82 protein-coding genes and 1 riboswitch (1 of these 83 running past the window's edge) are annotated in these 82,008 nt (G+C 37.8%); of the genes, 24 read left to right on the top strand and 58 right to left on the bottom strand.

The annotated features are described in order from the left end of the window. Nucleotides 1–303: 303 nt before the first annotated feature. Entirely contained in the window at nt 304–1,122 is an 819-nt protein-coding gene (gene nadE / locus M3182_RS09745; RefSeq protein WP_251432504.1) for an NAD(+) synthase, read from the bottom strand. Nucleotides 1,123–1,420: 298 nt separating this feature from the next. On the opposite strand from nadE, the gene M3182_RS09740 reads away from it, so the two are divergent. After that, nucleotides 1,421–1,942, top strand: coding sequence for a MerR family transcriptional regulator (locus tag M3182_RS09740; protein ID WP_251432506.1), 522 nt, complete (start codon nt 1,421–1,423; stop codon nt 1,940–1,942). 71 nt (nt 1,943–2,013) lie between these two features. Here the strand turns inward: M3182_RS09740 and M3182_RS09735 are convergent, their stop codons facing one another. From M3182_RS09735 to M3182_RS09725, 3 genes are all read right to left on the bottom strand, one after another. After that, the gene (locus M3182_RS09735; RefSeq protein ID WP_251557884.1) at nt 2,014–3,045 is read right to left on the bottom strand and encodes a potassium channel family protein; all 1,032 of its coding nucleotides are present in this window, start codon (nt 3,043–3,045) and stop codon (nt 2,014–2,016) included. A gap of 149 nt (nt 3,046–3,194) precedes the next feature. Next, entirely contained in the window at nt 3,195–3,677 is a 483-nt protein-coding gene (locus M3182_RS09730; protein WP_251432840.1) for a ribonuclease H-like YkuK family protein, read from the bottom strand. Between the two features lie 181 nt (nt 3,678–3,858). Beyond that, the gene (locus M3182_RS09725) at nt 3,859–5,406 is read right to left on the bottom strand and encodes an acyl-CoA carboxylase subunit beta (RefSeq protein WP_251557883.1); all 1,548 of its coding nucleotides are present in this window, start codon (nt 5,404–5,406) and stop codon (nt 3,859–3,861) included. Nucleotides 5,407–5,753: 347 nt separating this feature from the next. Between M3182_RS09725 and M3182_RS09720 the strand changes: the two genes are divergently transcribed. Further along, a complete protein-coding gene (locus M3182_RS09720; RefSeq protein ID WP_251432512.1) occupies nt 5,754–6,143 on the top strand; it encodes a thiol-disulfide oxidoreductase DCC family protein in 390 nt (129 codons plus the stop codon). On the opposite strand, the gene M3182_RS09715 is transcribed toward M3182_RS09720, so the two are convergent. From M3182_RS09715 to M3182_RS09705, 4 genes are all read right to left on the bottom strand, one after another. Next, on the bottom strand, nt 6,138–6,698 hold the full coding sequence (locus M3182_RS09715; RefSeq protein WP_251557881.1) for an AAA family ATPase: 561 nt from the start codon (nt 6,696–6,698) through the stop codon (nt 6,138–6,140). The two genes, M3182_RS09720 and M3182_RS09715, sit on opposite strands and share 6 nt — an antisense overlap. A 24-nt stretch (nt 6,699–6,722) precedes the next feature. After that, nucleotides 6,723–7,223, bottom strand: coding sequence for a GNAT family N-acetyltransferase (locus M3182_RS09710; RefSeq protein WP_251557879.1), 501 nt, complete (start codon nt 7,221–7,223; stop codon nt 6,723–6,725). 328 nt (nt 7,224–7,551) lie between these two features. Next, nucleotides 7,552–7,629 (bottom strand): hypothetical protein, encoded by a 78-nt coding sequence (locus M3182_RS26490; protein ID WP_432806614.1) that lies wholly within the window; start codon nt 7,627–7,629, stop codon nt 7,552–7,554. 500 nt (nt 7,630–8,129) lie between these two features. After that, nucleotides 8,130–8,492, bottom strand: coding sequence for a group I truncated hemoglobin (locus M3182_RS09705; protein ID WP_251557877.1), 363 nt, complete (start codon nt 8,490–8,492; stop codon nt 8,130–8,132). 431 nt (nt 8,493–8,923) lie between these two features. On the opposite strand from M3182_RS09705, the gene M3182_RS09700 reads away from it, so the two are divergent. After that, nucleotides 8,924–9,424, top strand: a complete 501-nt coding sequence (locus M3182_RS09700; RefSeq protein ID WP_251432522.1) for a GNAT family N-acetyltransferase — start codon at nt 8,924–8,926, stop codon at nt 9,422–9,424. On the opposite strand, the gene M3182_RS09695 is transcribed toward M3182_RS09700, so the two are convergent. The 3 genes from M3182_RS09695 to M3182_RS09685 form a co-directional block, all read right to left on the bottom strand. Next, nucleotides 9,421–9,672: a hypothetical protein gene (locus M3182_RS09695; protein ID WP_251557875.1), complete on the bottom strand. Its 252-nt coding sequence runs from the start codon at nt 9,670–9,672 to the stop codon at nt 9,421–9,423. The genes M3182_RS09700 and M3182_RS09695 overlap by 4 nt on opposite strands. A 62-nt stretch (nt 9,673–9,734) precedes the next feature. Continuing rightward, nucleotides 9,735–10,007, bottom strand: coding sequence for a phage holin (locus tag M3182_RS09690; RefSeq protein ID WP_251432528.1), 273 nt, complete (start codon nt 10,005–10,007; stop codon nt 9,735–9,737). Nucleotides 10,008–10,232: 225 nt separating this feature from the next. Next, nucleotides 10,233–10,466, bottom strand: coding sequence for a group-specific protein (locus tag M3182_RS09685; RefSeq protein ID WP_251432531.1), 234 nt, complete (start codon nt 10,464–10,466; stop codon nt 10,233–10,235). A 340-nt stretch (nt 10,467–10,806) separates the two neighbouring features. Here M3182_RS09685 and corA point away from each other — a divergent pair, with 340 nt between their 5' ends. Continuing rightward, nucleotides 10,807–11,757 carry a magnesium/cobalt transporter CorA gene (gene corA / locus M3182_RS09680; RefSeq protein WP_251557873.1) on the top strand — a complete coding sequence of 317 codons (951 nt, stop codon included), beginning with the start codon at nt 10,807–10,809 and terminating at the stop codon, nt 11,755–11,757. A 94-nt stretch (nt 11,758–11,851) separates the two neighbouring features. Here the strand turns inward: corA and M3182_RS09675 are convergent, their stop codons facing one another. Continuing rightward, on the bottom strand, nt 11,852–12,379 hold the full coding sequence (locus M3182_RS09675; protein ID WP_251557871.1) for a CBO0543 family protein: 528 nt from the start codon (nt 12,377–12,379) through the stop codon (nt 11,852–11,854). 206 nt (nt 12,380–12,585) lie between these two features. Between M3182_RS09675 and M3182_RS09670 the strand changes: the two genes are divergently transcribed. The 3 genes from M3182_RS09670 (at nt 12,586) to M3182_RS09660 (ending at nt 16,123) form a co-directional block, all read left to right on the top strand. Beyond that, the gene (locus tag M3182_RS09670; RefSeq protein WP_251432540.1) at nt 12,586–14,721 is read left to right on the top strand and encodes a PBP1A family penicillin-binding protein; all 2,136 of its coding nucleotides are present in this window, start codon (nt 12,586–12,588) and stop codon (nt 14,719–14,721) included. 458 nt (nt 14,722–15,179) lie between these two features. After that, nucleotides 15,180–15,848: an FMN-dependent NADH-azoreductase gene (locus M3182_RS09665; protein ID WP_251432542.1), complete on the top strand. Its 669-nt coding sequence runs from the start codon at nt 15,180–15,182 to the stop codon at nt 15,846–15,848. 119 nt (nt 15,849–15,967) lie between these two features. Continuing rightward, on the top strand, nt 15,968–16,123 hold the full coding sequence (locus tag M3182_RS09660; protein ID WP_251432544.1) for a YpzG family protein: 156 nt from the start codon (nt 15,968–15,970) through the stop codon (nt 16,121–16,123). A 302-nt stretch (nt 16,124–16,425) separates the two neighbouring features. Here M3182_RS09660 and M3182_RS09655 read toward each other — a convergent pair whose 3' ends face one another. The 4 genes from M3182_RS09655 to M3182_RS09640 all read right to left on the bottom strand — a co-directional run bounded on the left by M3182_RS09655 (nt 16,426) and on the right by M3182_RS09640 (nt 20,807). Continuing rightward, on the bottom strand, nt 16,426–16,866 hold the full coding sequence (locus M3182_RS09655; protein WP_251432546.1) for a GtrA family protein: 441 nt from the start codon (nt 16,864–16,866) through the stop codon (nt 16,426–16,428). Then, nucleotides 16,835–17,908: a glycosyltransferase family 2 protein gene (locus M3182_RS09650; RefSeq protein WP_251432549.1), complete on the bottom strand. Its 1,074-nt coding sequence runs from the start codon at nt 17,906–17,908 to the stop codon at nt 16,835–16,837. The genes M3182_RS09655 and M3182_RS09650 overlap by 32 nt, the downstream gene beginning before the upstream one ends. A 117-nt stretch (nt 17,909–18,025) precedes the next feature. Then, the gene (locus M3182_RS09645; protein ID WP_251557903.1) at nt 18,026–19,696 is read right to left on the bottom strand and encodes a DUF6044 family protein; all 1,671 of its coding nucleotides are present in this window, start codon (nt 19,694–19,696) and stop codon (nt 18,026–18,028) included. A gap of 412 nt (nt 19,697–20,108) precedes the next feature. After that, complete coding sequence (locus M3182_RS09640; RefSeq protein ID WP_251432552.1) at nt 20,109–20,807, bottom strand: hypothetical protein; 699 nt, start codon at nt 20,805–20,807, stop codon at nt 20,109–20,111. A 192-nt stretch (nt 20,808–20,999) separates the two neighbouring features. Here M3182_RS09640 and M3182_RS09635 point away from each other — a divergent pair, with 192 nt between their 5' ends. Next, complete coding sequence (locus M3182_RS09635; protein WP_251557869.1) at nt 21,000–22,742, top strand: AAA family ATPase; 1,743 nt, start codon at nt 21,000–21,002, stop codon at nt 22,740–22,742. 49 nt (nt 22,743–22,791) lie between these two features. On the opposite strand, the gene M3182_RS09630 is transcribed toward M3182_RS09635, so the two are convergent. From M3182_RS09630 to M3182_RS26130, 3 genes are all read right to left on the bottom strand, one after another. Continuing rightward, the gene (locus M3182_RS09630) at nt 22,792–23,169 is read right to left on the bottom strand and encodes a VOC family protein (protein WP_251557868.1); all 378 of its coding nucleotides are present in this window, start codon (nt 23,167–23,169) and stop codon (nt 22,792–22,794) included. A 232-nt stretch (nt 23,170–23,401) separates the two neighbouring features. After that, on the bottom strand, nt 23,402–23,569 hold the full coding sequence (locus tag M3182_RS09625; protein ID WP_251432559.1) for a hypothetical protein: 168 nt from the start codon (nt 23,567–23,569) through the stop codon (nt 23,402–23,404). A gap of 203 nt (nt 23,570–23,772) precedes the next feature. Continuing rightward, nucleotides 23,773–23,907, bottom strand: coding sequence for a hypothetical protein (locus tag M3182_RS26130; RefSeq protein WP_285867600.1), 135 nt, complete (start codon nt 23,905–23,907; stop codon nt 23,773–23,775). A gap of 220 nt (nt 23,908–24,127) precedes the next feature. Here M3182_RS26130 and M3182_RS09620 point away from each other — a divergent pair, with 220 nt between their 5' ends. Then, a complete protein-coding gene (locus tag M3182_RS09620; protein WP_251557865.1) occupies nt 24,128–24,910 on the top strand; it encodes a GNAT family N-acetyltransferase in 783 nt (260 codons plus the stop codon). A gap of 99 nt (nt 24,911–25,009) precedes the next feature. On the opposite strand, the gene ltaE is transcribed toward M3182_RS09620, so the two are convergent. Beyond that, nucleotides 25,010–26,038, bottom strand: coding sequence for a low-specificity L-threonine aldolase (gene ltaE / locus M3182_RS09615; protein ID WP_251557863.1), 1,029 nt, complete (start codon nt 26,036–26,038; stop codon nt 25,010–25,012). Between the two features lie 101 nt (nt 26,039–26,139). Further along, the gene (locus tag M3182_RS09610) at nt 26,140–27,105 is read right to left on the bottom strand and encodes a C40 family peptidase (RefSeq protein ID WP_251557860.1); all 966 of its coding nucleotides are present in this window, start codon (nt 27,103–27,105) and stop codon (nt 26,140–26,142) included. Between the two features lie 590 nt (nt 27,106–27,695). Here M3182_RS09610 and M3182_RS09605 point away from each other — a divergent pair. Then, nucleotides 27,696–27,989 (top strand): HesB/YadR/YfhF family protein, encoded by a 294-nt coding sequence (locus M3182_RS09605; RefSeq protein ID WP_251432569.1) that lies wholly within the window; start codon nt 27,696–27,698, stop codon nt 27,987–27,989. Between the two features lie 265 nt (nt 27,990–28,254). Here the strand turns inward: M3182_RS09605 and selB are convergent, their stop codons facing one another. The 5 genes from selB to M3182_RS09580 form a co-directional block, all read right to left on the bottom strand. Further along, nucleotides 28,255–30,138: a selenocysteine-specific translation elongation factor gene (gene selB, locus M3182_RS09600; RefSeq protein ID WP_285867595.1), complete on the bottom strand. Its 1,884-nt coding sequence runs from the start codon at nt 30,136–30,138 to the stop codon at nt 28,255–28,257. 74 nt (nt 30,139–30,212) lie between these two features. Beyond that, nucleotides 30,213–31,013 (bottom strand): type II pantothenate kinase, encoded by an 801-nt coding sequence (gene coaW / locus M3182_RS09595; RefSeq protein ID WP_251432571.1) that lies wholly within the window; start codon nt 31,011–31,013, stop codon nt 30,213–30,215. 397 nt (nt 31,014–31,410) lie between these two features. Beyond that, nucleotides 31,411–34,548, bottom strand: coding sequence for an AAA family ATPase (locus M3182_RS09590; RefSeq protein ID WP_251557858.1), 3,138 nt, complete (start codon nt 34,546–34,548; stop codon nt 31,411–31,413). Further along, complete coding sequence (locus M3182_RS09585) at nt 34,545–35,690, bottom strand: exonuclease SbcCD subunit D (RefSeq protein ID WP_251432575.1); 1,146 nt, start codon at nt 35,688–35,690, stop codon at nt 34,545–34,547. The genes M3182_RS09590 and M3182_RS09585 overlap by 4 nt, the downstream gene beginning before the upstream one ends. Nucleotides 35,691–36,099: 409 nt before the next feature. Beyond that, nucleotides 36,100–37,179: a CotH kinase family protein gene (locus M3182_RS09580; RefSeq protein ID WP_251557856.1), complete on the bottom strand. Its 1,080-nt coding sequence runs from the start codon at nt 37,177–37,179 to the stop codon at nt 36,100–36,102. Between the two features lie 203 nt (nt 37,180–37,382). On the opposite strand from M3182_RS09580, the gene M3182_RS09575 reads away from it, so the two are divergent. Beyond that, nucleotides 37,383–37,967: a CotG/ExsB N-terminal domain-containing protein gene (locus M3182_RS09575; RefSeq protein ID WP_251557854.1), complete on the top strand. Its 585-nt coding sequence runs from the start codon at nt 37,383–37,385 to the stop codon at nt 37,965–37,967. Between the two features lie 79 nt (nt 37,968–38,046). Here M3182_RS09575 and M3182_RS09570 read toward each other — a convergent pair whose 3' ends face one another. Both M3182_RS09570 and M3182_RS09565 read right to left on the bottom strand, forming a co-directional pair. After that, complete coding sequence (locus tag M3182_RS09570; protein WP_251557853.1) at nt 38,047–38,247, bottom strand: cold-shock protein; 201 nt, start codon at nt 38,245–38,247, stop codon at nt 38,047–38,049. 289 nt (nt 38,248–38,536) lie between these two features. Continuing rightward, nucleotides 38,537–38,902 (bottom strand): hypothetical protein, encoded by a 366-nt coding sequence (locus M3182_RS09565; protein WP_251557851.1) that lies wholly within the window; start codon nt 38,900–38,902, stop codon nt 38,537–38,539. Nucleotides 38,903–39,113: 211 nt separating this feature from the next. Between M3182_RS09565 and M3182_RS09560 the strand changes: the two genes are divergently transcribed. Both M3182_RS09560 and M3182_RS09555 read left to right on the top strand, forming a co-directional pair. Beyond that, the gene (locus tag M3182_RS09560) at nt 39,114–39,746 is read left to right on the top strand and encodes a LysE family transporter (RefSeq protein ID WP_251432587.1); all 633 of its coding nucleotides are present in this window, start codon (nt 39,114–39,116) and stop codon (nt 39,744–39,746) included. Nucleotides 39,747–39,826: 80 nt separating this feature from the next. After that, nucleotides 39,827–40,144, top strand: coding sequence for a hypothetical protein (locus tag M3182_RS09555; RefSeq protein ID WP_251432590.1), 318 nt, complete (start codon nt 39,827–39,829; stop codon nt 40,142–40,144). A 96-nt stretch (nt 40,145–40,240) separates the two neighbouring features. Here M3182_RS09555 and M3182_RS09550 read toward each other — a convergent pair whose 3' ends face one another. Continuing rightward, a complete protein-coding gene (locus M3182_RS09550) occupies nt 40,241–40,858 on the bottom strand; it encodes a LysE/ArgO family amino acid transporter (RefSeq protein WP_251432592.1) in 618 nt (205 codons plus the stop codon). Between the two features lie 286 nt (nt 40,859–41,144). On the opposite strand from M3182_RS09550, the gene M3182_RS09545 reads away from it, so the two are divergent. Next, nucleotides 41,145–41,939, top strand: a complete 795-nt coding sequence (locus tag M3182_RS09545) for a TIGR00266 family protein (protein ID WP_251432594.1) — start codon at nt 41,145–41,147, stop codon at nt 41,937–41,939. A 63-nt stretch (nt 41,940–42,002) separates the two neighbouring features. On the opposite strand, the gene M3182_RS09540 is transcribed toward M3182_RS09545, so the two are convergent. From M3182_RS09540 to M3182_RS09465, 16 genes are all read right to left on the bottom strand, one after another. After that, a complete protein-coding gene (locus M3182_RS09540; RefSeq protein ID WP_251557849.1) occupies nt 42,003–42,821 on the bottom strand; it encodes an ABC transporter ATP-binding protein in 819 nt (272 codons plus the stop codon). A 120-nt stretch (nt 42,822–42,941) separates the two neighbouring features. Further along, nucleotides 42,942–43,472, bottom strand: a complete 531-nt coding sequence (locus tag M3182_RS09535; RefSeq protein WP_251557847.1) for a gamma carbonic anhydrase family protein — start codon at nt 43,470–43,472, stop codon at nt 42,942–42,944. Between the two features lie 26 nt (nt 43,473–43,498). Then, the gene (locus M3182_RS09530; protein WP_251432602.1) at nt 43,499–45,007 is read right to left on the bottom strand and encodes a tripartite tricarboxylate transporter permease; all 1,509 of its coding nucleotides are present in this window, start codon (nt 45,005–45,007) and stop codon (nt 43,499–43,501) included. A gap of 36 nt (nt 45,008–45,043) precedes the next feature. Continuing rightward, on the bottom strand, nt 45,044–45,550 hold the full coding sequence (locus tag M3182_RS09525) for a tripartite tricarboxylate transporter TctB family protein (RefSeq protein WP_251432605.1): 507 nt from the start codon (nt 45,548–45,550) through the stop codon (nt 45,044–45,046). 63 nt (nt 45,551–45,613) lie between these two features. Further along, nucleotides 45,614–46,609 carry a tripartite tricarboxylate transporter substrate binding protein gene (locus tag M3182_RS09520; RefSeq protein WP_251432608.1) on the bottom strand — a complete coding sequence of 332 codons (996 nt, stop codon included), beginning with the start codon at nt 46,607–46,609 and terminating at the stop codon, nt 45,614–45,616. A 284-nt stretch (nt 46,610–46,893) separates the two neighbouring features. Further along, on the bottom strand, nt 46,894–47,688 hold the full coding sequence (locus M3182_RS09515; RefSeq protein ID WP_251557845.1) for an enoyl-CoA hydratase-related protein: 795 nt from the start codon (nt 47,686–47,688) through the stop codon (nt 46,894–46,896). Between the two features lie 18 nt (nt 47,689–47,706). Next, nucleotides 47,707–48,918 (bottom strand): CaiB/BaiF CoA transferase family protein, encoded by a 1,212-nt coding sequence (locus M3182_RS09510; protein ID WP_251432613.1) that lies wholly within the window; start codon nt 48,916–48,918, stop codon nt 47,707–47,709. A 198-nt stretch (nt 48,919–49,116) separates the two neighbouring features. Beyond that, a complete protein-coding gene (locus M3182_RS09505) occupies nt 49,117–49,758 on the bottom strand; it encodes a GntR family transcriptional regulator (protein WP_251432615.1) in 642 nt (213 codons plus the stop codon). A 175-nt stretch (nt 49,759–49,933) separates the two neighbouring features. After that, nucleotides 49,934–51,295 (bottom strand): (Fe-S)-binding protein, encoded by a 1,362-nt coding sequence (locus M3182_RS09500; protein ID WP_285867583.1) that lies wholly within the window; start codon nt 51,293–51,295, stop codon nt 49,934–49,936. A gap of 19 nt (nt 51,296–51,314) precedes the next feature. Then, entirely contained in the window at nt 51,315–52,754 is a 1,440-nt protein-coding gene (locus M3182_RS09495) for an FAD-binding oxidoreductase (RefSeq protein WP_251557842.1), read from the bottom strand. 12 nt (nt 52,755–52,766) lie between these two features. Continuing rightward, nucleotides 52,767–54,665, bottom strand: coding sequence for a sigma 54-interacting transcriptional regulator (locus tag M3182_RS09490; RefSeq protein ID WP_251557840.1), 1,899 nt, complete (start codon nt 54,663–54,665; stop codon nt 52,767–52,769). Between the two features lie 126 nt (nt 54,666–54,791). Beyond that, complete coding sequence (locus M3182_RS09485; protein ID WP_251557838.1) at nt 54,792–55,490, bottom strand: 3-isopropylmalate dehydratase large subunit; 699 nt, start codon at nt 55,488–55,490, stop codon at nt 54,792–54,794. 30 nt (nt 55,491–55,520) lie between these two features. Continuing rightward, the gene (locus M3182_RS09480; RefSeq protein WP_251432630.1) at nt 55,521–56,687 is read right to left on the bottom strand and encodes a pyridoxal-phosphate-dependent aminotransferase family protein; all 1,167 of its coding nucleotides are present in this window, start codon (nt 56,685–56,687) and stop codon (nt 55,521–55,523) included. A gap of 464 nt (nt 56,688–57,151) precedes the next feature. Further along, complete coding sequence (locus M3182_RS09475; protein WP_251432633.1) at nt 57,152–57,916, bottom strand: sulfite exporter TauE/SafE family protein; 765 nt, start codon at nt 57,914–57,916, stop codon at nt 57,152–57,154. Nucleotides 57,917–58,125: 209 nt separating this feature from the next. Continuing rightward, on the bottom strand, nt 58,126–58,416 hold the full coding sequence (locus tag M3182_RS09470) for a hypothetical protein (protein ID WP_432806613.1): 291 nt from the start codon (nt 58,414–58,416) through the stop codon (nt 58,126–58,128). A gap of 23 nt (nt 58,417–58,439) precedes the next feature. Beyond that, on the bottom strand, nt 58,440–59,684 hold the full coding sequence (locus M3182_RS09465; RefSeq protein WP_251432639.1) for an MFS transporter: 1,245 nt from the start codon (nt 59,682–59,684) through the stop codon (nt 58,440–58,442). 166 nt (nt 59,685–59,850) lie between these two features. On the opposite strand from M3182_RS09465, the gene M3182_RS09460 reads away from it, so the two are divergent. The 5 genes from M3182_RS09460 to cysC all read left to right on the top strand — a co-directional run bounded on the left by M3182_RS09460 (nt 59,851) and on the right by cysC (nt 63,857). Next, nucleotides 59,851–60,636: a phosphosulfolactate synthase gene (locus M3182_RS09460; RefSeq protein WP_251432642.1), complete on the top strand. Its 786-nt coding sequence runs from the start codon at nt 59,851–59,853 to the stop codon at nt 60,634–60,636. Further along, entirely contained in the window at nt 60,602–61,141 is a 540-nt protein-coding gene (locus M3182_RS09455; protein WP_251432645.1) for a histidine phosphatase family protein, read from the top strand. The genes M3182_RS09460 and M3182_RS09455 overlap by 35 nt, the downstream gene beginning before the upstream one ends. 16 nt (nt 61,142–61,157) lie before the next feature. Then, nucleotides 61,158–61,871 (top strand): phosphoadenylyl-sulfate reductase, encoded by a 714-nt coding sequence (locus M3182_RS09450; RefSeq protein ID WP_285867576.1) that lies wholly within the window; start codon nt 61,158–61,160, stop codon nt 61,869–61,871. A 222-nt stretch (nt 61,872–62,093) separates the two neighbouring features. Further along, entirely contained in the window at nt 62,094–63,242 is a 1,149-nt protein-coding gene (sat, locus tag M3182_RS09445) for a sulfate adenylyltransferase (protein ID WP_251432648.1), read from the top strand. A 12-nt stretch (nt 63,243–63,254) separates the two neighbouring features. Continuing rightward, on the top strand, nt 63,255–63,857 hold the full coding sequence (gene cysC, locus M3182_RS09440) for an adenylyl-sulfate kinase (RefSeq protein ID WP_251432651.1): 603 nt from the start codon (nt 63,255–63,257) through the stop codon (nt 63,855–63,857). A gap of 11 nt (nt 63,858–63,868) precedes the next feature. On the opposite strand, the gene M3182_RS09435 is transcribed toward cysC, so the two are convergent. The 7 genes from M3182_RS09435 to M3182_RS09405 all read right to left on the bottom strand — a co-directional run bounded on the left by M3182_RS09435 (nt 63,869) and on the right by M3182_RS09405 (nt 68,986). Then, on the bottom strand, nt 63,869–64,486 hold the full coding sequence (locus tag M3182_RS09435; protein WP_251432656.1) for a YitT family protein: 618 nt from the start codon (nt 64,484–64,486) through the stop codon (nt 63,869–63,871). 325 nt (nt 64,487–64,811) lie between these two features. Then, complete coding sequence (locus tag M3182_RS09430) at nt 64,812–65,456, bottom strand: NAD(P)-binding protein (protein ID WP_251432661.1); 645 nt, start codon at nt 65,454–65,456, stop codon at nt 64,812–64,814. A 27-nt stretch (nt 65,457–65,483) separates the two neighbouring features. After that, nucleotides 65,484–65,780, bottom strand: coding sequence for a DUF6958 family protein (locus M3182_RS09425; protein ID WP_251432664.1), 297 nt, complete (start codon nt 65,778–65,780; stop codon nt 65,484–65,486). Between the two features lie 69 nt (nt 65,781–65,849). Next, complete coding sequence (locus M3182_RS09420) at nt 65,850–66,647, bottom strand: DUF2705 family protein (protein WP_251557837.1); 798 nt, start codon at nt 66,645–66,647, stop codon at nt 65,850–65,852. A gap of 16 nt (nt 66,648–66,663) precedes the next feature. After that, nucleotides 66,664–67,461: an ABC transporter permease subunit gene (locus M3182_RS09415; RefSeq protein WP_251557835.1), complete on the bottom strand. Its 798-nt coding sequence runs from the start codon at nt 67,459–67,461 to the stop codon at nt 66,664–66,666. Nucleotides 67,462–67,465: 4 nt separating this feature from the next. After that, complete coding sequence (locus M3182_RS09410; RefSeq protein WP_251432672.1) at nt 67,466–68,350, bottom strand: ABC transporter ATP-binding protein; 885 nt, start codon at nt 68,348–68,350, stop codon at nt 67,466–67,468. A 12-nt stretch (nt 68,351–68,362) separates the two neighbouring features. Next, complete coding sequence (locus M3182_RS09405; RefSeq protein ID WP_251432674.1) at nt 68,363–68,986, bottom strand: TetR/AcrR family transcriptional regulator; 624 nt, start codon at nt 68,984–68,986, stop codon at nt 68,363–68,365. 174 nt (nt 68,987–69,160) lie between these two features. Here M3182_RS09405 and M3182_RS09400 point away from each other — a divergent pair, with 174 nt between their 5' ends. The 3 genes from M3182_RS09400 (at nt 69,161) to M3182_RS09390 (ending at nt 73,264) form a co-directional block, all read left to right on the top strand. Further along, nucleotides 69,161–70,279: an NAD(P)/FAD-dependent oxidoreductase gene (locus M3182_RS09400; protein ID WP_251557832.1), complete on the top strand. Its 1,119-nt coding sequence runs from the start codon at nt 69,161–69,163 to the stop codon at nt 70,277–70,279. Between the two features lie 392 nt (nt 70,280–70,671). Beyond that, entirely contained in the window at nt 70,672–72,729 is a 2,058-nt protein-coding gene (locus tag M3182_RS09395) for a metallophosphoesterase family protein (RefSeq protein WP_251557830.1), read from the top strand. A gap of 124 nt (nt 72,730–72,853) precedes the next feature. Further along, a complete protein-coding gene (locus M3182_RS09390) occupies nt 72,854–73,264 on the top strand; it encodes a VWA-like domain-containing protein (RefSeq protein WP_251432682.1) in 411 nt (136 codons plus the stop codon). Nucleotides 73,265–73,333: 69 nt separating this feature from the next. Here M3182_RS09390 and M3182_RS09385 read toward each other — a convergent pair whose 3' ends face one another. Next, nucleotides 73,334–74,374, bottom strand: a complete 1,041-nt coding sequence (locus M3182_RS09385; RefSeq protein WP_251557828.1) for a VanW family protein — start codon at nt 74,372–74,374, stop codon at nt 73,334–73,336. Nucleotides 74,375–74,623: 249 nt separating this feature from the next. Here M3182_RS09385 and M3182_RS09380 point away from each other — a divergent pair, with 249 nt between their 5' ends. Together M3182_RS09380 and M3182_RS09375 are read left to right on the top strand one after the other, a co-directional pair. Continuing rightward, the gene (locus M3182_RS09380) at nt 74,624–75,775 is read left to right on the top strand and encodes an iron-containing alcohol dehydrogenase (protein WP_251557826.1); all 1,152 of its coding nucleotides are present in this window, start codon (nt 74,624–74,626) and stop codon (nt 75,773–75,775) included. A 93-nt stretch (nt 75,776–75,868) separates the two neighbouring features. After that, nucleotides 75,869–77,287 carry an NAD-dependent succinate-semialdehyde dehydrogenase gene (locus M3182_RS09375; protein WP_251432691.1) on the top strand — a complete coding sequence of 473 codons (1,419 nt, stop codon included), beginning with the start codon at nt 75,869–75,871 and terminating at the stop codon, nt 77,285–77,287. Nucleotides 77,288–77,402: 115 nt separating this feature from the next. Here the strand turns inward: M3182_RS09375 and M3182_RS09370 are convergent, their stop codons facing one another. The 5 genes from M3182_RS09370 to M3182_RS09350 form a co-directional block, all read right to left on the bottom strand. Beyond that, nucleotides 77,403–78,485, bottom strand: a complete 1,083-nt coding sequence (locus M3182_RS09370) for a GGDEF domain-containing protein (RefSeq protein ID WP_251432695.1) — start codon at nt 78,483–78,485, stop codon at nt 77,403–77,405. 151 nt (nt 78,486–78,636) lie between these two features. Further along, nucleotides 78,637–79,146 (bottom strand): energy coupling factor transporter S component ThiW, encoded by a 510-nt coding sequence (gene thiW, locus M3182_RS09365; RefSeq protein WP_251557824.1) that lies wholly within the window; start codon nt 79,144–79,146, stop codon nt 78,637–78,639. A gap of 109 nt (nt 79,147–79,255) precedes the next feature. Then, a riboswitch (TPP riboswitch) is annotated at nt 79,256–79,365 on the bottom strand. A gap of 53 nt (nt 79,366–79,418) precedes the next feature. After that, entirely contained in the window at nt 79,419–80,390 is a 972-nt protein-coding gene (locus M3182_RS09360; RefSeq protein WP_251557822.1) for a bile acid:sodium symporter family protein, read from the bottom strand. A gap of 209 nt (nt 80,391–80,599) precedes the next feature. Then, nucleotides 80,600–81,271, bottom strand: coding sequence for a DUF3885 domain-containing protein (locus M3182_RS09355; RefSeq protein ID WP_251432704.1), 672 nt, complete (start codon nt 81,269–81,271; stop codon nt 80,600–80,602). A 260-nt stretch (nt 81,272–81,531) separates the two neighbouring features. Then, nucleotides 81,532–82,008, bottom strand: the 3' portion of a protein-coding gene (locus M3182_RS09350) for a polysaccharide deacetylase family protein (protein WP_251557820.1). Its footprint extends 255 nt past the window's final position; the window shows 477 of its 732 coding nt (coding positions 256–732); the start codon falls outside the window, past its right edge — the gene reads right to left on this strand; its stop codon occupies nt 81,532–81,534.

Here is an 82,008-nt window from a genome sequence, read left to right as displayed (position 1 = left end):
TATGAAATTAAAGTCTACAAGCTCATTTATTTTACGAAGCATATTATCCTTTGGTACAACAATATCGTATAAAGCCATGAATGGGCTAAAGTTGAGAGATTCTTGATTTGAAATCACTTGGATACCAACTACATACATTTGATAACAATATTATAAAGTAAAAAGGCAGTTGAAAGTTCATTAGATTGAACTTTCAACTGCCTTTAATAAAAATTAGACTTTTTCAGTGCCCTCGTCCAAATAGGAGGGGCTTTTTATGTAAATAATCGCCCCCAATCTGTTTGGAGGCGATTACCTAGATACTTATTTCCACCAATGATCAAACATTGTAGCAGGTAATTGTCGCTTATGTTCCGAACTAAGGTAGCGTTTCTCAATTTTATCAGCTACATCAAGTGCCACATCTTTCCCTTCAAGATAGTCATCTAGTTCGTCATAAGAAATACCAAGCTCCGTTTCATCTGCTTGTCCTGGCTTTTGATCTAAAAGATCTGCTGTGGGAACCTTTAAATAAAGCCGCTCTGCAGCGCCCAATTCTTGGAGAAGTGCCCTTCCTTGACGCTTACTCAAGCCAGACAGAGGTAATAAATCCGCTCCACCATCGCCATATTTAGTATAAAAGCCTGTTACGGCCTCTGCAGCATGATCTGTACCAATCACCAATAATCCTTCTTCCCCACCAATTGCATATTGAGCAACCATCCTTAGTCTTGCTTTCACATTACCTTTTTGATAATCACTTAACGTTTTTAGACCCATTGAGTTAAACTCAGTTTCAGTAGCATCAACTGCGGATTTAATATTAAATACATATTCTTTGTCGGCTTGAATAAAATCAAGCGCAGCTTTTGCATCGTCCTCATCTTTTTGAACTCCATATGGTAAACGGACGGCAATAAATTCCGCATCATAGCCTTCTTTTCTGACCTCTTCAACTGCTAATTGAGCTAGTCGCCCAGCTAGAGTTGAATCCTGACCACCACTAATTCCTAAGACAAAGCCTTTGGCTCCGGTCTTTTTTAAATAATTTTTTAAAAACTCAACACGGTTCTTGACTTCTTGTTTAGGATCAATTTGTGGTTTTACATTTAGCTCTTGAATAATTCTTTTTTGCATACTCATGAAATCCACCTCATATTTTATCGTAGGCTTTTTTACAAATTTAACTTGCCTAGAGATCAAATCACTCATTTTGCAAGGTTAAGCCTTTATTTATAATAAAGTGTAATACTTTCCCAGTGTAGTTTCAAATATAGAATAGATTTACATGCTTTTCCTTCACACTTACTGAGAACATTCGACAGGATCCAATGAAACCAAGAACATTTTAACTATCTTTGCCGAACAAATACTTCTTTTGTCATCAAGAAAGGATTTCCAATTTCTATATCGAATGTATGATTATCGGGGAGGGATGAGTATGAATACCAATGCGGTAGCAAAATTACTAGGTGTTTCACCCAGTACCATACAACGGTGGGTAAAACACGCTAATTTACAGATGAATCGGAATGAACTTGGACATTATGTGTTTAACGAAGAAGATATTGACGTGATGAAAAAAATACAAGAACAAATTAATAATGGAGTCCTCCTTCAGGATATAGCTGCAGCTGCCAAGAAAAAACGTCATGCAGTCGTAAAGCAAGAAGTGCAACCAGATTACATGAAACTATTAAATAAAATAAATGAACTTGAAGCTAAAGTAGATCGGAAGGCAGATGAAATTGTCTCCTACCAACTTTTACAACATCGTAGAGAAATTGAGGAATTAAATGAAATGATTGAGCAATTAACTCAACAAATCGAGATTCTTACTAAGGAAAAAGAAGATGAACCAGATCCAAAATCTGTGGAAATGGTAGCTGCAACAAAAGAAGAGTTTGGTTTTTTTCAGAAATTAAAAAAGAAAAAACTAATCAGTTCTTTGTTTGGGTTTTAAGAAGCACATTTAGCAGATGTGCTTCTCCCCTATAATCGCTCCCCTAACTATAGTCCGTAAACGATACTCCACTATACATTGTTGATTTCGTTATATGTTTGCTCATCACAGATAATAAACATCCTTGCATTTTCCGGTATATCTTCCATTGAACGTCTAGGTAAATCTAAACTACCACCATCGGAAATTAAAGTAGCTCCCTGTTCAAATAATTCTAAAGCAGCTTCTTTATAGTTCTTCCAATGAGGTTTTTTCTTAATTTGATAAAGATTCTCACCATCAGCTTTGCTTAAAAGTTGTTTAAATAATTTACTAGAACCATGATGAATTGATGCTTGCGCCATAAGTCGAGATACTGAGGCATTGGAAAGAATAACTTCATCGACATTTGCATGTTCAAATAAAGAGATATGTGATTCTTTCTGTATTTCAACCACCGTATAGATGCTTTTTTCATATTTTTTTGATAAAGATTCGACACGTGTGGCAATTAATAATGTTTTACCATCCGCAATTGCTGCGAACTGATTTTGATCTTCGGAAAAAATTGCAACAGAGTGGGCTTCTAATATATTCGCTTTTAACAATGTCTCTTCATCCGCTGGATTCCCACTAATAAAATGAACATTATCATGCTCAACTGGAGAGTGTGGGCTATGATCAACAACCACGACTTTAGACTTTTTATTGCTATGGAGGATTTCTTCGAGTATGCTCTCTAATTTATCTTTTGATATTCCAATCAAAACATAATGATTCTTTCCATCAAAGTTCAATTTTCCTTCCTCCTTCTTCTTTTTATATTGAGCAAAAAATTGGAATAGTTTTCCGACCAGAATTCCCATCGCGCCAATTCCAAAGGTATAAATAAGGGTCATCGTAAAAATTTGGCCGAAGATTGTTTTAGGATAAAGATCGCCATACCCCACCGTAACCAGGGTAGTCATCGTCCACCAAAGCGCGTCACTATATCGTGGAAACGTATCCGGCTCAATTTTTTTCATTAGAAAACTACTTAGAATTATTAATCCAATGGCAATTACAGAAGCATGCCATAAGTTAATATGGATCAATTTTGATAGCATTCGATGTAAAATCCCCATAATAATATCCTCTTTTCAATAGTGAGTTGAAAGCTAATCTTCATATTAGATAGATTCATCTCTCATTTTTGTCTCTCTCTTCACTATTGACTTTTTTTAAACAAAAAAAACGGGAGTGTAGCACTCCCTTGAAAATTTTTCTGTCATATTTATTTCGTAAAACGGTTTGCATAGCTTGATGCTACAAAAGCTTCCGGTTTAATTTTAGGTTCTACACCAATTGACTCTAGTCTAGCAACCATTTCCTTAACAAATTCTCTTGTTTTATTTCTTTTCCCTGCTCCAATATCAAGATGCCCTTCCATTGTAAAAGTAGCGCCTTTATAGATATGGGGGAGGACCACATCAATCATGCGATTTTTATGTGCATCAGTAAATTGATAGACAACATCCTCCGTTAGTGATGTTTCGTAGCTAATCCGTTCATGTAGATGAAGCATTTTACGAGGTATAACAGTCTTTTTTATACAAGCCCAAGCCCCTTTTCCTTCATTTTGAATCACGATTCCTGTAATGAAGAGCGTACGATCAACATGAACTTGTGAATCAGTGCCCACCATTAACCGATAGTTTCCATTTGGATTACGATACATAAATTTCAAAATTCTCTCGAAAACATCGTCAAACGTCATCAGACTTTCTTGTAAATTTTGAAACAAGTTTTCACTTTCCCTCTTAGGATTCACCTGATATCACCACATTATTTGGGACCTTTGCGCAAGCTTACAATCCCTTAGATACTATTATTATATGAAGGGTGTGGTAGATATTGTTCTTTTTTTTAGCCGGACACGCACACATTTATGATCTACTTTAAATTCCTGTTGGCCATGTTGCCAGTCTACGTTCACTTTTCTCTCGTTTTTTCGTTAATAAATATTCCAGGGATTGACTAAGAAATTTTCTCGTATCAGCAGGATCAATTACGTCATCTATTAAATGCTTTGCTGCTGCTTTGTATGGCGAACTATCGAATGACCAATGTTTTAATAATTCTTGTCTCATTTCCTTCGGGTTTTCAGCCCTAGCAATTTCACGACCAAAAACAACATTGACGCCCACTTCCGGTCCAGTGAAATTAATTTCTGCTGTTGGCCAGGCAACGACTAAATCTCCACCCATTCCTGGGCCAGACATATTGCCATACGCAGCACCAATGCTTTTTCGTATTACAACTGAGATTTTCGGTACAGTAGCTAGAGCAAGTGCTTGATTCCATACCATAATCTTAGTAGGCATCTTGGATCTTTCTGCCTCTGAACTAATCCTAAAACCTGGAGTATCATGAAGGAATATGAGCGGAATATGATACGAATCGCATAAGCAAATAAACTCAGTTGCTTTTTGACATTCTTGCGGACCTGGTGCACCTGCGAACTGATTTGGTTGGCTAGCAATAATTCCAACGGTATGACCGTTTAGATGGGCTAATGTGGTAATTAGCCCTTTTCCAAACTTAGGCTGAACTTCAAACATTACTCCATCATCGACGAGTATTTTAATGATTTTTTTCATATCATAAACACGCTTGTTTTGCTGTGGGAGAATAGTAAATACTTCATCCACTTTACGGTAGGGATCATCATTTGTAGTGCGCATCCCTGGTCGCTCATCGGCACTTTGAGGCATATACTCAAAATACGTTTTTAGTTGATCAATACAATCCTCTTCAGATACACCATCTTGATCAATTTGACCAGTATGTTTGTTATGAACATCTACCCCACCGAGTTCTTCTGGTTCCAATTTCTGACCGTTTGCGAGTTCTAACATTCGTGGCCCTGCAATGGCCATACAGGTCCCATGTAATTGGGTGACAAAATCAGAAGAAACAGCCATCCATGTTGGTCCACCGAAACTATCTCCAAGGATTGCCGTCATTGTTGGTACTTTGCGATGATGTGTTAACATTTCAGAAGGAAATAATTTGTCACTGATTCCATCTGACCCCATACCATCAGGCATCCTTAAACCTCCCCCTTCATGCAGAAAAAATAACGGTAGTCCATTTCTAAGCGCAAAATCATGAACCATTCTGGATTTACGAATATGTACAGTCCCTTCTGTTGCGGCAAATACCGTTTTATCACCCGCCTGAACGACAGCAGTTCGACCGTTAACCTTACAAATCCCAGCGACAAGACCATCTCCATAGCTTTTATGTTCAACACCGGTAACATCGGATGTGTTTAACATACCAAGCTCCATGAACGTCCCCTTATCAGCCAACTTTTCAACTCGCTCTCTCGCAGTCAAAAATCCGCGATCATGCTGTTGTTGAATTTTTTCTTCTCCCCCGCCTAAGGCTGCAGCAACTTTTCGTTGATGCAAATCCTCCACCTGTTTTTTAATATTGTCCATTAATAAAACCTCCATTTTCCTTAGAATCAAAGAATACTAACTGGTTAGCATTTAATAACTTAATAAAAACCGGCCCTAATGTTAGGCAGACTTTGTTTTAACAGTTGAACTTAATTTTAGGCTATAAACATGTTAAGCTTTTATTGAGTTCTAATTCTTGATACTTAATTTTTATCTTAATATTCAGAATTAAGCTCGTCTTCTTAATCATAATACTTATGAAAACGTTAAACAATGATTTTAAATTTTTACTATATGTACATAATTAGTTGTGTTTACCCAAGTTTTTCGCTACTTATAAAACACATTAAAGATAAAGGAAGTTTAAAATAGGGAGATAAACGACCATGAAAAGAATTGTTTTATTCGATGGTGAATGTAATTTTTGTGATAGAAGTGTGCAGTTTATTATCAAAAGAGATCCTAATGCGTTTTTTCACTTTTCCTCTCTCCAAGAAAAAACTGGAAGGGAGTTGCGGAATACCTACCAAATACCTGAACAAATAGACAGCTTAATTCTTCTTGAAGGAAATCGTTATTATCTTAAATCCACTGCGGCTTTAAAAATTTGTACAAAATTAAAAGGTGCTTGGAAATTGCTAGCTTTATTGCTAGTTATTCCAGCACCCTGTCGCGATTTTGTCTACAACATCATTGCCAAAAATAGGTATAAATGGTTTGGTAAAAAAGCCAGCTGTAAGCTTCCATCAAAGGAGGAACGCAACCGCTTTTTATAGTTGAAAAGTGTTGATTATGATTTCAGCAACTTCCTTCGAACTTTTATTAGTATTATTTAGTTTTATGTATTTTTCTTTTGTAATCTCCCCGTCATAGGAATTAAGTCTATACTTTTCCAGACTTGTTTTTAACTCTTGTTCGGAATACTCAACATTTCGCTTAGATGGCTTATGCTTCAATCGATTTGGCGTTTTATTCCTCGCGATTCTCTCATTTAGGTCTGCTTCAAGTTCAACAAAATAAACTTCCGCATTTTCCTCTTTAAAAATCTGACAGATTTTATCCACAAACGCCCAATCGCTTTCTTCGTTAAAAGCCCAAACATACGTAAAAATCAGTCCTGTAAGTTCATTATTTGCTGCCACCGATTTAAAAATCTCATACCGAAATAAATCTGACAACCTCCACGTATCCTCAGTAAAACCGAAAATGGGTGCTAATAACTCTAATGTCATATGATTGTGGAATAAATTAAAACCCGTTTGTTCGGCTAATTTTTGACCAACCGTCATTTTCCCGACTGCTTGAGGGCCAAAAATGAAAACAAGTTTCATAATAAGCACACACCTTCTAGTTAATTAAATAAATAAGACCATATAATTTTCATCTAAATAAGTTTCATTTGCTAATTTTAATGCACGAATTTCGGTACCATATACACGAAACCCCATTGATTCATAAAGAGCTTTAGCCGATTGATTCGTTGATACAACCGTTAGATTGATTTGTTCAATGCCTACTAGAGCTTTTGCGTGTTCTATCGCACTTGACAATAAAGCTCTACCAACCCCAGTACACCTCTCATCTGGATTAACATACATCGCAAAAATATTTGCTTTATGAGCAGTTTTTTGGGATGTTTCTCTTATTAAAGTTATGGTCCCAACTAACCTTTCTTCTATAAACGCACCAAAAGTATAAGTCCCTTCTGACGAGAGCCGTTTTGCAAACATTTCTAGCGGCCGATTTTTTTCATCATCATAACTCGACCCAAACGCTTCTGGATTTGTCTGTAGCGCTTCTAATCGAATGTTTCGATAACTTATCGCATCTTCTGCACATAACTTTCTAATTTTCATTTCGTTTCCCCCTTATTCATCTTAATATACTGGACACCCTTTGTGTAAATAATTAGAAAAGCGCAAATACCCTCTTTGATTGAAAATAAACTAACTTTTATGAAAGCTTTCCCAAAGTGGAGGTCCCCAAGCATTGTACTTTATTCTCCAACATATTCCAGATATACGTTGTCTCCCTATAAATCAGGATCTTTTGGTACTCGTATATAGATCCAAGCTTCAGAACTACTAATATAAAAATTCCGGTCATAAGTTTCTCCTGTCAATTGACGAAAAGGGAAACTCATTTAACCATCAACGAAAGTAGAAAGCACTGAAACCAATAATTTCAGAAAATCGTTTTACCGGCACCATTCCGTCCAATTAGTCTAGTGATTGTATTCTCTTTAATCGTAAACGATAAAATCTTGTAATATAGTTTTTAAAAATATGTTTTAATCAAGTTTCTGCATTCAATGATGTTCATAACCGCCCTCCTCCATTTCTGTAGTAACGATAACGATCAATTCTTCCTTGCTAATTTGTAGCCTCCTAGCCTAGACCACTAAATGCATTACTAATTCTTTAGTGTCTGTTCCATACGTTTCACAAGAATAAGGTTTTTAGCCTATTCTGTCACGAACATCCATAATCCTCTTTTTTTGTACAAGATTTAGTCATCTTACAAGCAAATTGGGTGCATTACTGTTGAAATGTAGTTTATTACAATAATATGATAATACAAGAAATTTTTGAATTCTATATACACAAAATCAGAATTTCCACACCTTGTTTTATTTCTTATTCTAAACCAAAAAAAGCCCCGAATGGGCTTCTTTCTTCATCCAATTTTTCACATGTAAAATTAAAAATCCATTAATATTGAAAACCGTTAGAAACGGACTTCACTACTTTATGCATATTTCCTTATTTATGAAGGATATCATCTCGCAAAGAGCCGACTTTTGTTAACGCTGTATCTATATCAGTTTCGCTGACACCAAAATGAGCTAATGCGTCATGAAGGTGCTGAACAATGGCATTAAAATGTTCTGGTTGTAGGTTCATCCCCTCATGGGCTTTTGCCATTGATTTACCCGAATATTGATTTGGTCCTCCTAAAGCAAAACTAATAAACTTCGCTTGATGGCGGATTTGCTTGTCCATATCCGTGTCTTTGAAATACTGATTAACTGATTCATCTTTTAACACCAACTCATTGTAAAAATAGTCTACCACTTTCTCAATTGCTTCTGCGCCACCTAATTTTTCATACAATGCTTGTTCCACTAATATCCCCCCATAATTGTAATCATGGGTATTTTTTGCAAAAGAAAAGATTTTATCCGTTCATCAATTGTTTCCCTGTTTTAAAATAAACCATCGACCATAAAAAAGGAATTATTGGACCTACACTAACTACTTGCCAGCATTCTCAGCTCCAAAAAAATAATAGGCTATCGGTAGGGATGTGAAAAAACTTATTAACATAAATACCCATGACTTCTTTTGCAACCAATAACACAGGTTAAAATACTAATGCAAAGTGAAACACGCCATAAAAATACCCCCATATTGAAAGTTTCCATTTATCTATCTCCTAATCCTAACTTCTATATAAACTCCACATTTATTTTTGAATTTCTAAACTTAGAGAATCTTCAGATGGTATAATAAGTTTTGCCAATTAATTTAGAAAGCTATCGAAGAGGAGGCCAAGAATGAATCTTACAGTAAAGGAAATGAATAATGACTATGCTAATGAAATCCTACATTGGAGCTATCCCCCACCTTATGATTTTTACAACATTAAATATAATGAAGAAGCTTTACTAGAATTATTAGATGGTTCTTATTTAGCAATCGTCAGTAAGGAAGGGCTACTGATTGGCTATTTTTGCACAGGGAAAACAGCACAGGTTCCCATTGGCTCCCAATTTGGTGCATACCTAGGTGGTTATCTTGATATTGGGATTGGAATGGCGCCGCTAATGACAGGCAAAGGCAATGGCACCATGTTTTTTCAATTTATTTTGGACTATTTGCGATCGATTGATCAAACAACACCGTTCCGCTTGACTGTCGCAAAATTTAATCAGCGAGCCATTCGCCTCTATGAAAAATTGGGTTTTGAGCAGAACTGTGAATTTCAGCGTGGTACATCCTCGTTTGCGACCATGATCCAAAAGTCTAACAAAAATGAAAAAACCCTTCATTCCTAATGGGAAGGGTCTTTTCGGTGCTTCTCTAATTTTAATCCTAATTTTGATCGTCGAACCATCGTCACCCACTTCGATCCTTTAATCGAAGTCGGTATTTTTTTAACTGTTCCGATGAACCTTTCCGTCCATTTACCTTCTTTCCTATCCCTTGGTCCATTCATGTATCTGTTAAATAAAAACTGCACCGCTTCCTCAATCACAAGCAGAACTAATATGGCTATGAGGGCTATAATTCCCCATTTCAACATGGTTTTCGCCCCTTTCATTTATCCTTTATACACTATATGAGATTATAAACAGATGATTCCTTTTAATGTGGTTTCCGGTATGCCTTTGCTCGTTGGCTATCAGCATATCCTCTGGTAGTAGGATCTTGAATAAGTCCAAGAATAGATAAAACAATAAAAATACTATTTACTAGTCCCAATATTTCTGCCTGAATTTGTTGAGTTAATTGAAATTGTGTTATGCCAATAGCTCCCAACCCTTGAAACACCAATTGTCCAACAACCAAGATTTGTGAAAGAAAAGCTAAAACCCATATGCGATTTTTAAGTCGAACTTTCCAGTTAATTCTCCCCAACCCTATCAACCCTTTCCACTTGTTTATTACATTTTATGAAAGGGTTGTGGTCTCTTGTCCACTTTATAAAAATATATACAGGACGAAACCTTTCAGTGCATCCTTATTTACATATTCTCTATTTCGACATATTTTGTTAAATTCCTTTAATTTTTAACTGTTATTTTAATTTTCTGATTCTATTTATCAAAAAGAAAAACGCCTCATCAGCGTTTTTCGTATTCTTTATACATTTTTTAATACCAGTAGTAGTCTCCGATCTCTTTCTTCTTGCTCTTCGTCAGATGCTAAATCGTATTTTTTTAAGAGATGAAACACTTCATTTAAAATATCTTGCGTATGTTCCTCCTTAAAGAAAGAATCAAATAAAGGTTTAACTTTTTCTTTTAAAAAAGGAGCTTGTTCTTCATATTTCTTCCTTACATCTTCATAACTATGATCAATTTTGCATTCTCCCATTTTCTGACCCTCCTTCAAACTTCTTTCTTCTACTAGGATACCAAAGTCTTCAATTAAATACGCTATGTAAGTAGTTAAATATTTGTAGAATTTTGTCCTTTTCCTTTTTTCAGCTAAACTAGAATAGATACTGTGTTAAAATAGGTTGTTTTTGTAAAAATTGATGTTAAAATCCTAAAGTCGATATTAACGCAATAATAGTTATTTCGTATGTTTAATTAAGTTTGCGAGCTCTTTTCTCAGCAAATGAAGTGAGTATTTTATATCTAGCGCATTCATTGTACTTTTGTTAAAAAGCAACATAGTTTGAGAAAAGAGCCTTAAAAAAGAGGGGCCGTAGATGATTCGTACAATAGCGATAACAAACGATAACAAGATACACATTGATATACCAATTGAAGATCTAGTTCGAACTAAAGATTGTTGGTATTGGATTGATTTCGACCAACCGACAAAAGAGGAAGTTGTAAAATTACGCAATCCGCTAATGTTCCACCCACTAGCGATCGAAGACTGCCTACATACGCTACAAAGACCTAAACTCGATTATTATGAGGACCATACTTTTTTTGTCTTCCATTCATTAAATCCAAAAACACTCGAAAAAAAAGAGGTCGATTTATTTTTAGCTGATAACTACCTCGTAACCTTCCATGAACATTCATCTATGGAAATCAATGAGGTTTGGAAAAGAGTCAAGCAAGCCGCTGATCCTAGTATCCTTGGTCCAGCTAATGTTTTGTATCATATTCTCGATAAAATTGTGGATAACTATTTCCCGCTGGTTTACGAGATTGAGGACATACTAAATGACTTAGATGAAAATTCGAGTCAACAGACGATGGAATCCCTACTGGATAGTCTATTTGATACGAGGCATGATCTCCTTTCATTAAGGCATACAGTCAGCCCCATGCGTGACCTTGTTTACCGGATGATTAACTCACAAAGGATCATCGAACAAATCACACCAATTGAGTATTTTTCAGATATCCATGACCATCTATTAAAATTAACGGAAATGGTCGAAGCGAATCGGGAGCTAACCACCGATATACGCGACAGCTACCTTTCCCTGAATTCACATGAAACGAACAGAGTTATGAAAGTGTTGACTGTGATTACAACCATCTTTATGCCGTTGACTTTTATTGCAGGAATATATGGAATGAATTTTGTTTTTATGCCAGAACTTAATTGGAAATATGGTTATTATGCTACACTTACCTTAATGTTGTTCATAGGATTTGGAATGTTTCTTTGGTTTTGGAAAAAAGGCTGGTTCAAATAGCCAAGCAGTAGAAAAAGCATCGGGTCTGATGCTTTTTCTACAGACACATCAACGATTTAGTTCATTTATAAATAACTAGTATGGTGAGATAGTCTTATCTGAAAACTTCACTTGGCACATTAAAAATATTCCACAAAAATAAAATAAATAAGATTGACAAACCCCATGCGACCAAAGGTCTACAATAATGTATTCGAAGAATCGTAAACATTACAACATTAAATAAAATCGACCAATAGAAATTCCAACCATTATCGTAAACAATTAAATTCAGCTTTCGATCTATAAACTCATTCAATGTATAAAGTCCTACCCATCCCGTACCATATAATATCTGCATAAACCGGCCAGTTTCTGGAAATTTGGCAAGATAGATAAACGTCGTGGCAGGATATTTCACAAACATAATCGATAAAGTAACATGCGTATTCGTTATGCCAATTATTTCATCTATTCCTTGGGGATTATAAGTCCATAGGGGAAAATGATCTGAAAGTAAATAAAGATATAAAAAGTCACCAATCATAAAAAATAATAAGGTTGGATAATATTTTTTCCACCTTTTTAAATCTCCCCATAAAACCATCGCAAGCAACCATAAGCCGCCATATAAAGCATTCAAAGTAAATCACCTACTGACATCCAGATATTTACATCTTATCCTATTTCCTCCATTTTCATTAATTCTTAATGGAATATTCTCCCAAACACAAAAGAACATTTTCCTATCAGAATGAAATCCTTTATAATAATGAAAAAATCTATCTGAAACCGTTCCTATTAAAATAACGTATAATAGATAGGACTTCATGAAAGATAGGGGATTAAATGGATAATTTTAAGAGAAAATTCATAAAAGTTGTTAAACGAATCTGGGATGCTTTTGTTCTATTTTGGCAAAGAAAGCATCTTACACAAGTTTTATTATTAGGTCTATTGGTTGTCATTTTAGGTTCAATTCTTTGGTTTGCGTTTATCGCAAGCCAAGCCAACGTCCAGAGTCTAAAAGATGGACTGAATCAAGCGACAATTATTTACGATAAAGACGGCGATGTAGCTGGAAGTGTAGCTAATAATCGAACAAATCGTGTCAGTTTTGACCAACTACCTGATCATGTTACAAATGCTGTGATTGCAATTGAAGACGAACGATTTTACGAGCATAATGGTTTTGATATTAAAGGGATTGCTCGGGCTTTCTTTAATAATCTATTTGCTGGTAGCATTACAGGAGGCGGAAGCACCCTTACGCAACAGTTAACAAAGAATGCCCTCCTCTCTCAGGAACAAACTTATAAACGAAAAGTTGAAGAGCTATTCCTAGCCGTTGAAATTGAAAAAGTCTATGAAAAAGAAGAAATTCTTGAAATGTACTTGAATCAAAGTTATTTTGGCAGTGGTGCATGGGGAATTGGAAATGCATCGAAGAAATATTTTAATAAAGAGATTGAAGAAGTCACCATTAGTGAAGCTGCTTTGCTTGCTGGACTGCTTAAGGCCCCTTCTTCGCTCGATCCATATAAAAATTACGAAAAAGCTCTTGATCGTAGAGATATTGTTTTGAGCCAAATGAAAAAATTAGGGAAGATTTCGGCCGATGAATACGACAATGCAATTAAACAAGAAATTAAACTTGAAGACGGCGGCGGTAGCCTAATTGACAGGAAATATCCTTATTATATGGATGCAGTCCTTGATGAAGCGATTAATCAATATGGTTTAACACAGGAAGAAATATTAACAAGAGGATATACCATTTACACTCAACTAGATCAGAATTTGCAAGCCGGTCTAGAAAATGTTTATGCTAACAACCAGCTCTTCCCAAACAGTACAGGAACCCAAACTGTTCAAAGTGGAGCTGTCTTAATTGACCCAAAAACAGGAGGAGTTCGAGCACTTGTTGGTGGTCGTGGGGAGTATGTTTTCCGAGGATTTAATCGGGCAACCCATCTAAAAGCTCAACCAGGTTCAACTATGAAGCCATTGGCAGTGTATATCCCCGCACTTGAAGAAGGATATAAATACAATTCAATGCTAAAAGATGAAAAACAAACTTTTGGCGACTATAGCCCAGAAAACTTCTCTAAAACCTACCAAGGAGAAGTCCCAATGTATACAGCTGTTGAAAATTCCATTAACCTCCCTGCCGTTTGGTTACTAAATGAAATTGGCTTGCAAAAAGGCGTTAACGCAGTTGAAAATTTTGGAATTCCTGTGCAAGAAGAAGATAAAAATTTAGCGCTTGCGCTTGGTGGTATGCATAAAGGAATTTCACCTCAACAGCTTGCAGAAGCATACAGTACTTTTGCAAATGACGGTGTTCGAAACGAAAGTCATATTATTACCAAGATTGTTGGACCAACTGGAAATATTATTGGAGAGTATAAGGAAAAATCAGTTCGGGTTACTACGAAAAAAGTAGCAGGTGAAATGACTTCCATGCTTTTAAATGTGGTAGAAACAGGTACTGGTCAAGCAACAAAAATTGCTGATCTGCAAATAGCGGGAAAAACAGGGTCAACACAGCTTCCTTATAAAGATATTAGTGGGACGAAAGATCAGTGGTTTGTTGGCTACACACCAAATCTAGTTGGAGCTGTTTGGATTGGTTATGATCAAACCGACAGGAATCATTATTTACCTAATAGTAGTTCACGAACGGTAGTGCCGATTTTTCGGGAGATAATGGTAAAAGCTTCTCCACACATAGAAAAAGTGGACTTCCCTGTTGATTCGATAAACGACAGGCTTCAAGATAGCGATACTAACAATTTGAATGAAGTAGAACTAAAGGAACAGGCCGAGAAGCTTGAAGAAGAATTGAAAAAAGCTGCTGATAAAGTAGAAGAGAAATTAAAAGAAGAAGCACCAAAATGGAAGGAAGTATTAGAAAAAGCAAAAGAAGATACCAGTCACTTGGGGGATAAAGTAAAAGACAGGCTAGAAGATTGGTTACCTTAAAAAGATCACTATAAATAACGAGCCAAAATGACTAAAGCTTGGGATTTTCCCAAGCTTTCCATTTAGAGTTATATTTTATTTGTATAATGTAATAATCTATTTTGCATTATTGAGCTAGAGGGTATCCAATTACTGAACTTATAAACCATCTGCAATCCCAACCCTTCTAGCAAATCCAACTTGCTGACTCATAAAATTGCCACCAATTTCTCCAAGGGTTCGTTTTTTCGTATGTTAAGTGGTCATACATAATGAAGTAAACTGTTTGGCGAGAAGTTTATTGGCAATCATATGGTCCCTTTCATGATCTCCGGTCTAATTTTTTATCAGTCATCATTCAGGCATCATTTAAAAGAGTCACGAAATCTTCAAGAACTTCACTTTTTGTTCAATTTTAACGGATGCTAACTTTATTATAATGAGGATATTGTAAAAATATTAGGATTGGAATGAATCGAATGGGAAAATTACTTTATGTTACTGCAAACCCAAAAGGGATTGAAAAGTCGAAAGGCCTTCAAATTGGTGAAACTTTTATTGAAACTTTTCAATTAAACAGACTGGATGTTGATATTACCCGACTTGATTTATTCAAACAGGAAATGCCTGCAATGGATTCGGAACTCGTCTCCGCGAGAGCCAAAGTTGGCGGATATGGCATTCCGATTGATGAACTAGAAGAAGGCGAAAGAACTAAAATAATGAAAATGCATCAGATCGCTGAAGAATTTAAAAGCTTCGATTATTTTGTTTTTGTGTCCCCTGTTTGGAATCTGGGCTCTCCGGCTGTTTTAAAGGCGTATATTGATAACCTGTTTGTCCATGGGAAAACATTTGCCTTCACACCAGAAGGTCCTAAAGGTTATTTAACCGGAAAGCTAGGCATTCACATTCAAACACGTGGTGGAGTCTATACACATGGACCAATGAAAGACCTTGAATCAGGAGATCGTTATTTACAAATAGCGCTTAAATTTCTTGGCATTAACATGATGGATACAGTTGTTGCTGAAGGTTTCGACCATTTTCCAAAACAAGTTCCAGACATTGTTGCGAAAGCAAAGGAAGAAGCGATAATCGCTGCCAAAAAAATGGCATTGTCTCCTCTAGATGCGACAATCGTTTAATTGTTTGATAAGTTTGCCCAATTATTTGGGATAAATCATGCCGCTTCAGTAAATGCTAATAATGATATTCGATTTTCCGAATATCTCCCGTATCACTATACCATCCAAGAGGTGATTTGATGAGTTACCGCGATTTTTTAGACCCTCAGTCACAACGTTTTGTTAAAAACACAACAAGACGGAAACACTTGAGCAGTCAAATCAATGGTGAAACACAAAGAAGCCAATCAATAATTCGAGCATACAGTGACTCCAAGGCTCATAGGATGTTTTGATTCGGGAAAAGGAAAAAGACGCAGACTATGCGTCTTTTTCTTATATCCATTAAGTTAAAGTGAAAAAATACGTATTTTATCGTAATTTCTACTCACTTAAAGCGTTTATGTCTCAATTCACCATCAATATTTTGACAAGGATTCCCAACCGTTTTAACCACAATGTCCAATTTGTTTGCAAGAACATTTTGTCTATAAGTCACTACTGTTATAAAATCCTCCTCAAATATTTGGTCAGTAGTTTGTTTTCTTGTTCACACTTAAAGACAAAAATACCTTGTTTGTTTTTTGGTAGCTATTGATTAATTTCCCTCCCTAGCAACTCTTCGAAAAACAAATACTTTCTGTCCTAAATAATTTGAAAAAGTATATAAACCACTACCTACTATTACAGCAATTTCATCCCGAGAAATAAAACCCACTGCCGAGAAAGGAAACGGAATAATTAAAGAAATTGCTTCACTTACAGAAAAGGCAAGAACATAGCAAACCAATATTACAATAATAAATTTAGGAATCCCCTCTAAAGGGTGAACCGAACTATGAAACGTAAATGAGCGATTCAGAAAATAACTAACAATCGCTCCAATTGAATTCCCAGTGAAAGTAGCACCCCAATAGGACCATCCAAACCAGTTTAATAGTGAAAGCATAATCGTTAAACCTGTAACGGTATTGATGATGCCGACAATTAAAAAGCGATAAAAGGATTTATCGGGTTTCAGAGTTTTGAATATGTTCATCTACACGATACCCCTCGTTCCTGGTTGAGCCCGCTTTCTTTTTAATTGTATTAAATGTAGGGTGGGTTTCTTCATAACTATTTGGAATCCCTAGATTCACCAAATCAACATCCACATTGTATTTTGGCCGTCGTTTTGTTTCTTTATAAATCTTTCCGATATATTCACCAACTAAGCCTAAACCAATGAGTTGCAGTCCACCTATTAGCCAAATTGATGTAATCAACGATGTCCATCCCGTCTCAGTGTGCCCATAAAACTTCAACGAGAGAAAATAACTTCCAAATATTAAACTTCCTAGAAACGAGATACAACCAACCAGTAAAACAAAACGAATTGGTGTTACAGAAAATGAAGTGATTCCATCTAATGCAAAAGCTAGCATTTTCTTGAGAGGATATTTTGTATCACCGGCCATCCTCTCTTTACGGTCATAATAAACAGATGTTGTTTTAAAGCCGATTAATGGCACAATTCCTCGTAAAAATAGATTGGATTCTTGGTAACGTTCAAGCTCTTCAATCGCTCTTTTGCTCATTAAGCGGAAATCCGCATGATTATAGACTAGATCCACACCCATTTTTTTCATTAGCTTATAAAATCCTTCTGCTGTCGTTCGTTTAAAAAAACGATCGCTCTCTCGGCTTCCTCTTACACCATAAACAATGTCATAGCCGTTTTTAAACTTTTCTACAAACTCATGAATCACTTGAATGTCATCTTGTAAATCTGCATCAATACTAATAACACAGTCAGAAAGCTTTTTTGCAGAAAACAGTCCAGCTAACAACGCATTTTGATGACCTACGTTTCGCGCAAGTTTCAACCCACGTACAAGCTCTCCTTCTATGCTTTCTTTATAAATCATTTCCCATGTGGAATCTTTACTGCCATCATCAACAAATAGGAGTCGACTATCTGGTGAAATTTTTTTGTTTGCTATCATCTCATGTAATAATGATTTTAGCTGGACCAAGGTTTCAGGCAAAACTTCTTCTTCGTTAAAACATGGAATCACTACCGTTAGAATTGGCTCTTCCATTGCTGTATCCTCCTAGCTGACAAAATTCATTTTCTTAATCGAATTTCTAATTTTTTCATGCTATGCTTCAAATCCATTAAAGATGGCTATACAAGCTGTACGGACTGCCTAGCTAATTTACATCGCTCTATAAAGATGGATTTTCCAGGCTGACTCTTCTGATTGAAACACTTTTTCTAAAGCTAAGCCATTCTCCTCGGCATTTTCGATTGGGATTGCCGAGAAGAAATAACTTCCTCCCATTTGTTTAAATTGATCTGTGTTCAATTCTAAATTTTTCAATGTCTTTTTGGAATTTTTTTTGAACATATAATGCTTGCCAAGTTCTGCTGTAAAAATATAACAGCGCCCACCCCATTCATCAAAATAAGTCCGAATTGTTTTATTCTTGTTTAATTCTTTCTCAATAATTTTACGAAACTCATATTTATAGGTCAGAGGATAAAAATTATTATATGTATCAAGGGTATAAAAACCATTGTATTGAGCTATGGCAGGATGAATTCCAATACTCGCTACACGATAGTCTGCCTGTGGTAGTCCAATATACTCTTTAATTTCTTCAAACTGATCTATTGCATAAAATTCACCAACGGAAGGCCGATTTTGGAAAACGACTTCTTCATTAGCAAAAAGGAGTAAGACCACTTGAGCAATCGCAATCAAAGGAACGGATTTACGCCACCAAAGTCCTTGATTCCAGAGAATTTTTAAACTAATAGCAAATAAAACATAAATAATCAGTGGCCGCAAAAAATGATATCTAGCAAAATTAAATGTATCTAGAAAATGGAGTCTCTCGGTAAGAGGTAACCAACCTCTATAAAACCAAAATGCGTACCAAACACTTAAAAGGAAATTTAAAGCAAATAAAAAGACAAAGGTTTTTTCCTGCTGCCAATTTTTCTTCAACCAAACATATATAAAAGCAATAAACAAAACAGGTTGAATCACAATTGTATGGACCGTCATGACATGGTTATGTCCAATGAAATAATTTTTGAATGAGAGTCGAACGCTATTCCAAAACGTCAGCCGCGCATGGAAATATTCATCTCTGCTATTCGGCTCATGGTCAAAAAGAAAGGAGTAAACTAAGCGATACTCAACCAGCATAAAAATTCCTGTCATGTAAACAATCGCAAAAAAGAAAGGCCAGTTCCATCCTTTTCCTCTGATTACATCCACTAACCAGAAAATTCCTATAGCAGTGAGAAAAAAGAAAAAGCCTAACACAACACTGGCATAAAGAGGGATCAAGGTTAATACTAGGTAGTTTTTCCACGAGTTTTCCCTGTTTCTTATGTTTAAAAAAGCCCAGAGCGCTAGCGGCATGCCAAGTGTACTAAGCATCCCTGATGGCCAAAAAGGTGTCATTGCGAACGCTAATGAAACTCCGACTCGAATGATCCCCCGTTTTTCTCCAGGAATAAAATGTTTTTTCAGTAATAAATACATGCCGAAAAAGGCCACGAAGCGAGTTATTCCTTGGCTTAAACCGTAAGCAATCATCGTTGGAAACCAGGCATGTAGCCAGACAATCAGACTATACTCTGTACCAAATGCATTTCGCTGGAGTTCTCCGTTAATGATTTGAGGAATCCGTGCTTCCGTTGATCCCAGGATTTCACCACTCTCGGCTAGAACCTTATACCAAGCAAGGTTCGAGTCTAAATTATCATGGACTCTTATATGGGCATTGTCACCAAGAATAAATATCGGTGATAAAAATAAGGTCAACAGGATGATAGCCCCCATCACTAGCCGCTTTTCTGTTTTTGATTCCATTACAACCAATACGCACACCCCATAAAGCCGATAATGTTACTTTTAAGTTTCCTTGTTATCCTTGAAACTATTCCCTTTTCTTCCAATTTCAATCCTATCCTCTTACATTCCTAAAGGTTGTTTGTAATGATTGTTGTAAAAATCCTAAAGTCGATACTAACGTGAAATAAGCTTTTACTCCGCTATTACTTCGTTTATCTGCTCGTATCTCCTCTTCTACATACTCTGGATAAAAATCATAGCTAAATCATTTATTTTTTCATTCAAAAAAGTAAAAAGTTTGGGAAAAGAGCTTTCCCCAAAAAAACAGTGCTCGGCGAATGAGCACTGTTTAACCAACAATTATTCACAGTTATTTGAATACTAATGCCACTTGATTTGATCAGCTATCTTATGAAGAGATAACTGTGCACTAAATCATGTCATCATAGCCTATTAGGGAATCCATATGACTGGCAATCATTGCAATGATTGTGCTAGCTTCTTCCTTGGTAAAGATAAAATTAGATTCGTCTTTGATTAGTTCATCATCTTCTGTCCATATACGGTTAATTCTTCTTAAAACGCCATCCCCTGTATCGTTAACAATACCAAATTGATAAGTAACCTCCACTTCATCTTCCTTTTGGAAGGCCGTTACTTCTGGGGTTTCCCATTCAACATCAATTTCTTCGAAAATATCCTCGCTGTCATCAATGATTTCCCCTACATAATACTCATCACGATTATCCTCAATTTCTTCTAAATATTGATAATCATCTTCATCGACTTCATCAACATAATAAATTTCTGTGTCGTCTTCATTTAGAAACTCATGGAAGCTCTCGTGAACGGCATCAACAATGTTCTCAATATCAGAAAGAATTGTTCGTGATGGTTGCTCAAAATCGACATCAAAGGTCTCTACATAAAACTCTTCATTGTGTGGGTCAAAGAATAATGTACAAAAATAATCCCTTTCATTCTCCTCGGTCTCCACAAAAAACTCGATTCTAGGGTGTTTCGCACTTCGGTCGATTGACATATGGCCAGTTTGATCATACTTTTCACAAATGGATTCTAAGTGATCCTGTAATTCGCCTGTTACTCGGTCAAACCATTCTAATGACAATTGCTTCACATCCTTTCATAAGACTCAGATGTATTCTTTCCTAAATTTTAATGAATGTTGATACCAGTTTCCACCAAGAACATAACTGAGGCTTTTACAACATCAACCCGTTCAGCATTGCTTATATTTACCATCCCCTTTCATTACCGAAAAAACCTATAATGTTTATAGGTATAAAAAGGAGATGAATGGATGAATACTTCAAAGATTGTAACGAAATGGCTTCCGTTATTACTCGTATTTATCATCATTATAAGTATAGGTACAATGTACTTTTTCCAATATAATAGCAACAAGTTATCTGTTCCATTTTCAACAATAGCTGATAAGGTAGAAACTCTTGGTTCATCTTCTGCAGAAATCATCGAAAAAGCGAATGGAACAATTGAATTGAAGATCGGCGATCTCACATACGTGGCACAAGTTCCACCAAACAGTCAACTGGTGGATCGCCTTGTCGCAAATGAAAATGTCCTTTACAGCTACTCAACAAACAGCCAGTATGGGCCAATGGTTTTAGGTGGAGTTTTACTGCTTCTAGTCACAACTTTTATTTTCACTCGTAAGAAAACGAAGAATGCTGGGACCTGGGGCAGAAATTCAATGAAGAACAGTGTTTCGAAACCTAGTCCCTTGCCAACCATTTCAATCGAAGATGTTGGTGGTCTTCAAGCGGAAGTGAAGGATGAAATCTTACAAACATTATCAATCCTTAAAAACCCTGAACGTTCTATTAAAATGGGCATTCAAGCCCCTAAAGGAATTTTATTATATGGACCACCTGGCACAGGGAAAACCCTCCTAGCACAAGCGATTGCAAAAGAAATGAATGCCAATTTCTTTTCTGCTAGTGGTTCTGCTTTTAACGAAATGTTTATTGGTGTAGGTGCTTCAAGAATTCGTAGTCTGTTTGCGAACGCCCGAAAGCAAGGTCCTGCGGTCATTTTTATTGACGAAGTCGATGCATTGGCTGGTAAAAGGAAGCCACATGGTGGTGAAGAAGGTGAAAAGACATTAACTGAACTGTTGGTACAGCTTGATGGTGGTCATAACAACGATGGAATTTTATTTATTGCAGCAACGAACCGGAAAGATATGTTAGATGATGCTTTTCTCCGCCCAGGGCGAATCGATTTTACTTTTCAAATTCCACTTCCGGACACAAAAGGAAGAAGAGAGATTATTGAGCTTCACATAGTAGGGAAAAATCTCGCAAATGAGGTTTACAATTCTCTCGATAGCCTAGCAGAGAGCACTTCAGGGTTTTCAGGTGCTGATATTGCTTCTTTGTTCGCAACAGCAAGTCGTTTTGCGTTAAAAAATGGGCGCGATGTTCTACTAAAATCAGACTTAGATTACGCTTTAGACAGAACGATCCTTGGCAGTTCATCTCGTGCCCTGAATGATGCCGACGTTAAAAAGCGAGTAGCCATTCATGAGGCTGGGCATGCCATAGTGTCAGCTGTCACTAAGCCAGGGTCTGTACGAAAAGCAACAATTATACCTCGTGGTCAAGCACTCGGATATGTTGCACCATTATATAAAGAACTTCACTTGTCAACAACAAGTGAACTTTTAGATAGACTCGCAATGATTCTTGCTGGTGGTGTAGCAGAAAGGATCTATTTAGGTGAGCATAGCATTGGCGTTAGTGGAGATGTCAAGCAAGCTAAACAACTGTTGGAACAAATGGTCGACACGGGATTATTGCAAAATGGTTTCACATTAACATTCAGTAACGAAGCAAAAGAGTCTCAAATGCAACAACTCTTTCAAACAGCTGTCAAACAGGCCGAAACCCTTATCCGATCAAACGAAGAAGAGTTTCTCACATTGGTTGATACTTTGCTAAGGAAAGAAACATTAGAAGGAACAGAAATTGATGAAATACTGACAAAAAAGAAATCAACTACAAGCGAACCAACACCTGCATAAAGCAAAAAGTGATTTCTTTCACGAAATCACTTTTTTGCTTTGCACAATATTATCTTGAGGGTTTCCATTCCAAAAGTTCAATCCGATTTCCAAATGGGTCATGGATATGAATTCGATTTGCCCCAGGCAACAAATGGTCTTCAATAAATAGAATTTTGTGTTTTGTTAAATGTTGTTTGAGACCTTCTAGGTTTTCAATTTTAAACGCAGGATGAGCTTTTTTTGATGGTGAAAACGGTTCTTCGATGCCAACGTGGATTTGTACATTTCCACTTTTAAACCACGCCCCACCATTTGTTTTTAATGCTACGGGCTTTTCAATCTCTTCCATTCTTAATATCCCACAAAAAAACTCACGAGCTTCCTTTTCTTTCCCTTTAGGGGCCGCTAATTGAATATGATCAATATCATTAAATCGAAAAGACAACGCATTTCCTCCTACTATTATTTACTGTTTAAATCCTTTTTATATATTTAGATATTCCAGAGTCAAAATGAAAATCCTCCAGAATTCTGGAGGACATTATTTTTATTAGCCGTTCTCTTTTAGTAGAAGTACATCATCATTATTAAGAAGAAAAATCAATATTATCCTTAGAAATACGTATACCAATAAAAATCGATTTAGCTTTTTAACAACTGTTTTCATTAAAATTGCCTTAGATAAAATAATCCCTATCATCATTTTCGGGGTCTATTGCTTCAGCTAACAAATGAATATCTTTAATAATTTGTAAACGAATCGATTCATTCTCGCATTTCTTATACTCATTAAATAAACGACCAAGTTCCTCAATGAAAATGGTTACCTCTTCAACCTCCGCCATGCTTTTGCTCCTTTTTTAACATGATCCCCTAAGACCTTTTTGCTACATGTCTTTATAAATGTTAACCCCGTCCGTTAGTATTCGGTAGAACAGGTACAGTTTTTTATACCCAAAGTTACCAAAGATTAAACTTGTTTTACAATCATATTAATTTTTTCCACAAAAAGAGAACCACCCTATGAGAAAGTGGTTCTCTAGCCACCTTATTGTGACCAATCACTTGTAAGCTCTAATAATCTATCAATCTCAACATGGCTCAGTATGATCTCAGGCGCTTCCTCAGCGATTTGAGTCGTTTTTTCAAGTAGTTCATCAATATCTGTATAAGCTTTCACCATACCGAACCTCCACTGTTTCTTTACGTTTTAATGATTTTTCAATAAAACATTCGGAAACTTTTTTTCGTAAATGGGGGTATAGGGAAACTTTTTTTCAATGACCTAAAAATTTTTTTGAAACCTAAACGATCTTTATTAACAATAACACTATCTTTCCAAATATAATTCCCTTACAATGGATATTAAATTTTTCTATTTTTTTGAATAAGGGGGTACAGAGATGATTAGAAAGTTAACTAAACATGACGATGAGATTGTAATGAGTTTCCTCGGTGATGAACCGTCTATCAACCTTTTTATTATTGGGGATCTCGAAGCATTCGGATATGAAACGGATTTTCAGGAATTATGGGGAGAATTCACAAATACTGGAGAACTAAAAGCAGTTCTATTAAGATTTCATCAATCATTTATTCCTTATGCAAAGGGGTCTTTCGACATCGAGAAGTTTGGAGAAATTATGAAATCTTATTCTCCTAAACCAATTCTTTCTGGAAAACAAGAAATCGTTGAACAGTTTGAAAGTTTACTAGAAATTGCCCCAGGGAGAAAACAAGTAACATATTTTGCAGAGTGTCGTACAGATTACAATCTAGATACACCGCAACTTCCTATCCAAATAGCAAGAATCACGGATGTAGATCAAATTATGGAGCTGCGATCAACAATTGATGAATTTAGCCTTAATGATAGTACACGAAAAATGCTCATTCAAGCAATGGAAACAAAGACCGGGCGAACATATTATTTAGAAGAAAGTGGAAAGTTTATCGCCTGTGCATCGACAACAGCAGAAAATACGATGTCCGCAATGATTGTTGGGGTTTGTACGCACAAAAATTTCCGGCAAAGAGGACTTGCGACAGAGATTCTTCAAAAAATGGTAAAAGACGTTCTCAACGAAGGAAAAATCCTATGTCTCTTTTATGATAATCCTGCGGCAGGTAGGATCTATAAACGACTAGGATTTCAAGATATTGGAATGTGGACAATGTATCGTTAAAATATTTCGTCGTGAGCCATAAAAGTAGTTTTCCTTTTATTATTCATTCAATAGTTACGGCAGTAATGGTTCTACATCGCTGCCGTAACTTATTTTTTACTATTTCTTATTAACGGCCCGTGAAATCGCATCTATAGCTAACTTTATATCATTTGCGCTAACATTTAAATTTGTTACAAGCCTTACAGTACTTAGGCCTGCACTACCAGAAAGAACACCTTCAGCTTTTAACGCGACAACAAATTCATCAGCAGTCACCCCCAATTCCTTCACATCTACAACCACAATATTTGTCTCCACTTCATTTACAACAGCAAGGCCGTCGATATTGCGGATTCCATCTGCTAATAGACGTGCGTTTTCATGGTCCTCAGCTAATCTATCTTTCATCTTAGTTAATGCAATTAAACCTGGTGCAGCAATTACTCCTACTTGTCTCAGCCCGCCACCAAGTCGTTTTCTCCACACTTTTGCTCTTTGAATAAAATCTTTGCCACCAGCAATAATCGATCCAATCGGAGCACCTAACCCCTTTGATAAACAGAACTGTACCGTATCCGAATATTGAGCAAATTCCTTCACATCGACGTCAGCAGCAACTGCTGCGTTAAACAGCCTTGCCCCATCCATATGAACAGGAACTTGATGCTTTTTAGCCACTTGGTAGATTTCCTTCATATTTTCCACAGGTACAACCGCTCCACCAGCACGATTATGCGTATTTTCAATGCAAATTAATCCTGTTTCTGGATAGTGAATATCGATTCCGCGGATCGCTTCATGAACTTTTCGTGGATCCATTGCCCCTCTTATGCTTGGGATGGTTCTAGTTTGAACCCCGGCTAATGCTGCAACTGCACCTGATTCATAATAAAATATATGTGATTCCGCTTCGAGAATAATTTCTTGGCTTGGGCGGCAATGTGTGAGCACGGCAATTTGATTCCCTTGTGTCCCACTCGTTACAAACAACGCTGCTTCTTTTCCTAACACATTAGCAGCAGTTTCTTCTAATTTTTCCACTGTTGGGTCTTCTCCGTATACGTCATCCCCAACCTCAGCAAGATACATCGCTTTTCGCATTTCCTCTGTAGGTTTTGTAACTGTATCACTTCTTAAATCAATCATTTTAGTTCCCCTTTGCTTTATGTAGATTCAATAGTTATAGTTTACCAGAAAAAAAAGCATTGCAGAATCAACTGCAATGCTTTTTTTCCTTTCTTTGTCTATTAAAATGCTGTTTTTGCACCAAGATAACGAGGCTTCCAATAGGAATTATTCATATCGCTAATTGTTACACCTGTTGAAGACCCTGCGTGAATAAATTTGTTATTTCCAAGATAAATCCCTGCATGTGACGGTCCTTTTGCATACGTTTCAAAGAAAACAAGATCGCCTACTTTTGGAGTTGATACCGTTTTTGTTGCATCCCAAATCGTTGCAACTGTTCGTGGAATTGTGATCCCTACTTTATTAAAAACGAAATTTAAATAGCCACTACAATCAAAACCTGACGTTGTACTGCCACCCCAAACATATGGAACTCCAATATGTTTTTTCGCTTCCGTAATTAAAGCATCAACTTTAGCCTGGGTAGATGGACCCCCTGGAGCATTCGAAACAGGCGTTGTCGCCGTTCCAGTGACTTTTAACACTTGTCCTACATAAATAATGTCTGAGCTTAAGTTATTCATCGTTTTCAATTGTGCCACCGATACATTATGGCGAACTGCAATATGTGAAAGAGTATCTCCACTCTGAACTTTGTAAGTAGATACCGTGGTAACAGGCGTTGACTGTGTTTGCTCCGCTTTCCCTGAGACTTTCAAAGTTTGTCCAGGCTGAATAATGTCAGAAGCTAAACCATTCAACGTTTTTAGATCTGAGATCGACATATTGTAAGTTTTTGAAATTCCCCATAGTGTATCGCCTGATTTCACAACATACGTATTTGTAGCCTTAGCAACAACATTGGATTTAGGTGCAGCAACGACTAATTTTTGATTCACAAAAATTGTTGGTGCCGATAGTTGATTCCAATTTAGTAACTCGTCCACTGTGGCATTATATTTTCTTGAAAGCCCCCATAATGTATCACCAGATTGAACTGTATGAACACTAGCACTGGCCGAAGCACTAAATGAAGAAAACAAAATCCCCGTTGTGGCAAGCATTGTCACTAACCTTTTTTTCATGTAAGCAACCCCTCTAGCTGAATAATTGTACATAAATATACTATTGATTTTAGAGCTAGATTCACAGTTTTAAAATATGGAAATTTAGGTATGTTTCTCCTAATTTACTAGAATAAGGACCCCATCTTATTACCTAAACCATAGTTGTCAAGGATTCTGCTTCTTTGTTCTCCGGCAAAAACGCTAAATTATTCACTCTAGCAAAATTTGCTAGTTGTCATTATTCGAAAAAAGATGTAGAGGGATTGTAACATTCCCATCCTAATTTCAGGCTCTGACAAATTTATATTAGTAGCATAGATATAAATCTTTCATACATTTAGATAGACCTGATAAATTTTAGCATGAAAAGTGAGCCTTTTTGTGTTTATATACAAAAGCGATGCGAACAAAAACAACTGTATAATCAAATGACTATGCTTTTACTAATTGTATGGGTATGAAAACTATCTATATTAAAGTCATTCTTTTTCTTGTTTACTGCAGATATTTGACGGTTTCATGACACTAACCAACATCGTGACGAATATCACAAAAGGTCTGTACCTTTTGTTATACAATTCAATTAACGAAAGGATGGTGCATACTTAATGATCAAAATTGAAAACGAAGCCTATCACTGGTTTGAAACTGAATTTGACGTACCAAAACCGTTTTTCGTTCGACTTTACCCACAATATGCGGGATTTGGTGAAAAGAACAAAGGCTATAGCCTTGCTTTTGCCCTTGAACAACCAAATATAGTTGCGACCAAACAAGAGATGAATGGTATTACCTTTTATGTAGAAACAAATGATGCTTGGTTCTTTGATAAAACTAACGTTAAAATTCAATTCAACGACGATAAAAAAGAGATCTTTACAACCTTTTTAGAAGAAAAATAATTAACCTTCCAAGAGCCCGATTCAATATACGGGCTCATTTTTAGTTTTAAACTCTTTGCTCAACTTTTGTTACTTTTGAAGAAATAAATAAACGATGTTATAACAATAAATAGGTTTCATTCATGAAAAAAAGAGCTCGCAAAACTATTTTCAGCTTAAGACGATTATTGCGTTAAAATCGGCTTTAGGAATTTAATCTTTACGAGATATAAGAAGTTAGCCATTATTAAAAAAGGCAACGAACTATTGTCCGTTACCAAGTTTTCTATCTACGCCATATCCGTTTATTTTCTACTCTTTTCGTTAAACCGAGAGTGTCTAGTCTTTCTAAAAATGGAATCATATATTTCCGAGATAAATCAACAGCATGTTTTGCATCCCCAACTTCAAATTCAGCTCCAGTTTGTTTCCGAAGCTGATTTACTGTGTCCTGAAATAATTCCTTATGCCAATAATATTGTTCGTCTAATGGGACAATCAATTGCTGTTCCTCTAGGAATTTTTTCAGCTCAGTCACTAGCTGATCAGGTATGCCTGCATCTTTAAAGTAATCTTTCAAATAACGGACTTTTAAACCATCCTGCTTTAACTCTGTCAGCAGATTTTCCGTCCGCTTTTCCCAATTTTTCGGCACGTGTGGGTTAAATGATGCCAATTTGATAAACTGATCCTTTCGAGTGAATACATCTTTTTTTAGCCCATTTTCAATGACAAAATCAAATAAATTTTTAGGAATTAGTTTTTGCATACCTTGGTATAATTCTGCTTTATTTAGTCCTTGGCGCATTGGATTTTTACGGTGATATTCCTCTAATTTATCCACCAAATCGTCTTCTATTGCCTCGATAAGCTGGACTAACGTATATTCTTTACCACTGTACAATAAAAACTCTTCACGTTTCAGTACTTCTTTCAATGTTGCCTCATCAAGAGCCGTACTTTTAATCAAATCTTCGAACGTCAAGCTTTTCGCCTCGTAAAGAGCTGCGGAAATCCTTTCAGTTGGCGTTCCGACCTTCTTCTTTTCAAGTTCTACAATGGTTTGCTTGCCGAATCGGTACTTGTTTCCACGCGGGTCAATAACCCAACCTCCACCAATCGTTTCTTGTGGGCTTGGTCGCCGGACAATAAAACGATCACCTCGTTTCGTGACGATCTCTTCCTCGAGACGTAATTGACACAGAATTTCATCGGTTTCCTCTTTTAGTTCATTACGGTCAAAAAAGACAATCCGTCCCATTACTTCCGCCGTACCGATATGACACTTAATTGGTGTCCGTTGCTTAACAAGATAATCGAGGTCTTCTACAACTCTTATCGCGACGTCGATCGTTCTTGTCACTATAAATTGGTCTGATAAAACAAGAACCTCACCGCGCTCTATCTCATCCTTTGCGATACCTGACAAGTTAATGGCCACCCTTTGCCCAGCAAAAGCTTCAACGGCAGGCTTATGGTGCACTTGTAGTTGCCGTGCGCGTACTTCATGTCCCTTTGGCATAATCTTTAATAATTGACCTTCCTTGACACTGCCTTCATATACAGTCCCACGAATGACCGTGCCTTGACCTTTTACGGTAAATACCTGATCAATTGGCAAGCGAAAAGCTCCCCGTGAATCACGTTCTTCTTGTTGTTTTAGTGTTTCAATAATTAAGGCCTTCAATTCTTCAATACCTTTTTTTGATAAAGAATCCACCATCATTAATGGGGAATTTTCAAATACGGTTCCTTCTAGCTCCCCTAATATATCTTCTTTTACAAGATCAATAAATTCTTCATCAACCCGGTCCGTCTTTGTAACCGCAATGATTCCAGCCTTGATGCCGAGAAACCCTAATATTTCTAGATGTTCTTTCGTTTGCGGCATAACACCTTCATCAGCGGCAACGACTAGTACGACAAGATCAATACCGGCAACTCCGGCAATCATTTGCCGAATAAAACGCTCATGTCCCGGTACGTCAACTACCGAAATTTGCAGTTCGTCATCCTCATGCAAAGGGGCGAATCCTAGTTCGATTGAGATTTGCCGTTCTTTTTCCTCTTTTAAGCGATCAGTATCTACATTAGTCAACGCTTTCGTTAGCGTTGTTTTCCCATGATCTATATGACCGGCCATTCCTATGGTAAAATACCGTTTACTCAAGCTTAAACACCTACTTTTATCTCATCTCTACCTTTAATACTGTATCGTTAATGGGATGTTTGTTCAAGGAACGTTTATGACAATATCAAAGCACCAACTGCCCCGCTATATTCACCATTTAGCAAAAAGATAGGATTCAACCCGACCGACATCGTAAAACTTCTTAACCCTTCCTGAAAAAGAGAATTTTCAATTAAGGTGCTCCCAATAAACAAGATATCCGTCACTTGATGAATCTCTGCAGTTTGCATACTAAGCAAAATAATGGTTTCGGTCATCATATTTATTAGTGCTGCGATAGTATCGGCCACGGAAGAATTGGTTTGCTTAACCTTCGCGAAATTACTAGCTGTTAACTCACCCTCGATCGGTGGCAGATCTGGGTAATAGAGATCTTTAACCAATAAATCAATTTTTGCTCGTTTTCCTTCTTTCGCTAATGACACTAGTTGTGAATAATCATCTTTTCCAGCAAGTAAACTACCTAGTCCGAGAAACGTTCCGCCCCCTATCCCACTACCTAGAACTCGTTTATGATTGGAGTCCTCAATTAAATACCATGAAGTTCCAGTCCCAATGTTCACAAGTAATAATTTTTTCGGAACATTCATTCTCGTTTTTTTCATGAGAAAAACGGCGCCCTCACAAGCAGCGTCAAACTCAGGCACAACTTTTCCGTTTGGAAAGTAGTTTTTGCGCAAATATTCAGCCTTGCCTCCAGTTAACCTTACACTTCGATTTTGTACAATTAGGGCTAGCCACTCTGCGATCTCATCTACTTTTGAGATCGGATATTTTTTAAAATGGAAACAACCTTGTTCTTCAAAAGCAACTTTGATTAATGATCCCCCAGCATCAATACCGATGGTTTTCACTGATAACTGTCCCTCCTTGTAGGTGAAAATTGACCTCTTCTCTGCGCTACGAAGCAAATTTCCTTCTTTTGTTTAGGCTTTTATCTAAAAGATTGTTGCATTATCAAGGAAATATCGAGTGATTTAGCTATGATCCCATTCCAAAGTTCTTCCTAAGTAGTAACGCGGAGAAAGGCTAACTTCGCGGTAAAATCGGCTTTAGGATTTTACGACAACCCTTTATATAAGCCAACAACTCCCAATTCCTAGATACCAAACATCATTTCCTATTGTACCATTTACCGATGTTTGCCATATTAAATTAAGCTATTTTTTGCTCAAAGCAAAATAAAAAAGGCATAAAACAACGGTTTTATTCCCTCATCTAAATCATTATTGCACATACTTCTTTCCGTCATTAAACAGAGAAATGAAACTCGGTTTTGCTTCCAACTTGGGTTGCAATTACTTCTAATCTAGCATCGATACGTTCTTTCAATTCCGGGACATGGGAAATAATTCCTACTAGGCGTCCGCTACTTTGAATTTCAATCAGGGCCTCAATCGCTTGGTCTAAGGATTCTGGATCAAGGGTACCAAATCCCTCGTCTATGAACATTGTCTCTAATGAGACTCCCCCAGCATAGTTTTGGACAACATCTGCTAATCCAAGTGCTAATGACAGAGCCGCTTTAAAGCTTTCCCCACCGGAGAGTGTTTTAACATGCCGTTCCTGCCCCGTATACTGATCAAATACTAGCAATTCAAGACCACTTTGGACATTCCCTTTGGAACGGTCAGTCTTCCGGTGGAGACGGTAGCGACCACTTGTCATTTTGCCTAACCGAACGTTTGCTTCTGCTAAAATATCATCTAAAAATGCTGCCAATACAAAACGTTCAAACGTAATTCGATACGTATTTTGTCCTTTGGATATTTCATAAAGGTGCCCTATCAGATTGTAACGCTTTTCCAATGTTTTAATGCATTCATTGATTTTTTGAACAGAGTCTACTATTTGTTCATTTTCATGTTTTTTGAGATAGAGGTTTTGATAGTCTTCGCTCACTTTGCCAATCACTTGGTCAAGATCTGCTAGACTTTCTCGTAAAAGTTCCACATCAGGTCGCTGCACATCTTTTAATACCTCTGAAGTTTCTTCTAGGCGATCTGAAACAGAACGCAGTTCTTCACGGAATTGACGTGTTTCAGTCTCGAGGCGTTCGATGACATTTTCAGGTCGCTTCGCATTGTGATACTGCTGATAAATTTCAAATCCTTGCTTAATCATATTTGTTTTAAATATTTCGCGTTCCTCTGTCAATTTTTCCTTTGTTTCGTTCAGTCGTTTCTCGCCTTCTTCTAACCGAGTTTTTTCCTTATCTAGTACGTCTTTTGCTTCTTGATAACTTTTTTGTGCTGATTCTAGCTCAAGAATTAATTGCTCCTGCCGCTTTAAAGCCAACTTGTATTGTTGTTCAAATGCTTGCCATGAACGTAATTCTTCCGGAATGGTTTCGGTCATCCGCGACAAGTTAGTCTTTTTTTCTGTGTAAGCGATGGTTAATTGCTGAAGCTTATTTCCTAATAATTTTATGTTTTCTTGAACTTTCACCTTATTTTTCTCTAACTCTTCTAGCTCTTGCCTTACAAAGGCAAGACGATCTATTTTTTTTGATATTTGTTTTTGTTCAAGAATTAATTTCGCTTGTTCTGCTTCCAGATTAGAGATATAGTGTTGAACCTGATAAGGATCAAAATCTGGTATCTTTTGAGACAGTTCAAGTTGTAACTCTTTGCTATTTTGGATAATCGTATTTAATGCCATTTCTGATTCCAAAAATACTTTTTCCAGCTTTGCTTTTTCCTTTTCTACCTGTCCCACTTGTTCTCTTGCTGCATTTAAGTCTTGCTCCGTAGGTACAAATCCATTTTCGGCTATTGCTGGACTTGGGTGATGCTCAGAGCCACAAACAGGACATGCTTTCTCATCAGTTAATGTGCTTGCTATAATCGCAGCCTGGGAGTGGAGCCATGTTTGTTCGATTTCTTTAAGTAACTCTTTGGTATCTAAGAACCTAGCTTCTGCGTTTTCATATTCTTGTTTTCGTTGCTCGTACTTAAGGATTGCTTGATCTTTTTGCTTTTGCTGGTTTTCATATTTCAGAAGCTTGTCCAAATGGAACTCAAGCTTTTCTAATTTCCGTTCTCCTTCAATGAAGCTAAGTTGAGCCTGGTCGATGGTCTCTTTTTCCTTTTTTAAATTGTTTACCTTCAATTCGATATTCTGTCCCTCGGCTTCAAATTGTTCATTCTTCTTTTTTGTAGTCGAGAGAGTTTGAAGAATGGTTTCTGTTTCTAATTTTAAGCCTGCAAATGCTTTAACATCTTCTTTTATGTGGTCTAATTTATTTACTGCATCAACAGTTTGTTTTCGTTCATCTTCCCGAGCGTTTTGCTTGGTTAGTTCTCGTTCAGCCTGCTCTAATAGTTCTGAATGATGTTTGATTTTCTTAGTGCTTTCTTCGATAAAAACAGTAAGTTGGTCCACATCCTTTTTTAGACGATGGCATAAAGCTTCTTGGCTCTCAAGAAATGCCGCTTTTTTTGCAAGCTGTGCTTCCTTCTCTTTCTCTTCAAAGGTCGGTATTTGTCTTTCTAGTTTCTGTTTCTTCTCGTGAAGAGCTGCTAATGTATTTAATTGTTTCAAGATCGTTTCTGCTTCAAAAAGTTTTTGTTGCAGCAAATCACGTTCTTTTTGCTTTTCGGTTTGTGCTTCTTTAAGTGTCATTAACTTCTGTTGCATCACCACGATTTCATCCTGTATGAGAGGAATGAGAATGGCATCATGATCACTACCTGCATCCAAGTATTCCTTTAATGCTTCATTTTCAAAAGCATGAGCTCTTTTTAAGATCGCACTCCGTTCATCTGTCTGAGATTGAACGTGCTTCTTTAACTCTGTTGCCTCTTCTTTTAGTTTTTCTTCAATCTTTTTATACATCTCGGTATGGAACAGACGCTGGAGGATGACTTCTTTTTCCTTACTGTCTGATGTAAGCAGCTTCCTAAATTCTCCTTGGGGAATCATTAAGATTTGGCGGAATTGATTGCTATCTATTATCATAATTTCTTTAATTTTTTCATCCACATCACGAACATTGGCTGCTAATAATTTTATTGTCCCATCTTCTTCAAGTTGGTATAATTCTGCTTTGGCCCCAACAGTCGTATATCCGTCCCCACGCTCTTTCTTTTTTTCTTGTTGAGGTGAACGAGTAATACGATACGATTTTTGTCGCAATGAAAAATCAAGACTAACCTCGGTTAATAGCTCATCCTTGGCAAACTGACTGCGTAAATCTGGTCCGCTTCGATCTTCTCCACTTGCTTTCCCGTAAATGGCGTAGCTTATGCCGTCAAAAATCGTCGTTTTCCCTGAGCCCGTTTTTCCTGAGACAACAAACATCGTTCGGTTTTCTAATTTAGTGAAATCAATTACTTCTTTTCCTGCATATGGTCCAAAAGCTTGCAGTGTTAATTTTAAAGGTTTCATTTTTGTCCCTCCTCTTTCAGGACGTTGTTAATGATGCTTGCCATTGCCTCTCTCTTTTCAGTGCCAAACTCAGATGTTGTCATTTCTGTGTAAAATTGTTCAAAAAGATCAAGCTCTGACTTTTTCTCTTCACGTATACTAGAAAATTGACGCAACTTCTTCTGATCAACAGTTTCAATTTTACGCTCTAAATGAAGGACATTTGGATAAATCTGACGAAGTTTCCCAATCGGGTCGATAAGTGAACCCTCATCAAGCAAAGTTACCTTTAAGTAATCATCTTGTTTTTGTTTTTCGTAAAATTGCGGGTCGAGTAGTTCTTCTAAAAAGCCGCTCACTTCACGCATATCTTGTTTTGGGGTTAGTGAGCGTTCTCTATGTGTAAAACTGCCTTTTTCATCGATTTCAATAATGCTGATTGCTTTACGTTGAGTCGCCTCTGAAAATGAGTATTTCATTAAAGAACCTGAATATTTAATAGTATCGTGACGAATTGCATCTGGACTATGAAGATGTCCGAGAGCTGTATAGGAAAATGGTGCAAATAAGTCTGATGTCACACATCCAGATCCCCCAACCGACAAAGTTCGTTCTGATTCACAAGTTGAACCCCCAAGGACGAATGCATGTCCAACAAACACATTTGGTTCATTCGGATTGAGGTTCTCTTCAATTTTCCCAATTATCCTTTTCATTGCATCTTGATGGGAGTGAATGCTAGAGTCGTCAAATAGTTGCCGGACTTGTCCAGGTTCAGTGTATGGAACTAAATGGAAATTAACTCCATTTAATCGGACAGGCTGAAGACCAGTTGCTAATTTCCCGGTTAAGTAAAAATGACTGTGACGGTACCAAGAACTCCCAAATGAAAGCCGCTCTGCACTGTCATGGTTTCCGGCAATCGCTACGACTGGTGTGTTTAATTCAACGTTGATTTTAAATAAGATTTCATCTAATAGCTCAACCGCGTTTGTAGGGGGAACTGAACGATCATACAAGTCCCCGGCAATTACGACAGCATCAGGTTTTTCTTCAGCGACGACTTCTAAAAATTGATTAAGCAAGTATCGCTGTTCATCAGTCATGTAAATGCCATGAACCAACTTACCTAAATGCCAATCTGCAGTATGAATAAATTTCAAATCTTTCACCCCTCTAAAAAATCAATACATGGTTATTATTATAGCAGACAAGTATTCTAGTCGATGTCCACAAATTAAGGAAACCTCTCCCTAAACAAACACTTGTTCTTAATCTATTATATCAGAAAGTCCTTATTGCTTCTCAACTTTCCTTATTCTAGTGTGGCTTTTTCAGTAAAAAAGGGGTACCAAAGGTTCCGTGATACACAATCTTTGAATTAGGCTCTTTTCTCCAAGATTGTTGCTTTTTAAAGGAAATATAGAATGTTTTAGCTTTTCTATTATCCATTCTAAAGGTCGTTTCAAGGTGAGAAAAGAGCTTACAAACTAACTATTAACGCAGAGAAAGGCTTATTTCTCGTTAAAATCGGCTTTAAGATCTTAACAACAAACTCTACGGATACAGCCTTTAATCGAGTTTATATAATTGATTTTTAATAAACTTGCTTCTATTGGAAATAAAATTGTAAATGACATCTGGTTCTCGATCAAATTGAGCAAGTTCGCTTTTTTTATAAGGGTCCTTTTCAATAAAAGGTTTTATCCCGTTGGTTAACTTTTCGACTCTTGGTTGCAAGTGTTCGACAGTATACTGAAATTCTAGCAACCTACTAAGCAGTAATTGATACTGTTTACGAAACGAAGCAATATTTAATATTCTAGCCGTTAATGTGTTAAACCCTTCAATCGGAACATAGTCATGAGCTAGTAACTTCCCGTTTACATCCCTTCCCCAAGTTGCATCATAATCCCAAGGAATGATTTCAAACCGCCCCGTCTTTCGATTTCGATATAAAGCGTAGTTATGAACAAAGCCATCGTAGTTTTGAGTTAACACAACACCAGCTAACCAACGCAAATACTTATCAACATCGACAATTTTCACAATACCTTTCTCGAATTCTAGTGCTGTCATGGTATTTATTTTGAAGATCATTTCTTCTAGCATGCGATCATCCTGGTAGGTAGCAAATTTCTTTTGGTACCCTGATACTAGTGAATTTTTTACTCCTTTGGTTATACCACTTAATAACGAAAAGTTCCCATTGCCATTAATCGCATAATAAATACTACCAGAGGAAATTTTTCTTCTAGCTAAGAAGTGTTCGTCAACAGATTCAAGTTCTAAATAGACACCATGTGCCTCTCCATTTAAGATTAGGAACACATGCTGGGATTGCGGTGACAAACATCCAATATCTGAAAAAAAATCAAGCGATAGCTTATTTCGAATGAGTGAAGGATCTTTGTATTCTGCATTCAAGTGAACTTCTTTTGCTCCTTTATATACTGATGGGTGAACGAATTGAATATGATATGATTTTTTCACGAACTCTCTAATATGGGAGCCTCGGTACGCGATATCAATGTTAAACTTCCTCTTATTTATTGATAACTGCGCTGACACAGGTTCATCAATCCACACATCACGTTTCAGCTCGAAAAGATCCTCAGGCTTGATAGACAAACGATATACAGGGATTGTCATCATTCTCCCCCTTCCTTTTATTAAATCGTATGTAAAAGGGGTCCTGTCCTCTAGAACATTCGTCCATTTTCCAGAAAATTACGCACTAGCCTAATACGGATTGTGGATATGAGCAATAGTCTAGTAGTATAGATGGATGTCATAAATACGAGAAGTTTAGTTTCTAAGTATGCACATACACAAATTTAAAGGAGGTTTTGGTTTTGAACCGTCAATATTCCAAAGAGGATCTTAAAAAAGCTGTTGAAACCGCTGAAATGAGGGGACTTGACCATTTTTTAAAGCAAAATCCTCAAGATACTCATCGATCGGTAACTAGCTCCGAAGATATGAAAACAGACACTATTAGCAGTCATCAAACGGTAAGGAATCATTTTTTCGACAATCTCATGTTTGGACCTAGGAATTCCAAACGCAATGAAGAACCTTTAACAAGCTCGGCTCCTATCACTACGAATAAAAAGGATACAGGCCACTACACCCTTGATGTTGATACACATCTAAAAAGAGATGAAGAACTTATAACGTGTGATCCATGTCAGGAAGTTCGGGAAATTGTTGAAGGAATTAAAGCCGGTGAGTACAAACTTCGGAGCTTAGAAACATCCAAAGAAGTAGCCCATACTAGAAAATCATATGCAAAAAGAGGGAAGCTTCGTTTGCCTTCCCATTGGCACCCTGTTTCTAGATCACAAAGCAGCTTTTCTACTCAAAACGATGATGACCAGATGGTTTCTTGGGTGAACGGAAATATGCAAGCAGTGAGAATCCTTGTTCCAAACGAATAATGATAAGGATTATGAAAATAGGAAAGCCTAGCCAATGAAAATGGCTAGGCTGAATTTTTATTTTGATAGATAACGTGAATTATAATTTAACAACATTAGAAGCTTGAGGTCCACGAGCACCTTCAACTACTTCAAATGATACTTCCTGACCTTCATCTAAGGTTTTGAATCCTTCAGTTTGGATAGCAGAGTAATGAACGAAAACGTCATTTCCGTCTTCAGTTTCAATGAATCCGAAACCTTTTTCTGCGTTGAACCATTTAACTTTACCGTTTTTCATTAAAAAAAATCCTCCTAAATGTGGCTATGCATATAGCCGTTGTTGAAATTAGCCATTTACAACGTTTAGTATTACTATCATCACTCAACTTATTCAAAAGAACAAGCTAATTTGCATGTCTAATCGTTCAATTGGCTAATTAAAATTTACCACCTTATATAAAAAATGTCAATATGAAAACACTTACATTCCCATTTCCTCGATTGGTTTGAACAGATAAAATATCTCACGAATTAAACGAAAACAACCTGAAGGAAATATTTCCTTCAGGTTGTTTAGACACTAGTTGTTATCTTCTTTTACGACGCTTTTTACGATCGTCATCATCTTGTTCAGCAGCAACTAAATCGTTAATCAAGCAACGGCGAACCGCACGGCAAAAATCCTCGCTGTCAATAAAAGCGTTTTTAATTCTTACAGGTACTCTGAAGTTATCATCAAAAGTCCCTTGTACATCACCAGTTGAGCGCTTATGGCCTCTAGAAGTTCCTGCTACATCATCTGTTCTACGATTGCGGCGGCGTCCAGTAAATTCACCCGCTACATCTCCTGTTGTGCGTTTTTTACGACGGCCTGTATTTTCACCTGCCACATTTCCACGACTTCTTTTATTGCCTGTAAAAAGGCCAGCTACATCATCATTGTAGTAACCCATACCTTATTCCCTCCTTTCACTACTGTATCTTATGTAAGCTTTGTACAGGCTGTTAAGGCAAATACCTTATACTTCTGAAAAATGGACGCTAAAACGTGAAATTATTCCTTTATATTAATCCGACCTTTCATCCCAAGATTTTATGGACAAGTGTATTAAATATAAATGCTTATTCATAGGATTTAGAGACAAGTATTGGGAGTTGGTTTTGTTGAATATTAGTTTATTGGCTAGTTACATTGTACTAGGGATTACTTTAGCTGCACCTATAGGTCCTGTTAATTCTGCACGTTTGGATAAAGGGATTAAGAATGGATTTTGGCATGCGTGGATTGTCGGAACAGGGTCGATGATCGCCGATGGGATATTTATGGTGTTAATATATTTTGGACTCGTGAACTTTTTGGACATCCCGATTATTCAAATTTTCTTGTGGCTTTTTGGGGGCTTTGTTTTAATTTATTCTGGAGTTGAAAGTATAATAGGAGCAAATAAATTTTCCTTTGATCAGGATCGTAAAAAAGATTCTTTATTGAGATGTTTTTTTACTGGATTTATTATGTCGATTACTAGCCCTTTATCGATTTTGTTTTGGCTAGGGATTTACGGTTCGGTATTAGCGAAAACAGCGACCACATATGGAACTAGTCATTTACTTATCTATAGCAGCATGATTTTTCTTGGCTTGGCCATTTGGGATCTATTAGTCGCCGCATTAACCACTGGCTTGCGCCGGTATTTAAATTTTAAAAGCATTATTGTTATCTCAATTTTATCAGGTGTTTCCCTGATTGGTTTCGGCGTTTATTTTGGTTATCAAGGCGTAATTGCTCTTTTCTCCTAATTTAGATGGTATAATTTCTGTTTTATTAAACAACCTAATAAGAAGGTTTGGCTTAAATCAATTTAGGGGTGCTTATAAAAATGACTGTTTTGGTTTATCAAACATTTGAGATTAAGCAAGACAAGTTCAAGGAAGCGATTGATAATTTACGCGAACTCCAGAAGTTTAGATCCGAACACTTCGACCAAAAAGTAGAAATTCTTTCCCCTATTTCTGGACAAGATCATACATATGCTTTACTTACTTCTTATGAAGGATTAGCTGAAATGGAACTTCAGGATAAAAAAATGTTTGATGACGAAGAATATTTAAAGCTTATTGGGGAGTTTTTTCTAGAGAATGTTGTCCAGGGGAGTCTCCAAACACAGATTTATCGTACCATGAATGGAAAAGGGTAGTCCGTACGAGCCCATAAAACAACTAGAACCAATGAATATATGAAAAAGCAAAATAAGCCTCCTATCTTGGGGGCTTATTTTTGTTCTATTCAAGGTTTAATTCAGCTTAATTAATTCAAGAACAAGGTAGATCGCAACCGCCCAAATTATTATAGCGGATAATTTGTTGATTCGTACCTGAACCTTCCCTGCTGTATCCAACTGACCAACGATTCTTCCTGCTACAGCTAAACCAAAAAACCAGACCCATGAAACAATAATACAAGCGAGAGTAAAAACTACTTTGTCAAGCCCAGAATAAGTCAGAGAACTTGTTCCAATAACGCCGATCGTATCAAGAATCGCATGTGGATTTAATAATGAAACAGACAGAGCAAAAACAATTTGTTTTTTTGCAGAAACCCCTTCCCAACTTCCTGTTTGATCACTTGGTTTAGTAGACCATACTGTCCACCCTATGTAGAGCAAAAAGATTACTCCAATTGCTAATAAAAAGGTATGAAAAAAAGGAATCGAAAGTACAATAACCGAAACCCCCAAGACAGCAAGTAAAATCAGGAATGTATCACATAAAGACGCAGTTAGAATTACTGGAATCGACCTTTTAAACAAAGAATGTGATGCTCCCTGGTTGAAAACAAAGACATTTTGTGCTCCCAAAGGCAGAATGAGGCCAAAGGCTAGGACTATACCATGAACCATCGCAGTTATCATTTTTTCCTCCTATGTAGGAAGCTCAATTTTTAACTTCCAATGACATTTTACCTTCAAACCCAGAAACGCTCAATCCCTATATTTTCTGGAAAACAAGTGGTTAAAAGAAAGCTGTAGGATTAAAAGCAAATTCAAGTGAAATTTTGGGCATAATTTAAAGAAACTTAAAAAACATTTAGTTAAAAACAAAATTTTTAATAGGCCTCTTTTCTATAAAAAAATGAAACTTATTCCAATTTTATTCGTCTAATATTTAGCAATACATAAAACATTTGGGGATGATAAAATGAATAATCATGAAATTGATTACCAAATACATGGAGATGACATGCAATTCGTTCAAGTGGAACTGGATCCCGGTGAAACGGTTATCGCTGAAGCAGGTAGTCTGATGATGATGGATGACGGAATCAGAATGGAAACAGTGTTCGGTGATGGCTCAAACCAAGGTGGCGGCCTTATGGGAAAACTCATTGGAGCAGGGAAACGAGTTTTGACTGGAGAAAGTCTCTTTATGACGACGTTTACGAACGAACGTAGCGGAAAAAAACATGTTTCCTTTGCTTCCCCTTATCCAGGTAAAATCATCCCACTAGATTTAAGCGAACATGGAGGGAAAATTATCTGTCAAAAAGATGCCTTCTTAGCTGCTGCTAAAGGAGTATCCGTTGGGATTGCCTTCCAGCGAAAACTAGGAACAGGTTTTTTTGGAGGCGAAGGCTTTATTATGCAAAAGCTAGAGGGAGATGGCATGGCATTTGTCCATGCGGGTGGAACTCTTTATCAAAAAACACTTGAGCCTGGTGAAATTTTAAAAATTGATACTGGTTGTCTCGTCGCGATTACCCAAGACGTAGATTATGATATCGAAATGGTACGTGGTGTTAAGACCGCTTTATTCGGTGGTGAAGGGCTTTTCTTTGCGACGCTTAGAGGGCCGGGAACGGTTTGGGTACAATCACTGCCTTTTAGCCGATTGGCGAGTAGAGTATTCGCAGCTGCTCCTCATACAGGAGGAACTTCTAAGGGCGAAGGTGGTCTTGGAGGACTGTTTGACATTTTAGGCGGGGACCGCAACTAAGTGACACCCTGGTTAATAAAAAGCCTCCTAGATTGTAGGAAAACTACTAGGAGGCTTTTTGGTTTATCTTTTCTCTGCATACGATTTAATACGGATCCAAGGACGTTCGTTATCCCAAGTAAGCGAAACCGGCACCCGGAAAGTTTGCTCTAATTGAGTTTCCGTTAAGGTAGATGATTTATGACCACTTGCTACTACTTCTCCTTCCTTAATTAACAAGGCATGTGAAATCGATGGCACAATTTCTTCAATATGATGAGTAACATATAACAATGTTGGGCCCCCTGGTAAACTGACCATTTCTTCAATTGTCGATAACAACTCTTCTTTGGAATATATATCAAGTCCATTGCATGGCTCGTCAAGGATTAAGAGCTTAGGCGAAGACATCAAAGCCCGAGCAATCATTGCCCTCCGTCTTTCCCCTTGTGATAATGAAGAAATCAACTGGTCCGCTAAATGATGAATGCGAAAACGTTCTAATAGCTCAGACGCCTTTTTGACATCCTCTTCGGTTATATCTTCATACAACCCAATAGATGCAAATTTCCCACTTAAAACCACTTCTAGTGCAGTATCACTTGGTCTGGTTTGATATTGGTCATCTAAAGAAGAACTTACCCAGCCAATCGATTTTCGCAGTTCAGGTATGTTGGTTTTCCCAAACAAATTCCCCAATACAGAAACCTGTCCATTATTCGGCCATTGATAGCCTGTAATCATCTTTAGAATGGATGTTTTGCCTGAACCATTTAATCCTAATAACGCCCAATGTTCTCCTTTGTTTACATCCCATGTAACATTTTTTAAAATATGTTTCCCATTTCGTTGCCATACGATTCCTTCTAACGAAATCACATCGCCTCGATTGGCCTTATTCATCTGAATCCTCCTATTCTAAGAAAAGTATGTATATTCAGTATATTCTAAAACGGGGAAAAGCAAAAGAAAAAGATGATGGTCTCTTCACAGGCTTCCTGCATTGACCATCACCTTTTTCCGTTAACCGAGAGGTTTTGCGATAATCCCTGCTTCTCTAAAACGCTTACCATTTCTCTGATAATGAAAAGCTCCCTCTAGGACGCGCTGCTTTAAATCATCATGAATCGGCTTTAACGTTTTGGCAGGTACCCCTGCTGCTAACATTCCTTCCTCAATGACTTTGTTCTCACCGACCACCGCTCCTGCAGCAACCACTGCCCCGCTTTTAATATGAGCACCGTTTAAAATAACTGCTCCCATTCCAATTAATGCTCCGTCCTCGATCGTACAGCCATGTATGATGCAATTATGTCCAATCGTTACATTTTTTCCAATATGCACGGGGTACCCTTCATCCACATGGATTGTTGTTCCTTCTTGAACATTGCTGCCTTCCTCAATCGTAATGGAATCATTTTCGGCACGTAGGACCGCATTAAACCAAATAGAAACATCTTTTTTTAAAATAACATCCCCAATAAGATGAGTTCCCGGCGCTAAGTATACCGAATCATCTACAATTGGTTTTTTTCCTTCTAATTCATATAACATTTGCTTTCACTCCTACTATTTAGAACTTAAGAAGCAATTGTACTGTCACCCTTATGCTTCGTTTTTCGATGATTGATCCACTTTTTCACTAACGGATAGAGAACACTAATTAAAGCAAGTAATAATAAAACCAAGCTAATTGGCCGTGTAAAGAAGATACTTAAATCGTTATTTGACATCTGCATACTCCGGACAAACTGACTTTCAGCAATTGGACCTAAAACGACCCCCAAAACAATTGGTGCAAGTGGGAACTTAGCATTTTCTAGGAAATACCCAATAACGCCAAATACTAACATGACACCGACATCGAAAATTGAGTTCCGTACAGCGAAAGTACCGATAATACAAAACAATACGATTAAAGGACCGATAATCGCATACGGCACTCGTAAAATCTTTGAAAACACCGAGATAAACGGCTTTGCAATCAATAATATTAAGAGATTTGCAAACAACAAACCAATTAAAATTGTATAAACCAATGATCCTTGTGTTTGGAACATAAGTGGCCCTGGTTGAATTCCATGTAAAATAAAGGCCCCTAATAAAATCGCCGTTGTCGCACTTCCGGGAATCCCCAATGATAGCAATGGAACCATTGCACCCATGGCAGCGGCATTATTTGCTGATTCAGGAGCAGCAACTCCTTCCGGAATTCCAGTTCCAAATTCTTTCGGATTTTTTGACCAGCGGGCAGCTTCACTATAGCTCAACATTGCTGCAGTTGTCGCCCCAATTCCTGGTAAGATCCCAATAAAAATACCTAATAGGGACGATCGGCCAATAACACCGGAAATCCGCTTCATCAAACCCAAGTCAGGAAGTTCTGTTCTCACCTTTTGATTTGAAGTTTTTCTAGCGCGCTTCTGCACTTGACGAAGAACCTCAGAGATGGCAAACAACCCGATTAATACAGGAATAAAATCAATTCCGGACATTAATTGTCCTGAGCCAAAGGTAAAACGCGGTGTTCCCGTCATGCTATCAAGACCAATCGTTGCAATAAATAGACCGAATGCAACACCAATGAATCCTTTAACAAGGTTCCCTGCACTCAAGGAAGCAACAACCGTTAGCCCCATAAGTGCTAATGCAAAATATTCTGGCGCTGCAAAGCTAAGGGCAAAGGAAGCTAAAAGTGGCGTTAAGAAAATTAATACAATCGTCCCAAGGACACCACCTGTTGCTGAACTAAATATGGAAACACCGAGCGCTTTGCCTCCTTCTCCTTTTTGTGCCATTGGATAACCGTCGAATACTGTCGCTACCGCCTCAGGTGTTCCTGGGGTTCGGAACAGAATTGCACTGATACTCCCTGAGAATACCGATGTTGCATATATCGATGTTAATAATAAGAAAGCTGCTGTCGGATCCATTGCATAACTGACCGGTAATAGAATGATAACTAGCATTGTTCCACTTATTCCTGGAATTCCTCCTCCAATAAACCCTAGGAGAATACCTGCAATTAAGATTAGAAGATTGAATGGGACAAATAAGTTGCCAAATCCCCCTATCAAGCCTTCGATCATTGAGTTCACCTCTTTATAAGGAATTTAGTTAGAAGACTAATAGAATAATAAACTGAAAGTGCTAAAAATACCTACTCCTCTTGGAAATGGTGTATTTAAAAGTATTGGGAACAAAACAACCGCACCAGCAGTGGCCAAGATTCCTGTTAGAAGTCCACGGGACCAATGCTTAACTCCAAAGATAAGAGATAAAACAAAGATAAAAACTAATGTATCTACAATAAATCCTACATAATCTAGTAAAAGGGTATAAATAATTAGCGCACCTAATAAATAAAAAAATCTTTTTGGATAAACTAATTGATCGTCTTCATTGGCTAAATCCTCGGCTTCCTCATTAGCTGTTTTTACTTGTACTCCCTTTTTCAAGAATGTTTTTACTAATAACACAATTGATAAAACCAACATCAAAATCATTAATGCGGCCGGCCATGTCCCAGGACCAACTAAACCGCCCGTTCGATTTTCAAGCTGTAAACTCTGTACCAAAAATAAAGCAGAAAAGGCTATCATAATTATAGAAATAGTCCGTTCTAGTAACATGATTTTCCCCCAACCTGTTTAGAATGGGGAAAGGCAGGTTAGCCTGCCTTTCCATTATATTGCTCAGTTTTCTTCTAGAATTTTTTTGTAGGTTTCAATTTGCTTTTCAAGCTCTGCATCGTAATCTTCTGAACCCAGCCATCCGTTACGTAGATGTAAGAAACTAGCTTTCTCATATTCTTTATAATCAGGACGGTCTTTGGCTTCTTCAAGCGCTTTTTCTAACACTTCAACGATTTCATCGGGTGTATCTTTATGAACCATGAAGCCTCGATTTTGTCCATCGAGAACGTCAATTCCTAAATCAGTTGAAATTGGTACATCTTCAAAACCTTCCATTTTTGTATCTGTAAAGGCAATTAACATTTTGATTGAACCTTCTTCAAGTTGAGCGATTGATGGGCCAGGCTCTTCTGCGATTACATCGATATGACCACCAAGTAAGGCAGCTGTCATTTCTCCAGAACCGTCAAACGAAACATAGTTAAAATCTGTTCCTGTCGCTTCCTCAAACTGAGCAAGTACTAGTTCATCGAATCCTTTTGCACCAGTACCACCAACCGAAATTTTGCCTGGATTAGACTTCGCTTGGGCAATTAAATCATCAATGTCTTTAAATTTCCCATCCGCTTTTACTTGGAGCGTCATCGTATCATGTTGCACACGTCCAATTGATTTAAAAACACTCATATCATTCGGTTCAGCGCCTGAAGCGATATTTACTGGATGGTTTGATGTCATTGACCAAATCGTATAACCATCTGCTGGTTTCCTCGCAACATAATCGGCAGATGGAATTCCTGCAGCTCCTTCCATATTGACGACATTAATGTTTACTCCCAAAATGTCCTGCAATTCTTTCGTAACCGCACGAGCAAAGTTGTCGCTACCACCACCAGCACCAAAACCAACTACTACTTCAATTTGTCTCTCGGGGTAATTCGTTGCATTTCCTTTACTTTCTGAAGTTCCAGCTTCGTCGGATGAAGAGTTACAAGCTTGTAATACCAACACAATCGCAAGTAGCACAGTTAAAAATAGACCCTTTTTAATTTTCATAATTTCCCCCCGCTTTTTAGTAGGCTAATCCTATCCCTGGTTCTAACCTAACCCCTTTTAAGTAAGCGTTCTCAGTTATTTGAATTAATTAAACTAATTTGCCACCTCCTATCCGAATTCCTTTTAAAATATTATTAATTTTCTAAATATTAATTATGCAAATATCGTGCCAAAAATGTAGATCCCATTTATTACGTATACAGGCACTCTACACGTTTTACTATTGTTTCAAGTTGAATTAGCATGCTATTATCAGTGTTTCATTCAGAAACAACTTTGTGTTTTTATGAGTACCTAAAATTAGGTTTCCTCTTTTCTAGGAAAGCAGTAACGCCTTCACGGTAATCCTCTGAAACAAATGATTCAATCACCATCTCGGCTGTCTCTTTGGAGTCTTCAAGCTCCCCCTCTAATACCTTATTTATGATTTTCTTTGATCCTCTTACAGACATTTGTGCACTTTGGCTTATCAGGTTGGCAAAATCATAGGTTTGATCTTCTAAAGCGTCTTTCTCGAAGATTCGATTGATCAGTCCCATATGTAATGCTTCATCTGCATCGATAATTCGCCCAGTAAAAAGAATGTCCTTTGCATTAGCGGGGCCGACTAATTCAACTAAATTCTTTGTTCCTGGAGTATTATAAATTAGCCCTAGCTTGGCTGGGGTAATTCCAAAACGACCTGTTTCGTTTGAAAAGCGAAAATCGCATGCTACCGCAATTTCACATCCGCCTCCAACACAAAAACCTGAAATCATCGCAATACTAGGTTTCGGACATTTTGCAATTTTTTCTTCTAAAACCATTGTTGCATCGTTATATTTTTCTGCACCTTCAGCAGTATAGCGCATCGTTTTAAATTCTCCAATGTCTGCTCCTGCAGAGAAAGCTTTTTCAGTTGTGCTCCTGAATATGATTACTTTTACTTCTTTATTATTTGTACAGTCATCAACCAACTTTGCTAAACCCGTCCACATATCATAAGTTAAGGCATTTCGCTTTTCAGGTCGATTAATAAATATTGTTCCAATTCCATTTTCTACTTTCATATATACTCGTTTTTGATCTGTTGTACTCATTGCCATCCTCCCGAGAATTTATTTAGAAATAATTTGTGAATATTGCGCAACAATCTCTTTTTCTAGTAAGCTCTCAATTTTTTCAGCCGAATACCCGATTTCTTGGAGAATAGCTTCGCTGTGCTGTCCAAGAAGGGGGGCAGGCGTTTTAATTTCCACTTCTGTTTTTGAAAATTTCGTTGGAGTGCCGATCATTTTCATTTTTCCAATCACAGGGTGTTCCATTTCTTTAATCATCTCTCGTGCTAAATAATGCTCATTATTCATGGCTTCACCAAAATTGTTAATTGGGCCAGCTGGAACACCTGCTTGTTCACATTTTGTAAGCCAATACGTTGCATCATTGTTTTGAGTTATCTCTTCTATTTCTCGCTCAAGTTCCTCAACATGTTGCTGGCGTAAGGAGTTGGTCAAATATCTTTGATCTTCAAGCCACTCAGGCATACCAAGGACCGAAGTACAAAACCTTTCCCATGTTCGTTGATTTGCACAACCAATCATCATAAATGAATCCTTTGCACGAATTGCTTGATATGGTGCTGATACACGATGGCGATGCCCAGTTGGCTCAGGGATCGTTTGATTTGCAAAATAGGCAGCAGCTTCCCAAGCAAACCATGGCAATCCAGCTTCAGCCAAAGAAATGTCAAGCATTTGGCCTTCTCCCGTCTGGAGCTTATGAATGTAAGCAGCAAGAATAGAATACACAGCTGTTATCCCCGCCCCAATATCATAGACTGCGATTCCTGACTTTTGTGGGCGGCCTCCAGGTTCGCCCGTCATGCTCATCAAACCTGTCATCCCTTGAGCTACGAGATCAAACCCCCCTTTGTGTGCGTAAGGTCCCGTTTGCCCATAACCAGAGATTGAACAGTAAATGATCCCGTCATTTATGTCTTTAACAGTTTTGTAATCGATCCCAAGCGATTGCGTGACACCAGGACGAAAATTTTCAACAAAGACATCTGCCTCTTTAATCAGTTCATAAAATACTTCTTTCCCTTCGGGTGATTTTAAATCCAAAGCAATGCTTTTTTTGTTTCGATTAATCTGATAGAAACAGGTAGACTCGCCGTTTACAAACGGCCCCATTTGCCGAGAATCATCCCCACCTTTAATTTTCTCAATTTTTGTCACATCTGCCCCTAAATCTGCTAAAACCATCGTACAATAAGGGCCGGCCATAATTTGGGAAGCATCTAGAACTTTCGCTCCTTTCAGAGGACCCACTGATAAAACCTCCTTTATTTCATCTATACTATTCTCTATTTCTATTTGGGTTTATCTTCATTACGTATACTGTATACAGAATACACTTTTAATTCTAAATAGAGACTGCGTGAAAGTCAACTAAATTTTCGAAAAACTTAGTATATTCAAATAACGAACAAAAAAGCAAACACTCGTCAAGACATGTTTGCTTATACCTTATAAATCTTCTAGCCCGCGTTTCTGGTCATTTTGCATGTGAACTTCGATTAATTGTTTTGCTTGTTGGACATCGCGAGCTTTAATGGCTTTAAGAATCTCCAAATGTTCTTTGTAGATTTCGAGATTGTTTTTCGCTTTTTTATTAATATTAGCGCGGTAAATTAACAACAGTGACCGAACATGATTTAACAATTGAACCATTCTAAGATTTGGACAATAATTCATTAATTTCTCATGAAATGAAGTGTTGAGTTCCAAAATTTTATATGGGTCTTCCTCTGCCATCGCCTCTTTTGATTTACTAAGGAGGTTTTCGAGCTCAGAGAAGTCTTCTGGAGGTACTAGCGGCACAATCATTCCAACAATTTCTTTCTCTAATATCGTCCGTGTTTCATATAAATCTAGGAAGTCTTTCTTATCTAATTCCACAATTTTCATTGTAGAATGGGTTTGAACAATCAAACCTTCTGTCTGAAGCTGTCGCAATGCTTCGCGTAGCGGCGTTCTGCTTATTTCATATTGCTCCGCTAGTTTCGACATAATCACTTTTTCACCTGGTTGAAGCTTCCCCGTCACGATGAGCCTCTTTAACTCTCGATAAGCTTGCTGGTATAATGGTTCAGGAAAGTTTAACGCCATCCGAGATCTCCCCATTTCTATGATCATAATCATTATTTAAATATATGTATACGGTATACAATTTAATCATAATCAGCCACCCTTTAATTGTCAAACTTTTCTTTTTACTGTGTTCTTTTAAAGAATCTAACATAAAAAACCCAAAGACTTTTTGTCTTTGGGTTTTCATGTGTTATTAACGTTTACTTTCCGCTCGATCAATCGATTCGACAAGATAATCTACTATATGTTTTGTTTCGATTACTTTCTCCATTCCTTCACGGTGTACGCCCAATTTCATTTGCAAATAACATCCAGGATTTGCTGTAATTAACACCGCTGAATCTGTTTCTTTTACTTTTTCCATTTTTCTATCTAAGATTTCGTTGGCTAATTCCGGCTGAAGCATGTTGTAGATTCCAGCTGAACCACAACAATATTTTTTTTCTGGTAAGTCAACGTACTCCGCGTTTTCTACGGATTTTACTAGTTTCGCAGGGGCATCTTTCACTTTCATCACATATTGAAGATGACAAGACGGTTGATAAGTAACACGCTCTCCCCGGCCTACCAACTCTGGTAATTCCCCTTTTTCATAAATGATTTCACTAATATCACAAATTTTCTCAGTGAATTTTTTTGCTCGGCCTAACCACGCTGGATTATCGCGAAATAGCTCTTCGTATTCAGTCATCGCTGCCCCGCATCCCCCAGCGTTTGTTATAATATAATCTACGTTTGCACTCTCAAAAGCTGCAATATTAGATTTTGCTAATTCAACTGCTTTGTCTGTTTTGCCACTATGATGGTGCAATGCTCCACAACAAACTTGGGATTTCGGAGTAACAACATCAAAACCTGCTTTTGATAAGAGTTTGATGGAATTATCATTCGTCTCTCTAAACATCATATCCATGATGCACCCTTGGAAGAATGCTACTCGACCACGAGCCTCTGTTTGTTCTTTGGCACGTGGGGTAAACTCTGGATGCTGCTGCCGTTTCTTTGGTGGAAGTATTTCAGGCATGATTTGTTCCATTTGTTGCATTTGTTCAGGAAAGAATTTGAGGATACCGACTGCTCTAGTCACTTTCTGCAAACCGCTTTTTTGATACATCCACAACAAATTCCCAACTTTATTTAAATTCTTTTGATCGGCAATTACTTTATCAAATAAAAAGTCTTTTAACCCTCTAACCGGTTTTGCAGTTGTTTTCATATCGTTTTGACTATTATCTAATCTCAAAGTCTTTGGATGAAAGGATTCCATTTCAGTTGCCGCCGCGATTTGTTCTTTCGCAAGCATGACAATATCTGGAACCTGAACATCCATTGGGCAGGCATCGACACACGCAGAACATAACAAACAGCGATCTAATTGCTCCTTGATTTCTTGGTTTACCGGGATTTCTCCTTCAAGTAAACTTCGCGCCATCAGCACCCTACCTCTAGGGCCATCAGCCTCTCGTCCGGTAATGTTCAATGTTGGACAAACGCCACGACATGCACCGCACCGTACACATGTATACATCGACTGTTCAGGAGTTAGTGTTTTCAAATGAATCACCTCCTATTTTTTAGTTTGGAAGAGCCATTTTCCCTGGGTTTAAAATATTGTTTGGGTCTAACGTTCGTTTAATCGCACGCATAACTTCCATTGCCGGACCATGTTCAATATCCATATACTGTGCACGGACAATACCAACACCATGCTCGGCTGTTGTAGTTCCTTCCATTTTAATCGCTAAATCATGAATCTCATCGATCATTTGTTGAACGTTTTCCATTTCTACTTCATTATTGCTATTAACCACAGGCCCTGTATGCAAGTTTCCATCTCCTACATGCCCATAGATTCCACACACAATTTCATAACGATCAGCAATATTATGAATTTCTCTTAAAGTTTCCGGAAGTCTTGAAATTGGAACACAAATATCTTCACCACCGTAGACGCGGAATCCGCCTGGTTTCAATAACCCAACAGCCGCACCAACAAGCTTTCTTGCCTGCCAAAGCTTTTCACATTCCTCTGGCTCATCGCTAAATTGAATGTGGCTTGCATATTTTTCAACCACTTGCTTCAACCGGTTCACTTGTGATGAAACCTCTTCCTTGGCACCATCCACCTCAAAGACAAGGATCGCCTCATTATCAATCGGCAAGTTCAATTCAGGTTTCATCATATTCACAGCTTTCGTACAGTTAAAATCCATGATTTCAATCGCTGAAGGTTGTAAACCAGAAGAAAAAACGGCATTGACCGCCGCTCCAGCATCTTCTAGTTGCTTAAATGAACAAAGGACAATGCCTCTTGTCACAGGAAGTGGCAATAATTTTAATCTTAAGCGGGTAACAATTCCAAGTGTACCTTCAGAGCCGATCATTAAATGCGCAAGGTCATAACCAGAAACGGATTTTAATGCTTTTGATTTTGCACCCCCGGTTACAATGACCTCGCCGGTCGGTAGCACGACTTCCATCCCTAGTACATAATGCCTAGTGACACCGTATTTTACCGCACGTAGACCACTAGAGTTATTGGAAACCATTCCACCAACGGTACACATATTGGCACTTCCAGGGTCAGGCGGGAACCTTAATCCATAAGGTTTCAGCGCTTCATTTAAGTCGTTCTGGATAACTCCTGGTTCAATGATTACTTGCATGTTACGATGGTCTATGTCTAAGATTCGGTTCATTTTGGAGAGATCCATCATGATGCCACCTTTAGTAGAAACCGCACCACCGGTTTGACCAGTAGCAGCTCCACGTGGATAGATGGGAACCATAAATTCATTGGCTAATTTTACACACTCACTAACTTCCTCAGTCGATAGCGCTATGACCACGACTTCAGGCTTTCTCGGATTTAATTGTGTTTCAAATGAGGCATCATAAGAATACGTAATCAAATCTGTTTGATTCGTAAGCACACGGTCTTTTCCAAAAATCTCCTCTAATCTAGATAAAACTTCTTTATCTAAAGGAGGTCGCGCCATAGTTTCTGCTGACATAATCATTCTCCTTTATTGATGATTAATTTTTCGCCATAGTGTTGTCCGGCCAATTCCTAATATTTTTGCGGCTTCGGTTTTGTTTCCGTTCACTTGGTTTAACACTTCAAGAATATACTCCCGTTCATATTCATGTAGTCTTCCTTTCTCATGAGTCTGCTCCTTCTGGTTGTTTTGATGCTTAATCTGAATATGGGAAAAATCCTTGCCGCCCGCTAGTAAGACAGTTTCTTTATCGATCCATTCTTTCTGTGAAAGGATCATTGCTCGTTCAACAATATTACGTAATTGGCGAATATTCCCTGGCCAATGATAACTCTTGAGAATTTCCATAGCCTCTTCATCGAAACCGTCGATTTTCTTTTGAATGTTTTGATGTAAATCCCCAATAAAATGCATACATAATAGAGGAATGTCCTCTTTTCGCTGGCGGAGAGGTGGAATTGTAATATCTAAAATATTTAACCGATAATAAAGGTCTGCACGAAATTTCCCTTCTTCGACCATTTCTTCAAAGTCACGATTGGAAGCTGCTATCACACGAATATTGATTGGAATCACACGTTCATCCCCAAGCCGCATGACTTCCCCTTCTTGAAGAACACGCAATAACTGGGCTTGAACTGACTCTGCCAATTCACCAATTTCATCAAGAAAAATGGTGCCTTGGTGTGCTAATTCAAAAAGCCCTGTTTTTCCCCCTTTTCTCGCCCCTGTAAAGGCACCATCTACATAGCCAAATAATTCGCTTTCAAGCAAATTTTTTGGAATTGCAGCACAGTTTACTGCAACAAAGGGCCCTTCTGCTCGATTGCTCTGACTATGGATTAAATGAGCAAAAACCTCTTTCCCCACTCCAGTTTCTCCGGTCAATAGAACAGTTGAATCTACTTTTGAATACTTTTTTACTTTTTCAATTGCTTTTTGATAGACAGGACTTTCTCCCACAATGCTGTTTAGCTCATACTTTGTGACGTGTCCACGATGCATCAATTTCTTACGGATTTCTTGTTCTTGTTGTTGTAGTTTTTGCAATTCCTGGAACGTACAAACTGCACCTATAACGCGATTTTCATGGATAATTGGAATTCGGTTCGTGATAATTTTTACGCCATTTTCATCTTGAATCCGATTTAATTCTTCTTTCCCAGACGAAATGACTTTCTTCATTCGCGAGTTCAAGAGAATATCATCAATTCGTTTTCCAATCACACGGTTATACGGAATATTCAAAATTCGGTGTGCGGAAGGGTTACATACGGTTATGATCCCATTGTCATCAACCGCGATTACTCCATCTGCAATAAAATCCAAAATCGCTTGGAGTTCCTTTGTGCGCTTTTCTTCCGTTCTCCGTACTTCGAGTATACTTTTCGCTTCCTTGATCGCCTGAACCACTGATTCAACTCCTGATGATAAGACTACCGTTTTGACATTTGAGTCATGTACATTCTGGATATAGACACTTTTCCCAATTAATACATCTATCCTTTGGTTAACTAAGCTATCAACAGCAACATCTACCTCATCCATTGAACGAATTGAATATTTTTTTATCCTGATTCCTAGTGCAGATTCAATTGATTTTACACCATTAAGAACTTCTTCAGTGTCAGCAATCCCAATGTCTTCACCAAATTTTCTGGCTTCCATAATGGTACGCAATAGGTCATACCCTGTAATTGGAATTTGTACAACTGGCAGGTTCAGATTTGCTTGACTAAGTTTTAAGGCCAATGTTCCACGGCTAATAATCACTTCTGTACCTTTTTGTTTTAATTGTTTCGCAATTGGAACCGCATCTTCGAAATTCACTTTTCGAATTAAAACATTTTCTCCCGTTTCCTTACAAGCTTGCTTTGCAACAGGAATGATTTCCTCAATAGGAGAAAGAATGACAATTTTAGACATAGATGGACACCTCTAATTTCTCTTTTTTTAAGACAATCCTTACCTCTATTGTATCTAATTGTCACTGAATGTTAAGAAAAATTAGAATTTTATATGTTATTTCATCCATTCCCCTATTAAATCTGACTAGATCATTTCCTGTGTCTTCAGTTTGATTGAACTTTCAACTTGACCATAGGGACCTCCAATGGATAGGACTACGATTGAACCACCTAATTCATAAACAGTTTGAATGAGTTCGTGCTTTTCATTCTCATTTAATCCTTTTATCGTGTTTCCTCCGATTATCACTCCAGAACCCACTAAACTCTCATTAAAATAGTGTTTTAAATATTGTAAAATGATGGTTGAATTCTTTGTTATTCTACCATTGATCTCAATGTAGATTGTTTCTGGAACCGTCATCTTCATTTTCCCTGTCCCTAGACAGTTTGCCATCGATATTGGAGGAACGATCAGTGAAATCGCTCCATATGCTCCCAATCGCGCGACCTCATCATCTACGGCTGCGATGATTGAATTGCGGAACGAAAGTTCATGTAAAGTTATCGCTTTTTCAGGAACATTTATGATCTTCATTTGGTTTTTTAAAAGAAATCGAGTTAGACTCGGGTCATTCCTCTTCTCCTTTACTAATTGCCCATTGATTATGGTTCGTTCAGGAAAATGAATTCTTTCAAAACCTATCTCTTCGTATTCATCGATTGCTCTTAAAGCACTCTCACCAGAAAGATAGAGAAAACTTGGTTCAATTTCTATACGATCTTTCGGGTAAACGAAATCTAGTCCAGCACTTTCAGCTAAAACTCTTTCGATGATATTCATCCTTCCCTAGCCTCCTCTGGCAAGGGCTGGTTAACAATTTGGGTTTTCAAGCCACTGTTTTTGTGCACCTGCTACGCCAGCACCTAGTTCTACCTCATACCCACTTTTCTTTAATGCCAATTCCATCGCTGCAAACATTTTCAACATATCTGCTGCATCTGTATAACCCATATGACCGAGTCTAAGGATTTTATTTTTTACCTTTCCGAGCCCGCCGCCAAGGGCAATATGAAATTCCTCACGCATTAATTTTCTAAATGCGTCTGCATTTTCTAATTTCACGGCTGTAAGTGTTGGACTTGCAGCTGAATCCTCTACGAACAATTCTAAGCCTAAGGCACGAACTCCGGCACGAGTCATGTCACGGAGCGCCGCATGACGCTTATATTCCTGTTCCATGCCCCCGCCTCGCTCAATCATGTTGCATGCTTCTTTTAAGCCACAAACAAGAGCAATATTAGGGGTATAAGGTGTTCCCACTCCTGACTCTAAACCTTTTTTATATTTTTTTAAATCTAGATAAAAAGATGGGCATTGGTGTTTTTCTATGATCTTCCAAGCTTTATCACTCATTGTAATCAATGCTAATCCTGGAGGAAGCATCAGTGCTTTCTGTCCCCCAGTCGCGACGATATCAATTCCCCAATCGTCCATATATAGTGGTGTACCAACGATTGAACTTACAGCATCCACCATGAAAATTGCCTCGGTTTCTCTTACAATCGCCGCGATTTCCTTGATATTATTAATCGCAGAAGTTGATGTTTCACAATGTGTCGCAAATACCGCTTTCGCTTCTGGATGATCTTTTAAAGCTGCGCGGACCTCTTCAGGATCGACAACCTTTCCCCACTCCGCCTCGACACGAACGACTTTACACCCGATATGATCCGTAATTCCTTGTAAATATTCCCCAAAGTAGCCAACAACACAAAGGATGATGGTGTCATTTGCTCCAACTGTATTAATAATTGCTGTTTCCAGCGCCGATGCACCACTCGAAGTAAGTGGAACTACAAGATTTTTTGTTTGAAAGACCATCTTTGCTTTATCAATTGTTTCCTGCAGAACTTCTTGAAAAGCTGGATTCCGGTAATCCATCATCGGATGGTCGAAACTTTGTTGCATCGCTATTTGAATTTCTTTCGGTACTTGCACTGGTCCTGGTAAACGTAAATCCATTTTCTCTTGAAACATTTAATTCTCCCCTTTGAATGCTGTTATTTTCTCTCCTACCTACACAAATGCAAATTCCGTGCCAACCTTTAAAAACCTTATGTTACTTACATTTTCAACAATTTATAATTCGTTTCATGTTCCATAACGAAACAATATCGAAACAGCGTTGAAACACTAAAAAGAGCAAGCTTCTTTCGATACGACTAGCAGACTTGAACAATTTAGAAAGCATTCATCGTCGGTTCAGATGAAAGCATAAAAGAAAAAAAAGTGCCAGAGACGATCCAATATTGGATCGTTTCTGGCACTTTTTTGGCTCTTTTTTATTAAAGAGTCCTTTCTCAAACTTTGTTGTTCTTGAACAAAAATAGTTTAACTTATTAGAAAGAGCTTGCAAAATACTTCAAAGATAAGATATATGGCTTCAGTTGTGTTAAGATTGGCTATAGGATTTAACAACAATCTTTATGAAAATAGCCAAATTAAATTAATTTTAATCCGCTTAAAAGAATCATGACGGCTACAATCGCTCTTAATGGTTTTGCGGGAATTTTGGCAGATAAAGTACTACCAATTAGAACTCCCGGTATGCTACCAATTAATAGGTTTATCATTAATAAATAGTTTACATTTCCAATTCCTGCATGCATAATCCCTGCTGCTGTCACTAAAAAAAACGCATGGGCTATATCCGTTCCAACTAATTCGGTTGGAGTCATTTTATATAAGTACAGCATAACTAACGCAAATAATGAACCAGAGCCGATGGAAGTTAATCCAACCAAAAATCCTAACACCGCCCCTATCACAATGGTTAAGGATCGCTTTTCTTCAATAGGCTTTAACTGAATTTTATTGAATTCTAATCGCCCTTTTGCAAATGTTTTTACTAAAGTTGCAATCGCCACTAATATTAGTACATAACCTAAAGCGTGTTTAATGATCTCCTCTTGGTTATTAAAAAATGAATCAAATAACCGTAACATCCCAACCGCTAAAATTGCACTTGGGATACTTCCAATTGCGAGGTATTTCATTAATTTAAAATTAATTGTTTTTTGTCGCCAATGCTGTACTGAACCGAAAAATTTGGTGACCGAATTATAAGCTAAATCGGTTCCTACGGCAATGGCTGGACTTATCCCAAGTAATACTAAAATTGGTGTTAAAAGGGCAGCTCCTCCAACCCCTGTTAAGCCGACCATGAATCCGATCAGTAGTCCCATTATTATCATCCCAACACTCATAAACCGCACGCTCCCAGAGTCCCTTATTTTTACATATCACCAATTTATGTGATAGACATATGCCTTGTGAGCCCATAAAATTCGTGTTCTTTGGGCTTAGGAGCTAAGGTTATGTAGGCCTTGTGGGTAGTTAGTAATAAGTAGTACCTATGACAAATTCTTTAAATAAGAAAAACAAGCCCTCCAATTTTTGTGGGCTTGTTTCGCTTTTATTCTTCTTTTTCGTCATTCAATGTTATTTTCTTACATCCTACATATAAACATGAAAGAACATCTAAACCCGGCTTAGCTTTTGACAACCCTTTGATATAGGGAGTCACTAAATCTTTAAAATCAGCTCCGACACCTTCTTCTTCAAGGATTCCATAAACAAAAAGCTTTTTTTCATCAAATAAGAAAGCTACATTTCCAACGGCTTTATTTTCGGAATCCACTACATTCAATACCTGAAATTCTGGGGTTATGACCTCAGGTGAAAAATAGATTTGCAATGTTTTCACTCCTTCTCATGGTGCCATGTAAATTATGTTAATTGTAGTTTTTCAAATAAAGTATCTTGGTTCTCTGATGGCTTTTTCTTTTTTACATGAATTAGCATCATACACAAAAATGCAACAAATAAAGTCAATCCGGCGGTTATGAGAAACATCCCTGTTCGTGACCATGCCATTAATGCTCCGTAAATTGGCGGTCCGATGGCAACTCCAAGGAATCGAACGGAACCATATAATGACGTCACAAAGCCTCTACGATCCATCGGAACCGAGCCTGTGATAAAACTGTTGATACAAGGAAGTGCTAATCCAGTTCCAACACTACTTACAGCTAGCACAGCGAAAAATGGTACTAAGTTCTTAAATAGAACAAGTGAAGCAAACGAAGCGGTCATTAATAAGAGCCCAAAAATGATAAGGGATTTCATCAGCCCCATCTTTTTACCAATCTTGCTTCCAGTGATATAAGATGTGGTTGTCATAAAAAGAAGTGGAATCGCTAAAATAGCTCCTTTTAAAACCCCATCAATTTTGTAATTCGTCTCAAGAATATCGGATATATAAAACAAAATACCAAATAAAGTAAACAAACACGTTGCCCCAGTCAAATAGGCAGCAAATAGCCATCTCCCCTCTGTTTTAAACACAGAAGCGAGCCCTTTCACATATGTCCCTAAAGAAGGAGGTTCTTTTTCTTTTTTCTTTTCTTTTATGAAAAAGATTGTTAACAAGATACTGACGGCACAAAAAACAGGAAAAGCAAAAAAGGCTGCATACCAAAACAACAGTGCTAATAGGGAGCCAATAATGGGACTAATCACCTTTCCAAAACCGTTCGAGGCTTCGACAAGTCCTAACACCTTACTTTGTTCTCCCCCTTTGAATAAATCGCCTGTTAAAGCCATTGCCATGGAGGTTGTACCAGCTGCCCCTATTCCTTGTAAGATTCTCCCGGCGAGAATCCACGGATAAGCATTTCCAAACCATGCTGCGGCTGCACCAGCTAAAATACCACCGCCTCCATATAAAATGAGCGCTGGTATGATGACAGCTTTTCTTGAAAATCGGTCAGACAAATATCCTAGTATAGGTATGGAAATAGCAGCTGCGACAGAAAATGCGGTTATAACCATACTTACCTGAAATTGCGATATTCCTAACTCAGATTTCATTTTCGGAAGCACTGGTATAAGCATGGAATTCCCCAATACCAAAATAAGTGGAATCGATCCGATTGCTGTAATCGTTAAACCCTTATGTTTTTGCTTTGCCATGAAAGCACGCTCCTAACTGAAAGAATAAGCCCTACTAGTGTTTGAAGGAATAGGATGCTTTATACAAAGGCCTTCGCCTAATTTTTCGGAAAAAAGCCCAATCCTTACACATTCGCCCAAAAATTGAATAATCTATCCTAGAAAAATAGAGGAGGGCGCTTTCCCTATGGATTTTTTAAAATTACCTAAACGTACAACCGGTAATCGAACTTATGGATTAACATCCATCGCTGATTTTGGTACGCCAATCGGGCGGTTAACTAACATATTAGAAGACTACAGCCATATCATTGATATCGCTAAAATGGGAATTGGATCTGCATATATTACTCCTAATATCAAAAGAAAAGTGGATTTGTATAAGGAGTACCAAATTAAGCCATATTGCGGAGGTACTTTATTTGAAAAATGCTTTTATCAAAAGAAAATTCCTGAGTATTTCACATACTTGAAAACACTTGGAATCGAATGGATTGAAGTTTCCAACGGGACTTTGGATATCCCGTTAAAAGAGCGCCTAAATATTATTCAGCAAGCCAAAGAAGAGTTTTTTGTGATTGCCGAGGTCGGGTCAAAGGATGCTACCCTAGACATGTCGATCAATGAGTGGAGAGAAGAAATTCAAATCCTGTTAGAAGCTGGTTGTGAATACGTCATTACTGAAGGCCGCGACTCTGGTACAGCAGGTATTTATGAGAGCAATGGGCGGGTTAAATCAGATTTAATTGAAGAACTGGTCCGCGGAATTGATTATAAAAAGATTATCTTTGAGGCACCCACCGCTAAGCACCAAATGTTTTTTATTAATCAGATCGGACCAAATGTCAACTTAGGTAATGTCAACATTGATGATGTTTTGGTACTAGAAGCTCAACGGAATGGACTTCGCAGCGAGACTTTTTATTTGGAGGATAAAGATGCGCATTACGCTAATCAGGCACCTACCCACTGAATGGAATCAAAATACATGGCTACAAGGACGAAGAGATATCCCCATTTCACAGCTAACAGAAGATCGAATAAAAGGGGTTATACGTAATCAAGACAAACTAATTGAACTCTCCCCTTTTGACCTCGTGCTAGCCAGTTCTTTGTCTCGAACCCAACAAACGGCAAAAGTATACGAAATGAATCCTATTATTGAACCGCTGTTGGATGAACTCGATTTCGGACCTTACGAAGGGCGTCCTAAACAAGAATTGTTAAATGATTATGGATTAGCTTGGAGCCAGGACCCTTTATCAATAGTTTTAGGAGAAAGAGTATATCAACTAGAAGAACGGATTATCGAGTTTCTTGCTAAATACAACCAATATGAAAACATTCTTGTCTTTGGGCATGGTTCATGGATAAGAGCGATCATATCCTATGCGAAACATGGAACCATTAATCATATGAATCAAATTACAGTCGCTAACAATGAATGCATTAGTTTAGAGTTTATGACTGTTAGGTAGAGAGGAGCGTTTACAATTGGTTAAACTAACCTACGAAACATGGGACGACAATGTGGTAAAAGACATCATCAAGAAACAAGCCGATTATTTTGATGTTTTAAAATGGGCGTACCGTGAATTTAAAAATGATGAAATTGTTTACGCATGCAGTTTTGGAGCGGAAGGGATTGTACTCATTGATTTAATTTCAAAAGTAAACAAACAGGCAAAGATTATCTTTCTTGACACGGGACTCCACTTCCGTGAAACTTATGAACTAATTGAACAAATCAAGGAACGATATCCCACCCTCGACATTGACATGGTGAAGCCTAAACTTACATTAACAGAACAAGCCGAACAGTATGGCGAACAACTTTGGAAATCCAACCCAAACTTATGTTGCCAAATACGAAAAGTGGAACCGCTGAAAGAAGCCATTTCTGGAAAAATAGCATGGATTTCCGGTTTGCGGCGAGAACAATCCCAACTCAGAAGCAAAACAAATTATCTCAATAAAGATGCAAAATTTAAAAACATTAAAATATGTCCTCTTATTCTTTGGAAATGGGAGGAAATTCTAACCTACATCGAATTAAACCGTCTTCCATACAATCCTCTACATGATCAAGGTTATCCAAGTATCGGTTGTGCCCCTTGTACCAATCCTGTTTCCGAAAGCAATGACCAACGTGCAGGAAGGTGGTCAGGCAACACCAAATCAGAGTGCGGACTTCATTTAAATAATTAGAAGTATCTCTAAAAATTGTTGTTTAAATCCATTAAGTTAGTTTTACGAAAAGAAGACATTTCGTATGTTTAATTTAACTATGCTCCTTTTCTCATAAATGACCAAATTTGCCTGTACACCTAAGCACAACCAGCCGTATTTTTTGTTCAAAAGCAACAAATTTTGAGAAAAGAGCCAACAATGAGCAACAATCCAATTTAAGAGCATGAGGAGGAATTTATTTTGAGTAAGAGTATCCCGCATGGTGGAAAGTTGATTAACTGTTTCAATCTTAATCAGCGTGTAGATTATACTTTGAACAGCGTTGAACTTGATAATCTCGAATTAAGCGATTTGGAATTAATTGCAAATGGCGCGTATAGCCCGCTTGAAGGTTTTATGACCAGAGAGAATTATGATTCGGTCGTCCATGATATGCGCCTAGCAAACGGTCTTCCCTGGTCAATTCCAATTACATTAGCTGTAGCAAATGATAAAGCTTCAGAATTAAAGGTAGGTGAAACAATTAATCTAATCCAAAATGGGATTGTGTATGGAACAATGGTAGTGAACGAAGTGTTCACCCCTAATAAAGCAATAGAAGCGGAGAAAGTCTACAAAACAACTGAGGTTAAACATCCGGGGGTTGCTAAATTATACAAACGGGCTGACGTCTATATCGGTGGTCCAGTCACAATGATAAAACGGCCAGAGAAAAACAAATTTAAACAATATTTTTTAGACCCAATCGAAACGCGAGAAGTGTTCGACAAACAAGGATGGAATACTGTAGTCGGTTTCCAAACACGTAATCCTGTTCACCGTGCACATGAATATATTCAAAAAACGGCATTAGAAACCGTCGATGGTCTTTTTCTCAATCCGTTGGTTGGTGAAACCAAAGCAGACGATATTCCAAGTGACATCAGGATGAAAAGCTATGAAGTGTTATTGGAAAATTACTATCCAAAAGATAGAGTTTTTCTAGCCGTCTTCCCTGCTGCAATGCGCTACGCTGGACCAAGGGAAGCCATTTTTCATGCGATTGTGCGTAAAAATTTCGGATGTACTCATTTTATCGTAGGTCGTGACCATGCCGGCGTAGGCGATTATTATGGTACGTATGATGCTCAAAAGATTTTTGGTCATTTCCAACGAGAAGAATTAGGCATCACTCCGATGTTTTTTGAACACAGCTTTTATTGTAGAAAATGTGAAAACATGGCTTCCGAAAAAACATGTCCACACGGAAAACAAGATCATGTCATCCTTTCCGGAACAAAAGTCAGAGGAATGTTAAAGAATGGGGAGCAACCTCCGAAAGAATTTAGTCGCCCTGAAGTTGTCCAGATTCTGATCAACGGAATGCAACAAGTATATATCCAAAACTAAGGAGTGTCGGTAATGGTCAATAGCACGAACATCACATGGCATCATTCCACCATCACCAAAGAAGATCGCCATCTCCTTAATGGTCATAAAAGCTGTGTGCTTTGGTTTACAGGATTATCAGGTTCGGGAAAATCCACAATCGCCAACGCGATCGACCACGCTTTACACCAACATAAATGCAATAGTTATGTATTAGATGGTGATAATGTTCGTCATGGGTTAAACAAAGATTTAAGTTTTAAAAAAGAAGATCGTCAAGAAAATATCCGCAGAATCGGTGAAGTGGCTAAATTATTCGTTGACAGTGGCCAGATTGTCTCAACTGCCTTTATTTCCCCTTATCGTACAGACCGGGATATGGTACGCAAGATGTTCGCTGAGAATGAATTTATTGAGGTGTTTGTTCACTGTCCGCTAGATGTCTGCGAAATGCGCGATCCCAAAGGCTTATATGAAAAAGCACGAAACGGCGAGATTCATGAATTTACCGGAATCTCTTCTCCATATGAGTCACCCGTTCAGCCTGAAATTACTATTCAGACAAATGAGATGAGCATCGATCAATCGGTTGAGAAGATTTTAACTTTTTTGAAAGACAAGAAGATCCTAGTTTAATAGGGTCTTCTTTAGCGTTTCCGCCAGTTTGCAGTTAAAAAACGCGGTCGTGGAATCCTAAAAGTATTGACAAAATCAATGATATTGGTTGAAAGGAATTGACATATTACCGCGTATAAAACAATTTTATAATTAATCACTGCAGATGTTAACAGAAAAATGAACATATTAATCCAAAACATAACTTTTCCAGGAGCTAAACTTCGATAATTTGCAATCATCAGAGCGGGTATTACCATCCCACCACTCGAAGCCCCCGCTTTAATCAACATGCCAACCCCAATTCCAAACAATATACTGCCCGCTGCCATGTCAGGGATTAAGTGTAAACGATCCAAAGGCACATAATTCGAAACAAGGCTTACAGTTGTCGAAGTTATACCTACGGCTAAAATCGTCCGAAATACCCAGCGAAAACCAAAATATTGCAATGCAAACAGCAAAAAGACCGCATTTGCTACCCATAAGGCAAAACCGAGTGGAAGACCCAATAAATGATTCATAAGGAGAGCTAATCCTGCACCCCCACCAGAAGGAATCGAGTGTGGGAATAAAAATAATGACATTGCCAGTCCCTGAATAATCGCTCCGGCTATGAGAAAACTGTAAATGCTTAGCGTTCGATACATCTTTTATCTATATGTCCTCTCATCATTTTCCGCTTCATTTTATCCCCCCTGACTACTGAGTCCCCTTGTCCATCTTATGTTAAGAATACTGAGATTATGAAATTCGGGTACAACTTTCCTGATCATCGATTCATAGAAGATCATCGGTTTTAGTTTTATGATACAAAAGTAGATAATAAAAAAAACCCGCCGTTTGGCGAGCTCAACATGTAGCGATAGGTGAACTTGTCCAAGTTGGTTTGGGAAGTTACATGAAAGGTATATAAATGGTCCTACCTAAATTAACAACAGAAAAAACGGTTTGGAATCCATCTATTTCTACTATTTATTCTCCCTTTTTAATTTTGTCTTTCAATAAGGTTAGGTAGCGTCGATGCCTTTCGATTACGTTTCCCGCTTCGGTTAATTCGATGAACTCGTCATCTAACAATTTCTTTAGAATTTGTCTTCGAACTTGTGGATCTTTAACGGTCTGTTTCACTTCGCTTCGACATTGTTGTAGAAATGTTATATATTCGGCATAGGTCTCATCGTATTTTTCCATTAGTTCTGTTTTTATTTTTTTTGCCAAGCTCGGACTTGCTCCAGATGTAGATACAGCAATGGTTAGCTGACCTTGCCGAAACGAGGATGGGACGATAAAATTGCTTGCCACAGGGTCGTCAACTATATTTAATAATTGAAACTCATTGACTGCTTCCCTCACATTTTTGTTAACGTCATGCTGGTCTGTTGCCGCAATGACCAGAAATGAGTCGTTCACGTCAGTAGGTTCAAATTTCTTGTTAAGCCAAGTTAGTTTTTTCGATTGTTCCCAATCATGGATTTGCTTTGTGATTTTTGGACTAATAACAATCACATTCGCTCCTGCTTGTAACAGTGATTTGACTTTACGTTCAGCTATCGTTCCGCCACCTATTACGGTCGCTATTTTCCCATTTAATTTAATCATGGCAGGATATTCATTCATTAGTAAAACTCCCCCATCTGACTATGTTTATGGATGTACATCCGTTGATTTACGCAAATACTGTAGTTTTTGGTGTTGAAACCGTTCTAATAAACCCTTAGCTTCAAGGTCAAGCTTAACAGCTGTTACATACCAAGTGATGGCCCCATCAAATTTGCCTGTAAGTCTTTTATGTACTTCTTGTGTCAATTGCTTATATGAGATTTGATCATATTCCTCAACAATCTCTAAAATGACTTGTTTCATAAACTCGTACTTATCTAAGCGAATCGTCGCACCTTGTTTCCCTGATTGTGGATTCAACAAAGTAATCTTTTCACCCATTTCTACAACTCTCCTTTTCGCAGCAAGAACCATCCAAAAACTGGATGGCGCCTGTCGCCTTACAGATTTTTACAGATTCAAGTCTTTCTTTTGGTAGTAGATATAAGATATGGTGGTTAGTGCAATTATTAGTATTCCCGTGAGACTAACGTAAAACGGTTCTAGTTGATGATGATTGATAATTGACTCTGCTTCAAAATATTTAAAAGGGGTTACGTATTTTAACAAATCCGGGTTTCCACTTAAGTTGATTAAGATGGAAAGAATAAATAGTAATAGCAGAATGGCCGTTGCAACTGCGGAAGCTTTGGTTGCATTGTTAGAAAAAACAGCTATTGCTGTCCCCATAATTAGGAATAGGACCTGCAATAGAAACATTCCTATCATAAGCAAATAAATCGTGCCTGTTGTTTCATCTACTCCTGCATACCTTTCTACAATTATAATAGAAGAAACTAATGTAACCAAATTAAATACAAGGAGTTGGACTAGAGCAGATACCATTTTCATACTGATGACAGTGCTTCGAGAAATTGGTTTAACCAATAAAAACTCCGCTGTTTTATCTCGTTCCTCTTTGGCGATCATGTTGGAACCAAGCATCACAGCATGAATCGTCGCCATTACGATTAAATAAACATACAACAAGCCATAAAAGCCGATCGCTGTTGATAGGTCAAAACTAGCAGTCCCCATAATCGCCTGTAAGGACGCGGGCATTTCAGACATTAATTCATTTATAGTGTCTCCATTGCCATTCATGCCTGCATATTTACCCATGCCTGCACCTACCATCACAAGCACACCAATACACCAGAAAATAAGCGCCTTGGCATTTGCCTTCATTTCTCGTTTTACGATGTTCATTTATATCCGCACCTCCTTATACAGAATGAATGTCTTTTTTTCGATATATAACAAAGCTCAAAATCACCGTTAAACAGATGATTGCAAGGCCGATTCCTATATATTGCATTTCATAGTTTAAATGTTCAATAATATAATAATCATTCACGTAGTTAAATGGAGTGAGATAACGGAGTCCCTCATCATCTGTACTAGAACTAATCATGCCAACGATAAAGAAGGCAAATACTAGCCCTAAGGAAACTGATATTACGGATTTCACTCTCGGTATAAAAACAGCCGTGAACATTCCGAGTCCGAGAAAAATCAGTTGTAAAAAGAAGAGTGAAGCTGCGATCATCCATAACCCTTGCCTACTATAATCCGCTGTTTTAACTATTTCAACGGTTACAATTACTGAAAAAAGAAATAATAGATTTGTGAACAATAAAGATGTGACAGCAGCTAGTAGTTTCGAAGTCAGTACTTGCGTACGTGTCACTGGTTTCGTAAAAAGGAATTCCGCTGTTTTGTTTCTTGTTTCCTTCGATACAATCGATAAACCAAGATTCATCGCCTGGACAGCACCACATAATTTTATATATAGAAACGCATACGAAAAGTACCCAAGAACATTGGTCAACGTTTCAAACGTTAAGCCTATCGCTCTTGTTAATTCTTCGGGAAACCCTTCAAGGACTTTCATAAATTCATCGGCATCACGCGAAAATGCCGGAAAGAGCGCCATGAATAAAATGACAATGGCGACAATCGATATTGACCATATAATAGTCGGCTTTTGATACGCTTTTAATTCTTGTAAAAACATATTCATCGCCCTACTCCTCCCGTTGATAGAAATGCATAAAGATTTCCTCAAGATCGGGTTCCTCGACCCATAGGTTTGCGATTTCAATGTTCGCAATTTTCTCCGTAATCGTGTTAATATTGCCTTTAAAAATAAACGAAACTGTTTTACCGACTATTTTTAATTGATTAACGCCGTCTACTTTAAAATAGTTGAAATCGAGTTCAGAAATAGTTTCTAGTTTGAATTTTTTATAGTTGTTCTCTTTAAGGGTGCGGATTTTTTCTACTTGAACAATCTTTCCTTCTTTAATAATCGCGACTCGATCACATAATCGCTGAACCTCACTTAAAATATGGGAAGAGAACAGAATTGTAGCACCTTTTTGATTCTCTTTTTCTAGTAAATCAAAGAAGCGTTGTTGCATCAGTGGATCTAGACCACTAGTAGGCTCATCTAAAATGATTAATTTTGGTTCATGTAGCAACCCTTGGACAATGCCGACTTTCTTTTTATTCCCCAATGATAAGTCATCGATTTTCTTTGTTAAGTCAAGTTCCATGATTTCTGCTAATTCTTTTATCCTTTTCGTACAATCTTTCTTATAAAAACTAGCAGAGTATTTCAGCAAATCCTTGACTTTCATATTGTCATAATAGAATACTTCTGATGGCAAATACCCGATTTCTTTTTTTATTTCGGAAGCATACTTCACAACATCTTTCCCAAAGATGGTCGCATTACCACTAGTCGGATAAATCAAGGACAAAAGAAGACGAATTGTTGTCGACTTCCCCGCTCCATTTGGACCAATAAATCCAAAAATTTCCCCTTCTTTTACTTGGAAGCTAACATCTGAAATTCCCCTAGATTTCCCGTATACCTTGGTGAGATGATTGATTTCAATGACATTCATCGGTATTCCTCCCTATTTATAGAAAGCACGTTTTAACATATCGATATAAACATCTGCTTCTGCAAATTCCCTGGTAAAGTCTGCTTCGCTATTCCTCAAGCCTTTCACTCCCGACATCACTTGATTGCCATACCCTTCAAGTGTCCATGAGATAATATCAATCGCCTTATTCATATCGATACCTTCTTTAAACTTCGAGGTATCAATGTTTTCGAAAATCCGGGAATAACTTCGGGCCATTAGGTCAAAATGACTCGAAGTCAATTCGTTTTTAATTTCACTTGATGTTTCAATATATGCCGACATATAAAAATCAAAAATCTCTGGGTACTTTTTCATCAGATGACTTTTGGAAATCATAATTTTCTTTAAACGTTCGAACACATCTCGCTCGGCAAAATGCTCACTCGTGAAAAATTCCTTCATCAAAATTTCAATAAAATACTCGTGTAAAAACAAATAAAGCTCTTTTTTGTTATTAAAATAATGAAACAATAAGCCTTTGGAAATACCAGCTGATTTAACAATTTCATTCGTTGAAGCACGATCAAAACCTTTGTTAGCAAATTCATTTAAGGCAGCGTTCAGTATTCTTTGCTGTTTTTCTTTGTGTAGGTTTAAAAATTTAGAAGTCAAAGCAAGGAACTCTCCTTTCTCCTATTGACCACATTGGTCAATTCCATTATATTTCTGATTGACCAAAGTGGTCAACGGAATTTAAAAATTGTTGGTTACAGTTTGTGTTCCTTTTCGAAACACTTAAAAACTGTATAATAGGAATTAAACACAGGCAAGTAAGGATGATGGAAAATGAACAAAATTATTGTTGTTGGAGCTGGGATTGTTGGAGCTTCTACAGCTTATCAACTATCAAAACATAATGTGGAAGTCGTCATCGTCGATCGGAAAGATAGAGGGCAAGCGACAGATGCAGCGGCTGGAATTGTTTGTCCTTGGTTATCTCAACGACGCAATCAAGCATGGTACCAATTAGCAAAAGGAGGAGCTAAGTTTTACCCGTCACTGATTAAAGAATTAAAGCAATCGGGGGAAAATAACACCGGTTATGCTCAAGTCGGAGCCCTTAGCTTACATAAAGATAAAACAAAATTAACAAAACTAGAAGAACGAGCGGTAAAGCGCAAAGAAATGGCACCAGAAATGGGAGAGATTACATCACTCAGTGAACAAGCAACAACTTCCTATTTCCCCCCTATTGATTCTGAATTTTCATCCGTTCATGTTAGTGGAGCTGCTCGTGTCGATGGCCGAGCACTTCGAGAAGCTTTACTACAAGCTGCGCAAAAAAATGGTGCAAAACTTTGCTATGGTAGTGCTGAACTTATTTCAGAACACAACCGAGTTACCGGTATTCAACTTGAAACCGAAGTAATTACTGCTGACAAAATAGTCGTATGTACCGGCGCATGGGGAAAAGAGACATTGAAACCGCTTGGAATTGAGTTTCAGGTAAGTTTTCAAAAAGCGCAAATTATTCACCTGAATCTTCCAGACGCAAACACAAACGATTGGCCTGTTTTAATGCCACCTGGCAATCAATATGTTCTTGCATTTGATAATGGCAGGATTGTTGCTGGTGCTACGCATGAGGATACCGAAAAATATGATACAAGGGTAACTGCTGGAGGCTTACATGAAGTGTTTAATAAAGCATTAGAGACAGTCCCTGGAATAGCAGACGGAACCTTCGTTGAAGCTAGAACTGGCTTTCGACCGTTCACACCAGGATTTTTGCCCGTGTTTGGCCAAGTTCCTGAATGGGAGAATCTATTTATTGCCAATGGTTTAGGCGCTTCTGGATTAACAATGGGACCTTATATCGGTTCAGAACTCACGAAAATTATCCTTGGATTTGAACCTGAAATTGATGTGAGTGCATACTCTGTTGATAAAGCCCTCAAACAGTAAAAAAAACTCTGAACCTGATCTGTGCAGGTTCAGAGTTTTTTTTTACTTAGAAACTGTGAAATTCTAGTTCGAAAGAAGAACACTTTTCGAAGCAAGGTTGTGACTTTACTCCTTCTAACCACTTTATCTCCTCGAATAATTCAAAGAATCGTCATTTTTACCTTCCAAACAAAGACCCACTATTTGATTTACACCTCCTATAATTAGGTAATTGTTCCCTCTCTATCAACGATAAAACACAGTTTGGGCCAAAGGTGAATAATCTATCTCAAAGGAAGTGCTCTCCCCAACGTTATTTTTACAGAAAGATAATAAGTTAGTAGTATTTTAAAAGATTCCTAGTAAGAATCTTTTTTAACGATAATTTACGAAAAACGGAGCAGTGATACATCATGAAATTACCTGCAATCTTATCTGGCCCAATCGTTCGACGTGTTGAAAAAAAGCAAGCTTTCATATGGGTTGCTACGAGCGAACCTTACGAAATCACGACAGTTCTTTACCAAATTTTGAGAGGGTCTGGTAAGAAACATTTTCAATACCAAGCTCTCCCTCACCATACTTCCACGAAAACTATACGATTTGGAGAAAATTTATATCTTCATTTAATCCAATTGATACCGGACGAAGCGCTATTTCCTACACAAACCCTCATTGGGTATAATCTTTATTTTTCAGATGGAGAAGAAACTGTTGATCTAGGAAGCTTTGATTTATTGAATCCAAAAAATCCTGATTCCATTGTGTATGGAGGTTTAAAATACCCTACTTTTTTCATTAATGAAGGACCTCGAAACCGTACACTATATGGTTCTTGTCGAAAACCACATGGAGAAGGAAACGATGCATTAGCAATCGGTGACGATGTTCTATGGGAAACTTATCTAAGCCTTGAGGAAAGGCCATCTGCCCTTTATTTATTAGGCGATCAAATTTACGCAGATGATATACCTGGCACACTCGCCCCTTTTCTTTTTTCACTTGGAAAAGTATTAGTTGGTGAAAGCAAGAAAACTCTATCCAAGATTGAACCACGATTATCCGAGAATCCTTACCAACAACAACTCTATAAAATAAATGGACGTAAAACCATCATGAACGATTTATGTCATTTCACATCAAGGAAAAGCGACAATCATCTCATTACTTTAGGTGAATATGCAGCCATGTATTTATTATCGTTTGGACCACAATTATGGGAGAACATAAATAAGGAACTTTTCGAGCAATTCCTAGAAGGAAAAGAATATTTCATACCAACAAATCTAACTGATGATTTAGACAGTATTGCAAACTACACACTAGGTCGACAGGATGCTAAATATAATGAACAACTAGTCCAGATTGAGCAGTTTCAGAATTCTCTTCCACAAGTTCGGCGTCTTCTTGCTAATACTCCGACCTATATGATGTTTGATGACCATGATGTGACAGATGATTGGAATATTTCATACGATTGGAAGCAGCATGTTTGGGAATCGCCATTAGGTCGACATGTAGTTTCAACTGCACTTACCGCCTATTGGGGTTTTCAAGGATGGGGCAATAATCCAACGGCCTATGATAAATCTTTCCTTAAAAGTGTTCGCAAATATGTGGGTTCACTGAAGCCAGAAGGAAAAACCTATAAAAAGTGGATTAAAACTATGTGGCAATTTGATTCTTGGTCGTTTATTGCACCAACAAATCCGAAGACGGTGTTTCTAGATACAAGGACACAAAGGCATTATTCATTACCAACCGAGGGGAAATCAATTAGGAAGCAAATAAAACAAGAAATAGAGGGACCTGAGTTGTTAAGCGAATCTGCTTGGAACAAAGTAACTCAACAACTAGTGGAAAGCGGTTGGAAATCTGGAACAGCTTTGATCGTGATTTCACCTGTTCCTTTTTATGGAATTGACTTGGTTGAAACCTTCCTACACCGGTTTGTCTCACCATTACGACTTGTTGGCTTACCTGTTAAAACATTTTTCGATATGGAAGCTTGGAAATATAGTGGCCGTGGATTTACGCGTTTTTTAAAGACAATTGCTCATTGGAATCCAAGTGCATGTATTATTTTATCGGGAGACGCACATACTGCTTCATCCACCGTCTCTCATATTCGCCATGATGATCAACAACAAGCAACATTGATTCAATTTACCAGTAGTCCCCTTAAAAACCCAACCTTTGCTGGGTTTCCTGGTGCTCTTCTAAAGGGAGCCGTATGGCTATTTGAAAAGAGTTCAGGAACAAGGACCATCTACCGAAGCTGTGACCCAAACTTCTCACTTTATCAGAGCACGGGTCGGGCCCAAACTCTTAAAACAAAAAACCTCTGGTCTGAGAGCATTCAATATCTACCAATGGAAAACGGAACTCTGCTGAAAACAAACAATAATCTTGGCCTTTTATCATTGAATGGAGCAACAGAGATCAATAATAAGTTTCTTGAAGATAATTAATCCGCACAACATAGTCTCCCCTTCTACGCCCTAAAAATGTCAGTTCCTCATTTGATAATGTAGTTATAGCTTACACATGCAATAGAGATAATAAAGTCGTTGACTCAAAAAAGGGGGTTATTTGATGAGATGGCAAAGGGAACTTTTAAAGATTATGCAAAATAACCGTGACAAAAAATTAGCACTAGTGATTGATACGTCTAGTAAGCAAACCGATCACCAAGTCATCGATAATGTTATTAAATTCGTCGGGGAAATGAATCCGGAAACACAGCTGATCCAAGCAGACTTCAAAATCCGAAGCATTCAAAATATTAAGGAAGCAAGTGAAATTAAATATTTTAATCATGGAAAGTCATCGTATACAGAAGTATTTGAATGGGCGAATGAACAAGAAATTGAAACTCTCTTATATGTGACCGATGTGACTGGGTTTTTATATGATGAACTGGAAATTAAACCGTTTGTGTATTGGCTTATCCCTGATGAATATAAACCGAAAGTTCCTTTTGGTAGACTTTTAAATGTTGTATAATCAGTGTGAATCCCCTCAAAAATGAGCAGCAAAAAAGCCTTTTCACTTCAAGTGTGAAAAGGCTTTTTATTAGACAGCTTGCTTAATCTGTTTGGCGTTTTCCTCTGAGGTCCTAACTTCAATGATTAACTTACCGTTTTTATCGTAAATAGCATTTAACATAATTGGTACACCAGTTGTATTTAAGAATCGGAAATCTTTCCCACCATAAGATACTGTGGCATCTCTTCCTTCTGGGACATAGCCAACGGATAATGAATGATGGTGCCATTCTACATAATCTACTCCTAATTTATCGACAGCATTGAATAACGTAGACGATGTTTGGCAGATTCCTCCACCAATCCCCATTACCAGCTTTTTATTCACAATCTCTTGGGCTGGTTGGTAACCATGTTCTTCATCACTTGGGCCAACGGTTGTATTAAAGGAAAAATGATCACCAATACCAAGGATAACATTATCAATTGCTTCAGCAGATAACTCGATATTCTTATTTCTTCCTGTTACCGATGGATTAAAGTAAGTTGTGTAGGACGCCAAAACGACTTGATCTAATGTCGCCGCTTCACTTTCTTCATATCCACTTGCAGTAATATACAAAGGTAGTTCTACTTCTCCACCTTCTTTAGAAACAGTCAAGATACTGTCGACCAGTTCAGCTTCTTCAAGAACAATCGTCGGTTGGCCTTTGATAATGTTTCCATTTTCATCGAGTTTGTCCGGTATATTTCTTTGATCATAACCTGGTTCAGTATCCGTTCCCCGAGCGATCTGTTTGGCCCATTCCGAGAGTTCTTGCTCATACTTTTTATTATCTGTTCCATACCCTAAAACCTCAGGGACAATGGTCCGAATCACCTGATCTTTAGCCGGATCGATGACATCGACCGTCACTGGAACTGCTGCTGGTTCTTCGATGGATGGAATGTCAATTGGTGCATCTTCCACTTCTTTTTTTGCTTCTTCCTTCTGTTCTTCGGTTGCTTGTGTCTGTTCGACTTTCTGCGGTGGTTTCTCTTGTTCTTTCCCTGTTGCCGTAGCACATCCAGTTAAACCTACGAAACTACAAATTAATAAGACCAGTAAAAACCATGAATTTTTCCGCATTTTTACCCCCATCCCGATATCTCTTTATCGTCCATTGTTCCTATGGTTTTCGGGAAACCACAGGAATATATTTACATTCACTTATTTTATTCGCAAGATTTCTAAGTATTCCTGCCTACAATTATGTTTCTTTGCAATTTGTTTACAAATATTTTTTAATTTTCAATAAAATTACAGGAAGAGTAATGTAAAATAGGACGTAGAGTAGTATTAGAATTTATTTTATTCGTGCTGAAAGGAGATAAAAAAATGAACCAAATTTCAAACTTCAAAGTCGCCAATAAATTGATAACTGGTAAAGGTGCAACAGGAAAAATTAATGAAGAACTAAAAAGATTAGGAGTGCACAACCCTCTTATTGTTACGGATGAGATACTTGTAAACCTTAAAGTAGTCAACCAAATAACAGAATTCCTTCAGGACCTTTCTTATGGAATATTCAGTGGAGTTCAACCTGAGCCGGAAATACACCTTGTTGAGGATTGCAAAGTAATGTTTTTAGCAGGAAATCATGATGGGTTGATCGCAGTTGGTGGAGGCAGTGCGATTGACATTGCAAAGGCAGTATCTGCTTACGCCACTTTTGACGGGAAAATTGAGGATTTGTTTGGCACAGACCTTGTGCCAGCAAAAGGTGCACCAATCATTGCGATCCCAACGACAGCTGGGACTGGGTCTGAAGTAACTAATATCTCTATTTTATCTGATACGGAAGCTCAACTAAAAAAAGGAATTGTCAGTGATTACCTCCTTCCTGATGTGGCGATTGTTGCTCCAGAAATGACGGTTACAATGCCGAAATCTGTAACAGCCGCTAGTGGAATTGATGCCCTCGTTCATGCGATCGAAGCGTATATCTCAGTTTATGCTTCCCCTATCACAGACTCCTTAGCACTTGGCGCAATGAAAATGATTGGAAAATATTTACCGAAGGCGTATGCTGATCCAAATCATATAGAAGCACGGGAACAGATGGCAACGGCAAGTTTGATGGCTGGGATGGCATTCGGAAACGCAGGTGTTGGGGCCGTTCACGCGCTTGCTTATCCGTTAGGTGGTCGCTACCATATCCCCCACGGTGTAAGCAACGCCCTTTTGCTTCCCTATGTCATGGAATGGAATAAGATTGCCTGCAGGGAAAAGTTTCGCGATATTGCCGAAGCTTTAGGTGCAAAAACTGTCGGGTTATCGGATGTAGAGGCAACCAATGTGGCCGTTGCTACAATGCAAAACTTATGTCAAACCGTGAATATTCCAAAGGGATTACATCATTTTCAGATTCCACAAGAAGATATTCGTTCGATGGCGGAAGATGCTGCTCAAATTACCCGTCTATTAAAAAACAATCCTCGAGTTTTATCAGTAGATGAGATTGAGCAAATTTATCAATCGGCCTATTAAACTAGACATTGGACAGTTTTTTTAAATTTTACTAGAATTTTAATGGTAATCATATAATTTTCCAGACTCAATATGTCCAAAAGGAGGAAAAGAATGAAGAACTACTTAATGTATATAAATGGAGAATGGACTGGAAGTGATCTTGACACTTTTGGGGTGACCAATCCCGCTACTTTGGAAACAATTGCACATGTAGCTAATGGTGGAGCAGCGGAAGCCAATTTAGCTGTCGACGCAGCTTATGAAGCTTTTCGTAGCTGGTCTGAACTTACGGTTTATGAGCGGTCAGAGATGATTTGGAAATGGCATCGTTTAATCGACGAACATAAAGAAGAAATTGCAAAAATCATGACTACTGAACAAGGAAAACCATTTAAAGAAGCACTTGGCGAAGTCGCATACGCGAACGGGTTTATTTCGTGGTATGCGGAAGAAGGAAAAAGAATTTACGGTGAGTCCATCCCTGCTTCGGTAAAAAATAAAAGACTATTTGTTCAAAAACAACCCGTTGGAGTCGTGGCCGCAATTACGCCATGGAATTTCCCAGCAGCGATGATTACTCGTAAAATTGCGCCAGCTTTAGCAGCGGGCTGTACAGCCGTTATTAAACCTGCTGAGCAGACTCCTCTTACCGCATTCAAGATTGTGGAATTAGCTGTGCAAGCTGGTTTCCCTAAAGGGGTTATTAATATCGTTACCGGCGATGCACAAGCCATTGGCCAAGCTTGGCTGAGTGATCGTCGCGTGCGTAAATTGACTTTTACTGGAAGCACAGAAGTTGGTAAATTGCTTATGCGTGGTTCTGCAGAGACCGTTAAAAAGGTGTCGCTTGAATTAGGCGGACACGCGCCAGTCATTGTCATGGATGATGCTGACCTTGATAAAGCGGTTAGTGGCGTTATCAGTGCGAAATTTAGAAACGCTGGACAAACTTGTGTTTGTTCAAATCGAGTCTATGTCCATGAATCGATTGAAAAAGACTTTACGGCAAAATTAGTTGAGAAAACACAACAACTCAAGGTCGGAAATGGCTTAGAAGAAGGCGTAGATATTGGTCCATTGATTGATGAAGCGGCGGTCTCAAAGGTTAAGAGTCATATCGAGGATGCAGTCCAAAAAGGCGCTAAAGTAGCAACTGGTGGAAGGGTTGTGGAAGACCTTTATTTTGAACCAACCATCCTCACAAATGTGAATGAAGAAATGTTATGCATGACCGAAGAAACATTTGGACCCCTAGCTCCTGTCGCAACTTTTAAAACCGAGGAAGAAGCGATTGCACGTGCGAATGATTCTGACTATGGCCTAGCTGCCTATGTTTTCACAGAAAATATAACACGTGGGATTCGCATCAGTGAAGCTCTGGAATATGGAATCATCGGGTTAAACGATGGCTTGCCATCTGTTCCCCAAGCACCATTTGGTGGCTTTAAACAAAGTGGACTTGGACGAGAAGGTGGACATTATGGAATTGAAGAGTTTTTAGAAGTAAAGTATATTTCTCTAGGCTTGTAAAGAATGGTCATCACTGGATGCTGTCTCAAATAGGTTTTTCTGCTTATTAGTTTATAATTTAATACATAAAAACAGAGCAATGCCACCAAAATACGGCTGTTGCTCTGTTTTTATTTTATGCACTTACAGATGAACATACTTTATTCCGTCCACTAAATTTTGCTTTATATAATGCATCATCCGCCTGTTTTAATAAATGTTCCGCTGAGTAAACTGTTTCCAAATACGTCGCAACACCTACTGAGATGGTAATGTTTGCCTCACTAAGATCTGGAAGGACAAAGCAATGCTGTTCTACTGCAAATCGCAGTCGTTCCGCTAAGTAAACAGCAGATGAATGAACACAATCCGGCAGTAATACGGTAAATTCTTCGCCACCATTTCGCGAAATAATATCATGCGAGCGCGTATATAATCTTAATAACTCCCCTACTTGTCTTAAAATTTCATCGCCTGCAGCATGACCGTAAGTATCATTCACTGTTTTGAAATGATCAATGTCAATCATAAGAAGAGTTAGTTTTTGATCCATCTGTCTCCCTTGTTCAAGTAATGAATTAAACACAGCATCAAATTGACGGACATTGTTTAGGCCAGTTAAGAAGTCTGTTGTTGACTGTTGTTTCATTTCCAAATAAGCTTTATTCGATTGGTAAATATAATTAGCAAATAAAAACACTAACAATCCAGCCGTTACCGAAATAGTCCAATATATGACCATTAATTTGTAAATTTCTTTCGTTGAACCTAATAGTAAAAAGAACATACCAGTTAGCAAAAACATGCTAAATCCAACCATTGCCATCCACTTTTTTAGATCAGTTGTTTTGCAATTACCAATGTAAACTGCTCCGATTGTCACAATCAAAAAGACAATAAGTACAATCGTAATCGTGAATGATGAGGCATTAATAAATAATATTCTGTTTACCAGAATGATAATGAGCGAAACAATGGCGGGAATCGCTCCACCATATAAGGTAGCAAGTAGAATAGCAAAATGGCGAAAATCCATAATGATCCCTGGCGCCAATTGAATGCTGAAAAACATCAATAAGGATCCTAGTAATCCGGTAAGAAATCCGAATAGAAGCTTCTGCTTTACCGTTTCGATATATGGATATTTTTTAAAGAGGATTCCACCGATAAATAAAAAAGTCACGAGAATGCATACGTTGATAAATAATTCTTTTAGCATTATTTCACCTTAGAAAATTGGAATAGAAGATTATTATAATCGGTTTCTATTAAACTGAACATCCCATTAAAAAGATATTGAGACCAAATGAATAAAAGTATGACAAACATGTGAACCCAAAAATTGGATGGTGCCTGGCACCATCCAGTTTTTAACTATTAACCGAATTTTTCTCTCCAATTTGAAATACCCGTTTTCGGGCAAAGGCCATTACAAGAACTGCTCCGAGAAAAGCTCCAACTAGAGAACTAATTATAAAACCAGGAATAAAGCCTAATAGGGTAGCTTCCTGGCCTAAAATCAATGCTGCAATTGGGTATGACGCGATTGCCCCTAACACCCCAGTACCAACCACTTCCCCGAAGAAAGCCATATAGATCCTTTTCGTTTTTGCAAATACTAACGCAGCCAACAACGCACCAATCATACTACCTGGAAATGCAAAAATCGAACCCGTCCCCATCATATTTCTTAGAAGCGAAACAGATAACGCTTGAGCCACTGCATAATATGGTCCTAAGAGAACAGCAGAGACAACATTAATCAAGTGTTGAATCGGAAAAGCCTTTGCAAAGCCTAAAGGAATATAAAAGACATGACTAGATAAAGTCCCCATGGCAATCAACATCGCTGTTAAGGTAAGTTTATATGTTTTCTTCATATTCGTTCCTCCTCTTTTTTGTAAGTATCGCTTAAAATCTAATCCCTCCCTCTTTTGTAGTATATAAAAAAGCCAGACCCAAAAATTGGACCTGGCTTAATAGCAAACTTAATCTCTTAAGCTACTTTCCTACGCTGGTATAAACCAGATCAGGTCCAAAGGGTTAGGAAACCACTTGCTTCCCTCTCAGCCCAAACCTGGGCACCCCTAGTAGTTTTCACACTATTCATTTTCTTTTACATCATATCCATTAACATCTAGCTTGTAAAGAGTTAATTCTGAATTGAATGACCATTAGCTAGTATTTGTCTATTAAAATATCGTTCGACAAACATTCCATAAATTGACGCCAGTACCTGCTGAAACAGCATTGCAATAACAACAGGTACAGCAACAGCCGGCGGAAAATAGGCTATGGCTAAAACCGCACCAGCACTAATATTTCGCATTCCCCCAGTAAACGTTAACGCAACAACGGTCTCACGTTCCCATTTAAATCCTCTACCAATGATAAAGGCAAGCAAATATCCTGTAAACGCAATAAAAAAGACGGTTAATGTAATGAAAATTAACTTTACATCAATATTCCGTAAAAATGGTGCTACCGTAGCTCCATTAATCATAACAACGATTCCTAAACCCATTTTAGAAAAAGGAGCCAATTTCGGACTTAGCGTTGTTTTGGCCTTTCCTTTTGTTAATTGATTAACAATCATCCCCGCAATTGACGGGAGGACGATCATCCACAATAGCCCGTTCATGATGCTTAGCACATCCATTTCCACTTTGCTCCCAATCAAGAGTGACAATGTGAACGGGACAATGAATGGTGATAAAAACGTATCAAGCAAAATAATTGAAAGTGTAAGTGGAATATTTCCTCGGTAGATGGTGACCCATATTAAGCTGGAAATTCCTGTTGGAATCGCCATTCCTAGTACTAAACCAGTAATGATCTCAGCATCGCCACTAAAAGTCAAATGCCCAACACCCCATGCCCACACCGGCATGAATAGATGAAGTACAACAAAAATGATTAAAAGTGGCAAAGGATGCTTCAAACTTTCTTTAAAGGAAGAATAGTTTGAACCTAAACTTCCCGCAAAAGTCATAAATGCAAAGATCCAAGGAATTAACCCTGAAAATCCAATGAAATACTCCGCAAAGATTACTCCAATTACAACACTAGTTGGAGTGATAAGGGGCATGAATTTTTCGAGCTGGTTATTAATAGTGGTTAGCATCTTATTTATCACTCCTTTCTGAAAAGACAAAGCCTCAAGAGCTCGACAAAGAGCAATAATGATTTATGTAGGACCCTTGCTTGCAAATACAAAATGTCATAAATAACTTTATTTCACCAAATAAACAAGCCAGTAATGGATACTGGCTTTCTCTTATTCTATAAATATACATTAAATTTAGGAAAAGTTGGACGAAAACTACTAATCTTTTAAATTTCTGTTTGAAATAAGCGATCCATTTGCTCGCGGTCATATTCGAGAATCCACGGATTAAATTCGTCGTAAAGCGCTTTAAGTTGAATTTTATCAGATGCGAGAACGTCACAGCCCCTATCATCGTATAAATGGAAAATCACTTTCTTACTATTATTAATAATGTAAACATCATAGCCTACTTCTAGATGATTTTTCAGAATCGTATTTGGTTGTGTGAAATCTTCATAAAGAATCGCTTTTAAAAGTTGTGAATATCTCAAATCTGCTTTTCTACACGGAAGAATAAACCGGTGTTTCACGGATAACTGTTCCTCATCTGCTTCTTCGAGCGAAATTGGCATAAGGTAATGATGTAATTTATAGAGAACTTGGCGGAATTTTACATACTTCCGGTAAATGTTTAACGGACGGCGCTGTAAAAAGATATTACTTGTTTCCGCATATACATCAGAGACCACGAGAATTTCATCTTGGTCTTCAAAAATTTGATTAAATATGCTCACAGCACGTTTCAATGCATGCTCAAAAAACTGACTTTTATTGTGATCAATGGAGGAATCCGAAATCGCAAATCGGAGACTATTTTTCCAATCATAAAATAAACCTGGTGCCAATTCCATCCCATCAAATTGATCCTGTAAAAAGCTATCTAAAACTCTCTTCATCCTGTCCCTCCATCCTCCGCGGTTTTTTAAATCATATTCGTTACTAGTAGACCTCATTCATTACAAGGAATTTTACTCTAACGTAAGCATATCCCACGAATGATGAAAGTGCAATTTAATAAAGGCTTTAAACCCTATTATGCAAAGTAACGGAGTACAAGAATTTATTTATTTATCAAGCAGCAATTAAAAAACCTCTGTCACAAGTAACGTTTGTCCAAAAACAAAAAACGAACCCTGTTAACTGAGTTCGTTGCTCCTTACCTAGTCTCAACTAACTTGATAAATTCATCAAGTGTTGTTGAATATTTTATATAGATACGAGGCAAAAGGTAAAGTTCATTCTTCCCTCCTTTAGGAAGATAAGGACCAGGGGTCGTTGTGAGGCCGTATTTATAGTACTTTTTTGTTTCATTAATGATTTGATTATTAAAACTACCATATGGATAAGCAAGTGCAATAACTGGTTTACCTGTCATTTTCTGAATCCTATCCTTCGCCCCCTTTAATTCCTTTTCAAAATTTGTTGTTTTGGTTAAATCAGGGTGTGTAGCGGTATGAGACTGAATTGAAAATGAACCAGAATTTGCAAGATTCCTTATCTCATATGCAGACAAGCGGTTCGACAGCCCGATAAAGTCCGAGATAACAAAGATGGTTGCTTTTGGGTTAAATTGTTCTGTCCTAATTTTGTCAAAAATCGCTGCAGTACGTAAATTATTTTTATATCCATCATC

The sequence above is a fragment of the Mesobacillus maritimus genome, from assembly GCF_023715205.1.
GTDB lineage: Bacteria > Bacillota > Bacilli > Bacillales > Cytobacillaceae > Mesobacillus_B > Mesobacillus_B maritimus_C.
Note: the sequence above shows the minus strand (reverse complement) of the source record. Positions and strands in the feature narration are given on the sequence as shown.

Coding starts and splice junctions, on each gene's coding strand:
- M3182_RS09390 (WP_251432682.1), top strand. CDS start 72,854: ATGAGATGGCAAAGGGAACTTTTAAAGATTATGCAAAATAACCGTGAC.
- M3182_RS09395 (WP_251557830.1), top strand. CDS start 70,672: ATGAAATTACCTGCAATCTTATCTGGCCCAATCGTTCGACGTGTTGAA.
- M3182_RS09370 (WP_251432695.1), bottom strand. CDS start 78,485: ATGCTAAAAGAATTATTTATCAACGTATGCATTCTCGTGACTTTTTTA.
- M3182_RS09420 (WP_251557837.1), bottom strand. CDS start 66,647: ATGAACATCGTAAAACGAGAAATGAAGGCAAATGCCAAGGCGCTTATT.
- M3182_RS09570 (WP_251557853.1), bottom strand. CDS start 38,247: ATGAAAAACGGTAAAGTTAAATGGTTCAACGCAGAAAAAGGTTTCGGA.
- M3182_RS09415 (WP_251557835.1), bottom strand. CDS start 67,461: ATGAATATGTTTTTACAAGAATTAAAAGCGTATCAAAAGCCGACTATT.
- M3182_RS09540 (WP_251557849.1), bottom strand. CDS start 42,821: ATGAATAAGGCCAATCGAGGCGATGTGATTTCGTTAGAAGGAATCGTA.
- thiW (WP_251557824.1), bottom strand. CDS start 79,146: ATGAAGAAAACATATAAACTTACCTTAACAGCGATGTTGATTGCCATG.
- M3182_RS09545 (WP_251432594.1), top strand. CDS start 41,145: ATGAATAATCATGAAATTGATTACCAAATACATGGAGATGACATGCAA.
- M3182_RS09515 (WP_251557845.1), bottom strand. CDS start 47,688: ATGAGTACAACAGATCAAAAACGAGTATATATGAAAGTAGAAAATGGA.
- M3182_RS09725 (WP_251557883.1), bottom strand. CDS start 5,406: ATGGACAATATTAAAAAACAGGTGGAGGATTTGCATCAACGAAAAGTT.
- M3182_RS09665 (WP_251432542.1), top strand. CDS start 15,180: ATGGGAAAATTACTTTATGTTACTGCAAACCCAAAAGGGATTGAAAAG.
- M3182_RS09655 (WP_251432546.1), bottom strand. CDS start 16,866: ATGAACATATTCAAAACTCTGAAACCCGATAAATCCTTTTATCGCTTT.
- M3182_RS09475 (WP_251432633.1), bottom strand. CDS start 57,916: ATGAGTGTTGGGATGATAATAATGGGACTACTGATCGGATTCATGGTC.
- M3182_RS09735 (WP_251557884.1), bottom strand. CDS start 3,045: ATGGGGATTTTACATCGAATGCTATCAAAATTGATCCATATTAACTTA.
- M3182_RS09455 (WP_251432645.1), top strand. CDS start 60,602: ATGCGCATTACGCTAATCAGGCACCTACCCACTGAATGGAATCAAAAT.
- M3182_RS09635 (WP_251557869.1), top strand. CDS start 21,000: ATGAATACTTCAAAGATTGTAACGAAATGGCTTCCGTTATTACTCGTA.
- M3182_RS09590 (WP_251557858.1), bottom strand. CDS start 34,548: ATGAAACCTTTAAAATTAACACTGCAAGCTTTTGGACCATATGCAGGA.
- corA (WP_251557873.1), top strand. CDS start 10,807: ATGATTCGTACAATAGCGATAACAAACGATAACAAGATACACATTGAT.
- M3182_RS09375 (WP_251432691.1), top strand. CDS start 75,869: ATGAAGAACTACTTAATGTATATAAATGGAGAATGGACTGGAAGTGAT.
- M3182_RS09410 (WP_251432672.1), bottom strand. CDS start 68,350: ATGAATGTCATTGAAATCAATCATCTCACCAAGGTATACGGGAAATCT.
- M3182_RS09620 (WP_251557865.1), top strand. CDS start 24,128: ATGATTAGAAAGTTAACTAAACATGACGATGAGATTGTAATGAGTTTC.
- M3182_RS09460 (WP_251432642.1), top strand. CDS start 59,851: ATGGATTTTTTAAAATTACCTAAACGTACAACCGGTAATCGAACTTAT.
- M3182_RS09715 (WP_251557881.1), bottom strand. CDS start 6,698: ATGAAACTTGTTTTCATTTTTGGCCCTCAAGCAGTCGGGAAAATGACG.
- M3182_RS09695 (WP_251557875.1), bottom strand. CDS start 9,672: ATGTTGAAATGGGGAATTATAGCCCTCATAGCCATATTAGTTCTGCTT.
- M3182_RS09610 (WP_251557860.1), bottom strand. CDS start 27,105: ATGAAAAAAAGGTTAGTGACAATGCTTGCCACAACGGGGATTTTGTTT.
- M3182_RS26130 (WP_285867600.1), bottom strand. CDS start 23,907: ATGGTGAAAGCTTATACAGATATTGATGAACTACTTGAAAAAACGACT.
- M3182_RS09555 (WP_251432590.1), top strand. CDS start 39,827: ATGACTGTTTTGGTTTATCAAACATTTGAGATTAAGCAAGACAAGTTC.
- M3182_RS09530 (WP_251432602.1), bottom strand. CDS start 45,007: ATGATCGAAGGCTTGATAGGGGGATTTGGCAACTTATTTGTCCCATTC.
- M3182_RS09495 (WP_251557842.1), bottom strand. CDS start 52,754: ATGTCAGCAGAAACTATGGCGCGACCTCCTTTAGATAAAGAAGTTTTA.
- M3182_RS09720 (WP_251432512.1), top strand. CDS start 5,754: ATGAAAAGAATTGTTTTATTCGATGGTGAATGTAATTTTTGTGATAGA.
- cysC (WP_251432651.1), top strand. CDS start 63,255: ATGGTCAATAGCACGAACATCACATGGCATCATTCCACCATCACCAAA.
- M3182_RS09730 (WP_251432840.1), bottom strand. CDS start 3,677: ATGACGTTTGACGATGTTTTCGAGAGAATTTTGAAATTTATGTATCGT.
- M3182_RS09535 (WP_251557847.1), bottom strand. CDS start 43,472: ATGTTATATGAATTAGAAGGAAAAAAACCAATTGTAGATGATTCGGTA.
- M3182_RS09525 (WP_251432605.1), bottom strand. CDS start 45,550: ATGTTACTAGAACGGACTATTTCTATAATTATGATAGCCTTTTCTGCT.
- M3182_RS09360 (WP_251557822.1), bottom strand. CDS start 80,390: ATGCTAACCACTATTAATAACCAGCTCGAAAAATTCATGCCCCTTATC.
- M3182_RS09700 (WP_251432522.1), top strand. CDS start 8,924: ATGAATCTTACAGTAAAGGAAATGAATAATGACTATGCTAATGAAATC.
- M3182_RS09740 (WP_251432506.1), top strand. CDS start 1,421: ATGAATACCAATGCGGTAGCAAAATTACTAGGTGTTTCACCCAGTACC.
- M3182_RS09485 (WP_251557838.1), bottom strand. CDS start 55,490: ATGAATATCATCGAAAGAGTTTTAGCTGAAAGTGCTGGACTAGATTTC.
- M3182_RS09505 (WP_251432615.1), bottom strand. CDS start 49,758: ATGGCGTTAAACTTTCCTGAACCATTATACCAGCAAGCTTATCGAGAG.
- M3182_RS09480 (WP_251432630.1), bottom strand. CDS start 56,687: ATGTTTCAAGAGAAAATGGATTTACGTTTACCAGGACCAGTGCAAGTA.
- M3182_RS09650 (WP_251432549.1), bottom strand. CDS start 17,908: ATGGAAGAGCCAATTCTAACGGTAGTGATTCCATGTTTTAACGAAGAA.
- M3182_RS09380 (WP_251557826.1), top strand. CDS start 74,624: ATGAACCAAATTTCAAACTTCAAAGTCGCCAATAAATTGATAACTGGT.
- M3182_RS09430 (WP_251432661.1), bottom strand. CDS start 65,456: ATGAATGAATATCCTGCCATGATTAAATTAAATGGGAAAATAGCGACC.
- M3182_RS09550 (WP_251432592.1), bottom strand. CDS start 40,858: ATGATAACTGCGATGGTTCATGGTATAGTCCTAGCCTTTGGCCTCATT.
- M3182_RS09710 (WP_251557879.1), bottom strand. CDS start 7,223: ATGAAAATTAGAAAGTTATGTGCAGAAGATGCGATAAGTTATCGAAAC.
- M3182_RS09435 (WP_251432656.1), bottom strand. CDS start 64,486: ATGTATCGAACGCTAAGCATTTACAGTTTTCTCATAGCCGGAGCGATT.
- M3182_RS09425 (WP_251432664.1), bottom strand. CDS start 65,780: ATGGGTGAAAAGATTACTTTGTTGAATCCACAATCAGGGAAACAAGGT.
- M3182_RS09580 (WP_251557856.1), bottom strand. CDS start 37,179: ATGACAATCCCTGTATATCGTTTGTCTATCAAGCCTGAGGATCTTTTC.
- M3182_RS09645 (WP_251557903.1), bottom strand. CDS start 19,696: ATGGAATCAAAAACAGAAAAGCGGCTAGTGATGGGGGCTATCATCCTG.
- M3182_RS09490 (WP_251557840.1), bottom strand. CDS start 54,665: ATGTCTAAAATTGTCATTCTTTCTCCTATTGAGGAAATCATTCCTGTT.
- M3182_RS09670 (WP_251432540.1), top strand. CDS start 12,586: ATGGATAATTTTAAGAGAAAATTCATAAAAGTTGTTAAACGAATCTGG.
- M3182_RS09685 (WP_251432531.1), bottom strand. CDS start 10,466: ATGGGAGAATGCAAAATTGATCATAGTTATGAAGATGTAAGGAAGAAA.
- M3182_RS09625 (WP_251432559.1), bottom strand. CDS start 23,569: ATGGCGGAGGTTGAAGAGGTAACCATTTTCATTGAGGAACTTGGTCGT.
- M3182_RS09520 (WP_251432608.1), bottom strand. CDS start 46,609: ATGAAAATTAAAAAGGGTCTATTTTTAACTGTGCTACTTGCGATTGTG.
- M3182_RS09355 (WP_251432704.1), bottom strand. CDS start 81,271: ATGAAGAGAGTTTTAGATAGCTTTTTACAGGATCAATTTGATGGGATG.
- M3182_RS09385 (WP_251557828.1), bottom strand. CDS start 74,374: ATGCGGAAAAATTCATGGTTTTTACTGGTCTTATTAATTTGTAGTTTC.
- M3182_RS09465 (WP_251432639.1), bottom strand. CDS start 59,684: ATGGCAAAGCAAAAACATAAGGGTTTAACGATTACAGCAATCGGATCG.
- nadE (WP_251432504.1), bottom strand. CDS start 1,122: ATGAGTATGCAAAAAAGAATTATTCAAGAGCTAAATGTAAAACCACAA.
- M3182_RS09565 (WP_251557851.1), bottom strand. CDS start 38,902: ATGGGTTACTACAATGATGATGTAGCTGGCCTTTTTACAGGCAATAAA.
- M3182_RS09400 (WP_251557832.1), top strand. CDS start 69,161: ATGAACAAAATTATTGTTGTTGGAGCTGGGATTGTTGGAGCTTCTACA.
- ltaE (WP_251557863.1), bottom strand. CDS start 26,038: ATGATTGATTTAAGAAGTGATACAGTTACAAAACCTACAGAGGAAATG.
- M3182_RS09660 (WP_251432544.1), top strand. CDS start 15,968: ATGAGTTACCGCGATTTTTTAGACCCTCAGTCACAACGTTTTGTTAAA.
- M3182_RS09605 (WP_251432569.1), top strand. CDS start 27,696: ATGATCAAAATTGAAAACGAAGCCTATCACTGGTTTGAAACTGAATTT.